Consider the following 87,052-nt stretch of genomic DNA (forward strand, 5'->3'; position numbering starts at 1 on the left):
TCCATCGTGTCCTCCTGAAGCGTTCGATCATTCCTTCAGAAGGATACACGATGGGCTACCACTTTGACGTAGCCCTAGCCAATTCATGCAATGCTTGACAAATCACCCGCCGATTCCGCATACTAAAGGGACGTCTCATCATACCTAACAAGGCATATCGCATGGCTCCCAAGAAAGTCAAAGGCCCGCAGTTCATTCAGTACTTTGTGCCGCTGCTGGACGCACTCAAAGCGTTAGGCGGATCGGGCCGACCGAGTGAAGTGCGGGATCATATCGCCGAGCAATTGAAACTCCCAGAATCTGAACGTGCGTTGCTCAATGAAAGTGGTCAAGCACGATTCGATAATCACGTTCACTGGGCAAGGTTCTATCTTGCCCGCGCAGGATATATTGAATCAACCATCTACTGCCCTTATCGCACAAGAAAACACCTATCGCGTTCAACTCCTCGACCTTATTCGACATTTACCTCCGGCGAGCTTCGAACGATTATGTCAATTCTTGCTCCGTGCCGGTGGGTTTGAACAAGTTGCGGTCACGGGACGTTCGGGTGATGGGGGGATTGACGGGCATGGTGTGCTCCAACTCAACTCGTTTGTGAGCTTTAAAGTACTCTTTCAATGCAAGCGCTATGCGGGTTCAGTTTCCCCATCACAAGTTCGCGATTTCCGAGGAGCGATGATGGGGCGTGCCGACAAAGGTATCATTCTTACGAGCGGCACCTTTACTGCGGAGGCGAGGAAATTGGCGCCTACTTCGTGGAGTGGCGGTCCGCGCCGGACGACCAAACCCTGGGGGTCGTCGACTTCTCGATCTTCCCGCACCTGGACTACCCCGGCTTTGCGGGCAATACCCTGGCCGACGCAGAGCGGTGGGCAGCCGACATCGCAGGTCCGGCGTACGCGATTGACGACGAGACCGCCCTCAAAGTGGTCGATGGTGTTGTCGAAGTTGTCTCTGAAGGTCATTGGAAACGATTTGCACACTTTTGCAGACAACAGCGTCGAATTATGCTACTATATCCTCTATGCTAAACGATCAACACGCTGCTGACAGATCTTTCACACGCCTCAAAGCCTACCTCGTCCACCTCTATACCGCCTCGACGACGGTGCTACTGCTGCTCTCAACCCTCTTCCTGCTGGATGGGCAATTAACCGCAGCGCTCTTTACGATGCTGCTCTGCATTATCATTGATGGCACCGATGGAATGTTGGCGCGGCGCTACAATGTCAAGAAGTATGTGCCTGAAATTGATGGCCGTGCCATGGATGACGTGATCGACTTTGTAGCCTACGTCTTCCTCCCTGTGCTTTTTATGGTCAAAGCCGAGATGCTGCTCCAGCCAGTGCTCCTCTTTGGGTCATTGCCATTGCTAGCAAGCGCCTTTGGCTTTGCGCGGGTTGATGTGAAGCTCGATGACGAGGGTTTCTTCCTGGGCTTTCCCTCCTACTGGAACCTGCTCGTTGCCTACCTCTACCTCATCAGTGTGCCCGCCTGGCTCAACACGGTGATCGTGATCATCCTCTCCATCCTGGTCTTCATCCCGACACGCTACATCTATATCACCCGCTTACCGCGCTACCGCATGCTCCACCTGGCCGGAGCCACGATCAGCGGCATCTTTTTGCTTGCCGCCGTCCTGTCCACCGAAACGCTGCGGACTCCCCTTGCTCTGATTTCACTCATCTATCCTATCTTTTACATAATCCATTCATTGCGCCTCAACCGCGCAGCGCGTTAAATACGGGCACGGCACCGCCGTGCCCCGACACTTGCCACAGCCATATTGATAGACTAGAATGTACCTGAGAGCAATTGTAGACGTGCGTCACCAGGTACATAGTGCTTGAAGGATCCTTTCTGTGAGAATTGCTGGCAATTATACGTTTGAAGCAACCCGCGAAGAGGTTTGGACCGCCCTCAATGATCCCGAGGTGCTTGCGCAGACGATCCCGGGTTGTCAACAACTGGATGAAGTGGCGCCCCATCACTACCAGACAACCCTTAAGATCGGGCTTCAGGCTGTCCGCGGTGTTTATATCGGTACCGTCCAGATTGATAATGTGGTCGCCCCCGAGTCCTACGATCTCCATGTCGATGGCAAGGGCAGCAATGGGTTCCTCAAGGGGGCCGGTACGATTAAGCTTCGTACCGATGGCGTTGAAACGATTCTTGATTATGGGGGCGAGGCCCAGATCGGCGGGAAGCTTGCGAGTATCGGGCAACGCTTGATTGATGGCGCCGCTCGTACGTTAATCAACCAGAGCCTCAAGGCCCTCGAGCAGCAGATTGTGTCGCGCCGCTTTGCCCACGCCACTGCCCACACTGCTGAGGTCGACCAGGCAGTGGCCGAGGCGCTCCACGAAAGATCAGCTGTGACCGAAAACCTTTATGCGCCACCACTCTCTCCCAACATGCCTGCACCACCAGAAACTCAGCCTGCAGCAGTGCAGGTGCCACTTCCTCCCGATGTGGTACGCCGCTCAATTAAGGTTGAACCAGGTCAAGGGCTGACCGAGACGGCCGTGGTGCGCGGGGCGGTCGAGGATTTCCTCAAGCAGAACCCGGCAACGCCCTGGCTTATTATTGCCTTTCTCGTTGGTTACTTGCTCGGTCGTCGTCGCTAAAGCTCTGAACCCTGAACCCTTGTCTAAAGAAAGGTATCCTGTGACGCGAATTTCGCTGACCGTCAATGGTCGCCCATACCAAGGTGAGGTTGAACCACGGACGTTGCTCGTGACTTTTTTGCGTGACCATCTGCACCTCACCGGTACCCATATTGGCTGTGATACAAGCCAGTGCGGTGCCTGTGTGGTTCATCTCGATGGGATCAGTGTCAAGGCCTGTACCGTGCTGGCCCTGCAGGCCGATGGTGCTACTGTGACAACCATTGAGGGCCTTGCCCAGGATGCGACGTTGCATCCGTTGCAAGAGGGGTTCTGGGCTGAACATGGGTTGCAGTGTGGGTTCTGTACCCCTGGCATGATTATGTCAACTTTTGATCTCTTGCAGCAGAATCCCGATCCCTCTGATGAGGAGATCCGGCACGCCCTCGAGGGCAATCTCTGCCGCTGTACTGGCTATGAGAATATTGTGCGTGCGGTACGCTATGCCGCCCAACAGATGCAGTCAAACCAGAATGCCTAGTCCTCTGAGCCAGGAGTTGCGATGATCCCGAGTCCTTTTGCTTTCTATGCGCCGGCTCGTCTTGATGAGGCGCTTGACCTTTTGCAGCAGTATGGCGATGAGGCCAAACTGCTCGCCGGCGGCCATTCCCTCTTGCCGACGATGAAGCTCCGCCTCGCTACGCCTGCGGTGCTCATCGATCTTCATAAGATCCCTGACCTGGTTGGCATTACTGTTGACGAGCGGGTGACCATCGGGAGCATGACAACCTGGAGTGCGCTCGAAGCTGATGCGACGCTCTGCGCGGCTGTACCGGTGCTCGCTGCGACGATCCGGCTGATCGGGGATCGCCAGGTGCGTAATCGTGGCACCCTCGGTGGGGCGCTGGCACACGCCGATCCCGCCGCCGATGCACCCGCATTGGTGCTCGTGCTCAATGGAACGCTGACGATCTATGGGCCTGCCGGCATACGCACTGTCGCCGCTAAAGACTTTTTTGTTGATCTGTTGACGACTGCGCTCGCCCCCGATGAGATCCTCACTGCGATCACGCTTGACCGCGTTGGCCCCGATGAAGGAGCGGCCTATCTCAAGTTCGCCCATCCCGCCAGTCGCTATGCCCTCGTCGGCGTCGCAGCTTTCCTGCGGGTCGAGGCTGGTCAGATCACCGCCTGCCGTGTGGCGGTTACTGGTGCCGGGGTGCGCGCTGAACGCCTCACGATTGTCGAAGCCAGGCTGCTGCACCAACCGGCTCAAGCCGAGGTCTTCGCCGCTGCCGCCCAAGGTGCCGCCGATACGCTTGAGATCCTCGGCGATCTCCACGCCAGCGAAGCATATCGCCGTGCGATGGTTGAGGTCTATACCCGGCGTGCGCTGGAGGCCGCTGCCGCAAATCTGCGCGCATCGTGATTGATCCAAGGAGCCCCCTATGCGTCGCGTAACGTACATACTATGGATGGTGCTGATTGTCATGGCGCTAGGACTCACTGGTTGCAATAGCAATCAGGCCCTTCGCCCTGTGGTCTCACCTACGCCAACGCTAGTCATGGACGCGACGGAAGTATCCCCAACGCTTGCGCCGAGTCCGTCGCCAACGGTGCCGATCCCGTCACCGACCACAGCGCCCCCGACGCCAACGCCGTCACCCGTTGCCACGACGCCCCCCGCCGAGGCAATGCCTGGCAGCGAGATTCTCTTTCTCCAGACGGACGATCTGGTTGCGCTCGATGTCGCAACGCGCTCACTCCGTACTCTCGCTACTGCGGTCAGTGAGATGGCCGCAACCCCCGATGGCCGTCTGCTCGCCCTGGTGCGCACGGTCGATGCGCAGAACGAGCTCTGGCTCGTGGCGCGGGATGGCTCGGGTTTGCAACAGGTGACATCCAACAATCGTTTTGCAAGCACGCTGAGTTGGGCCCCCGATGGTCAAACCATCGCCTACACCTCGGCAACGATGGCGCGCCCGAGTTTGCCCGAATGGGCCGCCTGGAGTCGCTGGTGCGCCGAGGCCGAGGTGCGCCTCCTTGATGTCGCTTCAGGTGAGGAACAAACCCTCGGCAGTGGCTGCGAACCAGCCTTTAGCCCGACCGGACGCCGCCTCGTGTATGCAACCCCGCCCGAGTATACGCTCAATGGACTAGCTTTTCGCGGTGCCGCCAATAGTTTGCGGATGCTCAATCGCCAGGGCGATAACGGGTGGGATATTGCGCTCTCTGACGGCGCGGGCGGCTTTCCCCAGGGTCACGCCCTCTATGCGCCGGCATGGTCGCCTGATGCCCTGACCATTGCCTATCAGCGTTTCCTTGGCTATCAGACGCTCGTTGATTTCAATCTGACCGAGCAGACGAGTTCGTTTGATCGCCGCGGTGAGCCGCTGAACCTCGGGGCAGGTTGGGCCGAACCACCCCGCTATGGCCCTGGCAATCGCCTGGTCGCCATCACCGAGTATAATTTCAGCGATGCTCGTGGGTTTACCGGCTATGATGTCTGGTATACGACGCTGTTGCAACTCGGCGAGACGGCGACCGCGATGATGCCTGACCGCGAACTGACGCTGAGTGCAAGCCCGCTCACGACGCTCCCACATGCGCGTACTGTCGCCTGGTCGCCCGATGGTTCGCAATTGGCCGTGCTCTTGCCGCCTGACTGGAAACCCGCTTTGAGCACCTTCGAGCCACAGTTTCCCGACGTTGAAGCCGGTGAACTCTGGCTCTGGTCACCTGAAGCCGATCCATCTGAACGACTGGCACAGGATGTTGCCTTCACGTCGCCGGTACTCTGGCTGCCGCCACCGCCCGTCATGACGGTCAGTAGCGCCGAGATTGCCCTCGCTGTCCCTGCCGAGTGGGAAGAACGGCGCGGCCCAGTAGATTACCGCATCGCCGATGGCCCCGATAGTCGCGTGCTTGCCTCCCGCCTGGTCGCCGGAGGGCCTCCTGGCGGTTCCATCACGCTCTTCCCCGAACTGATCCTGCCCGATGCGACCCTCGGCGAGCCGCTCGTCTTGCCCGATGGCAGCATGGTGCGTGAGGTGCGAGGCATAGCCCCCCAAGGCGAGAGTGTCGCCGGAGCGTTGCGCATCAGCCGCAATAATCAGGTCGCCTCACTCTACCTTGCCCCAACCGAGACATGGTTGCTTGATCGGCCCTTCGCCCTCGCTGTGTTAAGTGGATTATAATAGGCCTATGATTTTTATCGCCACGCTTCGCCCCTTGCTCCTCAGCCTCGGGGCCTCACTTATGCTGTTTGCCTGGCTGTCAGCTTGCACGATGCCCGGCGCGGCAACCCCAACCTCGCTTCCCGACCCACCCGCTGCGCCATCCGAGGTGGTGCCGCCAACCCCGACGCCCTTGCCGCGTGGCGGCGAATTGACGATCCGCCTCGCCGCCGAGGTGCCCGCGTTGCGTCCCTGGCAGCCTCGCTCTCGCGACGAAGAGCAGCTTGCCGCGCTCCTCTATAGTGGTCTGCTGCGCCTCGACAGCCAACTGCGGCCTGTTCCGGATCTCGCCGAACGCTGGACCACCGATGCCGATGGGCGCGTGCTGACTTTTACCTTGCGCAGCAATCTCACCTGGCACGATGGCGAACCCCTCACCGCCGCCGATGTGCTCTTTACGCTGGAACGCCTGCGGAGCCTGCCGCTCACCACGACGGCCTTGCTCGCCGATCTGCGCTATATCAGTGGAGCGACCGCCCCCGCCCCCGATACCGTCGTGATGACCCTGACAAGTCGTTTTGCGCCCATCCTTGCGACGATGGCGCTGCCGATCTTGCCTCGCCATCAGTTGCTCGACCAGGATTTTGCCGCTTTTAATGCCTGGGAAACACCCGTCGGCAGTGGGCCGTTTCAACTGGCCAGCGATGCGCCCGGCCGTACGCTGGTGCTCGAACGGTTCGAGCGCTATCATCACGGGGCGCCGTTGCTCGAAACGATCACTTTTCAGCTACTCGCCGATCCCGCGGCAACCCTGGATGAACTAAGCGACCAGCGCCTGTTGCTCGCCGAATTGCCGTGGTCCCCGACGCTGACCCCGCCTGCCGGGGTGCGCGCCTCGGCCTACCCCGAGAATGGCTACTATTTCGTCGGCTTCAATCTGCGTGAAGGACGGCCCTTTGCCGATCTCCGTCTACGGCAGGCGCTCGCCCTGGCCCTCGACATCCCGCGGTTGGTCGAAAGCGCCACCAAAGGCCAGGGCATCACCTTCGGCTCGACAGCCCTCCCCGGCTCATGGGCCGATCTCACCCCTGCCCGCGCAACACCGGTCAACCTCGAAGCCGCCCGCACACTGCTCGATGAAGCCGGCTGGATCTTGCCTGACGGCGCAACGATCCGCCAGCGCGATGACACCACGCTGACCGTGAGCCTCTATGTGCGCGACGATGACGAGCGCCGCCTGCTTGCGGCCCGCCAGATCGCCGCCGCCGCTGCCACGATCGGAATGGCGATCCAGGTTGAAACCGGTAGTTTTGACGAAGTGATCCGGGCGCGCTACGCCCCACCGTTTGCCTTTGATCTCCTGATGGGCGGCTGGATCAATGGCTCAGGCGACCCAAGCTTTGGCGATGTCGCCTTCTATGACCCCGATGATTTTGCGCTCTTCCACTCGAGCCAACTCAATCAGGGCGACGCCGATACCCGCGCCACACGGAACGTCGTTGGCTATCGCAATCCCGCCTACGATGCCAGCGCCGAAGCCGCCCGCCAACTCTACAACCTTGACCAGCGCGTAGCGGCGCTCAGACAAACCCAGACGATCATCGCCGACGATCTGCCCTACCTCTTCCTCTGGGTTGACCAGATGCCCGTTATGCTCAACGAGGCGATCACCACCCTCGATGGCCCGATCGACCTCAGTGCACCACGCTACTACTGGAACATCGAACGCTGGTACCTCCAACGCTAATTCTTTTGACGTAAAGACGCAAAGACGCAAAGGTACCTAAAAACCTCTGCGCCTTCGCGCCTTTGCATCAAAACCTCCGCGCCTCTCACCCAGGCTTCCGCGCCTTCAACGCCAGCGTCACAAACGTCCGCTCAGTACCCCGCAAACGGTCATTGCGCGCATCAAAGAGCCGAAACAGCCCCACGCCGAGGTTGATCGGGTTCAAGGGGCTACCGCTGTTGCGCTCGCCACGAAAGCGGTCAGCACTATCACGCAGCCCTTTGGGCAACAGATTGCGCTCGATCAACGGCTTGCCAATACTGTACACAATGAAATGGATAAACGGGAAGGAATAGTGGGTCTGTTCTTCCACCACCTCGACCGTGAAACCAGCCTCACGCACCGCCTCACGTAGTTGCTCAGGCAGATACAGGCGCTCGTGGTTGCTCCAGATGCCGGTAATGGGACCGGCACTGGTGATCGGTTGACCACCAAACGCCTCGATCGTCTTATTGATCGGATCCCACCAAAAGGGGTAATTGGCGTGCGGCACACTGATCGCCAGGATGCCACCAGGCTTCAGAATGCGCCAGATTTCGCGCAGTGCCCGGCGATCATCCTGCAAATGCTCCAGCACCTCACTCATCAGCACCTTATCAAAACTCGCATCAGCAAAAGGCATCTGATGAATATCAACCTCCGACAAATCGGCGGGCACCTGCTCGCGCTCGGCCCAGTGCAAACGCTCACGATCGCCATCAACGCCGATCAGGTTGAGTCGGCGGAGACGGCCCATCATCATCAGATAGACGCCCATCCCGCAGCCGCAATCGAGCACGGTTTCGCCATCGTGGAGCTCGAGGAAGCCGAGCAGCGTCGGCGCACGGCGACGATAGGCCATATCAGCCTCGTTGCGCAACAACTGCCCAAGCAACGCCCGATCGTCGGCAGAAAGCCCGGTGTGAGCCTGAGGTGTACTGTTAAGCGAATGCAGCGAAGTTGCCGCCGTCATCGGTCCTGCCGCTAGGGCCGGCCAGGAACCACCGACCAGCCGACGTGATACCCGTGCCCCAAAATCAGCCCGACTCCGCGTCTGCACCAACCTAGCCAGCAACTGCTCATACGCATTCATCGTTTGATCCGTATCAAAGATCCGCCGCACCACATCTCGGTTCGGGCGATAACGCTCACGCTCGGCCAGGGTCGCCAGCAGCGTCCGCGCCAGACCCGGCGGATCGTGCGGCGGCGCAAGTTGCCCAAAACCGGTCTCACGCACCACCACCCGCGCCCCAGGAATATCCGTTGCCACCACCGGCGTCCCACAGAGCAGCGCCTCGACCTGGGTAATCGCCATCATATCGGTATGGCTGGGCAGCACAAAAAGATCGAGCATCGCATAGAAACTGGCAAGACGCTGGCGATCTTTGATCAACCCCAGAAAGGTGATATGCTCCTGCTGAGCCTCGATCAGCGGGCGACAGAGCGCATAAAAATCATCGTAGACCACATTGCGCTCGCCAGCAAAGACCAGATGCGCCTCGGGCACTTCGGCGCGGATCAGCGGCAGGGCCCGCAACAGATCATCAAAGCCCTTCTCACTGACCCAGCGGCCCCCAAACCCGATCAAACGCCGGTCAGCCAGCCCAAGTTCCTGCTTCCAGGCAGCGGCAGCGGCGGGATCGGGCTCAGGGAACTCAACCGGCGGCAAAATACAGGTCAGCTTTGCATGAAAAGGCCAGAGCAACCGCGAATGACGGGCATAATCCTCACTATACGAGGTAACACCATCGGCGAGGCTTGCAGCGGTACGCAGCACCTGAAACGCCGTCTGTTCCAGCAACTGTTCAACAGGGCTATCCGGCATCACCACATCGCCGTGATGCGTCATCAACAGCGGCCGCCCCAGGCTCCGACAGAGCAGTGCAACGAGCGGGGCTTCGGGCAGCGGCGTATGGATCTGCACCACGTCATGGTCAGCAATCAGGCGTGCGGCAGCCCAGGGAAACGCCGGCGTCACCATGCCCCGGCTAAAGCGCGAGACCGGTTGCAAACGCACGACCCGCACCCCATTGAGCATCTCATCACGGGCAAGGTCGAAAGCATGGCGACTGGTTAACACCGTCACCTGGTGCCCACGTGCGGCCAGATGCTCGGCCACCCGTACCGCGTGGACGGTCAACCCCGTCCAGTGGGGGTGGTAATAGGTCAAGACAATCAAAATCTTCATGGTGTTTCGGGGAGCACAAGCTGGGCGAGGGCGGCCTCTTCGCGGGCGCGCATCAGAGCGGCATCGTCAGGGCCACGTTCGTGATCATAGCCAAGCAGGTGCAACATACCATGAACCGTCAAATAGGCGAGTTCGCGGTCAAGGCTATGGCCATACTCGTGCGCCTGCGCGACGACCCGCTCATACGAAAGGGCAACATCACCGAGATAGCGCACCGCATCGGGTTGGGCCACAAACGCGGCACCATCGCCATCATCAGCAAACGAAAGCACATCTGTCGGCTCATCAAGGCCCCGAAAATCACGATTCAGGGCTTGCAGGCGCGCATCATCGGCGAGCAACACACTCACCTCAAGCGGGCCAGCGACACCTTCAACCTCGAGCACAGCGGTAACGGCCTGCTCAACCAGGGCCAGATCAAGGCCTGCCTCAGCGACCACTGCCTCCAAGCCATCTTCCACCAGTACATCAATCTGATAACGACACATACACCATCAACCAGACAGGCGCAGGCCCGACAGATAATCAAGCGTGCAACACAAAGGCTTGCAGCTTACTGATGCTCCTCATCACGAAAAATCAGGTTCTGCACCTGCACCAACACATCACGCTCGCGGGCAAACGAAACGCGCACCACCGCCTCATCAAGAGGAAACCAGCGCGCATCGTCCACTTCACTCTGCTGAGGGCGAACCTCACCCCGCTCATAGCGTATCAAAAAAAGATCGACATACTTATGCACCCGGGAAGGCCCGGCACGAAACCAGTACTCGATCGTCGCCAGGTGACACACAATCACCCCTTCAAGGCCAGTCTCTTCAGCCACCTCGCGCAACGCAGCCGCTTCAGCCGTCTCACCGCGATTAACGTGACCTTTGGGTAAACCCCAACGGCCGCCCCGATCCGTAGCAATCAGGGCGACCTCGATCTGATCTTGAAGCACACGAAACATCACCCCACCCGCAGAATAGGCAGTACGATGGGGAAGCGCGTGATTGGAACGTGCGGGCATAGGCAAAGACTTTTTATCAGCCACGCTTGATACTGCGCCCAGCGCGCATATCCCAGTAGGTATTAATCGCATAATGGATGCGCTGACGCGCAACATCAACATGCTCCCAGCCTACCGGCTCCACCCGCGTACCCTCAAGATCCTTGTACACCGTAAAGAAGTGCTCGACTTCCTTCAAATAGTGCGGCGGAAGATCGGTATAATCCTGGAAACTCGCAAAGAACGGATCATACTGCAACACCGCCAGGATCTTGTCATCAGGTTCGCCCTTATCGAGCATCCGGAAGACCCCGATGGGGCGAGCTTCAACGATACAGCCCGTGAACGTGGGCAAGTTCGTCATCACTAGCACATCAAGAGGATCATTATCGTCGTAGTATGTCTGGGGAATAAACCCATAATCACCAGGGTACTGCACGGCTGAATAGAGCACCCGATCGAGTTTGAAGGCCCCAATCCGCTTATCGAATTCGTACTTGTTCCGTGAACCTTTGGGAATCTCTACAACCGTGTGGATCACATCGGGAACACTTGGCCCCGGATCCAGATCATGCCAATAATTCTGCATTGTCGGCCCCTCAATAGACCCTTCTTGCACAAACATCGCCATTATAGCATGTCATAGCTCTTCAGCGGCAGCCCTATGCACCGTAAAGCAATGTCACGGTGCGATCCCCGCCCGCCTCGCGGACCGGCAGCCCTATGCACCCTACCTAAACCAATATTTGGCTAGGTGGCGGGCGCACGCCCGCCACCTAGCCAAATGGATAGCATCCTCCACTAGACCTGATAGCTTCCATCATCACAAAGAAATGCTATAATACAGCAAGATCTGGCTGTGATAGAATACACAAAGGCTGTGCGCCTCATGAGGAGGTTGTAACCCTCCCGGAAAGATTGCTGCACGTGAAAGAGTTTTTCCGCCGAACCAAAAAGAGTTTCCCCGCTGATCAGAGTAGCGAACAGGCCCAGATCCCCGATGACCTCTGGGTGAAGTGTTCCTCATGCCGCGAACTGATCTATCGGAAAGAACTGAACGACAATCTCAAGGTCTGTCCCAAGTGTGGCCACCATATGCGTATGAGTGCCCGCGAGTGGATCGGCCTGCTTGATGTTGGCTCATTTAGCGAAACCGACGCGCACCTCCTGCCGACTGACCCCCTTGGCTTTGTGACCCCCGATGAGGCTTATGCGGATAAGCTGAAGAAGTCGCAACATCGCACCGGTCTCGCCGATGCCGTGCTCGCGGGTGTCGGGAGTATCGATGGGCTTTGGATGGCCCTGGCTGTCGGCGATTTCGCGTTTATGGGTTCGTCGATGGGTAGCGTCTATGGCGAAAAGATGTCTCGGGCCGCTGAACGCGGTGCCGAGCTTGGCATTCCCCTCTTGACCATCAATACGTCGGGGGGGGCGCGGCAGCAAGAGGGCGTCATCGCGCTGATGCAGATGGCCAAGGTGACGATGGCACTCAGCCGCCTCGCCGAGGCGCGTCAACCCCATATTGCTATCCTGGTTGACCCATGTTACGGCGGGGTCACCGCCTCGTATCCATCGGTCGCCGATGTGATCATTGCGGAACCAGGGGCCAACATCGGGTTTGCCGGCAAGCGCTTGATCGAGCAGATTATGCGCCAAAAACTGCCCGCTGGCTTCCAGACTTCCGAGTTTATGTTGAACCACGGGATGATTGATATGGTCACCCCGCGTGGCGAATTACGTGATGTCCTGGCGCGTTTGTTGCAACACTATCGCCGTCAGTCACCCCCGATGGAAGAAGGTGACGATGGGATGGAAGCAACTGACGCAACGCCGATCTATGTGCATGGGAGGGTCTGATGGATCAACTCGATACGCCCCATGTTCCGGTCGAGTTGACGCCCTGGGATCGGGTACAATTGGCCCGCCATCCCCAGCGCCCTCATTCGCTCGATTATATTTTCGCGCTCTGCGAAGATTTTGTGGAACTCCACGGTGACCGTCGTTTTGGCGATGATGCGGCAATCGTCGGCGGGATGGCCTCGTTTGGCAACCGGACGGTAATGGTGATCGGGCATCAGAAGGGCAATGATACCCGCGAGAATATGAAGCGTAACTTTGGCATGCCCCATCCCGAAGGGTATCGTAAAGCCCAACGCTTGATGCGCCACGCCGAAAAGTTTGGCATTCCTGTGCTCTGTTTTGTCGATACCCCTGCCGCCGATCCAAATAAAGAGTCGGAAGAACGCGGCCAGGGCAATGCGATCGCCGAGAGCATCCAACTGATGACGGTGCTCAAGACACCAATCGTCGTGACGGTGATTGGCGAAGGTGGAAGCGGTGGAGCCCTCGCGCTTAGCGTTGGCGACCGCATCTTGATGCAGGAAAACTCGATCTATTCGGTCGCTTCACCCGAGGCCACGGCCTCGATCCTGTGGCGCGATGCCGCCCGCGCCCCCGATGCAGCACGAGCCCTCAAATTGACCGCCCAGGATCTCTACGCGCTCGAAATTATCGACGAGATCATCCCTGAAGTCCCCGGTGGCGCCCATACCGATCGCCTCGCAACCATGGCTACGGTCGGTAAACGCATTGCGGCGCACCTTGAAGATGTCTGCGCCCTTGACCTCGAAATTCTGATGCGTCAGCGCTATGACAAGTATCGCCGCATCGGACATTACGAAGAGCAGCAGAGTTTCGCTGGGCGCGGGTTCTTATAATACACGCCCAAAACTTGTTGCATTGCACGAAAAAAGCCAGCTACGCTGGCTTTTTTCGTGCAATGCAACCGGATAGAGCTCATCTAGGCGCTTAATCCCGTCTTTACCTCGTCTTAATACTTCATTGACCCCCGATTAATGCAACTCTAGTACGATACCACAACAGCTTTTTCAAAATCAATTCAACGTATACGCACCATGATGTGCAACCGAGTCACCGCTTCAATGATGCGTCATGTGAACATGACGTGCTGTCGGGTATAAGCAATGCTTCAACAACAAACTCGCCATGTGACCATGCGCGAACGACGCGAATGGCTTCTCTTTGCGCTGTTGATTGGCCCCAACCTCTTCTTGTTCGGGGTGTTTACCTACTGGCCCTTGCTCTACAATTTCTACCTCAGCTTTGTCAGTTGGAATTTTTTGCGGCCCAGGAAACGCTTTGTCTGGTTCGAGAATTATGTCGACGTCTTTAGTCAAGCTCAGTTCTGGACGATCGTCTGGAATACCGTCATCTTTGCGCTCTTTTCGGTGGGCCTGACCCTGCTCATTGGGCTTGCCCTGGCCTTGTTGCTCAATCAGCCCCTGCGCTATCGCAATGGGGCCCGCGCCGTCCTCTTCTCGCCCGTCATTATGTCGGGTGCCGTGGTGGCAGTGGTCTGGAGCTATATCTTTGATCCGCGCTATGGTCTCATTGATCAGTTGCTGGGTCTGATTGGCCTCAATTCGCCAAACTGGCTCGGCGATCCGGCCTGGGCGATGCCCGCCGTGATTATGGTCTATGTCTGGAAGAATCTGGGCTATGCCGTCGTCATCTATCTCGCCGGTCTTCAGGGCATTCCCCGCGAACTCTATGATGCAGCACGTGTGGATGGGGCTGGCCCCTGGGATCGTTTCTGGCATGTGACCCTGCCCGGGCTTTCTCCCGTAGCCTTCTTTCTCTCAGTGACCAGTATCCTCGCTACCTTTCAAGCTTTCGATATTATCAAGGTACTGACCAATGGCGGCCCGGTGATTGCCACAACAACGCTTATCTTTCATCTCTATGATCTCGGTTTTGTGAGCTATAACGCTGGCGAGGCTGGGGTGATCGCGATCGTGCTCTTTGCCATCATGCTCATCCTGACGATCATTCAACTCCGCTATCTCGAGCAACGGGTGGCCTACAGTTAAGCCCGATGATGCGGCAGGCAACCTACCTGGGAGAAAAGACAATGGCTCTGAGTGAAGAAATCACGCTGACCCGCACCATCGAAACGAGTTGGCGTACGCCACGGCTCTGGCGCTTCGCCGGGTATCTCGCGATGCTTGCGACTGTGATCGTAATTGGCTTGCCCGTCTACTGGACGGTGAGTGCGGCGTTTAAGACGACCGGCGAAATTTATCGCATTCCGGTCACCTGGCTGCCAACTGAACCGACCCTGGCGAATTTCCCCCAGGCCTGGAATGCGGCTCCCTTTGAACGTTACTATCTCAATAGCTTCATTACAACCCTGGGAGGCATGACCGCTGAAGTGATCCTGGCGATTATGTCGGCCTATGCCCTCGCTTTCCTGCGCTTTCCCCGCAAACAACTGGTCTTTTTGCTCTTGCTGGCAGCCTTGATGATCCCGGTCGAGATCACCATTGTGCCCAATTACCTGACCGTCGCCCGTCTCGGCTGGATCAATACGTACGCGGGCATTATTATTCCCGGTGCCGCGATTGCCTATGGCACCTTCCTGCTGCGCCAGGCGTTTCTCTCACTGCCCTACGAGGTGATCGAGGCGGCTCGCGTCGATGGGGCCGGGCATCTGCGCATTATGTTCAATGTGGTGATGCCGATGGCCCAACCAGCTATCGTCACCATGGCCCTGCTCTCGATGGTCGCCAAATGGAACGATTTCCTCTGGCCCCTGCTTGTGACGAATACCACCAATATGCGTACCCTGCCCATCGGCATCTTCTGGCTCCGCAATAGCGAGGGCCTGATCAACTGGGGCGTCATTATGGCTGGTTCACTCTTTTTGATTATCCCTGTGCTGATCGTCTTTCTAATGGTTCAGCGCTATATCGTTGATGGCATCGCTGCTGGTGCGGTCAAAGGGTAATGTAGGCACCGCTGGGGAAGAAAGAAGCCCCGTGTGCACATAGATTTCGTGAGGAGAAAGGAGTCCGTGAAATGGATCAGCTGAAGTTGACGCGGCGACAGATGCTACGGATGATGCTCGCTGGAGGCAGCGTGGCAGCCCTCGCTGCGTGTGGGACGTCCCCGGCGGCCCCAACGGCCCCCACCGATGCCCCAGCGGCCCCGGCCGCCGCCACAGGCGCTCCGGCCCAGGTGAGCCAGACCGGTTCAACCGTAACGATTACCTACTGGGGTTCGTTCAGTGGCAATCTTGGTGAAGCCGAGCAAGCTATGGTGCAACGTTTCAACGAGTCACAGAGTGATATTGTCGTTGATTACCAGTTCCAGGGAAGCTACGAAGAGACGGCACAAAAATATACCGCTGGCCTGCAGGCGAATACGATACCCGATCTCATCCTGCTTTCGGATGTCTGGTGGTTCGGGTTTTATGTCGCCGGTGCGATCAGTGAACTCGATGGATTGGCACAGCAGGCCGGGTTGGATTTCAGTGACTACGAGCCAGTCCTGCTCAACGAAGGCAACCGCCAGGGCAAACAGTTCTGGATCCCCTTTGCCCGCTCGACTCCGCTCTTTTATTACAACAAAGACCTCTGGGCCGAGGCGGGGTTGCCTGATCGTGCGCCCGAGACCTGGGCCGAGTTTGGCGAGTGGGCCCCACAGTTGCTTCAGCGCGAGGGGAACACCTTACGTCGCTCGGCGTTTGTGCATCCCGATGGGGCCAGTTACATCGCCTGGCTCTTCCAGGGCGTCACCTGGCAGCACGGTGGGAAGTATTCGAATGACGACTTCACGATGACCATGACTGACCCGAATACGATCCGCGCCGCCCAGTTTTATCAGGACACCGTGCGTGACCTGGGATGGGCCACCCTCGGGCAAGACATCAACCGTGATTTCCTCGGCGGGGCTGCCGCTGCGATGATGGCCTCGACGGGCAGCCTGGCCGGGCTAACAACAAATGCAACCTTCCCGGTTGGCGTCGGCTTTTTGCCCAAAGAGGCCAACTTTGGCTGTTGTACCGGCGGTGCTGGTCTGGCTATTCCGAGCGGCATTCCCGACGAGAAGAAACTGGCGGCCATGACCTATATTGCCTTTGCCACCAATACCGAGCAGGCCGGTGCCTGGGCGCGCGATACGGGCTATATGCCGGTGCGTATCAGTACCAAACAGACACCGGATATGGTCGCGTTTTTCGAGGAAAATCCGAACTTCAAAACAGCCGTCGATCAGTTGCCCCTGACTCGCGCCCAGGATGCTGCCCGCGTCTTTGTCCGCAACGGCGACCAGATCATTGGCAAAGGCCTCGAGCGCATCATTGTGAACGGGGAAGGGCCCGCTACCGTGTTTGCCGATATTGACGCTGAACTGACCCGAGCAGCCGAGCCGATCCTGGAGGATCTCCGCGAGGTTGAGGGATAAAAAAGGAGGCGTCTCGGCCAGCACGTGCTGGTCGAGACGCCTCCTTTTTTGAGCTAGTCTTGCTCGCGGCGGCGTGGGCGCGGGCGATCGCCACTGCCACTACGTGGCGGGCCACGGCGGTCGCCGCGGTCGCCCCCGCGGTCACCGCGATCGCTGCGCGGCGCTGCCCCGGCCGCCCGCCGATCATCAGCGGTTTCGCCGGTCAACACCGCCCGACGGCTCAGGCTAATCTTGCCCGTTCCCCCATCAACCGCGATCACCATCACATTGATCTCATCGCCGATCTGGATCACATCCTCAACATTCTCGACCCGAGTTTCGGCGAGTTCACTGACGTGAACCATGCCGTCTTTGCCGGGCAGAATATTGACAAACGCGCCAAACGGCTTGATGCTCACGACCTTGCCGAGGAAAATATCGCCGACCTTCGCCTCACGGGTCAGGCCTTCGATAAACGCCACCGCAACCTTGGCCCCTTCGCCATCACTGGAAGTGACAAAGACGCGGCCATCGTCTTCAACATCGATCTGCGCCCCCGTACTTTCGACAATGCCACGGATGGTCTTGCCACCAGGCCCAATGAGCGCCCCGATCTTCTCGACCGGAATCTGCAGCGAAATAATGCGCGGCGCATGTGGCGACATCTCGGTACGATGGCTAGGCAGCACCGCGTTCATCTTGTCAAGAATGAAGAGCCGCCCCTGACGCGCCTGCTCAAACGCCTCGGCCATAATCTCATAGGTAATGCCGGTCGTCTTGATATCCATCTGCAGACCGGTAATGCCCTCGGCGGTACCAGCAACTTTGAAGTCCATATCACCGAGCGCATCTTCGAGGCCCTGAATATCGGTGAGCACCTTCCAGCGGCCATCGGGATCGGTAATGAGACCCATCGCCACCCCAGCCACATGGGACTTCAGCGGCACGCCCGCATCCATCATGCTCAGCGACGAACCACAGACACTCGCCATTGACGATGAACCATTCGAACTGAGCACCTCGGAGACGAGGCGCATCGTATAGGGGAACTCGGCCTGTGTGGGCAGAACCGCGTGAAGCGAGCGCTCAGCGAGGGCGCCATGACCAATATCGCGCCGCCGGGGCGAACCCATCCGCTTGGCCTCACCGGTCGAGAAGGGCGGGAAGTTGTAGTGATGGATATAGCGCTTGGTCGTCTCGATCCCCAGGTCATCAAGGCGCTGCTCATCACCGGGCGAGCCAAGCGTCGTAATCGTCAAAACCTGCGTCTGACCGCGCGAAAAGAGCCCAGTACCGTGAACGCGGGGGAGCACCCCGACATCAATAGCAATCGGACGAATCTCGTGCAGCGCACGCCCATCAACGCGGAGGCCCTCGTCAAGAATGGCATCGCGCACTTCAGCCTTGAGCAACTTCTCGAACGCCTTGCTGACCTCTTTGCTGCGGGCAGCGAGCTCCTCTTCGGGCTCATCGACGGTAAAGTGGGCAACCACCTCAGCCTTGAGTGCACTGGTACGCTCTTCGCGCTCAGTCTTATCAGTACTTCGCACAGCCTCACGCAGACGGGGCCCCATCCATATGCTGATCGACTCTTCAAGTGACGTATCGGTGACTGGGGGAACAAACTCGCGTTTGGGCTTGCCGCAGAGGCGCACCAGTTCTTCTTGCAAATCACAGAGTTGCTGACAAACCTGATGGCCTTCAGTCACCGCCTGCAGCATCTGCGCTTCGGTCAACTCATACGCGCCGGCCTCAACCATCAACACCGCATCACGGGTACCTGCAACCACCAGATCGAGGCGGCTCTGCTCCATTGCGCTCATCGGCGGATTCGCAACAAGCTGCCCATCAACAAAGCCCATTTGCACAGCCCCGACCGGCCCCTGGAAGGGCAAATCGCTAATGGCAAGGGCGGCGGAAGCGCCAATAATCGCCATCGGGCCGGGATCATTGACCATATCCATCGCGAAGGTCGTAATGATGACCTGCACTTCGTTCTGATAGCCTTTGGGGAAGAGCGGACGAAGGGGGCGATCAGTAAGACGTGACGTCAAAATCGCCGTCGTTGTCGGGCGACCCTCACGCTTAAAGAAATTCCCCGGAATCTTGCCCGCTGAATACATGCGCTCTTCATAATCAACCGTCAGCGGAAAAAAATCCACCCCCTCACGCGCCTCTTTCGCCCCAACCACCGTGGCGAGCAACAGCGTATCACCGTAGCGCACCGTCACCGCACCATCAGCCTGCTCAGCGAAACGCCCCGCCTCAAGCGTCAGCGTACGGCCAGCAATCTCAGCGCTGACCGAAAAGACCTGCCGTTCTGTCATACGTTCTTTTTCTCCTCATCTGGCTCAACACAAAGCCAACCATTTCCATTGCAGAGGAGGGGTTCGGTACTGGAGCCCACCAGCGGATAGTCACGACCAGCCCCTGGTGCGCTCCAATCCCGAACAATCCGATCCTCTGCCAAAGACAACACAGGGGTGCCGACGGTCAAACAACCATCAGCACCCCTTACATTAACCTGGCATAAGCGACAGCATCACTACTATGCGTTAACGACGCAGACCAAGCCGCTCGATCACACTGCGATACCGTTCCTTGTCACGACTCTGCAGGTAGTTGAGCAAGCGACGGCGACGCCCCACGAGCTTCAACAAACCACGCCGTGAGTGGTGATCGTGAATATGGATCCGCAAATGTTCGATCAACTGATTGATCCGCTCGGTAAGCAACGCGACCTGCACTTCAGGTGAACCGGTATCAGTGCTATGCACCTGATAGGAATCAATCAGACCAGACTTCTCATCTTTTTCGAGCGCCACGTCTTCCTCCTGGATAATCGCGCACGGGCCTGGCGCAGCCCGGCGTTCCTGGCTTTTGGCAAGCTTGTACAAGCGGTCACATTATAACACAGATCGCCAGCATGTGCTAACTGCTCAGAGGCTTTACCTTCATATGCAATGGGCCAGGGCATAGCCCTGGCCCATTGCATATGCTTAAATCCCGGGGCGGCAACCAGGCGGATCAATTTCGAGGTGGCGCAGTCGTCCCTCAAAATATTGATCGGTGGAGGGACTATAGCCGATAAAGAGCTCATCAGGATGACGCAACGGCCCATTGCTCAGGCTGCGCTGCGCCGTCCAGCTCATGCTACCGGGCTGCACAAACTGGCTTGGCACACCATCAGCCGGCAGTTTGGCAAAGAAGCCTTCCCAATCAGGGACATATTCCATCACCGGTACACCCGCCTGGGTCAACGCCTGCCCAATTGCGGTAATGCTCGATCCACCGGCCCCAAGCGCAAACTGATTCCCATACAGATTGGGAGCCCAGGGCGAAGTCTGATACTGATCGCCATAGATCCAGAAGTTCGTGCGAAGCTGCGAACCCTGGGGGGTCAACCCAAAGGCGAAGTCACGCGTACCCTTGCGCACCGCCTCAACAAGTGGATAACTGCGCTTTTTGGTATCGAGCCGAACATCAGCACCCATCCAGAACAAAGGCTCACGCATCCCGCCCGCATACGCACATTGACAAGGAGGTGGGAGCTCACAGCGAATAGACGTCTTGCCATCAAAGATCGCATACCCATCAGGATCAAAGGTCAACTGGCCCCGGATCTGACAATTATTCGTGATATCAGTCTGTTGCAGATCCGCAATGACCACCGGATTGGAACTTTTGAGGATATAGTGTGTATACACAACCTGCAACTGCTCGTTGGGAAAGTCCACCCTGAGATGCCACGCCGAGAGTTCGGAACTGCCAGCGGCATGCGTAGGCATCGCCGCAAAGAGGGTTACGAACAAGATCACAACAACCAGCATTAACTGAAAACGTACACGGGAGAGGGAACGCATACCATGAACCTTTCATTCTTTGTGCGGAATGGCTCAAAAAACTAGTGCCTCTCCAGTGTAAACGTTCCTGAGCCCCAAAAATTCCCAGAATCGAGGTAAAAGTTCCCAGACTATTGAAACGCGCTGCGCCAACAGCCAGGCGAACTGACAATTGGCGCAGCGCGAAGGGGAGGAGAAAGACCGAGCACCCGCAACGGCGCGGCCGTTGCGGGTGCTGGATTGTGGGTCAAACGCTGGTGCCAAGGACCGGACTTGAACCGGTGACCCCCGCATTTTCAGTGCGATGCTCTACCAACTGAGCTACCTTGGCGGATCGTGGTTTACCGACAAACAGGTTGGATGATCTCGGCAAACCGATGGTGGGCGATGACGGGGTCGAACCGCCGACACCCTCGGTGTAAGCGAGGTGCTCTACCACTGAGCTAATCGCCCCAAATTGTTGTGGTGCCCAGGAAGGGACTTGAACCCTTACGACCGTGGTTAGGTCACTAGGCCCTCAACCTAGCGCGTCTGCCAATTCCGCCACCTGGGCAATCTGTTAAACACCGCATTATTATAGTCAGGTCGTCGCGGTTTGTCAAACGCCGTTCAGGCCGTAACTGTTCACACGTGTGGGCAGCTTTGCCGCCGGGCTTGCGGACAACCCGCCCACACGCCCAGAAAAGCGGGGATGATCACAGTCTACCGAATAGCGCCAGCATGTTGTGATTTCTTTACAGTGAATTGAACAATCAGGGATTATACTGCATATCAGACAAGAGTGTGCCTGCGGCAAGGTCACCAGGCGACTACAGGTAGGATAGGCGACACGCTGGGCGGAGGGAGCATGACCAGCATTTTGATTGTCGAAGATGAGCTTCTGGTCGCAATGGATACCAAGGCCCTGCTCACAAACCACGGCTATAATGTAGCCGGGGTCGTGACGAGTGGCGGCGAGGCGGTCAAGCAAGCGTTGAACCTGCGCCCCGATCTGGTCTTGATGGATATTCGGCTCAGGGGCGAGATTGATGGCGTGACTGCCGCAACCCAGATTTTAAGTCATTTAAGTGTGCCGGTGATCTATGTCACCGCGTTTGCTGATGAGGCCACGCTGCTGCGTGCACGGACGACGGCCCCCTATGGCTATCTCGTCAAGCCGTTCGATGAGTCAACGCTGATTGCTTCGATCACAATGGCCGTTGAACGCCATTTCCGTGATAGTCGCGCTACGTCGCGGGCCGAACTGCTGAGTACGATTCTCAATGGCAGCGGTGATGCGGTGCTTGCCGTCGATGCGAACGGCCTTGTGACCTATGTAAATGACCACGCAGCACGAATTTTGCACCAGGATCCCCAACAGGTGATCGGGCGACCTGTCGCTTCGGTGGTGCCGCTGCGCGATCCGTTTACCGGGACGCTCGTGGCCCCCCCTGCGCTTGATACGCTCCTCGGCGCCGCAGCTTCCCCACGCCCCCGAACGCTCGATCTTTGCATACCCGGTCATGCCATCCGCTCGGTTATGGTCGGTGCAGCCCCTGCCAATGATACGTCGGGGGTCACCGGTGCAGTGATGATCCTCTGGGAACAACCCGCCGGGACCAATCGTACCCCGCAATTCACGCCCATCGCGCCAGCCATAACACCTGAAGCAACCCCGCCGCCTCAGCCTGGACCACGTCCGCTTAGCCCGGCAACCCAGGTCTCACACCTCAGCGCGGCCTGCGCCAGCCTGATCGCCCCCGGCCATGTTGACCGTCTGCTCAAGCTGCACCTCTTGCTCGTGCTTCAGCAACATCCGCAATTACACCACGATGCGCTGAGCCTGAGCGAGTGGCTCAAAGAGCCACCCTGGGATGTGCAAGAGGCGCTGACCGAATTGACCGAGATTGGTCTGCTTGCCCATAATGGCGAGAGCAGTACGCCGGCCTATCGGCTTATCGCGGGCAATGATCAGAGTGGGGTTGCCGCGCTGGCCCGCGCATTTGACGACCCCGAGTTACGTCAACTCCTTGTTACCCGTGTCCGTGCGGCCCAACAGGAACGGCTGATGCGCCAGCCGCCCCCCTGGGATTTTCTGCGCTAAGCCGTGCTCTCAGGGATAAGAAGCGTCACCGTTGTGCCGGGTGAGTGTTGCCAGCGAAGCGTGCCACCGATCTGAGTGGCAAGGGCATGGATAATCTGGAGACCCATTGTCGAACTGATCCCCGGTTCGAGATCGGCGGGCAAGCCCGCTCCATTATCAGCAACCGTCAGAATGATCGCCCGCGAAGCATCACGAAACCCGGTGATCGTGATAGTTCCCGGTTGGCCCGGTAAAAAGGCATGCCGCAGGCTATTGGTCAGCAATTCATTGAGTAACAGGCCCAACGCCATCGCCTGATCAACATCAATCGCCGGTACGTCAATCTCGCTACAGACCACCACATTCCTGGCGATCACCCGATAGGCCCGCAAGAGATCGGCAACCAGTGCGCGTACGTACGCCGCCAGATCAATCCGTGCGAGATCAGGGGCCTGATAGAGGCGCTCGTGAATCAACGCCATAGCTCGGACACGCCGCTGACTCTCAAGAAAGAGTTCACGGGCCTGCGGATCATCAATGCGGTCACTCTGCAACCGCAACATCGAGGCAATCACCTGCAGGTTATTCTTGACCCGATGGTGGATCTCTTTGAGCAACACCTCTTTTTCGTTGAGCGAGTTACGCAGGCGGACTTCATCTTCGCGCACGGCGGTAATATCACGCAGCACGCTCTGGTGGAGATTGGGGCCAACTCGTACTACGGTATACTGGGCCACACAACGGGTACCGTCGGGGCGTCGAAAGGGGAACTCACCCGTATCACGGCCGACCTCAAGATAGCGCCGGTACCGCTCAGCGGACTCGGCCCCCCGGTCTTCTCGCAACTGATCAGCACTCATCCCGATCAGTTGCGTACGTGGAACACCAAAGAGTTGCACCGCGGCCGTGTTGACATCAAGATAAACCCCACGGTCATCCGTCAGAACAATCGCATCAGGACTCGCTTCAAAGAGACGCCGATACCGTTCTTCGCTTTCACTCAGGCCTTGATCACACGGTGCCTCAATAACCTCAGTAGGATGGGTTGCGCCATTCCTGGCACCATGATATGCACCGCGACGGCGGCGCAACGATGGCAAGCAAATAGCCAGACGACGATTCATAGGTGTTCGCGCCCTGCTCCTTCTTCTTTCCAGGGGGCAACAGGCCCCTGCGACAAGTTGCGTCTCAAGCTTGCTCAGACTATACTGCATAATGCAGACAAAATCTAGCCCTCAGCCAGCACAAATCAGGCTTTTGATCACGTAGGAGTCACCAATGCGGGTCTTGCTCTTGGATAATTACGACTCGTTTACCTATAACCTCTATCAGTATCTCAGTGAACTTGGTGCCACAGTCGACGTGCGCCGGAACGATGCGATCACGGTGGCCGCAGCTGCGGCACTGCAACCAGACCGGATCGTCGTCAGTCCTGGGCCGTGTACGCCCACCGAAGCCGGGATTAGCATCGCTTTGATCCAGGAATTGGGGCCTCATATTCCCACGCTGGGCGTCTGCCTGGGGCATCAGGCGCTCGGGGCTGCTTTTGGCGGGGCAGTCATCCGTGCCCCCCAGGTGATGCATGGCAAACGCTCGACCATCTACCACGAAGGCGAAGGCGTCTTCGCTGGGATGCCTCAGCCTTTTCAGGCGACCCGCTACCATTCCTTGATCGTACGGCGTGACGACCTACCCGACACGCTCACCATGACCGCCTGGACCGAGGATGGCCTCATTATGGGCTTGCGCCACCGTACCTATCCCATTGAAGGGGTGCAGTTCCATCCCGAGTCGATCCTCACCGACGATGGCAAGCGGATGTTGCAAAATTTCCTCACGGGTTGAGGCGATGAACCGCGTCACAGACTGATGTAGTGTGTCAACGAAGTTCCCCGATGCTTTGCGCCCCGAGAGCGAGAGCGTCTCGCCCTCGGGGGCGTGCGAGGGCGAGACGCCCTCGCTTCCAGGAATGTCGAAAAACTTACTTCGCACCAATCCGACATCAGCTATAATGGAGCATACGATATCATCGTTCTGCCGCGTGGAGCAACTATGCGCCTGGTAACTTTTGTGCCGCCTGATGGTCACGCCCGTGCCGGGGCTTTGCTCGTTGATAGTGTTATTGATCTGGCCTCGGCTGCACCACTCGTGCTGGAAGAGTCTGCCGACCTGCGCTGGGATCTGCTCAGTCTCTTGCATGCTGAACAGGATGTTGGTCTCGATACGGTCGAGGTGATTGTGAGCGCGGTGGTCCAGATGCTTGGCTTTGCGCCTGAAGAGAGCAGTGAGTACGAAGCGATGCTCTCTATCTCAACCGGCAGTGTATCGCTCGGCGGTGAGGCGATGGTCTATCCGTTGGATCAGGTGAGCTTGCTCGCACCCCTGCCGCGGCCGACGAGTCTGCGGATCTATGGGAGCTTTGAAGAACACGCGCTGGCTTTGGCAAGCCTCCGCGAGACCGGACTCACCGATGTCTGGTACCGTGGCCCGGCTTTTAGCTTTGCGAATCACGGGGCAGTGTATGGTCCCGGGGCTGAAATCCTCGCTCCCCCGAGCGACGAACTCGATTATGGGCTAGGATTGGGCTGTGTGATCGGCCAGCGTGTCCGCGATGTTAGCCCTGAGACGGCACGTGAGGCCATCGCTGGCTACATGATTATCAATACCTGGACGGCCCGCGATTACGAGGCCGAAGAGCAGGCATTGGGCCTTGGCCCAATCAAAGCACGTGATTTTGCTACCTCGCTTGGCCCCTGGCTCGTCACCCCCGATGAGCTTGACCTCTATACCGATGACCAGGGGCGGATGAGCCTGGCGATGATCGCTCGCGTCAATGGCATCGAGATGTCGCGTGCAACGGCAGCCCTGCAATACTATTCGTTCGCTGAGATGATTGCTCACGCCAGTCGCAATGTGACGCTCTATCCAGGCGATGTGCTTGGTACAGGCGCTGTGGGTGGAGGTTCGCTGTTCGAACGTACCAATGGCTACGGACCATGGCTGGCTCATGATGATGTTGTTGCGTGTGAACTAACCGGTCTGGGCATATTGAGCAATCGGATCGTTTGAGAGGGAAAGACTATGCAAACACTTTCACGCATACTCCTTGGTATTATGACTGCCATCCTGTCGGTGGGCCTCGTCATCTTTGGGGTTCAGAATACCGAACCAGTTCAGATCAAGTTTCTGAATTTCAGTAGCAATAACATCTCGGTTTCGCTGGTGATGATTGGATCGGTTATTATGGGGGCGGTGCTCGTCTGGTTGATGAGCCTCTGGCGTGAAGCGCGGTTGACGTTGCGCCATCGCCGTGACGCCAAGGAATTGGCCTTGCTCGAAAGCAAGAATAAGATGCTTGATACCCGGGTGAAGGAACTCGAACGTCAATTGCGCACTGCTGGCCTGCTCGATGCGAATACTGACAGCCAGGCAGCAACCAAAAAATCAACTTCACGCCTGTGAGGTTCTGGGGTCTGTTGAGGTGGTATGGAAAAGGGTGAGTACGTAACAATGGCAGCTGTCGAGCGGCAACACTGGTGGTATGTGGGGATGCGTACCCTCAGTGCGGTCTGGCTCGATCAGGTCTTTGCCGACAGGCACGACCTGCAGATCCTTGATGCCGGCTGCGGTACCGGCGGCGATGCGCTCTTTTTGCGCCGGTATGGGACGGTCATCGGGCTTGATTATGCTGCCGAAGCGGCGGCTTTCGTTGGGGAACGGCTGCCCGGTCGCTTTGCCCGTGGCTCAGTCCTTGATCTGCCGTTTGCCGAGCATAGCTTTGACCTTGTCACATCATACGATGTGCTCTATCATACCGGGGTGCCCGATGAAGCCCCGGCGTTACGTGAGGTGCGGCGTGTCTTGCGTCCCGAGGGGCATCTGTTGTTGCGCCTGCCAGCCTATGAATGGTTGCGCTCACGCCACGACCGTCAGGTGCATACGCGTAGGCGTTATGTTGCGAGTGAGGTACGCCAGATGCTCGCCAAGGCGGGGTTTGTCGTCGAGCGTCTCAGTTATGTGTTGAGCCTGCTCTTTCCGTTGCCGGCAACGACCCGCTGGCTCGAGCGTTTCCAGTCTGATCACGGTGAAGCGTCGGCTATGGAATTACCTGGCACGATGCTCAATACGATCCTCTATCTTCCCATGGCATTTGAGGCCAACTGGCTCAAGATGGGGGGGACGTTTCCCTATGGTCTGTCGATCCTCTGTTTGGCACGGGTCAAGCCAGCGTTGCCCAAGACAATGCTTCCAAGGATGGTGAAGTAGTTATGCATCAGGTTGAACCTGTTTCGTCGCCCACTGAACGGGCACTCGATCGTTTGAGTAGCTCACCACGGCTCTGGAACGCCCTGCGTTGGCTCGCCGAGGCTGGCTTTGCCGGTGAACGGATGGCGATTGCCCGTGAGTTACGTCCCTGGCATGGTGATACGCGCCGCTTCCTTGATCTTGGCTGTGGTACCGGTGAGTTTGCGCGCGAGTTTCCTCCGGGCCATTATGTCGGCGTCGACCCATCGTTTGCCTATGTCCAGTTTGCCGCCCACCATCGCCCCGGGGCCTATCTCACCGGGCTCGGTGAGGCTTTGCCTTTCTACGATGCAAGCTTCGACGCCGGGTTGGTCTGCGGGGTGCTCCATCATCTACCTGATGCCACGGCCAGTGCCGCAATGAGCGAAATGGCCCGCGTCTTGTGCTCCAATGCTCCACTTCTGGTGATCGAAGATGTCCCACCGCCAGGCCGCTCGAATCCTGCCGGGCAGATGCTGCACACGCTTGATCGTGGTGGCTATATTCGTACGACCGAGGCCTATCGTACGATCTTTGGGCCGGCTTTTCGGGTTGAGCAAAGCTATCCGATGCGTACCGGGATCTGTGATTATGCGGTCTATCTGCTGCGGCGTCGATGATGATGAACAATACGCAGCCGGGAGGACCCGATCAGCCAACTATGTCAATAAGCTCGTCTCACGTGTCCCAAAAGGGGCTATTACCTATGGTGCTTGTCTTTTTGATGCTACTAACTGCCAGTACGCTGACCGTAATCGGTGAAGTGCTCCTGAAGCTTGGGCTGAATGTGGTCAGCGCCCAGGTCGGAGCTTTTTCGCTTGCCCCCGAGGTGCTCTGGGCAACATTTACTGACTGGCGGGTGATCAGTGGTTTTGTGCTGATCTTTGGGGGGGCCCTCTTCTGGCTCGGGGTGATCTCGCGGGTCAACTTGTCGTTTGCCTATCCGCTACTGGCCCTCAATTATGTGATTGTGCTGGTACCCTCCCGCATGGTACTCAATGAGGCGATTACGCCAACCAAAATTATTGGGGCAGTGATTGTGGTGATCGGGGTGATTGTGATTACCTGGGGTGCCGCTAATCAGGGATGAAAGGCGGGGCATGAAGGGGTTCCTGGTTCCTGCTGGTTTGCTCGCTGCCGCACTTACGCTCTGGATTTTTGCCTATCAGGTACCATTCCGTCAGGTGATCCACGTCGGTGGCGATGTCACGACTCAGCGCCGCTTTGATGATCAACCTTTTTTACTGCGGGTCAATGGCTCTGAACCTGCTGATCGCGTGGCTGATCCCGACCAACCCGAGGTGTGGCTCTGGTGGTGGGAGGTGCTTGAACGTACGGGTGGCCGTTCGTACCGCTGGACAACCGCTGAGTCAACCCTGCTGGTGCCTGGGATCGGTGGCCAGACCTACCTGGTTGAGCTTGTGGCAGGCGGTCAACCTGGTGGGGTGGTGACAACATGGGAGACCGGGGAGGGACTGCGCACCACGCTATTCTTGCCCGAGGGAGACCCGCGCCGCTACCGGCTCCTCGCGGCCACCGAGCGCAATGGTGATCTCCGCATCATTATGCGCACGCCCCCATTTGAAGCCCCCGGTGATCGGCGTGAACTCGGTTTTGTGCTCTATGATCTTCGTATGCAAGGGGTTAATCAGGGGTTACACATCCCTGCCTGGCCGCAACTGCTCTGGCTCAGTGTGGCGTTGCTCGCCCTCTATGCCTGGGTGCTGGCCGCTGGGGCTAGCCTCGGTGGGGCGGTTGCGCTGACCAGCCTTGCCATCCTCGCAGGAGCAGCAACCCTGATCTGGCAGCGCCCCGCCCTCACCCTCTTTACCAGCCTGATCGCCCAGTTAACCCTGATCGGGGCGACAACAACCCTGATCGCCGCATGGGCCGCCCGCTCTTTTGGTGAGCGCCATCGGCTCGTGGCTGGCATCGCACCGGTTGTCGGACTGGTAACAGCCGCCTTTGCGCTCCGCATGGCCGGTATGCTCCACCCACACGCCCTGTACAGCGATACGATGCTCCAGGCCAATAAGCTCTTTGAGGCCAGCCTCGGGCAAATCTTTATGACGGCCGGCTTGCCAACAGCGACCGGAGGCGGAGTAGGGCCGTATCCGCCGGCCCCCTTCCTGATTATGATGCCGGCAATGCTCCTGGTTGAGTCGAGTGCGGCCAACCGCGTCCTGATAGTGCAGACTGGAACGGCCCTGCTCGATAGCCTGGTGATGGTCGCCCTCTGGGTGATGCTACGACGCGCTGGTTATCGTCAGCGGGTGGCCTTGCTTGCCCTGACAGGCTATCTGCTGCCCGTGACGGCCCTCGAATCTTTTTCCGTGGGTGAACTCGCCAATCTGAGCGGGCAAGCGCTGGCGATCCCGCTGCTGCTGCTGCTCGCCCTGGGGGCAGGAGCACGTCCGACAGGCCATAGTGTTACCCGGCACGCGCCTGCGCTGGTCAGCCTCCTTGTCGTCGCGCTTGCCGTTGCCCTCGTCGCCCACTCAGGGATCACGCTCTCGATCGGGGCGGTGATGGCCTCGGCCTGGCTGATCGCCCTGATCGACTACCTACGCCAGCGCCATGGCCCCTTCGACCTCGTGCGGCTGAGCCTGGTTGCCGCTTTGGCCCTCGGGTTCGTGCTGGTCTTCTACTACACAGCCCCCGTCTACCTTACCAGCCTGCGTGAGCGTGGCGGAAGTGAAGGGGACAGGGGGATGGCGTTGTCCGCGATTGTGGTCGAGACCGCCAGGGGCATCCTCGGGTTGGCCCCACCAGGGCGACGGGCCATTCCGATCCCGTTTGTGCTGAGCCTCGCGGCCCTCGGTGGGCTCGCGCTGATCTGGGCACAACGGAACCAGCAACCCCGCGCACGAGCCTTACGCGCCACGCTGCTCGTCTGGTGGCTCGGTACCCTGATCACCCAGGGCTTGCTACTCGTCGCCGACCAGGGCGTGCGTTGGGGGCTCTTCCTCTACCCGGCCCTCTGCCTGAGTGCGGGGCCATTGCTCGGAGCCTTCTGGCAACGCGGGCGGGCGGGCAGACTGGTGAGCAGGCTGATGGTTGCCTTCATCATCAGCTACGGCATGATGCACTGGATCATCCAGGTACGCGATTATTTTCACATCTAAGTTTTGTACATGCAAAAAAGGCCAGCTAAACTGGCCTTTTTTGCATGTACAAAAGAACTTACTCGTCGCGGGCGATATCACGGACAACATCGGTGACCGAGAGGATGCCCAGAGGCTTTTTACCCTCATCGCTATGATCAAGCACCACCACACGATGAATCCGCCGCTCCATCATCAATTTACTCGCATCTTGCATCGTATCCTGGCTGCGCACCGAAACAACATCAGTCACCATAATATGACCAGCCGTCAGGCCGCGCCAATGCTTCCAATACTGCTCATAGAGCCGCGCATTAACAAGGTCAGTGCGCGAGATGAGCCCGATCATATCGCCATCCTCATTGACCACAATGAGGGCACTGACATCATTATCGGCCATTTGCCGCGCAACATCCTGAATCGGGGTATCGCGTGAGCAGGTAAGCACACCATGATGCATAATCTCACTGACCAGACGCTCCATACAGAGGGATCCTTTCGCGCAAAAGAAGACGACCTTGTGAAGAATTCTACATACGAGTGTAACGGGACTGACACATTGCGTCAACTACCAATGCGGGTAGGACTGCCCATTCGTTTGTCAGTACCCTTTCGGTAAGCACCGGCACGACAGGATCGCTATGGTCGGTCACTGGCGTGTCCAGGTCATCAGATTCCAGGTAAAGGGTGCCGTTGGATCGGCCTCGATCCCGAGAACCGTCGGATTGACAAGAACCAGATCAACGCGTTGGAAGAGAGGCAAGACCGGGACTTCCTGGGTAAAGAGCTGTTGCTGCTTAAGATAGGCGGCCAGTCGTTCCTGGCGATCGAGCGAGGTTGTTGCCATGCGGATGGCCCGATCGGCCTCAAAGAAACACCAACCCGAGAAATTATTGCCCGTCCAGCCATTGCTCTCATTCGGCACACCCGCACAGCTCCAGCGCTCCCATCCGCGGGGGTCAGGGCCAGCGATCCAGGCAAAGAGCGCGAGATCAAACGTGCGGCGGAAGAGTTGGCCTTCGGGACTATAGAGGGTTGCGGTCGGCAATTCTTGCACCGAGATCCCAAGGCCAACGGCCGCGAGATCATCGCGAATCTGTTCAGCGGTAGCAACGCGCAGCGGGGAACCCTGGGTCGTAATGAGATTGAGAATGAAGGGTTGACCGGCTACTTCACGCAAACCATCGCCATCCGTATCAACGATGCCAACCTCATCAAGCAACTGCCGTGCCAAATCAGGATTGAAGGGATAGCGCGTCAACTGGTCAAGCGGTACTGCGGCCCACTGTTCAGGCACAATCCAGCTTTCCAGCACACGGCCATAGTCACCGAGCAACGTCGCATTCATCGCATCGCGATTGATTGCGTGGGCAATAGCCCGCCGAACACGAATATCTTGCAAGGCTGCCACATCAAGATTAAAATCGAGATGTTCCCAGATCGGGCTATTGACCGCATCAACCGTCAGCAACCCAGCCTCGGCATCGGCACGAAGCGCAGCCAGGAGCTCGGGAGGAGGCTGATTGAGCGCGACGACATCGAGACTCCCACCGGCAACCGACGTACGTAAGAGGTCAACATTATCACGAAAGACAACGCTAATGCCCGTGATGCTCTCGTTGGCCTCGGGATAGAACGGATTACGGATCAACCGAACACTACCCGGCTCACGGCGTTCGACCATAAAGGGGCCATAGCCCACCGGCTTGAGGGCAAACTCACTCTTCATGAAATCAGCGAGAGGCTGATCGGCCAGCAGATGGCGCGGAAGGGGAGTAAAGTAGGTACTCAGATACGCCGGATCAACAAAATCGGGCTTCAACACGGCGCGCGTCGTATAGGGATCAACGAGTTCATAGCGTTCGAGCAACGCCAACTTATCGTTCGTCTCCTGGCCCAGATTGATCTGGCGCGCCAGTTCGTAGGCAAAGAGCGAGTCTTCAGCGGTCAACGGCGTTCCATCTGACCAGACAAGGTCAGGGTTCCAATGGAAGGTCACATTGATCTGCTCGACGGTCGTGATTGTCTCGGTTGGGGTCGGGCTAATGAGACCGAGCGAGTCAAGATAGACCTCGACCTGGGTGAAGGCCACATCGCCATTCTCAAAACTGGGCACCCGTTCAAGCACGCCGGTGTTCGTATAGGTATAGCCCATGAGCAACAGGGGTGACGGAAAGAGCAACTCGGTCAGCGGCGCACTCACCCGTTCATCGGCGCTATCAATGTGGTAAGGCAAGAGATCCGCGGGTTCAGCGGCAAGCCCGATGCGAACACTGCCTGCGCTGACAACCGGTGGTGCCGTCGCAACAAGGGCTTCGATCGCCGCTGTCGCCTCAGCAACCAGTTCACCTGTACCCATTGCGGTGGGCGCAACCGTCATACGCCGGTCGACACCACCTTCAACCTGACAGGCGCTCAAGAGCCATACAAAGAGTAGTATGGAGAAAAGAATAGGTTTTTTCATATCAATATGGCATTGTAGCTGATCAGGGTCTAATTGTCTAATGCGTGCGTGGTTGGGCTGGTTGACAAAACAAAACAAGACGGTTTACAATCTCGCTACGCATGTTCTGAAAATTTCCTGGTATGGCTGTACAGAAACAATGACTCTCGCTTCGCTCCCAGTGCGCTATGAAAATCATCTTGCCATCGGGCATCCTGATCGCCGTCGGGTGCTGGTCTTGCCCGACGCCAACGGATGGCGCCTGCCAGCGTTTGTTGAGGCGGAGGGCCACTTCTGGCAGGAGATCGGGCATATCAATCACTGGATGGCTGAACATCTTGGGATCGCCGCGACGACCCTGCGTTGTCTGGCGATCAATTATACGCCCGACGACGAGGTGCTCTCCAAAGTCTATGCCGCCGTCCTCGAAGAACGGGTTCCTATGCTGCCCCACGCGGCTTCCTGGGTCTCAGCCGAAGAGGTCTTGACCCTACCCCTGGCAGTGGAAGAACATCGCACAGCCCTAGTTGACTGGTTTGCCTGGTACAGTGCGAGTGCGACACCTGCGCCAGCCCTACGGACGCCATGGTATATGCCAGGCTGGTATGAAGCTGCGGTTGCATGGGCCAACCACACCCTGCATACCCACCAGATGCGGCTCACCGGCCAGCCGATCCAACTTCGTTCATGGCAGCGGTCAGCAATTGTGCGCCTGCCAACCAACCAGGGTGCGGCCTATTTGAAAGTGGTGCCCCCAGTGGCGCATTACGAGCCAGCCCTGACGACAGTGCTGGCCTCGCTGATGCCACGGCGCGTGGCCCAGCCCATTGCCCTTGATCAACAGCACGGGCGGTTGCTGATGCATGAAGTAGAGGGCATCAGTTTGATGCGATATCGTGACGATGACGATCTCGCCCTCTGGCAACAGGCACTTGCCGAGTTTGCCTCCCTCCAGATCGCGACGACCAGCCATCTGGGCGAACTGCGAGCAACTGGCCTCCCGACACGATCCCTCGCTGAACTCGAGCACCATGTGCTGGCCCTGCTCCACGATCTTCCCGCCACCCTGCCCAACCGTCCAGCCGGACTTTCGCGCCATGAACGCGAACGGCTGCGTCGGCTGGCTGGGCAACTGAGTAGGCGCTGGGAAGCGCTGCAGAGCGATGGCATTCCCCTGGCGCTCGAACATGGTGATTTCTGGGCCGGGCAGGTACTGATCAACCAGGACGCCTTTGTCTTTCTCGACTGGGCCGACAGTTCACTCAGCCATCCGTTTTTTAGCCTGCTACTCTTTCTGGTCGAGAGCGAGGATTTCTTGCCCCATATCCCCAACGTACGCGAACGCCTGCGTGATGCCTATCTTGAACCGTGGAGCTCGGTGGTGCCAGGGGTCAACCTGGTGCGTGCGTTTGAGCAGACCCAGTTGCTCGCCGCGCTCCAACAGGCCGTCTATTACCATACGGTGGTCTTGCCCAGCCTCGAAGTCAAGTGGGAACTCGAACTTATGCCGCCGTTTTATCTCAAAATGGCCCTCCGTCTCAGTGAGAACGAAGGATAGTACGGGCGCAGCGCGCTGCGCCCGTACTGCTCGCCGGCGATCCATCAGCATAAACGGCAGGCCTTCAAAGCCCTAGCCGGAGGCTGACGTTCAGGTATCAGTCGTGGCGAGTTGCTGCAACATCGCCTGGGTATCAATCAGGTGATTGTTAAAGATGCTACGGGCAAGCTCAAGCAACTCGGCAATCAACGGGTCACGCAGACGGTAAAAGACCGTGGTACCATCTTTGCGGGTATCAACAATATTGCGCGTGCGCAAGATCGCCAGTTGTTGCGACACACTTGACTGATCCACGCCAAGGGCGGCCTGCAGATCGGTTACGCTCTTTTCGCCAGTGACCAGTTGCTCAAGGATCACCAGGCGCAACGGGTGGCCGAGCGCTTTGAAGAACTCGGCTTTGAATTGATGAAGCGGTTGATACATTATGTCACCTTTGCCTGGAATGCCAGGCGTTCCTGGGCTTGCTGCAAGACAATGCAACGCTCGCCGTGGGCATGACAATGGGGGCACCCCGCCACCATACGACGCTCGTGCAACTCAATAATTACATCAGCAGAACTCCAATAGATGTAGCGCATGCCAATCTTCTCGGCAAGCCCGGTACGCTGAAAAAGTTCCATCACCGCTGGTTGCAAAGCGGTAAAGAAGATCTCGCCCCCACGGGCGCGATGCTCTTCAACAATCTGGCTGATCGCCTGGGTGCCCATGACATCGACCATGGGCACCCCGCGCATGCTGATGATGATACTATAATAGTCGTTCGCATGCTTGAAGGCTTCAAGAATCGTATTGACACTCCCAAAAAAGAGCGGGCCGGTCAGATAATAGACATGAATGCTTGGGCAGGTGGCGGTAATGGGGAAGCCCTGCTGTTGCATCTTTTCGGGATCAATGGGCTCGCTCGTGACGGTGGTACTGATAGCCGACTGACGCAAGTAAATAATGGCCGACAGGCTGATCCCAATCATGATCGCCTGCGTCAAATCGAGTGCGGCGGTCGCGATCATGGTCACAAAAAAGCCAATGACGGCATGTTTCAGGCCACTGTGGATAAAAAAGTGGATGCTTTCCCATTCATTCATCCGCCAGGCCGTAACCAGCAACACCCCGGCAAGGGCAGCCAGCGGCACACGGCTAATCAAGGGGGCCAGCACAAAGACACTGAGCAAGAGCACAAGTGAATGCACGATGCTCGTCATGCGCGTAACCCCACCACTCTTGATCGCCACACTCGTCCGGGCAATGGCGGCCGTGGCCGGCACGCCACCAAAAAAGGGAATGATCAGGTTGCCAAGCCCCTGTGCGATCAACTCTTGATTGCTCTCAAAACGTCGCCCACTCATCGTCGCCCCCACCGAACCACAGAGCAAACTCTCGATCGCGCCGAGGGCGGCAATCGAAACGGCAGGCAAGAGGAGATCATTCAGTTCAAGCCAAGGAATCGCGCCAAAGGTGAGGCGCTGGTCGAGCAAAATTGTCTGCGGAATTGTGCCGATGACCGGGATATCCCAGCCCACCACGGCCACCAGGATCGTCACCAGCACCATGCCGACCAACGAACCAGGGATCACCCGGGTTAACCGCGGCATAATGATCATCACTGCCATCACGAGCGCCGTCACCAGGATCGTACGCCAATCAGGCATCAACGGATGCGTGAAATAGTGCAACAGCCGCTCGAACGCATTCTCGGCGGGGGGCGTCGTCACGCCGAGCACATTGTCGAGTTGCCCGATCACAATAATGAGCGCAATGCCACTGGTAAAACCCGCAATGACGGGGGAGGGAATGAACGAAATGTAGCGGCCAAGGCGAAAGAGCCCCAGCAAGAGAATGAAGATCCCGGCCATCAACGCCGTAACCCAGAGCCCACCTAAGCCGTAGCGTTGAGCCACGACGATCAACACCGCTGACATTGCCCCCGTCGGGCCAGAAATCTGAAAACTCGCCCCACTCAACCCCCCAATGATGATCCCAGCGAGGATCGCTGTCACCAACCCTGCGGCGGCATCAGCGCCTGACGCGACCCCAAAGGCCAGGGCCAATGGCAAACTGACAGCCCCGACCGTAATGCCCGCCAACAAATCACGCCGCAAGGTATCGCCGTTGTACCCGGCAAACTCGTGACGCAACTGCTCAACGAGCGGAAACTGCGCAAGACGCTGCATAGACCCACTCTCCTCTTTCTTTAATAATCAAATATATAAATATTCATATATTTGAGAAAGAGTATAGGATGAGAGCTTCGTTCTGTCAACTAGAGGCGCGGCAAAAGAGGCCGCGTATACTGCAACGGCGCCGGATCATTCCGCAGGCGTTCGAGGTCAGCAGCGGTGTCAATGTCATACCAGGCTGGCAGCAGGGCCGTGCGAAGGCCTAGTTCAGCGGCACGTTCGAGGGTGTCGTGCAAGACATGCGGGGTGCTCATTGTAACCTCGCGGAAGAGGCGCGGGGCAGATTGACGCAAGGCAGCCATGTAATACCCACCATCCTCGCATGGCCCGATGCTCAGATCGTATTCCTCAAGCAGGGCAAACGCACGCCCCAGATAGCTTGGCGGCAGACTCGGGCTGTCGCTGCTCATCACGCCAACCGCAGGTGCCCCGTCGGCAAAGGCGGCCTCACTCACATGCGCCAGGCGGTCACCTAACGCCCCATCGCCCTGGAGCAATTGCCGCAGGTCTGGCGCAAGGCCACGAAAATAGGCCTCACTGCCGGGTGAATCAATCCCCAGCACCACTTCAATCCCAGGTACGCGCTGGGTTAAGGCGAGCGTATCACGCAACATCCCCTCATAGAGCAGCGTAGCCTCTTCGAGGGTCAACGGAGGGCAAAGCCTGGTCTTGGTACGGCCAGGCAGGGGCTGTTTCGCCATAATAATCAGGACAGGTCGCTGTTTCATCGGCTACGCGTTACTCCTACACGGTCACACGCGGCGGCAATCGGACAGAGGGAACATTTCGGCGCGATCGGGAGACAGATGTGCTGCCCAAGCGTGACAAGAAGCCGGTTGATCGAGAGCCAGTACGTATCCGGTAGCTGTGCGCGCAGAACCATCTCGGTTGCATCGGGGTTGCGGGTACGAACGTAGCCCCAGCGATTGCAAATGCGATGGACATGAATATCCACACAGATGCCAGGCAACCCGAAACCAGCCGTTAGCACCAGATTCGCCGTTTTGCGACCAACCCCTGGCAAGGCCAGCAATTGATCGAGCTCGTTCGGCACCTTGCCATCGTACTGTTCCAGCAAGATCCGGCTGATCTCACGCAATGAGCGGGCTTTGTTCCGATAGAAACCGACCGGAAAGATTAGTTCGGTCACTTGCGCTTCACTCAGGTTGAGCAAGGCAGCTGGTGTATCGGCAACCGCAAAAAGACGTGGCGCAACCACGGCGGTCAACGTATCTTTGGTTCGGAGACTCAAGATCGTCGCAACCAGAATCCGAAACGGGGTAGCCCCCTCGCCACCCATCTGGTCAATCAAAGGTTGCGCATAGTGCGGCATTGTTGCTGCGAGGGTCGCCATGACCGTATCAAGCGGAAACGGCTGATGCTCGGCCGGGTCAGGAAGATCAGCTTTTTTTGTCATATATGTATTTTACTCACTCTCGCGGTAGGTGCAACCTAGTGGTATTTCAAGTTGCTCGAGAGGGTACCCATAACTGAGTGGTGGAGCCTCTAGGCCACACGCGTGGGCGATCGCACCAATCACCAGTTCACTGATCGCCGCCTCTTGTGTCACCCGATCAGCTACCACCGAAACCCCTGGCGCACAGAGGGTCAAGGCCCCAAGCCATGGTGCGCCCTGACTGGCAACCGCAACAAACGCGCGATCGGCCCCGCGCCGCACGCGATCGGTTGCAATAGCCGCCGTACAGGCCACCCCGAGCAACGGCCAGTCCCCTTCAATAAGCCTTTTAGCTCGTTGCAAGGCCCAGTTTGCCAAGGCCAGCGCAGTCGTCGCACTGACCGCCTGCGGCGACGGATCAACCACCAGTTCGACAAGCGCCTGTGGTGCATACACATCGCGCGCCTCAAGAATCGTGCGTGACGAACCAGCCACCGCGTGCAACCAGGCAAGCGCCAGCGAACCAGCCCCCGCACAGACATAGACAAGGCGCGGGGGCGTCGCATGGATGGCACTAATCGTCTGGTTAACAGGAAGCGACAGCAACACGATGTTTCTCCCTCTTGACATTAGGGAACCTATGTAGGATGCTTATCATACAACAAAAGTGGTCTCCGTACATCTGCATAAGGAATTTGGTATGTCAAGTGAACCGACAAAGAATCGACCACAACGCACCGGCGATCTCCTCGATACGGTGAGCGAAGTAGCTGTTGGCGTTGGACGTTTTGGTTATAGCCTGCTCTCGCTCGGCCTCAGCATTCTACCCAAACAATCGCGCGAGTCGATGCATACAGCGGTCCGCGAACTCAGTTACGGTTTTGCCCGACTTCCACGTGATTTTGCTGATATCGCGGGCGAAGAGATCGAGCACTGGGCCAACACCGATGAAGAGCCACCTGCACGGGTGCAGAAAGTTACGATTGATCTTTTTGATGATGAGCCTGTCGCCCCGGCGTCCGCGGCGGCTCCCGCCCCCAAGCCCGCCCCTGAAGCCCCCAAGCCCGTTGCAGTGGCCCCGGCCCCCAAGCCCGCGCCCGAAGCCCCCAAGCCTGCAGTAGCGGCCCCTGAAGCCCCCAAGCCTGCGGCGGTGGCCCCGGCTCCCGCAGCCCCCAAGCCCGTTGCGGCAGCCCCGGCTCCCGCAGCCCCTGAAGCCCCCAAGCCTGCGGCGGTGGCCCCGGCTCCCGCAGCCCCCAAGCCCGTTGCAGCGGCCCCGGCCCCTGAAGCCCCCAAGCCTGCGGCGGTGGCCCCCGCCCCCGAAGCACCTAAGCCCGCGGCGGCCCCGGCCCCCAAGCCCGCGCCCGAAGCCCCCAAGCCTGCAGTAGCGGCCCCTGAAGCACCTAAGCCTGCGGCGGTGGCCCCGGCTCCCGCAGCCCCCAAGCCCGTTGCGGCGGCTCCCGCTCCTGAAGCACCTAAGCCCGTTGCGGCAACTCCCGCCCCCAAGCCGCCCGCTCCCAAGCCCGCCCCCGCAACCCCAGCTACCGGCGGGGCAAAACCAGCAGCAGGGCCAGAGCTCGAAGCACCGACCGGCATCAACATCGTTCACATTGAATTTGACCCACCTGGACGTGATGTTGATGGCGAATACGTGCTCTTGCGCAACACCGCGAAAATGCCGATGCTCCTGGCAGGGTGGAAACTCAGTGACGGAGGCGACAAGCACACCTTTACCTTCCCCTCCTTCACCCTCAACCCAGGTGGCGAAGTCAAGATCTGGACAAAATCTGGCAAAAACAACGCGGGCAACCTTTACTGGAACAGCCGCACCCCCATCTGGAATAATACCGGCGACACCGCGACCCTCCGTGACGGACAGGGCAGTGTCATCGCCCGTTACACCTACGAGGGTAAAAAATAAGCGCAGAAACTCGCTGATAGTGGCACAAACGGCCAGCCAAGCTGGCCGTTTGTGTTACTATTACCATAGAAGGGTAAAGCATATGCAGCAACGACAACATCTCATCTTGATGGGGCCACCTGGAGCAGGGAAAACCACGATTGGGGATCTGCTCAAACAACATGAACCCCTTACAATCATCGCCACCGGGCGCTTCCTACGACGCGAAGTTGACCAGGGAACCGCCATGGGGCAGATGATCAAACCGCTCCTCGAACAAGGACAATTTGCCCCCGACGACGTAGTGGATCGCCTGATGCAACAATGGCTCAGCGCAGCCCCAGCCGATCAGGGGTTTCTCCTTGATGGCTACCCACGCAATCTAACGCAGGCGCTCGCGCTCGAAGCGATGCTGACTGAAATCAATCGTCCGCTGACGCGGGTCATCTCGCTCGAACTCAGCGAAAGTCAAGTGCTTGCGCGTCTGACCGGACGAAGGATTTGTCGTTGGGAGGGCGGGACCTTCACCCTCCACATACGCGATCAAGCAGCCATCGAACGTTGCGCGAGTCTCGGGGGCACGCTGACCAAGCGTGACGATGACCAACCCGCGATCATCACTGAACGCCTGGCCGTCTATGCCAGGGCAACGAAGCCTATCCTAGATTTCTACGCCGAGCGGGGTTTGTTGAGCAGGATTGAGATTGATGACGCCGACGGGCCACCCGAATTAGTCGTCGCAGCGGTACTGGCCGCCATCAAGCAAGCCTGAAGACCTACCGTGCCTCTGCATCTGCCCGCCCGTCGGCCAGGTAAGTCTCTAACTGAAGCATCGCGGCTACTAGTTGATCCTGACGAAGGGCGGCCGTCATATCGCCACGGGTACGTTCAACAACGGCACGCAGGGCATCAGTCGTACGGCGCAACCCACCGGTAATGGCATCAGGAAAATCGACGGTCACCAACCCACTATAGACCTCGTCCATGGTCTGGAGCAGGCGTTCACCGCGTTCAACTTCACCGTGGCGCAACCCATCAAGGATCGCCCGACGCAACTCACTCGCTGCCTCAGCGAGCCCATTGAGATAGGCTGCCGCCTCGACACCAAGTTCGCGATGGCCTGGGGCCGGGGTATCCGCGAGAAAAGCCAGGACAAGATGCGCCTCAACATACTCTTTGAGGGCATCCTGGGTATAGCCAGCAAACCGGATCGCCGGAAAATCAGCCGTTGTCGTAAGCATCAAGGCCGCCGCCGCCCGCGCCTCATCGAGTAGGCGACGTGCCTCGGCAAAATCGCCCCGATGGGTCGCCCGAATACTGTTGGCACACAGGCGGATCAACGCGCGCGACACACCAATAGCCTGTTCACGCACAGCATGATCGGCCTCTATTTTGGCAGCGCACGCGGCCACAAGTTCTTCAATCTTCGTTTGCATAGGCTACAGAGTACACGATGATCGCCATTTCTGTCTAGTGATGAACCTGTTATACTAATGGGCAATCTGCCTAAGAGGCGGTCTAAAAAGGCGACGGATTGCTCCAGAGTGCCGGCTATAGCCGGCTACACCCGACACTCCAAGGGCACACCACGTGGTGGCGAACGATGCTGACACCCTTTTCAGACCGTCTCTACAAACCCTCGCGTGCGCTGGCGAAAACGGCGAGCGCTGCGGGCCATCTTCGCCAGCACCTATTCGTGGGGGCCTGTCGCCCCCAGATCCCTCACACGTAGGGGGCGAAAAAATTCAGGAAAATAGATTTGAAATTATAGTTAAAAAAGGGAGATCCTATGACGACGCAGCACATCCTGATCGTTGAGGATGAACAAGAGATTGCCAACTACCTACGGCGCGGGTTGGTGCTCGAGGGTTTTCAGGTCACCGTCGCCAATGATGGACCGGGGGGCCTGGTTGTCGCACGAGAAACGCCACCGGATCTCGTCATTCTCGATTTGATGCTCCCTGGTCTTGATGGGCTCGAAGTAGCGAAACGACTGCGGGCCGCCTCAGAGGTACCGATTATCATTCTGACCGCCCGTGATGCAGTCGCCGATCGGGTACGCGGGCTTGAGCATGGGGCCGACGATTATCTGGTAAAGCCATTTGCTTTTGAAGAATTGCTGGCCCGTATTCGGGTTCAATTGCGACGCCGCCAGACGGCTCAGCAACACGAACTACTACGCTTCAGCAATCTGACGCTCGACACAGCCTCACGTGAACTCCGCGTTGGCGAACGACGCGTAGAACTAACCACGAAAGAATACGACTTGCTCGAGCTCTTTCTGCGCCATCCAAATCAGGTACTCACCCGCGAAATTATTTTTGATCGGGTTTGGGGTTACGATTTTGGAGGTGAAAGTAACATCATTGAAGTCTATGTACGCTATTTGCGGCAGAAACTGGAAGCGGAAGGAGAGACACGTCTGATTCAGACGGTACGCGGGGCGGGCTACATCCTGCGCGACTACGAATAACTAGATGACCTCCTTCTGTAATCTACGGCCCTTCTTCGTACAAATGTCCGTGTGGTATCGTCAAGGCAAGGGATACACAGCGTCACGAATCACTGACGTATGTGTTGCTCACGCCTGAGCATTGAACCACCAGGATCGACCGGTTTGCGCCACCTTCACTGGATCGGACGACGACTCAAACTACGCCTTGCCCTGCTCTGTCTAGGGGGCGCGGCGGTAGTTGCCTTTGTCTACCCCTTACTGGTTACGCCGGCCATTCTCTGTGCCGTAGGGATGCTGATCCTCGACTGGATCGAGCTCACCGAAGAGATCCGCAGCCTGACCACGGTTATCACGGACAACCGACCTGAGCAGAAACTCGAAGTTGCGACCGGTGTATGGGGCGAACTGGCTCATGCACTCAACCGCCTCTTGCAAGAACAGCGCACCGAACAGCAGATTCGAACGCTCTTGCCAGCGCTTCCGCTAGCGGGAGCGCTGCGGCTCATCGATCGGCAGCCCCCAACCGAAGGATGGGTGTGCGAGATTGGCGTGGTTGCCGTCGAGCTCCCTGCATTCAACGAACATGCCCAGCCTACGCTGCACAGCCTGGCCCACAATGCTCTCTATCATGCGCAACTCCATGATGCCCTGCTCACCCGTACAGGCTCAACGCTGTTGATCATCACCGGAGTCTTGAGTCCAAACAACTCGAGCCAGATCCTCCGCAGTAGTTACCAGATTGCCGAAGCGCTGAACAACAATGCACTTCACGAAGAGAGAGCCGGGCCGGCCATGAGTCTGACCCTCGGAACCGCCAGGGCGTTGCTTTTGCCAGGGCTCGGGCTCAGCGTAGTGGGCGAGCCACTTGACGAGGCGGAAGGCATCCTCAAACTAAGCGCCCCGGGGCAACTGATCTGCAGCGAAGCAGCCTATCTTGGCTTACGACGGATGGGCACCCCACTGACCCGGATCGCAGCCCCGTTCAACGAAAACACGCCTCCCGCGTATCAAATCAAGCTCTAACATTTCACCAGGCAGCGTCATGTGTTATGATAACGCATGCACGTTCTGTGGAAACCGAAATCCTTCCCCAACAAACATCCGGGAAGATAGCTCTCATTAATTGTCCTGGAGGAGGCATGAGCGACCCTCACGAAGAGTTCGAACAAGCGCGACCACGTCGTACCCGACGTCTGCCCGACGATCAGCCGATCAGCGGGGCCGAGACGTCACGCCGAACCGAACGCCTTGATCCCTCTGGTGATGCATGGACTCGCGAAGAGCCAGCGAATGCCCGATGGCGTCAAGAGCGCTCAGGAACGCAGCGTGCCCCCAAACGCGGCATGTTACCCGGTTCCCCTCAGGAGCTACAACTCTGGCTTCAGTCAGGTGGATGGAAGTATCTTGCTGGCATTGGGCTGCTGCTGGTTGTCCTCTTGATAGCCCTGCTCGCCTTTTCACGCACCGAGCAACGTGAAGCAGGTCTGAGCTTTGATCGTCCTGAGCCGACCGCCATCATCAGTGATCCGGTGCTTGGCGGCAATCTGCCCGGCGAATTGCCGAGCGCCATACCCGAAGAAGCGTTGCCCCCCCCGGCCCCTCAACGGTTCATTGTCGCAGGAACTGGCGTGCAAGGGCTCTTTCTGCGGCCCGAACCCTCACGCAACACAACGCCGCTGGCAACCCTTCCCGACGGGCAAATCATCGAACAGATCGGCCCAGATGTGCCAGGTGACAACTTTCTGTGGCGCCATGTGCGCACGCCCGAGGGGCAAGAGGGCTATGTCGCCGCTGATTTTCTGAGTCCGGTACCCTGAGCTATTCATGTTCCCCGCAAAGCCATCAACCTTGTTGATCGGCAGTCGGTCATGAGTAGAGTGCGCAGCGGCACACCCTGCACGTTGCTGCCGCTAGCAAAACTGGCGGCAGCAACGCGCTCTATAATTGACGCAAAAAGGGTGCCCGCCAGTTGACCACAATGATGATCGCCCAGCCGATCACGGCGCTAGCCGCCACCACCAGCGGCACGCTGCCAACCATCTCGGCCAGCACACCAGCGGCAAGGCCCCCCATCGGGCTCATTCCCATCAGGATCAGGGTAAAGACACTCATCACCCGGCCACGCAGTGCATCGGGCACGAGCGCCTGAATCAGCGTATTGGTCAACGCCATCGTCGTCACGCCGGCCCAACCGGCGACACCGATCAAGAGCATTGCCAGCGGCAGCAGGCGCGTCGTGGTAAAGATGATCATCAGCAGCGGGTAGAGCAACGCCGCAAAGATGAGCAAGCGCCCTCGCCGGAGCTTATCACCGAGTTGCGCCAGGATCAGCGCAGCGATCAGGGCACCGAAGCCACTCGCCGACGAGAGCGCCCCGAGCCCTGCCGCCCCAGTTCCTAACACATCACGGGCAAAGACCGGTAACAACGGAATATGGACAAAACAGAAGAGACTGATCGCCATGGCCTGGATCAACAGCGCCTGCACGCGCCGTTCTTGCTTGATATAGCGCAGCCCCTCTTTGAGTTGGTCACTACTCCGCGAAGCCTTTGGGGCCGTGAACGGCGGCAGGCGCATCATCAACAGGCTCGCAATGACAAAAATAAAGCTCACCGCATTCAAGGCAAAGGCCGGGCCTTCGCCAATCAAGGCTACCAGGAGACCCGCCACGGCTGGCCCAATCATACGTGCAGCATTGAAAATAGAAGAATTGAGCGCAATCGCATTGAGCAGATCTTCGCGCCCAACCATCTCGACCGTAAACGACTGGCGCGTTGGCGCATCAAAGGCATTGACGAACCCAAGCAACATCGCCATCACAAGAATATGCCACACCTGAATCAGCCCGCTGATCGTCAAGACAGCGAGCGAAATTGCCAGCAGCATCGCGGCAACCTGGGTTGCCAGCAAGAGTTTCTGCTTCGAGACGCGATCAACGACGGTCCCTGCTTGCAACGAAAAGAGCAGCACCGGCAATGAACTAGCCGCAGCAACGATGCCAAGCAAGGCCGGCGAGTCGGTCAGGCGCAAGACAAGCCAGCCCTGCGCCACCGACTGCATCCAGGTACCAGTCAACGAGATGAGCTGACCAATAAAAAAGAGCCGGTAGTTGCGGTGGCGCAAGGCGCGCAGAAATTGAGGTAGGCGCGCATCGGTCACGGTCGGGCTAGGCGAAACGGTCATATCAAGCGCCATCCTCGTGACTGAGCGCATCGTAGAGGGTTTGCATCGCCTCGTGAAGGGCCGTCAATTGTTCCGGGTTGAGATGGCTCATCCGTTCTTCAACGTAGGCTCGATGGCGAGGGCGCAGTTCATCAATCAACGCCTTGCCCTCGGCGGTCAATTGCACCAGTGTCACGCGACGGTCGTGGGGATCGGCAGCGCGGCGCACCAATCCTCGGGCCTCGAGACGATCAACCAGGCGCGTCAAATTGCTATTATCGGCCACCATCTGCTGACAGATATAGCTCAATGGCACCCCTTCCACGGTCGCATGAAATAAAATCGCATACTGTGGCGTCGAGAGATCATATGGACGAAACTCTTCACGATTCAACTCTTGAAAACGTTTATGCAACTTTAGAAACAGGCGATACGCCTCGATCTGAGGCGAATCAACACTGGTAATCTCGGGCATTGCCCCCTCCATCTGAGACGCATCCAGCCGCGCTGGATCCTTCTATACGTCATAGCGTACACGAGAATATTGGACTTGTCAACGATTCTTAAAGCGAAGCTCAGGGCGATTGCATCATTGGCATCACGCCTGCGCGACCACGAGCAACATCGAACGCGTTGGCGGCAACGTGGCGGTCAACGCGGCAAAGGCCCCCTTGACCAGAAAACGTAACGGATGCGTACGCAAGCGCTCAGCCTCAAGCCCCACCTGCTCCCATGGGGCCTCATAGCGGCGTTGGAGCACCTTGAAGCCCGCCTGTTCAACAAGCCAGGTCAACTCAGCCATTGTATACGTCCGCGCATGCGTGGTATAACGCGCCTCGCCCTCAAGCCGCATCTGATGACGGAACTCGGCACGGGTACTGAGGCTCTGCCAGAGCAAAGCGCGGAGGATCAGGCGCAAGCGACTCTTGGCATAGAGCTCATTAGGGGTTGAGATCAAGAGGTGTCCACCAGGACGCAAGACACGCCGGAACTCGCGAAGGACCGGTAGCGGCGAATAGACGAGGTGCTCGATGACCTCAGAAAAGACCAACCAATCAAACATACCATCGGCAAAGGGCAACGGCTCACGTTCGAGATGCGCCTGGTGGACGGTCACCCCTAGCCGTGCCCAAAGCGCCTGGCGACGTGCGGGATCAAGATCCAAACCGGTTACCTGAAAGCCCGAGCGCACGAGCAACTCGGTAAAATGGCCGGGAGTCACCCCGACCTCAAGCACTGAGGCACCGGCAGAGCCCTGCATCGCGGCCAGCATGGCAGCAAACCGATACCGATGCAGACGAAAATAGTCAGCCTTGCCGTCAGCGGCAGCGCTGCGTTGAACTTCGTGAAAGGTAGTGGAGTTGATCATATGATGTCTTATGTTCACCATCATTATTATTGCTAGAGCAGTCCTAGACGCTTTGGGTCTTCAGATAGGACTGCTCTAGCATGTAAACCGTCATAACTGGCTTGGATGCCAGCGACAGAAAAAAGCGTTTGGCAGCCGTGCCAGAAGCAACCTATAGTATCATGAGAAGCATGTGAGGGCGAATCGCACTGCCAAGGAGATGAGATGCAAGAACCTCAGTTTGTCCTGCCTGAACAACGGCCTGCATGGCAACAGTTACTTTTGCGCTGGATGATCAGTTCGCTGGGTATTTTCGCCGCCGTCTGGATTGTGCCAGGGATTGAGTTTAGCGGTCCTGGTTGGCACATTGGCATCGTTGCGCTTGTCTTTGGGCTGCTCAATGCCTTGCTCAGGCCATTGCTCTACCTGTTGACCTGCCCGCTGGTCATTCTAACCCTCGGCCTGTTTGGATTAGTGATCAATGCCGTCTTGCTTGGGTTGACCTCAGCGCTGGCCGATCAAATTGGCATCAGCTTTTTTATTGACGGTTTCTGGCCCGCCTTCTGGGGAGGGTTGGTCATTTCGCTGATCACCACGATCCTGAGTTTCCTGGCAGGCGACACCCGTGTCCAGGTGGTACGTGTGCAGCCACCGCAGCAATAGGTGCGCAATGATCACCATTTGCAACACGCGACCCGAGCATATTGCTCAACTGGTTGAACATCAGCGGATCTGTTTTCCGACCCTATCTCCGGAAGATCTGATGCAAGCCGAGATGTTCGCGGCGCAGCTAGCGGTCTTTCCCGAAGGGCAGCACATCGCCCTCGATGGCGAACGGGTCGTTGGGCAGAGCAGCACGTTCCGCATTGGCGAAGAGCAGTGCCGGCAACAGCACACCTACCGCGCCATCACCGGCAAAAACAGCTTCAGCCAACATAACCCGCAGGGCAGGTGGCTCTATGGGGCCGATATGAGTGTGCATCCCGCGTATCGAGGGCGTGGGATTGCGACCATGCTTTATGGAGTACGCAAAGAGCTCGTGCGCCGTCTGAAGCTGAAGGGGATTGTCTTTGGCGGAGCGATGCCGGGGTACGGACAGCACGCCGATCATCTCTCGGTCGACGCCTACATCGCCGAAGTGGTTGCGGGGCGGCTCAACGACCCAACGATCACCCCGCAACTCAAAAACGGCTTTGTCGTGCGGGGCGTCCTCCGCAACTACGTTGATCGCGGTGCAGCGTCGACCGGCGATGCCACCTGGATGTGGTGGGAAGATTGCGTAGAAGAGTGAACGCTTAGGCGTAAGCTGGCGAAGATAACCAGCGCAGTTGGTTGTGTTCGCCAGCATCCGTGTCATTGCCAACTTGTTGCAAGCAACATACTTTTATGCTACGATAAAAGTATAGCTCTTTCGTTCTATGACAAGGCATTTCAATGGAGCCAATCAAAGACTCTTCAGTTGAATTCAAGATTGATCGACTACCAAAAGATCTGCAGGAACAATTTCGCAGGCTCTATGATGAGACAGGCCCTGATGTTGAATATTTGCGTCCTAATGCGGTCTATCAAGGGGATGCACGAGCATTGCTTCCGCGCATTAGGCCAAATAGTGTTGCCCTCAGTATCTGGTCGCCACCGTATTTTGTAGGCAAACAGTACGAAGCACATCTCACATTTGAAGACTGGCAAGATCTATTGCAATCGGTTATTCAATTGCATTTTTCAATTATTAAGCCCGGTGGCTTTCTGGTGATCAACATTGCTGATATCTTATGTTTCAAAGATCCTGCCATGCCAAAGATCCAGGCTGATGCGGTGCATCGTAAACGTTCATCAGTCACACGTGAAGCCATTTTGCAAGCATGGGAAGAGCATCCCAATTTCAATCGTTATCAAATTGCCAAACTGCTTGGGTGCAGTGAGCAAACGATTGATCGCCGTCTGAACGGCAACAACATCCGTGGCGGCAAACATGAAACCCAAACGCGAGTCAAGATCGTTGGGGGTTTAGTTGAAGCCTGGGCGTTAGAATCCGGGTTCTTCCCATATGATCGGCGGATCTGGGTTAAAGATGCAGCGTGGGAAAACTCACGCTGGGCGAGCCTCTCGTACCGATCAGTCGATGAATTTGAGTATATCTATATTTTCTGGAAACCAGGCATCACAAGCTATGATCGTCAACGCTTGACGGCTGACGAGTGGAAAAACTGGGGCTCGCGTGGCGTGTGGAGTTTCCCGTCAGTACGGGCAAATTATGATCATGAAGCAAAATTCCCTGTTGAGTTGCCAACGCGTGTTATACGTTTGCTCACTGATGCAGATGATCTTGTCCTTGATTGTTTTCTCGGTAGTGGAACAACCGCTGTCGCGTGCGTCCGCGAGGGACGCCAATACCTTGGTATTGAATTTGATGAAACCTACGTCCAGCTTGCGCATGATCACATCAGTGCCGAGTTGAATCGTGAACAACTGCTTATGCCAGTCTCCCCTCAAGAAGAGCAGTATGTTCAACTACATCATCAGCAACTCATTGTGGAGCATGAGCGTGACGCTGATTAATCCATATGATTTGCAAGAGAATCTTGATCGTATTGAGGCCATCGAAAAAGCGTCATTACGCTTGCTTGTCCAGGCCTTGTACGATTATCGGCACGAGGCATCGATCATCTTTCAAGCTGAAAACGATCAGGTTGCCGATATTGGGGAAGATGTGACCCGTGAAGCCCTTGATCGGCTTGGTATGTCACGCGTCAACCAGCGTCTCTTTGGCAAAGTAGACTATAAGCGAGCACGCTATCTGTTTCATCCCGATTTTGCGTTGAAACAAGCACTTTTTGTTGACTCAAAAGCCGAGTCAGTGAGTGGGGCAGGAACTGCAACGCTTCAGATTTCGCAACTCTCCATGACCGTAAAGCAGATCCGTGCAGGAGCATCGGTTTCAGTTGATGGGAAGTTACCTGTCGTCTTGAACTTGAATCAGGAGCACTTTCTTACCACAACAATGTTTGTGAAGTATGCGTACACAGATAACAATGGCACACACCAGCTTGAGAGGATCATAGTTGCTGCTGTGCCGAATGGGATGCTTCAGGAGCGCTACAATCCTGATGAGCACAAGACGATCTGGCGGGCAGGTCGCAATGCTCCGACGTTGGGTGAAGAGTTTCGTGTGCGCCTAAGTTTTCGGTTATTGAAAGACAACGCTCGCTGGCGCGTGCAAACCATTCCTATGGAGCCGCATGCGTATATCTGGGATGAGTAGCAGGGTTCGTGCGCAGACTATCCTCACTATTGGGAGTTGCTGGTTGCCGCCAAGCCTGCCTATGCACGCTACAAGCGCCGCACCATGCGCCAGTTCGATAGTAGTTCGGAAATTCACAACTAGACAAGTCACGTAATTCAGCTACTATACGGAAGGATGTTTGCAGATACTAACAAGCAGAGGTAGTCTGTTCACCATAGAGGTGTATGATGCTTGCGTGGCTTGATTTGATCCAGGTTGTACTCGCGCTTGGGCTGGGTTGGCTTGGCCTGGTGTTGGTAAAGGTATCGCATCTATGGGTAAACGCGACCGTGAGCGGGGGCCGTCGATTGAGCAAGTAGCACGCAATGGGCAGCCTTGCATCGCGGTCTGTGGAGGCAAGCATTGTTTGCGGGCGGGGGGCGGGATGATCCAGCAGGCTGCCGAGGCAGCCGTGCAGGAAGCAGGTCTTACCCAGGCCGTCACGGTAGTGCAGACACGCTGCCAGGACTTTTGTGATGATGGCCCGGTACTGACCCTGGTGCCGGGGATGTATCCCTACTTGCGCCTCTGTCCGGTCTCGACCCGCCAGATTGTACTTGAGCATGTGCGTGATGGGCGTCCGGTGTTAGAGAAACTCCATCGGCGGATGCGCAAACGCCTAGCGCGGAAGCTTGATCTTGATTAATGTGATCGTGCTGGAATAGCACCTTAGAGTACCCATACTATGGAAACGCAGAGCATCACCCTGGCCCGTGCCACGCCTGGACGTTTGATTACCGCTAATCTTGATGGAAGTCTGAACCTTGTCTGGGATGAGGCGACGATACGCATTGCGCTCTATGATCTTGGGCACCTGGCGATGCTGCTCGATGAATGGTGCGCCGAAGAAGAGCCGGGTTTCCTCCGCTGTGGCTACTACCAACTGATGCAGAGCCCCGACGGCGGTATTCAACTCTGGCTCAATAAAAGCGGGCTCTGCTTGAGTCGGGATGATCTCCAGATCTTGACTGGCTTGATCCGCACCGCCGAGGCATTGCTCGAAGCACCGATCCCAACGCAACCAACCCTGCCGTTTGGACCGGGGTATCACCGGCTCGCGGCCCCCGCCCGCAACCGTCAGTGGGCGAATTAAGGCTTGTGCTGGCGTAAACGGCCAGCACAACTGGCCGTTTACGCCAGCACAAGCCTAGGTTTTTAGGAAGACGGCCAGCTGTGCTGGCCGTCTTTTGTTGCGCAACCATATCTGTGCATAATCTGTGCATATCCTTACGAAACTCTTACGATTCCCTCGTGTTCGTCTTACGTTGGCAGGGTAGACTACACCCATAAGAGATTTGTGCTGACGTGCACGAAGAATAAAAGGAGTTTTGCAATGACCCTGATTGAAGGCCAGACTGGCATCGCTGAATTTACTGCCAACGAGTTGTATGCCCGCATCCTTGACAACGAGGCGATCTTTATCCTCGATGTCCGCAACGAGGACGAGTTCAAGCGGAGCCCGATTGAGGGGCAGAGCAACCTGACCGCCGTCAATATTCCCTACTTCGAATTCCTTGAGGACGAAGATGGGTCAGTGGCGCGGGTGCCAGCCGACCGTGAGATTATGGTCGTTTGTGCCAAAGAGGGTTCGTCGCAGTATGTGGCCGAGTTGCTGGCCGGGCATGGGTACAACGCACGCTACCTGCAGGGTGGTTTCACCAGCTGGGGCAACTTCTACGATGTGCGTGACGTGGTCAACGCCGCCTGGGGCCGGATCGTGCAGATTGCCCGCCCTGCCCGTGGCGACCTGAGCTTCGCGGTGATCAGCGACGGCAAGATGGCGCTGATTGACCCGATGCGCCACACCGAGGTCTACCTCAACCTGGCAGCCGAGGCTGGCGCGACGATGACGCACCTACTCGACACGCACGTTCACGCCGATCACATCAGTGGCGGCCCGGCGCTGGCGACGATCACTGGCGCAACCTATTATGTCCACGCGTACGATGCCATTCACCCGATTGATATGCTGCCCGCAACGATTGCCTACACCTCACTTGAGGATGGTCAGCAATTCCAGGTTGGGCAGACGACCATCACCGTTGCCTGGTTCCCGGGCCACACGCTTGGGCAGGTCAACTACCGGGTCGATACGCCCGATGGGCGCAGCGCGCTCTTTACCGGCGATGGCATCTTCCTGCGCTCGTTCGGTCGGCCTGACCTGGGTGGCAAGGGCGAAGCCTGGACACCAATCCTGTACCGGAGCCTGACCGAGCGTTTGCCGAAAATCGTGAATGATGATACCCTCATCCTGCCGGCGCACTTTAGCACACTTGACGAAGGCACTGCCGAAGGCATCTTCGCCGCACCATACAGCGAAGTCCGTGCCCACAACGATGCCCTGCAGCCACGCAGCGAAGAGGAATTCACGGCCTATGTGCTGAGTCACCTGCCGGTCTTCCCGCCCGAGTATGTTGAGATCAAGCGGGTCAACATTGGTCTGGTTGAAGCATGTGACGGCAAGGCGAACGAACTGGAGCTTGGGAAGAATATTTGTGCCCTGGCAGGCTAAGCCCAAGACCTTGCAACGAGGACGGTTTTTTGACGCAAAGGCGCAGAGGCGCCAAGGTTTAATATCTCTCGATATATCGATAAGGAGTCAATCTCATGGCGAATAGTTTTGATCAGACGCTGGATGTGAAGGGGGCCAAGTGCCCGATGCCGTTGGTAAAGAGCCGCAAGGCCATTGCGGATCTGACGGTCGGCCAGGTGCTCAAGGTGGTCGCGACGGATCGTGGTTCGGTTGCCGACTTCCAGGGTTGGGCCAAGACGGCCAAGAATGTTGAACTGGTAGCCCAGGAGACAGAGCAAGAGGGCGGGCAGGATCTCTACGTTCACTACCTGAAGCGTACGTCCTAAGACGGTGATGCGACGGGAGCGAGGGCGGGACGCCCTCACTCCCGGGAATGCCGGAAAACGTTGTTCACAGACTATATCAATAGCGACACATAGCTTAAGGGAGTATCAAGACAATGACCATTGAGATGAGTGAGACCTTTGACACCCAAACGTTGCTTGAGCGGATCAATGCCCTGGAGAGCCGGGTGAATGAACTGGAGGCTCACCCCGCGCAGGGGATCGAGGATCGGGTGGCAATGGTGGTCTTCTCGGGTGAACTGGACAAGGCGATTGCCGCGTTCATCATTGCGACCGGGGCGGCTTCGATGGGGCTCGAGGTGAGCATGTTCTTCACCTTCTGGGGGCTCAACGCCGTCAAGAAGCAGAAGATCTTCACCGGCAAGGATCTGCTCGAGCAGGGCTTTACCGCGATGCTGCCAGGCAAACTTGGTGAGACCGGCCTGTCGCAGATGAACTTCTTTGGTGCCGGTGCGCAGATTATCCGTGGCCTGATGCGCAAGCACGATGTCTCATCGCCCGAAGAACTCTTTGGTCTGGCGCAAGAACTCGGGGTGCGCATGGTCGTCTGTGATATGTCCCGTGAACTGCTGGGCGTGAGGGATGCCGAACTGGTTGATGGTCTGGAGACCGGTGGGGTCGCGACCTTCCTCGGCGATGCCGCCCGTGCGAAAGTGACGTTGTTTATCTAGGGGAATCCCCCTCACCCCCCTGCCCCCCTCTCCCCCAAGGGGAGAGGGGGGAGGTAGTAGGGCGATTGCATCATACGAAATCGGAGACAACGGGGCACCCGCAAGGGGTGCCCGTACCGGGGCGGGGCACCCGCAAGGGGTGCCCGTACCGGGGCGGGGCCGCATCCGGTGTAGGGGCACCCCTTGCGGGTGCCCCTGCGGGGGCCTTGGCAGGGTGCCTACACGGAAGATGCAATCGCCCTAGGGGAGGTGGTGACGGCAAGGGTGGCTCAGGCTAGCTGGGCAAATGAAGAGCGTTTGAAGAACTTGAAAGCAAAGAAAGAAGGTCATCATATGTTGCGTAATCTTTTTCAGGGTGGTTCGCGAAGTGCGACAGGGCCAGCTACGATTGATGTAAAAACGTTGAAGCAGCGCCTTGATCAGGGTGAAAACCTCTTGCTGGTAGATGTTCGTTCGGGTGAAGAGTACACCTACGACGGGCGCATCGCAGGGTCGCGGTTGCTCCCACTACCGATGTTGGCCAACCGCATTGAGGAGTTGCCGCAAGACCAGCCAATTATCTGCGTCTGTCGTTCGGGCAACCGCAGTGGAGTCGCCTGTGAGCAACTGTCACGCAAAGGCTTCACGAATGTGACGAACCTGAGCGGTGGGATGATGGCGTGGGCGCGCGCTGGTTTTCCGATGGATCGCGGCTAGGATATAAGGAGCTTAGAGAATGGCAACGAATGAACTTCCCTGTGGCAATTTGCAGGCACAGACCGAGGGTGCCACCTTGCGGAGCTATGCCGTGACCCCTGATGTGCTGCTGGCTTCGCAGCCACAGATCGAGGACTGGGCCAAATTGGTTGAGCAGGGCTATCGTACGGTGATCAATTTGCGCAGCGACCCCGAGCGCGCTGCCGAACAGGCCCGCAATGCCGAGGCAGCGGGACTGCGTTATTTTCACGCACCCTGGCCGGCCTATGAGCTTGAGGCCGAGCACGTCGAAGAACTGGCTGATCTGGTAGAGAACCCCGACACTGGGCGCCTTGTTTTCCACTGTCGCAGCGCCACCCGCGTTGGCCTGATGTGGATGCTCTATCGCCAGCAGCATCACGGCTGGACCCGCGAGCAGGCCGAGGCTGAATTGCGGGCGGCAGGGTATGACGATGACTCGATGGAGACCTTTGGCTTCTGTGCCGATGATTATATGGATCGCGTCGCCGAAGCGACCAAATAGGGCAGGGATTTCTCATGGCATCATCACCGTCGCTTGCGGGTCGAGCGGCATCGGCGGCTCAGGCCAAAGGTCTGGGCCGTTACTTTCCCTTCACCCGCTGGCTCTTCAACTATCGTCGGGAAGATCTGCCGAGTGATCTGGTCGCCGGGATTGTGACGGCCATCATGCTCATTCCTCAGAGCATGGCCTATGCCCAACTCGCCGGATTGCCCCCGCAGATCGGATTGTACGCCTCGGTTGTGCCGTTGATCATCTATGCGCTGCTCGGAACCTCGGGGCAACTCTCGGTGGGGCCCGTCGCGATCACCTCGCTCTTGGTCTTTAGCGGGGTCAGTACGCTCGCCGATCCGGGAAGTGCGCGCTATATCCAGTTGGTGCTCTTGCTGGCCTTGATGGTTGGTGTAGTCAAATTGCTCCTTGGGCTCTTTCGTATGGGTGTGATTCTTAACTTTATTTCGCACCCGGTCTTAGCTGCGTTTACGACTGCTTCGGCATTAATTATTGCAGCCGGGCAACTAAAATATATTCTGGGATACCCAATTGCTGGCCCCCATATTTATGATATTTTGTATAATGCTATTGTCGGCCTTGGCATGACGAATCCGGTCACGCTAACGATCGGAGGAGCCAGTATTGCAATGCTGCTCTTCTTCCGCAAGAAGCTGCGGCCGATCTTGCAAAAAGCGGGGTTGAATCCGCTTGCCGTGACGCTGATCGTGAGTGGTGCGCCGCTGGTGACGGTTTTGCTTGGCTCGATTGTCACCTGGGCCTTGCGGCTCGATCTAACAGCCGGGGTAGCGGTCGTCGGCAGCATTCCGGCTGGTCTCTCACCACTGAGTTGGCCTTCACCAAATGTGGCTGATGCCCAGGCGTTGATGCCCGCGGCAGCGGCAATTATCCTGGTGAGCGTCGTTGAGTCGATCGCCGTTGCCAAAGCGCTGGCGAGCAAGCGCCGTGCGGTGATTGATCCCAACCAGGAACTGGTCGCGCTTGGTGCCGCGAATATTGCGGCTGGCCTCTTCAGCGGGTATCCGGTCACCGGTGGTTTCGCGCGCTCGGTGGTCAACTATCAGGCCGGTGCGATCACCGGACTGGCGTCGCTGGTGACGGCGGGTGGCATTGCGTTGATCCTGCTCTTTTTTACCCCGCTCTTCTACTTCTTGCCGCAGGCAGTGCTGGCGGCGACCGTCATTGTGGCCGTCTTTGGGCTGGTCGATCTGAAAGAGCCGGCGCACATTGCGCAGGCCAACCGGAGCGATGCAGCGACGTGGGGCATCACGTTTGCAGCGGTGCTTTTGCTGGGCATTGAAGCAGGGATCTTTGTTGGGGTCGGCGTCTCGCTGGCACTCTACCTCTGGCGCACCAGCCGCCCACACATCGCCGTCGTTGGACAGATCGGCGAGAGTGAAGTCTACCGCAACATCTTGCGCTACGACGTCAAAACCTGGCCGCACGTCGTCGCCGTCCGAGTCGACGAAAGCCTCTATTTCGCGAACACGCGCTATCTCGAAGACGAACTGCTGCGCATTGTCGCGGAACGACCCGAGGTGAAACACCTGGTCTTGATTGGTTCGGCGATCAACTTCATCGACTCGAGCGCGTTGCACACGCTTGAAGCGCTGATCCAGAGCCTGCGCGACGCTGGGGTGCAACTACACCTCGCCGAAATCAAAGGCCCCGTCATGGACGGCCTGAAACGGGCGCACTTTGTTGACAAACTCGGCACCGAGCATATTCATCTGACCACGCATCAGGCGATGCGAACGCTAGGCTGTGCGTAAACATATTTTGCTCACCAAAAAAGCCGGCTTAGCCGGCTTTTTTGGTGAGCAAAGAAAAGGAATGTTCTTCATCCAATAAGCCGTAGAACCTGGTATAATATCGATGCTTGTTTTTTAACAGCCAGTGCAACTCTGGGTTTAGGCCCCAGCGAGCCGGGCGACACCACAGATACAGCAACCTTAACGGGTTTGTAAAAGCTCTTGGGTAATTGCTCGCGACGTAACCACGAGCGATTATCTCTTCCCTTCACACTCTTCAATCTTTCAGGAGGAACTCGAGATGAACAAAACGCTAGTTTGGGGTATCGCTTGCTTGCTTATCACCCTTCCTGTATGGGGCGTAGTCCAGGCGTGGAATTCCACCGCAAGTTCAGTACATGAAGAAACCACTTCTCTTTGTGCTGAAGATGCATCGCTTGCCTATCCCTATCCCTATCCTATGCCTGGCTCCTGCACGTATCTACCTATCATCCATCAAGGGGACACCCCGGCGCTGACCCCGTCGCCAACGCTGACCCCGTCGCCAACGCTGACCCCAACGCCAACGCTGACCCCGTCGCCGACCCCAACCGCCACAACTGGGCCATATCCGCTTCCATAACTTCTGTTGTGGGGTACGATGATGCTTTGGGCCGACGGATGACCCTACTGCCGAGTCTTCCGCCGACCGAACATCGAGCCCCAGGCATGCGCGGCAAGGCTGATCTGGCCGAGGGCAAAGAGCACTAGCAGGGCGGTGATGGCGGTTGTACTGACGGTCGACCAGAAGGTGAGGGCCTGGCGAATATCGCTCAGCGCCAGTTGCAACGTACTGGCGCGTGTCCTCCCCTCGTCCAGGGTGGTGCGCTTCTCCTTTTTGGAAGGGCGACTTTCATCTATAAAAATAAACCCGCATGAGGCCTCACAGGTCTTCAAGACCTGTAAGGCCTCGCCTGAGACCTGGTGCGCTTGAAGAAGCCACCCTGGTAGGCGATGCTCACTGCACTCAGCAGGAGGACGAGCGAGGTAGCCAAGAGCCCATCCAACCAGGGCAGCAGGGCGCTGAGGCCGCGCATGGTCAACATCGTAAGCAACCTCTTTTCAGACAACATCTATCCACCCAGGAAGGCACTCACGCCGTTCCAGGTGAATAACAGGCCAAACACAAGTGTGACGGTAATGGAGATCGGACGATTGTAGGTCGTTAGCCAGGTATTCGCACGCTGAAGGACTGACTGGGACTGCTTTGGCGCAACTGCGGCGAACAGCAGGGCGAGGATGAGCAAGATCTGCGCGAAGAAGATGTACCCCGCGTACGCGATGATTGCGTCGGTTCGGTCAAGGCCTGCCTCGTTGATGACGGCAAGAGCAGAGAGAGTGAACGCCCAGAGCTTCGCGCCGATCGCGATCCCCAGTGCGCCGATGCCCAGTACCTTGAGCGGGGTAGCCTGTTCAAGCGACTGCATCCATTTGGGTGGTGGCTCGTCAGGATCTTCTTCCTTGCGCCATTTCTTGAACGCGGCGATCAGAAGCAGGATGCCAAGCACAAGTTTCAGCGTCGCGGCCACGAGGCCATCCCCCTCCGCCGCCTTGTCTGAGGAGCCCAAGACGAGACCGAAGAGCACCCCCTGCGCGACGCGGGTAAGGGTCATGCCGAGAACGAAGGCAGAGGCTTTGAGCAGACCGTTCGGACTGGCGAGCAGCAACAGGACAATGATGAGCCAGAGGGGGGCCAGGATGTTGCCAAGGATCATCGGGAGTAATTCGACGAATAGGGGGAACATAGCCTTTTCCTTTGCTGTCCAGCGTGGACCGCACTTGTCTGCACGTATCACAAGAATCTGTCAAGCTGTCCATAGCATGCAGTATAAGGTTACACGGCAGAAGACGGGCTATCCTGTTGGATAGGAGGAACATGATCATTAGATCGCCTCGCCGCGCTCAACCCGTTCATAGAGCCAATGGGTCAACGCGGAGAGGCCCACACCCAGTTCTTGATGCAGGGCAGCGGTCGCTTCGTGATAGGCCTGTAACGCCCGCGCCCGTTGGCCTTGGCGCGCATAGAGCCGGATGAGCAGTTGCCACGCTTGCTCGAGCCACGGGGCGGCGCGGAGCGCACGCCGGAGCCAGAGCTCGCTCGGATGCCAGGCGCGTTGCGTCAGATAGCCTTCGGCCAGGCAGAGACAGCCCTCGAGATAGAGATCGTCGAGTCGTTGGCGCGGCTCGATCAGCCAGTCGGCGTAGGGTAGATCGGGCAGCAAGGGCGCGTATGCGGTCAGGGTGCGTTCAAGGGAAGCCAGTTCAGTGGGGTCTAATGCGCCTAGTGCCAAAGCCTGCGCTACTTCTCGGGTAAATGAGGAGAGATCGCTCGCGACGACACCGTACGGGTCAAAGTAGTAGTTGTTGCGTTCGGCAACGATATAGCGGTTGGGGCCGCGCGGGCGCATATATGGATCTAAGACCGTGCGCAGATGGCTGTTGAGGGTGCGCAAGATCCCGGCGGCTTTCTCGGGATCGCCTTCCGGCCACAAAGCTTCCAGAATCTGGTCGCGTGGGATGGGTTTGCCGGCGTAGAGGACAAAGTATTGCAACAGGCGGGCAACAATCGGGCGGGGAAAAGCGTCGGTGCGGTAGTGTTGTTCGCCCCGTTGCAGGCTAAAGTCGCCGAGCAGCCTGATCTGCAAAGGCGGCGGCGGCAGCGCTTCCAGGGTTTCCAGGGCACGTTCCAGCGTCTTTTTGACGGCGTTGTCTGTTTCGGCGGCGATCGCCGTTGTCAGCGTCGGCATGGCCTGCTCGTCGCCAAGTTGCATCAGCACCTCCGCTGTACGATGCCGGATCACCGCGTTCGCGTGGTGCAGCAGAGGGAAGAGGGGGCCACTCTGCCCGATTGTGCGCAGGGCCGCGATAGCGCGTTCGGGGGCGAGCGCTTCCACCAGCAGCATTTTCCAGAATTCGGCTGCCAGTTCTGGATCACGGGTGGTGAGGAGATGGCTGAAATATGGTCGTTGCCCCTCGGCCAGCACCCGCTGGGCCAGACGCCGCCAGCGCGGGTGGCCCAGGCGCCAGCAAACTAGCGCCAGGGCCATGCGCAGTCGCACCAGTTCGGCGCGGGCACGCATCGGGATGAGGGCACGGCTCTGCGGTGTGAAGCGAAAGCCTCTCAGATCGCCGTCGGGCAAGCTGGCGAGCAACACGGCAAGATCCCGCTCGAGCGCCAGCCGTCCCTGCAGATAGGGAAATTCGGTCGCGTCGGTCAGCGCCGCGTCGGCTCCTTGGATGGCGATCTCGTAGTCGCCCTGGCGTCGGGCGAGCCAGACGCGTGCCGTTGCATACAGCAGGCGCAGTTGCGGTGAGTCTATTGCATCAGCGGCTTGACTCCGGCCACGCAACAGCGCTGCGGCTTCGGCGAACCGGCCCTCGGCCACCGCCAGGAGGCTCCGATCATGCTGCAGAATCCAGTCGATCCGCTCATCAAGCAGTTCCAGGCGACTCAGCAGCGCGTCCAGCGACACGAGATTTTCGCGCTGCCCGGCCCAATTGCCCTGTTCCATCCGTAGATGGCCCAGGTTACGCCGGACGAAGACTGCGTCTTGAAGGTTGTTGCGCGCCTCGGCTTTGCGCAGTGCGTCGGTGAGCAGCGCGTGGGCCTCGGCCCAACGCCCTTGCACCGTGAGCACCTGCGAAGCAAGATTGATTTCGGCAATGATCGTTCCGGTCGTCTCGCCGGTGGCTTGCCGTTCCTGCAACTGGCGATAGCGGTAGTGGGCGAGATCAAATTGGGCCAGCGATGCGTGCAAGCCAATCATATCCTGTAACGCGGCGATGTATTGCGGAACTTCGAGATCGGGCCTTGCAATGAGTTGTTGGTAGAGCGCCAGGGCTTGGCGGAGGCGCCCTTCGTCGCCGTGAACGAAGGCCATGTAGCGCAGCCCCAGGCGGTAAACGTCCATATGGTCGTGCTGCTTGGCTAGGGCGACGCCATGTTCGAGGTAGGCCCACGCTTCGCGGCGGCGAGCGTGCAGGTGGAACAGGGCTGCGCCATTGCGCAGCCACAACAAGGGCCGTTCGGCGGCAAGCGCTGGCGGCAAAGCCGTGAACCAGCGGTGATGCGTGAGAAAATGGCCGTGGGCGCGCATCGCGGCAAAGGCTTCTGGCAAGGCGAGCAGATCCGCCGCCTGTGTCGCCAGGCCCGCCTCGAGGGCATGTTCGATCGCTGCGCTGAGCTGACCACCGGCTTGCAGCCAGGCGATCACGGTTATCACAAGCGCGTCGCGCTCAGCCGAGGGGAGTTGCTGCCGCAAAAACGTGCGCACCAGATCGGGATAGCGATAGGTACCGTCAGGCTCATCCTGGTAGAGAAAGAGGTTGCGCGTCAGCAGGATCTGGATGGCTGCGGTGGGATCGCTCGCGGGCAAGAGGTGCGCAGCGAGGGGCACGTTGAACGTGAGTGGCACCGCCGTGACCAGCATAAAGCGCCTCAGTTCCGCGGGAAGCGCATCCAGCAACTGCTCGGTCAGGTAGGCAAAGAGTTGCTGTTCAGCGATGGGCTGTGGGTTGGCAAGCGCACCAAGATTTTTCAGCAAGCCCAGGCCGAGCGGCCACCCTTCCAAACGCTGACGCCATGCGTCCAATTCCGGTCGCCCGTCGCCCAGCAAGATCCGTGCCTCACGCTCGGTGAAGGCGAGATCGGCCATGTTCAGCTGATGAATGCGCCCGTAGAGCGCCAGATCGGTGGCCGCAAACAGAGGCTGTCGCCCGGCCAGGATCCAGCGAGGACGCGGTTGGCGCATCTGCTGCTGCAACCACTGGATGGCTCCATCGGCCGTCAACAGGTGGTGGACATCATCCAGCAGCAGGGTATTTTCAGGCTGGCGCAGCGCCTCTAACCGTGCCGCGAGAACGGCCAGATCGCTATCGGCTGGGGTAAGGGCGATGAGGTGCGTGAGCGGACGTTCGGTCTGCAGGCTTTGCAGCAGCATAGTCTTGCCGTACCCTGCCGGAGCATTGATGAACAGATGCCCCTCTTCCAGCAAAGCGACGATCTTTTCCAGCAGCAGTGGGCGGCGAAGCACGGTGGCCAACGCTTGGCCTCCTCCTGTTCACAGGTCTGTTTGTTCGTTGTCAACATCTTCATTATACACTCGGCACATGGATTACCAGGCCTACATTGTGCGGATCAGGTGGACGGCGGACGGGCAACCGCACGGCTTTGTCGTGCATCCGCGCACGGGCGAGAAACGACTGTTTCATACCGCCACCGAATTGCTGCATGTGTTGCAGGATTGGCCGTTGCCAACGCCACCTGCGCCAGCCCCAAAGGAGAGTTTGCCATGACCGAGCGCTATCTCGCTTTCCGAACGCTTCTAGGCTATGTTGGGAGCCTCTTGTTGCTGATCTTGGCAACCCTGCTGGCTAGCGTGTTGACTCCAAGCCCGGTCGCCGCCGAGACGGTGATAACGGGCAACATCACCGAGAATACCACATGGACCAGGGCCAATAGCCCGTACATTGTCGGCCAGGCCTATATCGGGGCCGGTGTGACCCTGACGATTGAGCCAGGCGTGGAGGTGCGCTTTACCAGCGGCGGCTGGCTCAGCACCTGGCCGGGCGCGGCGTCAACCCTGATCGCCGAGGGGACAGAGGACGAACCGATTATCTTCACCAGCGCCGCAACCAGTCCTCAGGCGGGCGACTGGCAATATCTCTATCTCTACCCGACCGGCGCGGCCCGGCTGCAGCACTGCATCGTCGAGTTTGCCGGCGGGTTGACAGCCATCGAAGTCCAGTCGTCCGACGTCAGCGTGCGCGACTGCTCCATCCGCGACACCAGCGGCTATGGCATCCGACTGAACGGTGTCGGCCTGACGCCGACCCTGGAGCGGGTAACGATCGAGCGCAGCAGCACCGCGATCTACCAGACCACGCTGGACATGCAGCCGGTCTATCGGGAGTTGCGCCTGCGCACGAACCAGGTCAACGCCATTTTCGTGCCCAGCAGTAGCACCACCCGCGACATCACGCTGGACAGCACGGGCCTCGTCGAGGGCATGCTCTCGCTGGGCCAGCACTACATCGGCACCGGGACGACCCTGACGGTGCAGCCCGGCTCGGTCATCAGCTTCCGCAGCGGCGGCTGGCTCAGCACCTGGCCGGGCGCGGCGTCAACTCTGCTCGCCGAGGGCACGCCTGGTCAGCCGATCCGCTTCACCAGCGCCGTAACCAGTCCTCAGGCGGGCGACTGGCAATACCTCTATCTCTACCCGACCGGCGCGGCCCGGCTGCAGCACTGCATCGTCGAGTTTGCCGGCGGGTTGACTGCCATCGAGATCCAGTCGTCCGACGTCAGCGTGCGCGACTGCACCATCCGCGACACCAGCGGCTATGGCATCCATCTGAACGGTGCCGGCCTGACGCCGACCCTGGAGCGGGTAACGATCGAGCGCAGCAGCACCGCGATCTACCAGACCACGCTGGACATGCAGCCGGTCTATCGGGAGTTGCGCCTGCGCACGAACCAGGTCAACGCCATTTTCGTGCCCAGCAGTAGCACCACCCGCGACATCACGCTGGACAGCACGGGCCTCGTCGAGGGCATGCTCTCGCTGGGCCAGCACTACATCGGCACCGGGACGACCCTGACGGTGCAACCCGGCTCGGTCATCAGCTTCCGCAGCGGCGGCTGGCTCAGCACCTGGCCGGGCGCGGCGTCAACCCTGATCGCCGAGGGCACGCCTGGTCAGCCGATCCGCTTCACCAGCGCCGTAACCGAGCCCAGGGCGGGCGACTGGCAATACCTCTACCTCTACCCGAACGGCGCGGCCCGGCTGCAGCACTGTGTCGTGGAGTATGCGGCCCAGGGTCTCAACACGCAGGCCCGGCTCTTGATCGACTCCTGCACCTTCCGCAGCAACACCACCGGCGTCAGCGTGGCGAACAACGCGGGCGGCACGATCGTCAACAGTCAATTCAGCGGCAACGCCACCGCCGTTACGAACAACAGCCCGGCCCGGCCGGTACGCGCCTTTGGCAACTGGTGGAACCACCCGAGCGGCCCGACCCATGCGGCCAATCCCGGCGGTCAGGGCGACCCCGTTAGCAATGGCGTGCTCTACCAGGGGTGGCTGCGCAGCGCGAGGCCAGACGCGGGCGGACGCACGCCCACACCGCTCGTGCTGGGCCAGACGGTTGAGCGCACCATTGAACCCAGCCAGTTGTACGATTTTGTCTACCAGGCCGCCGGGGGCGAGAACCTGCTGCTGGAGGTGCGCCCGGTCAATGGTGCGGCCCGCGTTGCGCTGCTAGGGCGCCTGGGCGCATTGCCCTGGGCTGGTTTTGCCGACGCCGATGTTGCGGCCTACGCGCCCATCGAAGGCGTCTATCTGCTCAGCCTGCCGGCGGCTAGCGCTGGCAACCACTTCTTTACCATCCTGCCTGAATTGGGCAGCAGCAGCGCGGTTTATGCTGTCACCCTGCTCGACACCCAGAACCGCATCGCCGCCGTGACACCGCGCGTCCACGGGCCGACAGAGAGTAGCCTGACAGTTCATGGGCTCTTTAGCTTCAACGAGATTGATGCCTCGCTGTGCAACACGGGCAACCCCACCATTCGATCCGGCAAACTCAACGCCTTGAGCCCCAGCCTGGGCAGCCTCAGCATGGATCTGAGCGGCGTTGCACCGGGGATCTACAACCTCTGCGTCACCTGGCCCGACAGCAGCCAGCAAGTTGTGACCGGCGCGATTGAGGTGCAGCCGCCCAATCCTCAGGTGGAGGTGCGCATCGAGCGACCGACCTTCGTACGCGCCTTGCGCCGCTATACTATCTACGTGCATTACACCAGCACCGGCAATGTGCCGGCCCCAGCCCCATACATCACGGTAGATGCCACCAATGCGCTGATCTCGCTGTGGCCCGAGGGTGAAAAAGAGCGTCAGGTTCGACTTTTCGGCTTCAATGACCAAGCACCCTATGGCCTGTTGCCACCAGGAAAAACCGTGCGCGTCCCGGTCTATCTTGAAGTGACGAGCAACGAGTCAGTTGGCCTTACGGTGAAGACCGTTACCGAGCGCAGTCAAGAGCCGTTTGACTGGGCCGGGATCGAGGCCGATCTGCGCCCGAGTCCCGCCCCCGCAAGCTGGAGCACAAACTGGGCGGCAACGATCGCCCCCTTCGGCAACACCTGGGGCAGCGTGATCCGGCAGATCAACCAATATGCCAACCAGGCCGCCTGGATCAGCATGCCGGCCTCGCCCGATACGACCCTGGCTCAGTGGTTCTACAACGCCCTGCTCCCCACCTTGCCTGCGCCGCAGGCTGCTGCTGCCACCGAACTCAGCCAGGCCACCGGGGCGATCAAGCTGGTCTGCGGCAACAGCCGAACGGAGAACTACTACACCTACGACTACGATCCGGTGGCTGATGTTGACCTGCAAGGCTTCAACGCCGCGAATTTTGATGAAGACCGGCCCACCTTCATCGTGATCCACGGCCTGCACCAGGGGGCCAGCGGCATGCGAGAGGTTCTCGAGACGGTGGCTGGTGAGGGCAACGTCATCGCGATCGATTGGGAGGTTGGAGCGAAAATTTCGACCGGGATGGTCTTCAGCATCACCCAGTGCCGGAATCAGTTTGGCGCCAACGGGCCAACGCTGGCGGGCATTGTTGCGGCGCAAAAGCTGCGCAGCGCACTCAATAGCGCCGGCAAGACGCTCAACCTGGACACCACGGTGGTCATCGCACGCGACGCCGGGATGTACCTCGGGTTGGAAGTCGTGAAGGGATGGCGAGGACGCGCCGGAGCCGTCTGGCTCAATCCGCCCGCCGATCCGGCGCTGATCCGCTATGCCCGTTCGACCTTCGACCCAGAACGCAGCGCGGTCATCATCGTGCCCACCTCGCCCACCGACGCGCTGCGCTCCGAGGTGGCACCGCTGGGTTGGGCCACAAGCTGGGGCGTACCGGATGGCGACGGACGACCCAAGAGCATTGCCGACTGGGCCAGGCAGCGTGACCACAGCTTCAAGATCTTTGTGAAATGGCCGGAAGACCCCGCATGGAACTGGCTGCGCCCGCGCCCACGCTTTCATGACACCCTGCGCTACCCACCGCCGATCGTCGAACCAGAACCACCGGTTGATCCGGGCGAGATTGTCATCGAAGAGATTATCATCGTCATTGTGACATCGTGGGATCCCAATGCCAAAGAGGCCTGGCGCCAGTACGCAATGCCCGGCGACCTCGTGCGCTGGACGATCTACTTCGAGAATATGGCGAGCGCTTCCGCCCCGGCGCAAGAGGTCTTCATTGTCGACCAACTACCGACTGAGCTGGATTGGGCCTCGGTGCGCTTGCTCGAGGTGGGTTTTGATCGCTACAGCCTGCCCCTCCAATTCGTGAGCAGTGCCGTACCCGCGAGCGCCTCCATCGTCGTTCCCGACTACCGCCCAGAGGTTACGACGACGCTCGAAGTGCAGGTGAACGGATACGTCAACGCGCTTTCAGGTGAACTGACCTGGAGCTTCATCACCCGCGATCCGCGCACCGGCGACTACCCCGAGGATGCGCTGGCCGGCTTCCTGCCGCCCAACGACGGCAGCGGACGCGGCGAAGGTTATGTCACCTTCGAGGCACGCATCAAGCCGGACGTGCCGTTGGGGACGTTCATCAACAACGACGCCGACATCATCTTCGACACCAACGAAGCGATCAATACCGGCGTCGAGACGGTGATCGTGGGCATGCCAGCAACCCAGCAGCGTGTCTACCTACCATACGTGTCACGTTAACATCGGGGCGTCGTCGCGGCGCATTCGTAGGGGCGCAGCAGCAGGAGGGGCCGATGGTGCAGTTGCACCGTCGGCCCCTCCTGCTGCTGCGCCCCGACTACGGGCATAACGCACGCAGCACCCGTTCCGGGGTGAAGGGCAGGTCACTGAGCCAGACCCCGGTGGCGTTGTAGATGGCGTCGGCGACGGCGGGGGCAAAGGGGATCAGGGGCAGTTCGGCCATGCCGCGGGCACCGTACGGGCCTTCGGGGTCGGCGAGTTCGAGGATGACCGAGATAATCTCCGGGGGCGTGTCGAGGATCGTCGGGATGAGATAGGTGCTGAGACCGGGCGTAGCAACGCGCCCCTCGCGCATCTGGAAGTGCTCCATCAGAGTGTAGCCAAGCGCCTGGGCGAGGGCGCCTTCGATCTGGCCTTCGACTTGCTGGCGGTTGATGGCTCGTCCTACGTCGTGAACGCTGATGATGCGCACGATGCGGATCTGCCCTGTTATTATGTCAACTTCAACCTCGACGGCTTGCGCGGCGTAGCCATAGGCATAGTTCGGTCTGCCCGCAGTGGTTACCGCGTCGAGCGGGGTCGTCGCGGGAGCGCGGTATTGCACCGTGATCCTCGCCGGACGCTCTTCGTTCTGCCATTCGCGTAGTGCACCGAGTGCGGCGTCATGCACGGCACGCCCCGCCATCATCGTGAGCCGCGAAGCCGAGGCCGAGCCGGCGTTGGGGGCTTCGGCGCTGTCTTCGGCGATCAGTTGCACGGTCTCGAGGGTAACGTTGAGTGCTTCGGCGGCGATCTGGCGCAAGATGAGATGCGTCCCCTGACCAACGTCGGCGGCGCCAATCCGAACGATGGCTTGCGCGATGGTGGCTGCCCCGTGCAATTCAACGGTCGCCGTGGCTTGCTCGGGAAAGCCAAAGGAGTAGCCGAGATTCTTGATGCCACAGGCGAAGCCCCAGGCTCGCTTGAGGTGCGGCGCGGCAGGTGGCGGCAGTGCGGGCAGCGTCGCGAGCGTCGTGAGGCAGGTATCGAGACAGGTGCGCACGCTGACCCCCGCAGGCAAGGGCTGCTGCGTGGGCTCAAGACTCCCCTCACGATAGAGATTGATCCGACGTAGTTCAAGCGGATCCATCCCGAGCGCGTGGGCAAGTCGGGTCACCATCACTTCGCTGGCAAACTGGGCCTGTGGCGCGCCAAAGCCGCGAAAGGCCCCGGCAGGGAGGTTGTTGGTATAGACGGCGTAGGCATCAACGTGGATGTTGGGCACCTCGTAACAGCCAGTGAGAAAGAGCGCGACACACTTAATAACTTCCTGGCTGGTTGACGCATAGGCCCCGCCATCGCCGATCGCCGTGGCCGACACGGCCACAATGCGCCCATCGCGCATCGCGCCCCAGCGACAGCGGATCGTCACCGGGTGGCGCTTGTGATGCGCCATCACCGACTCGCCACGACTCCAGACAATTGCCACAGGCTGACGCAGCTTCCAGGCCGCAAGCGCCAACAGATGCTGCACCGAAAGATCCTCGCGCCCCCCGAAGGCACCGCCAATCGCCGCATACCGGATGACCACCTGCGCTTCGGGCAAGCCGAGCACTTCGGCGATCTGGCGGCGATCTTCGTGGAGCCACTGGCCGGCGGTGTGGATGATGACGCGGTCGTCTTCGTCAACGTAGGCAATGCCCGCCTCGGGTTGCAGAAACGCGTGTTCCTGCCAGGCGGTCGAGAACTCGCCTTCGAGCACGAGATCGGCGGTTGCCAGGGCCGCCTCGGCGTCGCCTTTGCGAATCGGGCAATGGTAGATCAGATTGGTGCCCCGTTCGGGATGGATCAGGGGTGCATCGGGCGTGAGCGCCAGCGCAGCATCAGCGAGCACCGGCAGATCTTCATACGCAACCTCAACCAAGCCTGCGGCAACCTCGGCGGCCTCGCGGCTCGTCGCAACCACCAGGGCCACCCGGTCGCCGACAAAACGCACCACCTCACCGCAGAGCACCGGCTGGTCAGGTTCAACCAGGCCATAGGCATTATGGGGCACATCAGCCGCCGTGAGCACCGCAACCACACCAGGATAGGCCACCGCCGCCGTTGTATCCAGGCGCACAATGCGTGCATGGGGCCGATGGGCAAACACAACCTTCAGGTGCAACATCCCCGGCTCGATCAAATCCCCTGGATAACGGGCCGCCCCCGTCACCTTGCCAGTTGCATCTGGGCGCGGGAGGGATGTGCCGATCATATGCTCAGATCCTTTCGCTACCTTGCAAAGAAGGCGGTTGTTTTGACGCAAAGGCGCAAAGGCGCAACGAAGTGGTCTGACATAGGGATTGGCTTCGACAAGCTCAGCCAACTGCGGGCAATGGGCTTGGAGAACGGACGGAGGCTGAGCCTGTCGAAGCCCCCGCTGGTAGAAGAAAACTTCGTTGACAGACGACTCAGAGGTCGACGCAGGGCTGATGCAACGTCCCTGCCCACGGGTCATGCTGAGAGCAGCGAAGCATCTTCCGCCTCATCAGGACGAGACCCTTCGCTGCGCTCAGGGTGACAAAATACGGACGTTGCATCAGCCCTCGCCCGGCAGACATAGCCAAGACGTGTTTGCAAACTTGGTATATTATACCTACATTGCGTCAAATTTTGAAAGGCACTTATGCATAGTCGCTTTGTGACGATCGCTGGTTATAAGATCCATGTTTTGGAGGCAGGTACAGGCCCACTCGTGCTGTTGTTGCATGGGTTTGCTGGTTCAGGCGAAGATTGGCGGCCTACGGTGGCGGCGGTGGCCAACATGGGCTACCGGGCAATGGCCGTGGATGCGCTTGGGTTTGGGCGCTCGGCCAAGCCGGGGGATGCGCCCTATTCGCTGGCGTTGATGGCGCGGATCTATACGGACATTATTGAGCAGAGTGGTGCGACCCAAGCGACGCTGATTGGTCATTCGATGGGGGGCAAATACGCCCTGGCAACCGCCGTGTTGCACCCCGAGCGCATCAATGGGCTAGTACTCGTTGCCTCAGATGGCTTTGTTGAAGCATCACGCTTGACCATGGCGGGAGGATGGCCGCTCGTCGGCCCGGCGATCCTCTGGCTCTCGGCGCAGCCTCGCATGGTGCGAATGCTGCTCACGGCGGCGTTTGCTGATCCCGAACGCCATCTCACCGCCGAGATCCTCGAGCGCGGACGGGAAGCCCTGATCGGGGCAGATAATCGGCGTGCGTTGACCGCCTTGAGTCGCCAGTATGCCGCGACTGATCTCGGGCTCACCGGGTTGCGTGCCCGCCTCGGCGAACTCACGATGCCGACCCTGCTTGTCTGGGGTGAGAGCGATCAGGTCTTTCCGGTCGAAGCGTGCGGCTACGTGGCCCGCAGCGAAATCCCAAAGGCGCAACTCGTCGTCTTGCCCCGCTGCGGACACTTTCCACAGATCGAAAGCCCACGCTTATTTCAAGGGGTGCTCACCGGGTTTCTGGCTGGTCTGGATGGTAATGACTGATTCGTCTGGGAACTTCGTAGCCCTTGAGCTTTTGCGCCCTATCGCTCCTGATAACATCCGAGGATGTTATCTCGGCACCACTGGCCCGCGGGCCATTTAGTACTCAGCGTGACACTATCGCGAGCAAAGCAGCAAACTTCGGTCACACACTCATACGCTGAGTGCAAGCGCTACCGCACCACGTGTGGCAAAAAGATCCGCTGGCTCGCGCCAAGGTTCGGCGGAATGAACGGTGGCATCAACACATCGCTCACCAGCGGCGGTGGATCGTTGCCTTGCTGCGGGAGCAACCCCTGCCCAATGAAGCGTGTCCAGCCGTTGTCGCGGGTAATGTGAAAGAGGCGGTGCTCGACGTAGTTTATGAAGGCGCTCTGCACGTTGCTACTCGAACGCGGCGGATAGAAGAGCCCCAGGCCATGGGCGTTGTCGAGTTGCACGTTGTAGGTGCGTTCGCCACCCTGGTAGACATCCACATATTGGAAGGAGCGACTCGCACGCGAGGTGTAGGCCACGAAACGCTGGTTGCTCGGCTCGGCTACCGCCAGCACCCGCTCGGCAGCGGCTTGCACCGCGCTATCCGGGATGCCATCGCGTAGCTTGCGGGCTAAATCCACTACATCCACGTAGCTGTCTTCGTTGTCGGGTTCGAAGGGCAAACCCTGCCCTGAGTCATACTTCTGCACGGTGCTGCGCAACTCACGCAGCGCCTGGCGGCGTGGCTCGAGATCAGCTTGCACGTAGTTCAACAGGCTCTGGCCGAGCGCACTGAGCGCCGCTTCGAGTTCGGCAAAATGGCCCAGGTCAAAGGCAGCAATGGTGTAGGGCAGCGCCTCGGCATTGATGGCTGTCGCATAGTGCTGCGCGATCTTGACGGCTGCATCACGCGGGTCGCTCGCATGACCGAGCATCTGGCGGTAGTGATCGTAGGCAAAGATGCCCCAGGCGGTGTTCGCCGACGCGACGACGAAGTCGGCCAGGCCCGCAGCAATTGCGGCGTTCTCGAAGAGACCGAACGAGCAGGCATCGTAGAAGAGTAGGTCGAGTTTGCGTGCGCCATCATCGGTCGCTTCGATCAGGGCGGCGCGCACCTCGAGCGAGGTCAGGAAGGGGGTTGGTGTGTTCTCCCCCTTGCTGGTCTCGTCCTGGGCAATGCCAACAATGCCATTGGCGTGATCGACGATCGCCAGGGCGTAGTGGTCAGTAGCGGGCAGATTGGTAAAACCCCAGGTGAGGAAGTCGCGCAGGGTGCCAGGCTCATCCATCCGCGCCTCGATGAGGTTGACGGACGCCCAGTTACCCGCAGCATCGAGGGTGTAGCGCCGCGTATCATTGACCCCCGGCCCGTCATAGAGCACGGCGACTTGCACGTTGGCTTGCGGCCCGGCCTTCTGCAAGCGGTAGAGCATGCCGTTCAGGGCTGCATTCTCGCCCATCCACGGGTCGAGGTTGTTGTCGGCGGCGGCGTAGATCAGCAATGTCCAGCTCTGGGTTCCATACCCACCCCCGCCGCCGTCGCGAATGATGATCTGCTGCTCGACGGTGGGCGACCAGTCGCCTTCGTCGTCTTGTACCGCAAAGCTGATCGTATGCACGCCCACAGGAAGATCGGCGGCAGCACGACTGAAGCTGCGCTCGGTCGTGATCACGCTGCCATTGAGCATCCAGCGATAGGCGCTGATCACATCCGTCGCATCAGAGTCGGCGCCCGTCCCCTCAAAGCGGATGGTATCAACACCCTGCCTGGCATCACGCGGCAAGATGCGGTTGATCGTTGCGACTGGCAACGGGCGCACGAGGCTGCCGCTGGCGCGATGGAGCCATACGCCTTCGATGCTGCTCGACTGGCCTTCACCACCGATGGCGACGATCCGATCCATCACCGGGTCGTAGGTCATAGACAGGTTGGTCATCGCCGGAAGGGTAGGCACGCTCGCCCGCTCGCGCCAGAAGTCTCCGTTCCAATCCCAGGTGTCGCTGAGCAGACCGCTCGGGCCGGTGCCACCCGCGACCACGACGGCGCTGCGGACGCTGTCGAAGGTCGCGGCGTGACCACTACGGGCAGTGAGGCGCAGCGTCGGCGTGACATCAATCCAATTGGTGCCATCCCACTCCCACACGTCATCAAGAAGGCCGCGGCTATTTTGCCCACCGATCAAGACTGCCCGGCCCCGCGCCGGATCGTAGGTAAGCGTGGCTTTGCCCCGCGCTGGTGGACTCGTCGCCGGACTACGCTGCGTCCAGGTCGTCCCGTTGTACTCCCAGGTGTCGCCCAGGTAGGCACTGGCATCCTGCCCGCCAAAGAGCAGCCAGACATTGCGCGTCGGGTCGAAGGTGAGGCCGTAGTTAGCGCGGGCCGTGGGACTGGTCGCCGGCGCTTGCACCAGCCAATTGGCCGACGCACTCTCCCAGAGCCAGGTATCATCAAGGTAGTTGTTGCTGTTGCTCAGCCCACCAAAGAGCAGCACCTGCCCACCGTCGCTATCCCGCGCCAGGCGATGGCCCGAACGCGCCGTTGGCGGTGCGTTGGTCGGCGCTTGCAGCTTCATCCGCTGCCCATCCCAGAGATAGGTCTGGTCATCAGCGGTTTTGCCACCAAAGAGCAGACTCTCCCCGTTCACGGTATACTCCAGCGCCGCGCCGGGGCGTTGCAGCGGATGCGTGAGCAGCATGCGCCAACGCGTGCCGTCCCATTCCCAGGTGTCGGTCAGACCAATCGTATTGCTGCCATCAAGGCCACCAAACAGGATGATGCGCTGACGGATGGGATCATAGGCCATAGCGTGACGGGAACGTGCGGTGGGACTAAAAGCCTGGGCCTGCTGGCTCCAGTTGGTGCCGTCCCAAAGCCACATATCATTCAGATTCCTCGTGCTCCGGCCGCCAAAGAGGACGATCTGTTGACGAACAGAATCATAGACCATCGCATGGTTTGATCGGGCGAGGGGCCGTACATCAGTGGTACGCTCCGTCCAATTTGTGCCATCCCATTCCCAAAGGTCATTGTTCAGGCTGCCGCTATGTCCGCCAAAGAGCACGACCCGTTGACGAACAGGATCATAGACCATCGCATGCTCGGCACGGGCGGTGGGACTCACAGCAGGAGTAATCTGCGTCCAGTTAGTGCCATCCCACTCCCAGGTGTCGTTCAAGCGCGTCAGACCAACCGTACCGCCAAAGAGCACGATGCGCTGGCGGACGGGATCATAGGCCATCGCGTGCTCAGTTCGGGCCGATGGTTGACTGGCAGGCTTGAGCTCGGTCCAAGTACGCCCATCCCAAACCCAGGTGTCATTGCGCCCACTGCCGCCGAAGAGGAGAAGCTGTTGGCGGGCGCTATCGTAGACCATCCCATATTCATCGCGAGCCGGGGGGCTCGTGGCTGGTTGGGCGCGTTGCCAGCTTTGCCCATCCCACAGCCAGGTTGCATTACGATGGTAGCCGCCAAAGAGCAAGAGTTTCTGATCGCGTGGATCGTACACCAGACTATCATCAGTGCTCGCCGACGGACTCAGGATTGGTGCGCTGCGCTCCCAGTTGGTGCCATCCCACTGCCAGGTTTCGCTGTTCATGTTGCCGGATTGGCTGGTAAAAAGCATCATCTTCTGATGTGCAACATCATAAGCCATGGCCCCACCGGTAGACCCAGGTCTGACTACCGCCGATCGCTCGTGCCAGCTTTCACCATCCCATTCCCAGGTATCGTAATAATTGTTATAGGTGTCGTGACCGCCGAAGAGAACGATGCGCTGCCGCACGGCATCGTACGCCAGACTATGATTGCGGCGGGCGGTGGGTTTGTTCATTGGGAAGAGCTTGAGCCAGGTTGTCCCATCCCACTCCCAGAGATCGTTGTTATACGTACTCCCGTTCATACCACCGAAGACAACGACACGCTGACGGGCTGCGTCATAGGCCATGGCATGGCCCCAATACACATCGGGACGTGCGGTCGGTGTCTGCACAATCCAGTTTGTGCCATCCCACTCCCAGGTGTCTATCTTGGCCACACCGCCACTGCCTCCATAAAGGACGGTGCGCTGACGGGCACTGTCGTAGGCCATGTCGTGATCAGACCGCGCCGATGGGCTATCAACCGGGAAACGCTGCGTCCAATTTGTCCCGTCCCACTCCCAGGTATCATTGAGGTAGTTCATGCTCGATACGAAGCCACCAAAGAGCACCACGCGCTGGCGAGCGGCATCGTAGGCCATGGCATGGCTATGGCGAGCGGGTGGACTCACCGCCGGGGTGATCCGCAGCCAGTTGGTCCCGTCCCACTCCCAGGTGTCGTTGAGCACACCACCCCCGCTATTCCCGCCAAAAAGGACGATGCGCTGGCGGGCGGCATCGTACACCATGGCGTGACTGTAACGCGATGGGATTTCCCCTGGCGTCCAGGCCGATTCTACCGTACGCTGGGGCAGCACCACATCAACTTGCTGGCCGCCCTCTTGGGCGATGAAACTGACGCTTTTGCTCTGCCCATCGGCGCTGGCGGTGATCGTCACGGTGTCGCCCGGTTTGGCCTGGAGCACACTGGAATCGCCAAGGTTATCGCTGAGCAGCGCCGCGAAGAAGGGCAAGCCACCCGCCTCACCGCGCTGGGTCTGGGTCGTCAAGGTGCGGTCACCAACGCTGATCGTCACCTCGGCCCCGGCAATCGGCACGCCATTCAGGTAGACGTAGCCGCTGACGCAGCAGATCACGGCGGCGAAGCTGTCGAGGGCCGCCCCACGGATGCACGAGCGCGGCAGGGGCGGCGGGGCTAGCGGGGCCGCGAGTGACATCATCGCCTGGTCAGCGGTCGCCGCAACCTGCTGATCCACGGGAGGCAGCCCTTCTTCGGGTACACCCTGGACGGTAGCGCTTGTGGTGAACGGTGACGACAAGAGGACGATCAGCAGCGTGATGAGCAGGAGCAGGCTAGCAGGGTGGGTGGAGCGCCTCATAGGAGTCCCTTTGTTTCAGAGTATGTAAGGTAGCGCTACGGCAACAGTCGGCGTTCCCTCACGCAGCAACAGTTGAAACGCGGCCCAGTAATAGGGATGGGCGTAGCCCATGGCTCGCACCGCCGCACGCGCAGCGCTCAGGGCTTCGGTCGGATTCTGCCCAGCGGCGAGCCCCTGGTAGAACTGTTCCATCATCAGGCTGGTGGCTTGATCATGCACCGGCCACAAGCTCGCGACGACCGCCCGTGCCCCTGCACTCAAAAAGGCCCCCGCTAGCGCCAGCGCGACCCCGCCTCGTTCCGGGGTCGTGCCGGTCTCGCAGGCACTGAGCGTTACCAGCGCCGTGCCAGCCAGTGGCACATTGAGCACGTCGGCGAGCAAGAGCGGGCCGTCGGCCAGGCTGAGCTGGGAGAGCAAGGGGGCATAGGGGTTGACCTGGCCGTGAACAGCGAGGTGCAGGAAGGTCGGCGGCTCTTCCCAGTGCAGATCACGCAGGTGAGCTGGGTAGACCTGACGGGCTGACGGGAATTGGCGCTGGATGGCCGCCAGTTCGGCGACGACATAAGGCAGGGCGGGCTGACCTTCCCAACCGAGCAGCAAGGGCGTTCCCGTGGCCTGGGGTACAGGTGGCATCGCAAGCAGCGCAAGTGAGGGGATCAGGTGCAGGTTGTACTCTTCGTCGAGGTAGCGCGAAGCAGCCTGGGTGTGGTCGCGCAGCGCCGCCCATGGCACACTGTAGAGCGGCCCATCCGGTGCGATGATCACCTGGTTCACGTCGGCAGCGAAGGTGGCAATGATCGGCGCGATCAGCAGGTGGTAGAGCTCACCCAATAACCGCTCGCTGGCGGCAAGCTGGCCCGTTGCCATGCGCTGCTGTTGTGCGGGCGAGCTACAATGCCCCAACGCATGGTGCTGAAGCGTCAGCCGACTCAGCAGTTGCGTCACCTGCGCCACCGAACCAAGCTCCACCTGGCGCACCGCTGCGTCAGCCGTCAGCAGAAACGCCCAGATCTGCCCGTCCGCAACGAGGTACTCGACGCCGACACTGGTGGACGGCAAGCATTGCTGGATCGACGCCAACGCGGGGAGGGTCTGCACGGGACGCTGGCGGAGGTGCTGGCGGGCCAGGCTTTGCAGGGTTGTCTCGGCCTGCTTGATCCGCTCGGCACAGAGGGTCTGGTAGGCGAGCTCATCCTCGGGATGCATCTGCGCCCGCCAGTAGTCCCACGCGGTCTTGGCGCTGAGCCAGGCTGGATCCTGGAGCAGTGACGCGTGAAGTGAGTCGGCGCTCGGTGCGGCAAGCTCAGCCCAGATCCCGCCCTTGGCTTCGAGCAGGCTCTGCACGGCTGCCTCGAGGCGCCCGGCTTGCAGATAGCTGCTGATCAGGTGAGCATAGAGCGGAGCCGTGCCGGTCAGATAGCTTGCCTTCAACTCTTCGCTCGGCAGCATCCGCCGGGTTGCCGCAGCCAGATCGGCCGCACGCTGGAGGGGCACCCAGGCTTCGGTGGCAGACATCCGGCGGGCCTGCCCAACCAGGGCGCGCTGCTCGATGCCATCGAGTCCATGTTCACGGGCCATGTCAGCCAGGTGCTGATAGCGTCGCACAGCTGCCCTGGCATGCTGCGTCAAGGCTGCCGCCAGTAACTCCAGCTCGAGCTGCTCGGCCAGCACCCCGGCATCCGCGATGGTCGCCTGAGCCGCCGCCACCTGGGCTAGGGCAAGGCGGCGTTCAGCAGCGTTACGCTGAAAGCGCGGATGGGCGGTGTAACCCTGGAGCAACGCCTGGAGCACCGGCGGCAACGGGGACTGCATGGCGAGCGCCGTCGCACGCGCAAGATCCTGGCGGGCAAGGGCGTTCTGATCGAGGGCCAGGGCCAGCCGCACCGCAGACAGAATAGCCTCAACCGCCTCCTGAAGCAACCCGGCTTGCTCAAACATATGGGCCGCCTGGAGCGCCGCACGGCGGGCTTCGAGGGGCAATTGCAGGCGCTCGAAGAGCACCGCTTCTTCGAGCGCCACCGTCGCCTGGTCAAGCTCGATCCGTGCCGTGGCAAAATCGGTACGGGCCTGATCCAGCAGGCGAAGCGCGGTGAAGAGCTCGCCACGATAGGTCGCCAAGCGCGCCTGGTTCACGGCGACACGCGCCCGCAGTTCGGCTGAGCCACATGCCTCAGCCACCGCACCTGCACGTTCGAGCGTCGCTTCCGCCTGCGTAAATTGACCCAGGAAGAGGGCCGCAAACGCCTGGTTAATCAGCGCCTCGGCTTGCGCTGCGGGCTGGTGATGGCTCACGGCCAGCGCCTCGGCCTCGCGGGCCGTCGTGAGCATAGCCTCGTAGTGGCCCATCCGTCCTTCAATATCAGACCGGTTCATGTAGAGTGCAGGCAGGCGATTCTGAGCGTCCGGTGCTCCTGCCAGGCACTCAGCTGCGCGCCTGATCGCCGTGTGCGCTTCGTCGAGCCGACCGAGTTGCCCCAACAAGCCAGCCCGTCCGATCAGCAAGCGCCCCTGTTCAGGCCGACGATCCTGCGCCACAAAATAGGCATAGGCGGCATCGAGGTGGCTCAAAGCTGGCCTGGTCTCGCGATTGAGCAGTGCCAACCCATGACACCAGTGCGCGAGGGCCGTGGCCTCGGGATGCTGCGTTGCTTGCGCCACGGCCCAGGCACACGCCACCGCCAGTTCAACCTCGGAAACAGCCCCGGCATCGAGCAGGTCAAGAATCGTATCCCGCAACTGAGCCAGGAGCGCCAGCGGATCGACCAGGTTCACTGCCAACCACGCGGCGATCCGGGTCGGCTCACCCTGGGTCGCCCATAGTGATGGCAGCATCGCCTCAAGCATGGGAGAGATTGATCGCAGGGAGCAGCACCACCCCCTCGGCAAAATGCACTTGGACCAGATACGTGCCCGCAGCAAGACGCGTAAAGGTAAAGAAGCCGTCCGCATCAGTCGTGCGGGGGCGGGGCCGCGCCTGATCGCCACGGAGCCGCACCCGCACGTCAGGGGCAGGCTGATCATGGTGCGTCACATAGCCCTCGATCCGCCAGTAATCGTTCTCTGGCGGCGGCAGGCGGAGCACAATCTGGACGGCAAGTTCACTCGCGTAGAAGGATTGATCGGGCACAACTGGCGCGATGCTGCGCATGCCAGCGCCAAGCAACTGCGGCAGCGCCACAAAACGCGGCAGCCTGAAGCGGACGGGCCGATCGGCTGGTTGACTCTGGAGCGCCAAGAGTTCGGTGAACGTCTCTTTGGCGCGGGGATTAGCCCGCACATAGGCCGCAACACGGAGCTGTTGCTGCGGCGTCGCCTGACCAGTGGCCACATCAACGAGATCCTGGGGCTCAGGGACAGACAAGCCATCCAAGCGTTCGTGAAGGTGTTGCTCTACGCGACGCAGTTGCGCAAGCTCCTGCCGTACCTCGGCTGAGGCCTCCAGAGCCTGTTCAACATGCGGCAGCGCCACACCATCGAGATACGCCAACAAATCCCCAGGTTCAAGCGGTTTATTCTTCATACGAACGTTCCCTGCATAAGGTAGATAGCAATCCTAGATGCTTTGTGTCTCAGGAGTGCCAGCTTATGGTTCTTCGGTCCATAATCCGGTATGCGCGACACGGGCTGGTGGTTTGGCCCACTGAAGGGCCTGGATGCGACTGAGTTCCCGCCTACGCGGGAACGACCAGTGCGCCAAGCCAGTTCCCTTGTCATGCCCGCATGCGCGGGCATCGAGCAGAATGATCGTGCCACTAGACCTCACAGTTCGGGCAGACCTTGTGTGAGAGGCCGCCCTCCCTAGCACACCATCCAATTAGCAAAATAAACCAGACTTACAACGCATTTCCACCATCAGATTCAAGCATGTCACCAACCTCAGGCAACTTAGCAAGCAGCTTAATGGAGCGCTCGATCAGGCGATAGACAACTTTGATCGTCAGCGAGGCATCGCGATCACGCAGAGCCGCAGCGATCGTCTCGGGATCTTCATCGAGCACAAAGCGGCGGCGAAACGCCTCGCGGTGCAACTCATCAGGCAGCAACACGAGGCAGCGTTCGTAGAAGGCGTGGCGCATCACGGTATCGGTCGCTGCTTGGCCTGGCTCGAAGCGCAACGCCTCCAGCGCAATGTTCGGGGATTGGCGGGGCATTTTGAGGCAGGTGTGAAAGACGGTCGTATGCAAGTAGGTACGGTATTCCGCAAACGAACGCGCCTGATACGGTGAGGTCAGGTGGCGAAATTTGCGCAACAGATTGATCGCCACCTCCTGCTGCAGGTCATCCAGATCTGGACGACACCGAGCTGGACACAGTTTGCGTACGAGGGGAATGCTGATCAGCCAAAGCCGCTCAAAGGCAGCCTCGTCGCGGTTGGCCGCACGGCGCAGAATTTCTTCGCAGCTGCGACTATCCTGACGGTTGTCGCGTGATTGCTGAAAGGCAGCGAGTTGGGCTTCACAGCGGCTATGGAGATCATCAAGCGGGAGCGAACCCAGTGGGGTAGCGGGATCAGAAGGAGAACTAGCGTCCATAACGAAGACCCTTAGCGACAATGATGGAGTTACAATGGGTAACGCTCAGCGTTATTTTACTTTATTCACGTTACCCGAATTGTACTACAAAAAGGTACGAGGCTCAACTGCGCATTCGCGCCAGATCTAGGCTGATGCAACGTCGACCTGACCGGAGCACCGTCGGGCTGATGGTCTTCCAGAAATGAATCCGCTCGACCAGGCCTCACAGATCTTTCGTTCCGGCGCGCCTGCCCATCGGGGGAGGGCGGCCTCTCACACAAGGTCGGCGAGACCTGTGAGGTCTCGCCCGTGTCGCGCATACCGGGAGCACTTACGAGAATACCGTAAGGCGGGGGCTTTGTGCTGGCGCTACCGAGGAGCCCTACACATCAACTGGAAGACCGGGACGCTGTGGTATCATAGAAGCTATGCTGGATGATCACACCACGTTGCATTTTCCACCGAGCGGCATCGCTGAACTGCCGTTGCTCTTTGCACCTCAGGTGATCCGCTGTGTGGCCGCCGGGCCAGGCGGGCATCCGCTGACGGTGCTCCTTGATACGGGCACTGATCCGTCGGCGATTGATCTGAGTCTGGCGCGGCGCCTCGATCTGCGCCTCGGTGATTTTGCACTGGGTTCCGATGCAGCCAGTGATGCCGTGCATTTCACCGAAAGCGTTTTGCCCTGGCTGCGCCTCGGTGAGCTTGAGTTGCGCGATCTCTACGGGGTTGCGCTCGATCTCCGCCAAGCTCCATTTAAGGTCGATCTTGTGCTGGGCTATAATGTCTTGAGCCAGTTGACACTGACCATCGATTACGCCGCAGGCCGGTTGCGCCTGTGCCATCCGGATCTCGAACCTCCAATGCCGGGGCCGGGCGGGGCGGTTCTGCCATTGCGCTTTTTTGAACATTTTCCAGCGCTTGATGGGGCTGCGCTGCTCTGCTTGAACCAGCCAGATCAGGCCCATCCGGTGCCCCTTCCGCTGCCCCTCTTGACGATTGATACCGGTTCAAATGGGGCCCTCACGCTGAGCCCGGATCTGGCGGATTTGGCTGGCTTGCGCCGCGGCACAGCCGAGGTGGACGAAGGGCGTGGGTTTGTCGAACGGGTGACGACGCTGCACGGAGTGGCCTCGGCCCTTCGCCTTGGTCCGTTTGAATTGAAAGCAATTGAACTTGATGCCCCCGAGAGCGGTCGCGGCGATTTTGGCCGTGGGGGACGGGCGAATCTTGGCAATCGCTTGCTTGCCCGTTTCCAACGCATGACCCTTGATTATCGGCGGGCTGTCTGTGTGCTTGAGTCACCTACCGAACCGTCATAAATTGGGAGTGCCGACGTCAGTCGGCTGAGTCCGAAGCCAACTGACGTCGGCACTCCATGATGTAATGCTGAAAAGCCATAAGCCTCCGGGCTGCGTTGCCCAAAGGCAAGCATCTGTGAAGAAGTCGAGCGATCCATTGTTGCGCCTGACGATCATCATGGCCCTCTGCATGGTGGTAGCCGGGTCAGTGTTGCCCATAGCAGAGGCCCCTATGCATCAGCCACCAATCTATACACCATCTTGTCCCGAGGCAAGTTACCCTGATACGGCGGCCCTGCTGGCGGCCTTGTCAGGGGCGAATTATGCCTGTACGGAAGAACTCGCCAAGGCCCTGCAAACCCGTGTTGGTATCAATGAGATCGATGTTCTGCTCACGATGATTCAGCGTGGAACCCATGAACTTGAGCGGCGCAATGCCGTGCGGGTGCTCGGGCGGCTGGCGGCGAGTCCACAGGCGAGCCGGGCGAGCGATCTGGTCTTGCGGGTGCGGGCGGCCAGGGTTCAGTCGGTCTTGCATGAGTTGCTGGCGCACGCCGATGACAATTTTTTGTTGCAAGATGCCATCTGGGTGCTCGATAGCTATTTTTACCCAAATTTCAGTGCTGCACCGGTTTTCGAGCGTATTGCCAACGCGCCAACCCTTGCCCCCGCCTTGCGCTATCGGGCAGCATCAGCTCGCGGGAGGTTGACACTCGCCCGTTCCGGCGTGCTTCACCCCGACGATCAGGCCTTTATGCTCCATGGCCTTCGCTCGGATGATCCAGGGGTGCGGACGGCTGCGGCCCAGGTGATTGCCCGCCTGCGCACTGATCAACTCGGCTTAGAGTTGATCGCGACCCTAACGCACGCGCTGGAAGAAGCGTGGAAGGTCGAACCTCCCCTCACACTGGTTGACGATGCGCCCGACCCGCGTGATCGCGGGTTGCTCGCATCGTACGAGAGCAGTCCGAGTAGCCTGACGGCGCGTGCGGCCCTAGCCCGTGCCCGTGACCGGCTGGAGGGCGGTACCACGCACCTGACAAGCCTACGGCAACAGTATGAATTTTTGACCCTGACCGAGCGGAGTGAACACGATGGGGTGAGCATTCGTGCCGGGCTTGCCGCTGATGAGATCGCCGCCTTGCTGCGCGAAGTAACCCACGTGCGTGAGGCCCTGCTGCACATCTTTGGGCCAAACCTGGCCGAGCCAATGGACGCGAAAGGGACACGGACGCTGCAGATTAAGATCTTTGCCCGTCAAGGCATCTATCGCGATTATGTGCGGGCCTTTACCCCCTTCACCGTTGATGTAGATGGGCTCTATGACGATGCCAATACAATCATCTACACCCATCAGCGCACCAGTGAGCAGAGTGCGAATAGCCTGGTCGAGAGTCTGCGTCACGAAGTGGCGCATCACTATGCGGCAACCCACCTCTTTCCGGGGCAATGGCGCACGCCGGGCTATCATCGTGAGCCAAAAGGATGGGCTGATGAGGGCCTGGCCGAAGTAATGGCCGGGCTCACCGCCTCAGGGCCAGCGCCTCGTCCGGCCCAGTTGCGTCGCCTCTGTGAACGCACCCCACGACCACGGCTGAAGGTCTTGCTCGCCCAGCGCGAAGGCTATGATCGTTTTGGCACCTTCGACTATGATGCGGCCTGGGCCTTTACCTACTATCTTGTGACCGAACAACCCGAGGCGTTGCAGCGCCTCTATACCGCCTATCGCGAGCACCGCTATCATCTGCGTGACTGGTCGCAGCTTGCGGGGCTGAATCTGGAAGAGACCGAACGCGCATGGCATCGTGCGATTGAGACCTGGTGTATTGGGCAACGGGCAGGATCAGACTAGAGTGAGGAGAAGGATGGATACATTGCTACCGGGTTCACCCTACCCGCTCGGGGCTACCTGGGATGGGAGCGGCGTCAATTTTGCACTCTTTGCCGAGCAAGCAACCGGGGTCGAACTTTGTCTCTTTGAAGATGCTGAAGCGCCACGTGAGGCGGTGCGGATTCCACTCACGATGCAGACCGACCATGTCTGGCATCTGTATGTGCGCAACCTGCGCCCAGGGCAGCTCTATGGCTACCGGGTTTATGGTCCTTACCAACCCGAGCATGGCCTACGCTTTAACCCGCACAAATTTGTGCTTGATCCGTATGCCAAGGCGTTACATGGGCCGATCCGCTGGCACGATGCAACCCACGGCTACACGATCCTCCATCCTGACGAAGATCTTTCGTATGACGAGCGTGATAGTGCGCCGTATTTGCCGCGCTGTGTCGTCATTGATCCACGTTTCGATTGGGAAGATGATCAACATCCGAATATCCCACTGCATGATAGTGTGATCTACGAAGCCCACGTCAAGGGCTTGACGATGCAGCACCCCGCTATTCCCGCCGAACTGCGGGGCACCTATCTGGGGATTGCGCACCCGGCGATGATCGCGTACCTGCGCGATCTGGGCATTACGGCGCTTGAGTTGCTGCCGGTACACCAATTTGCTAATGATCGCCATCTTGAAGAGCAGGGCTTGAACAACTACTGGGGCTACAATACGCTCAACTTCTTTGCGCCAGCTACTCAGTATACGCGCTGCGAAAAACCAGGTGGGCATGTCCGCGAATTCAAACAAATGGTCAAAGCGTTACATGCCGCCGGGATCGAAGTTATTCTCGATGTCGTCTACAACCACACGGCTGAAGGCAGTCACCTCGGGCCAACCCTGAGCTTTCGCGGGATCGACAACCAGGCCTACTATCGCCTAGTGAACGACGATGCCCGTTACTGCATGGACTACACCGGCACGGGCAATACGCTCAACATGGTACACCAGCGTTCGCTGCAACTCGTGATGGACAGCCTGCGCTACTGGGTGACCGAGATGCGGGTTGACGGCTTTCGGTTTGACCTTGCCGCCGCGTTGGCGCGAGGCCTCTACGAAGGCGGGCAACTCTCGTCCTTCCTCGACATCATCCATCAAGACCCGCTGCTCTCGCAAGTCAAACTCATTGCCGAGCCGTGGGACGTCGGGCCAGGAGGCTACCAGGTCGGCAACTTCCCGGTCCTCTGGGCCGAATGGAACGGCAAATACCGTGATACCGTGCGCCGTTTCTGGAAAGGTGACGAAGCACAAGTCGCCGAACTTGCCTACCGCCTCGCTGGTTCATCCGACCTCTACGAGCGGAATGGACGCGCACCGGCGGCCTCGATCAACTTTATCACGGCGCACGATGGCTTTACCTTACGTGACCTGGTAAGTTACAACGAAAAGCACAACGAAGCGAATGGTGAAGGCAACAACGACGGTGACAGCCACAACAATAGCTGGAACTGTGGAGCTGAGGGCGAAACCGATGATGAGGTCATCAACGCCTTGCGCGCCCAGCAACAACGCAACTTCCTCGCCACGCTGCTCTTTTCGCAGGGTGTGCCGATGTTGCTGCACGGCGACGAATATGGGCGTACCCAGGGTGGCAACAACAACGTCTATTGTCAGGACAACCCGATCAGTTGGATGGACTGGGAACTGACTGACGAACAAAAAGCTCTTTATGACTGGACACGCCGCCTGATTGCCTTTCGCCAGGCACACCCGGTCTTGCACCGCGGAACCTTCTTCCAGGGGCGCGAAATTCACGGCGAAGGCATCAAAGACATCGAATGGTACCGACCAGATGGCGTCTTGATGGGTGACAGCGAATGGGACGACGGCATGGTGCGCTGCATCGGTATGTTGCTCAACGGTCAGCTGATTGCCGAACGTGCCCCATCGGGCGAGATTATCCGTGATGATGTTTTGCTGATCTTGCTCAACGCATACCACGAAACAATCCCCTTCACCCTGCCAGGGAATGAAGGCGGCCCAGACTGGCAACTTGAACTGGATACCAGTCACCCAGACAAGAGCGAAGCCGAACCAATGCCCGTCGGGAGCGTCTATGCCCTTGAAGGGCGCTCACTCGTCATTTTGAGTCAGGATGGCGAAGCGTGGGCCGCACAATACGGACGGTACGAAAGCAACCTCCGCCATGCTGCACTAGCCCCGATTATCGGCGGGCCGCCCCTGGCCAAACGCACCATCACCGGCAACCTCGTCACCATTGTCGGGTTCTTTAGCCCAGAACTGAACAACTACCGCGACATCCTCATCTACCTGCCACCGAGCTACGACAACGGTAGCCTTGACCGTTACCCTGTCGTCTACATGCACGACGGGCAAAACCTCTTTGACGCCACAACAAGCTACATCGGGGTCGAATGGGGTGTTGACGAAACGATGGAAGCACTCGCCCAACAGGGCATCGAGGCGATCGTCGTGGGCATTCCCAACATTGGTGAGCGGCGGATTGACGAATACAGCCCGTTTATTGATGAAGCGAGCGGGGGCGGGATCCGCGGCGACGCCTATGTTGACTTTCTGAGCAACACGCTCAAACCGCACATTGATCGTGCGTTTCGGACAAAGCCAGAACCCGAATTTACGACGATTATGGGCGCATCAATGGGTGGCCTGATCAGCCTCTACGCCATGCTGCAGCGGCCTGACAGCTTTGGTAACGCCGGGATGATGAGTGGAGCCTTCTGGTTTGGTGAACGGGCCATCTTCGACTACGTACGGCAATACAAAGGTGTACCGGGGCGGGTCTACCTTGATGTCGGCACAGCCGAAGAGACGCAACTCAAACAGGACGTACGCAACATGGGCCAGTTGCTGATGGACAAAGGCTACACCTTTGGCCGCAAGCTGAGGTATGTCGAAGAGCATGGCGGCGAACACAACGAAGCAGCCTGGGGGCGCCGGTTTGGCAAAGCGATTCAGTGGCTGCTGCTTCGCAGGTAAAAATGTAAGGGCTGCCGCCCTTACAACCCGTTGTTTTGCTGGCAAAAAGGCCAGCGAAGCTGGCCTTTTTGCCAGCAAAACAACGATTCTTGGGGCTATTTGCGCTAGAAAAAGAGAAATCCAGATGGACATCAACAATCACACCTTTCTGATTGCCGGGGGCGGCTCAGGTTTAGGCGCTGCGGTCGCACGTGAACTTGTCGGGGCCGGGGCGCAGGTCATCATTGCCGACATCAACGCCACTGCGGGTGAAGCGACGGCAACAGCCCTCGGCGAACAGGCCCATTTTGTGGCAACCGACGTCACCAGTGAAGCCGAGGTCAAACGGGCACTCGCTGCGGCAACCACCCATACTGGCCGACTGGATGGCGTCATCAACTGTGCTGGCATCGCCGGGGGCGCACGGGTACTGGGCAAAGACGGCCCAATGAGCCTGGAGCATTTCAGCCGGGTCGTGAACATCAACCTGGTTGGCACCTTCAACGTGCTCCGGCTCGCTGCGGAAGTGATGGTGCAGAACGAGCCAGGCGAGAGTGGCGAACGCGGCATCATCATCAACACCTCCTCGATCGCCGCCTTTGACGGACAGATCGGTCAGGCGGCCTATGCAGCCACGAAAGGCGGCATTGTCGCGATGGCATTGCCGATCGCCCGCGAACTAGCCCGTTTTGGCATCCGGGTGATGACGATCGCGCCGGGCACCTTTGACACCCCGCTGCTCGCGGGACTGCCCGAAGAGACACGCACCTCGCTCGCGCAGCAAGTCCCCTTTCCCGTACGGCTCGGGCGACCCGACGAATACGCTCGGCTCGCCCGGCACATCATCGAAAACCAGATGCTCAACGGCGAAGTCATCCGGCTTGACGGGGCCATCAGAATGCAAGCGCGATAGGTAGCTTCCGGGAAGCTTAAAGCTTCCCGGAAGCTCAGGGCGATTGCATCTTCCGTGTATGCACCCGCCAAGGCACCCGCAAGGGCACCCGCAAGGGGAAGGGCACCCGCAAGGGGAAGGGCACCCGCAAGGGGTGCCCGTACACCGATTCGGCCCCCGCCCCTGTAGGGGCACCCCTTGCGGGTGCCCCGTTGTTGCCGGGTGCCGCCGTTTGCGCCGCTGGTTGCATGCACATGCTGCCCCAGAGCGCGTATGGTTGTATCCGGTTTCGTATGATGCAATCGCCCTGCCCGGAAGCTACGCCCCCCCTTGCAACAAGGGCCAGGCTATAGTAGAATAGGCGCAACGCGGGTGTAGCTCAGTGGTAGAGCATCTGCCTTCCAAGCAGATGGTCGCGCGTTCGAGTCGCGTCGCCCGCTCCACTTTTAAGGCTTGCTAATGCGGAACCCGCCGAAAAACTCGGCGGGTTTTGGCGTCCATGAAGCCAACGATCAAGAGTCTGCTCCCGTGTCCCTGCGTCTGTAGCCATGTGCCGCTTCGGATGGCTACAGATCGCGAACAGCCTTACATCGAAACTACATTAAAGCTAGAGGTTCATTTTGGAGCTTCCGGGAAGCTAAAAGCTTCCCGGAAGCTCCCAGCGCCAGCTTCGCGACCGGCCTGCGGCTAGAGCGCATCGGTTGTGGTCTCGTGACACTCCGCAGCGGCTCAAGCCGCGCGGCTTCTTGGCCCAACCCGCCTTCTGGCGAGCTTAACGACCAACGGAG

72 protein-coding genes and 4 tRNA genes are annotated in these 87,052 nt (G+C 59.1%); 46 read left to right on the top strand and 30 right to left on the bottom strand.

Annotated features, from left to right (window positions below; genetic code table 11):
* Nucleotides 1-161 precede the first annotated feature (161 nt).
* From A9Q02_RS24860 to A9Q02_RS07375, 8 genes are all read left to right on the top strand, one after another.
* A complete protein-coding gene (locus A9Q02_RS24860) occupies nt 162-524 on the top strand; it encodes a winged helix-turn-helix domain-containing protein (RefSeq protein ID WP_097651711.1) in 363 nt (120 codons plus the stop codon).
* The gene (locus tag A9Q02_RS25390) at nt 502-1,053 is read left to right on the top strand and encodes a restriction endonuclease (protein WP_483862427.1); all 552 of its coding nucleotides are present in this window, start codon (nt 502-504) and stop codon (nt 1,051-1,053) included. The genes A9Q02_RS24860 and A9Q02_RS25390 overlap by 23 nt, the downstream gene beginning before the upstream one ends.
* Nucleotides 1,028-1,744: a CDP-alcohol phosphatidyltransferase family protein gene (locus tag A9Q02_RS07350; RefSeq protein ID WP_097651712.1), complete on the top strand. Its 717-nt coding sequence runs from the start codon at nt 1,028-1,030 to the stop codon at nt 1,742-1,744. Before A9Q02_RS25390 ends, A9Q02_RS07350 begins: the two co-directional genes overlap by 26 nt.
* 121 nt (nt 1,745-1,865) lie before the next feature.
* On the top strand, nt 1,866-2,630 hold the full coding sequence (locus tag A9Q02_RS07355; RefSeq protein ID WP_097651713.1) for an SRPBCC family protein: 765 nt from the start codon (nt 1,866-1,868) through the stop codon (nt 2,628-2,630).
* Nucleotides 2,631-2,670: 40 nt separating this feature from the next.
* On the top strand, nt 2,671-3,150 hold the full coding sequence (locus A9Q02_RS07360) for a (2Fe-2S)-binding protein (protein WP_097651714.1): 480 nt from the start codon (nt 2,671-2,673) through the stop codon (nt 3,148-3,150).
* A gap of 21 nt (nt 3,151-3,171) precedes the next feature.
* Nucleotides 3,172-4,038 carry an FAD binding domain-containing protein gene (locus A9Q02_RS07365; RefSeq protein ID WP_097651715.1) on the top strand — a complete coding sequence of 289 codons (867 nt, stop codon included), beginning with the start codon at nt 3,172-3,174 and terminating at the stop codon, nt 4,036-4,038.
* 19 nt (nt 4,039-4,057) lie between these two features.
* The gene (locus A9Q02_RS07370) at nt 4,058-5,806 is read left to right on the top strand and encodes a PD40 domain-containing protein (protein WP_097651716.1); all 1,749 of its coding nucleotides are present in this window, start codon (nt 4,058-4,060) and stop codon (nt 5,804-5,806) included.
* A gap of 7 nt (nt 5,807-5,813) precedes the next feature.
* The gene (locus tag A9Q02_RS07375) at nt 5,814-7,532 is read left to right on the top strand and encodes a peptide ABC transporter substrate-binding protein (RefSeq protein ID WP_097651717.1); all 1,719 of its coding nucleotides are present in this window, start codon (nt 5,814-5,816) and stop codon (nt 7,530-7,532) included.
* An 85-nt stretch (nt 7,533-7,617) separates the two neighbouring features.
* Here the strand turns inward: A9Q02_RS07375 and A9Q02_RS07380 are convergent, their stop codons facing one another.
* The 4 genes from A9Q02_RS07380 to A9Q02_RS07395 form a co-directional block, all read right to left on the bottom strand.
* Nucleotides 7,618-9,738 carry a glycosyltransferase gene (locus tag A9Q02_RS07380; protein ID WP_097651718.1) on the bottom strand — a complete coding sequence of 707 codons (2,121 nt, stop codon included), beginning with the start codon at nt 9,736-9,738 and terminating at the stop codon, nt 7,618-7,620.
* Entirely contained in the window at nt 9,735-10,226 is a 492-nt protein-coding gene (gene ybeY, locus A9Q02_RS07385; protein WP_097651719.1) for an rRNA maturation RNase YbeY, read from the bottom strand. The genes A9Q02_RS07380 and ybeY overlap by 4 nt, the downstream gene beginning before the upstream one ends.
* 65 nt (nt 10,227-10,291) lie before the next feature.
* Nucleotides 10,292-10,690: an NUDIX hydrolase gene (locus A9Q02_RS07390; protein ID WP_245860439.1), complete on the bottom strand. Its 399-nt coding sequence runs from the start codon at nt 10,688-10,690 to the stop codon at nt 10,292-10,294.
* A gap of 76 nt (nt 10,691-10,766) precedes the next feature.
* A complete protein-coding gene (locus tag A9Q02_RS07395) occupies nt 10,767-11,318 on the bottom strand; it encodes an inorganic diphosphatase (RefSeq protein ID WP_097651782.1) in 552 nt (183 codons plus the stop codon).
* A gap of 338 nt (nt 11,319-11,656) precedes the next feature.
* On the opposite strand from A9Q02_RS07395, the gene accD reads away from it, so the two are divergent.
* The 5 genes from accD to A9Q02_RS07420 all read left to right on the top strand — a co-directional run bounded on the left by accD (nt 11,657) and on the right by A9Q02_RS07420 (nt 16,993).
* Nucleotides 11,657-12,586 (top strand): acetyl-CoA carboxylase, carboxyltransferase subunit beta, encoded by a 930-nt coding sequence (accD, locus tag A9Q02_RS07400; RefSeq protein ID WP_097651721.1) that lies wholly within the window; start codon nt 11,657-11,659, stop codon nt 12,584-12,586.
* Complete coding sequence (locus tag A9Q02_RS07405; protein WP_097651722.1) at nt 12,586-13,446, top strand: acetyl-CoA carboxylase carboxyltransferase subunit alpha; 861 nt, start codon at nt 12,586-12,588, stop codon at nt 13,444-13,446. Before accD ends, A9Q02_RS07405 begins: the two co-directional genes overlap by 1 nt.
* A gap of 267 nt (nt 13,447-13,713) precedes the next feature.
* On the top strand, nt 13,714-14,619 hold the full coding sequence (locus A9Q02_RS07410; RefSeq protein WP_097651723.1) for a carbohydrate ABC transporter permease: 906 nt from the start codon (nt 13,714-13,716) through the stop codon (nt 14,617-14,619).
* Nucleotides 14,620-14,660: 41 nt separating this feature from the next.
* The gene (locus A9Q02_RS07415) at nt 14,661-15,536 is read left to right on the top strand and encodes a carbohydrate ABC transporter permease (RefSeq protein WP_097651724.1); all 876 of its coding nucleotides are present in this window, start codon (nt 14,661-14,663) and stop codon (nt 15,534-15,536) included.
* A 71-nt stretch (nt 15,537-15,607) separates the two neighbouring features.
* Complete coding sequence (locus tag A9Q02_RS07420; protein WP_097651725.1) at nt 15,608-16,993, top strand: ABC transporter substrate-binding protein; 1,386 nt, start codon at nt 15,608-15,610, stop codon at nt 16,991-16,993.
* A gap of 53 nt (nt 16,994-17,046) precedes the next feature.
* Here A9Q02_RS07420 and pnp read toward each other — a convergent pair whose 3' ends face one another.
* From pnp to A9Q02_RS07450, 6 genes are all read right to left on the bottom strand, one after another.
* Nucleotides 17,047-19,299 (bottom strand): polyribonucleotide nucleotidyltransferase, encoded by a 2,253-nt coding sequence (gene pnp, locus A9Q02_RS07425; protein ID WP_097651726.1) that lies wholly within the window; start codon nt 19,297-19,299, stop codon nt 17,047-17,049.
* A gap of 228 nt (nt 19,300-19,527) precedes the next feature.
* Complete coding sequence (gene rpsO, locus A9Q02_RS07430; protein WP_097651727.1) at nt 19,528-19,797, bottom strand: 30S ribosomal protein S15; 270 nt, start codon at nt 19,795-19,797, stop codon at nt 19,528-19,530.
* A 174-nt stretch (nt 19,798-19,971) separates the two neighbouring features.
* Nucleotides 19,972-20,835 (bottom strand): hypothetical protein, encoded by an 864-nt coding sequence (locus tag A9Q02_RS07435; RefSeq protein ID WP_097651728.1) that lies wholly within the window; start codon nt 20,833-20,835, stop codon nt 19,972-19,974.
* Nucleotides 20,836-21,069: 234 nt separating this feature from the next.
* Nucleotides 21,070-21,145 (bottom strand) — tRNA-Phe (locus A9Q02_RS07440).
* A gap of 47 nt (nt 21,146-21,192) precedes the next feature.
* Nucleotides 21,193-21,267: transfer RNA gene (locus tag A9Q02_RS07445), tRNA-Val, on the bottom strand.
* A gap of 10 nt (nt 21,268-21,277) precedes the next feature.
* Nucleotides 21,278-21,367, bottom strand: a tRNA-Leu gene (locus tag A9Q02_RS07450).
* Nucleotides 21,368-21,661: 294 nt separating this feature from the next.
* On the opposite strand from A9Q02_RS07450, the gene A9Q02_RS07455 reads away from it, so the two are divergent.
* The gene (locus tag A9Q02_RS07455; RefSeq protein WP_097651729.1) at nt 21,662-22,897 is read left to right on the top strand and encodes an ATP-binding response regulator; all 1,236 of its coding nucleotides are present in this window, start codon (nt 21,662-21,664) and stop codon (nt 22,895-22,897) included.
* Here A9Q02_RS07455 and A9Q02_RS07460 read toward each other — a convergent pair.
* Entirely contained in the window at nt 22,894-24,000 is a 1,107-nt protein-coding gene (locus A9Q02_RS07460; RefSeq protein ID WP_172450765.1) for a sensor histidine kinase, read from the bottom strand. The genes A9Q02_RS07455 and A9Q02_RS07460 overlap by 4 nt on opposite strands.
* A gap of 154 nt (nt 24,001-24,154) precedes the next feature.
* Here A9Q02_RS07460 and A9Q02_RS07465 point away from each other — a divergent pair, with 154 nt between their 5' ends.
* The 7 genes from A9Q02_RS07465 (at nt 24,155) to A9Q02_RS07495 (ending at nt 30,285) form a co-directional block, all read left to right on the top strand.
* Nucleotides 24,155-24,721, top strand: a complete 567-nt coding sequence (locus A9Q02_RS07465) for an anthranilate synthase component II (protein WP_097651731.1) — start codon at nt 24,155-24,157, stop codon at nt 24,719-24,721.
* A gap of 207 nt (nt 24,722-24,928) precedes the next feature.
* On the top strand, nt 24,929-25,945 hold the full coding sequence (locus A9Q02_RS07470; protein ID WP_097651732.1) for a fumarylacetoacetate hydrolase family protein: 1,017 nt from the start codon (nt 24,929-24,931) through the stop codon (nt 25,943-25,945).
* A gap of 12 nt (nt 25,946-25,957) precedes the next feature.
* Nucleotides 25,958-26,338, top strand: coding sequence for a LapA family protein (locus A9Q02_RS07475; RefSeq protein ID WP_097651733.1), 381 nt, complete (start codon nt 25,958-25,960; stop codon nt 26,336-26,338).
* A gap of 24 nt (nt 26,339-26,362) precedes the next feature.
* Nucleotides 26,363-27,142: a class I SAM-dependent methyltransferase gene (locus A9Q02_RS07480; protein ID WP_097651734.1), complete on the top strand. Its 780-nt coding sequence runs from the start codon at nt 26,363-26,365 to the stop codon at nt 27,140-27,142.
* A 2-nt stretch (nt 27,143-27,144) separates the two neighbouring features.
* Nucleotides 27,145-27,780, top strand: a complete 636-nt coding sequence (locus tag A9Q02_RS07485; protein ID WP_097651735.1) for a class I SAM-dependent methyltransferase — start codon at nt 27,145-27,147, stop codon at nt 27,778-27,780.
* An 86-nt stretch (nt 27,781-27,866) separates the two neighbouring features.
* Nucleotides 27,867-28,250: an EamA family transporter gene (locus A9Q02_RS07490; RefSeq protein WP_097651736.1), complete on the top strand. Its 384-nt coding sequence runs from the start codon at nt 27,867-27,869 to the stop codon at nt 28,248-28,250.
* A 10-nt stretch (nt 28,251-28,260) separates the two neighbouring features.
* On the top strand, nt 28,261-30,285 hold the full coding sequence (locus tag A9Q02_RS07495) for a hypothetical protein (RefSeq protein ID WP_097651737.1): 2,025 nt from the start codon (nt 28,261-28,263) through the stop codon (nt 30,283-30,285).
* A 58-nt stretch (nt 30,286-30,343) separates the two neighbouring features.
* On the opposite strand, the gene A9Q02_RS07500 is transcribed toward A9Q02_RS07495, so the two are convergent.
* Nucleotides 30,344-30,748: a CBS domain-containing protein gene (locus A9Q02_RS07500; RefSeq protein ID WP_097651738.1), complete on the bottom strand. Its 405-nt coding sequence runs from the start codon at nt 30,746-30,748 to the stop codon at nt 30,344-30,346.
* A gap of 165 nt (nt 30,749-30,913) precedes the next feature.
* Nucleotides 30,914-32,644 (bottom strand): peptide ABC transporter substrate-binding protein, encoded by a 1,731-nt coding sequence (locus tag A9Q02_RS07505; RefSeq protein WP_245860442.1) that lies wholly within the window; start codon nt 32,642-32,644, stop codon nt 30,914-30,916.
* A 223-nt stretch (nt 32,645-32,867) separates the two neighbouring features.
* Here A9Q02_RS07505 and A9Q02_RS07510 point away from each other — a divergent pair, with 223 nt between their 5' ends.
* On the top strand, nt 32,868-34,265 hold the full coding sequence (locus A9Q02_RS07510; protein ID WP_141508769.1) for an aminoglycoside phosphotransferase family protein: 1,398 nt from the start codon (nt 32,868-32,870) through the stop codon (nt 34,263-34,265).
* A gap of 90 nt (nt 34,266-34,355) precedes the next feature.
* Here the strand turns inward: A9Q02_RS07510 and A9Q02_RS07515 are convergent, their stop codons facing one another.
* From A9Q02_RS07515 to A9Q02_RS07535, 5 genes are all read right to left on the bottom strand, one after another.
* Nucleotides 34,356-34,688, bottom strand: coding sequence for an ArsR/SmtB family transcription factor (locus tag A9Q02_RS07515; RefSeq protein ID WP_097651741.1), 333 nt, complete (start codon nt 34,686-34,688; stop codon nt 34,356-34,358).
* Nucleotides 34,688-36,433: a SulP family inorganic anion transporter gene (locus A9Q02_RS07520; RefSeq protein ID WP_097651742.1), complete on the bottom strand. Its 1,746-nt coding sequence runs from the start codon at nt 36,431-36,433 to the stop codon at nt 34,688-34,690. Before A9Q02_RS07520 ends, A9Q02_RS07515 begins: the two co-directional genes overlap by 1 nt.
* A gap of 89 nt (nt 36,434-36,522) precedes the next feature.
* Nucleotides 36,523-37,167, bottom strand: a complete 645-nt coding sequence (locus A9Q02_RS07525) for a TIGR04282 family arsenosugar biosynthesis glycosyltransferase (RefSeq protein WP_097651743.1) — start codon at nt 37,165-37,167, stop codon at nt 36,523-36,525.
* A complete protein-coding gene (locus tag A9Q02_RS07530; protein ID WP_097651744.1) occupies nt 37,164-37,856 on the bottom strand; it encodes an endonuclease III domain-containing protein in 693 nt (230 codons plus the stop codon). The genes A9Q02_RS07525 and A9Q02_RS07530 overlap by 4 nt, the downstream gene beginning before the upstream one ends.
* 9 nt (nt 37,857-37,865) lie before the next feature.
* Nucleotides 37,866-38,444 (bottom strand): hypothetical protein, encoded by a 579-nt coding sequence (locus tag A9Q02_RS07535; RefSeq protein WP_216361466.1) that lies wholly within the window; start codon nt 38,442-38,444, stop codon nt 37,866-37,868.
* 91 nt (nt 38,445-38,535) lie between these two features.
* Between A9Q02_RS07535 and A9Q02_RS25050 the strand changes: the two genes are divergently transcribed.
* On the top strand, nt 38,536-39,753 hold the full coding sequence (locus tag A9Q02_RS25050) for a lamin tail domain-containing protein (RefSeq protein WP_097651745.1): 1,218 nt from the start codon (nt 38,536-38,538) through the stop codon (nt 39,751-39,753).
* Nucleotides 39,754-39,835: 82 nt separating this feature from the next.
* Nucleotides 39,836-40,504, top strand: coding sequence for an adenylate kinase family protein (locus tag A9Q02_RS07545; protein ID WP_097651746.1), 669 nt, complete (start codon nt 39,836-39,838; stop codon nt 40,502-40,504).
* Nucleotides 40,505-40,508: 4 nt separating this feature from the next.
* On the opposite strand, the gene A9Q02_RS07550 is transcribed toward A9Q02_RS07545, so the two are convergent.
* Complete coding sequence (locus tag A9Q02_RS07550) at nt 40,509-41,168, bottom strand: translin family protein (protein ID WP_097651747.1); 660 nt, start codon at nt 41,166-41,168, stop codon at nt 40,509-40,511.
* A 353-nt stretch (nt 41,169-41,521) separates the two neighbouring features.
* On the opposite strand from A9Q02_RS07550, the gene A9Q02_RS07555 reads away from it, so the two are divergent.
* From A9Q02_RS07555 to A9Q02_RS07565, 3 genes are all read left to right on the top strand, one after another.
* Nucleotides 41,522-42,205 carry a response regulator transcription factor gene (locus A9Q02_RS07555; RefSeq protein ID WP_097651748.1) on the top strand — a complete coding sequence of 228 codons (684 nt, stop codon included), beginning with the start codon at nt 41,522-41,524 and terminating at the stop codon, nt 42,203-42,205.
* A 99-nt stretch (nt 42,206-42,304) separates the two neighbouring features.
* Complete coding sequence (locus A9Q02_RS07560; protein ID WP_097651749.1) at nt 42,305-43,210, top strand: hypothetical protein; 906 nt, start codon at nt 42,305-42,307, stop codon at nt 43,208-43,210.
* A gap of 116 nt (nt 43,211-43,326) precedes the next feature.
* Nucleotides 43,327-44,004: an SH3 domain-containing protein gene (locus A9Q02_RS07565; protein WP_172450767.1), complete on the top strand. Its 678-nt coding sequence runs from the start codon at nt 43,327-43,329 to the stop codon at nt 44,002-44,004.
* A 121-nt stretch (nt 44,005-44,125) separates the two neighbouring features.
* Here the strand turns inward: A9Q02_RS07565 and A9Q02_RS07570 are convergent, their stop codons facing one another.
* The 3 genes from A9Q02_RS07570 to A9Q02_RS07580 all read right to left on the bottom strand — a co-directional run bounded on the left by A9Q02_RS07570 (nt 44,126) and on the right by A9Q02_RS07580 (nt 46,718).
* On the bottom strand, nt 44,126-45,370 hold the full coding sequence (locus A9Q02_RS07570; protein WP_097651783.1) for an MFS transporter: 1,245 nt from the start codon (nt 45,368-45,370) through the stop codon (nt 44,126-44,128).
* Between the two features lies 1 nt (nt 45,371).
* On the bottom strand, nt 45,372-45,824 hold the full coding sequence (locus A9Q02_RS07575) for a MarR family winged helix-turn-helix transcriptional regulator (RefSeq protein WP_097651751.1): 453 nt from the start codon (nt 45,822-45,824) through the stop codon (nt 45,372-45,374).
* 123 nt (nt 45,825-45,947) lie between these two features.
* Entirely contained in the window at nt 45,948-46,718 is a 771-nt protein-coding gene (locus A9Q02_RS07580; RefSeq protein WP_172450769.1) for a class I SAM-dependent methyltransferase, read from the bottom strand.
* A 204-nt stretch (nt 46,719-46,922) separates the two neighbouring features.
* Here A9Q02_RS07580 and A9Q02_RS07585 point away from each other — a divergent pair, with 204 nt between their 5' ends.
* From A9Q02_RS07585 to A9Q02_RS07640, 12 genes are all read left to right on the top strand, one after another.
* Nucleotides 46,923-47,360, top strand: coding sequence for a phage holin family protein (locus tag A9Q02_RS07585; protein ID WP_097651753.1), 438 nt, complete (start codon nt 46,923-46,925; stop codon nt 47,358-47,360).
* 7 nt (nt 47,361-47,367) lie between these two features.
* Nucleotides 47,368-47,988: a GNAT family N-acetyltransferase gene (locus tag A9Q02_RS07590; RefSeq protein WP_097651754.1), complete on the top strand. Its 621-nt coding sequence runs from the start codon at nt 47,368-47,370 to the stop codon at nt 47,986-47,988.
* A 143-nt stretch (nt 47,989-48,131) separates the two neighbouring features.
* Nucleotides 48,132-49,256, top strand: coding sequence for a DNA-methyltransferase (locus A9Q02_RS07595; protein WP_097651755.1), 1,125 nt, complete (start codon nt 48,132-48,134; stop codon nt 49,254-49,256).
* A complete protein-coding gene (locus A9Q02_RS07600; protein WP_245860444.1) occupies nt 49,201-49,959 on the top strand; it encodes an SfiI family type II restriction endonuclease in 759 nt (252 codons plus the stop codon). The genes A9Q02_RS07595 and A9Q02_RS07600 overlap by 56 nt, the downstream gene beginning before the upstream one ends.
* 295 nt (nt 49,960-50,254) lie before the next feature.
* Nucleotides 50,255-50,626 (top strand): (2Fe-2S) ferredoxin domain-containing protein, encoded by a 372-nt coding sequence (locus tag A9Q02_RS07605; protein WP_097651757.1) that lies wholly within the window; start codon nt 50,255-50,257, stop codon nt 50,624-50,626.
* A 39-nt stretch (nt 50,627-50,665) separates the two neighbouring features.
* Nucleotides 50,666-51,073 (top strand): hypothetical protein, encoded by a 408-nt coding sequence (locus tag A9Q02_RS07610; RefSeq protein WP_097651758.1) that lies wholly within the window; start codon nt 50,666-50,668, stop codon nt 51,071-51,073.
* Nucleotides 51,074-51,313: 240 nt separating this feature from the next.
* Complete coding sequence (locus A9Q02_RS07615) at nt 51,314-52,492, top strand: MBL fold metallo-hydrolase (protein ID WP_097651759.1); 1,179 nt, start codon at nt 51,314-51,316, stop codon at nt 52,490-52,492.
* A 95-nt stretch (nt 52,493-52,587) separates the two neighbouring features.
* On the top strand, nt 52,588-52,839 hold the full coding sequence (locus tag A9Q02_RS07620) for a sulfurtransferase TusA family protein (RefSeq protein WP_097651760.1): 252 nt from the start codon (nt 52,588-52,590) through the stop codon (nt 52,837-52,839).
* A 113-nt stretch (nt 52,840-52,952) separates the two neighbouring features.
* On the top strand, nt 52,953-53,528 hold the full coding sequence (locus tag A9Q02_RS07625) for a DsrE/DsrF/DrsH-like family protein (protein ID WP_097651761.1): 576 nt from the start codon (nt 52,953-52,955) through the stop codon (nt 53,526-53,528).
* 333 nt (nt 53,529-53,861) lie between these two features.
* Nucleotides 53,862-54,224 carry a rhodanese-like domain-containing protein gene (locus A9Q02_RS07630; RefSeq protein ID WP_097651762.1) on the top strand — a complete coding sequence of 121 codons (363 nt, stop codon included), beginning with the start codon at nt 53,862-53,864 and terminating at the stop codon, nt 54,222-54,224.
* A 19-nt stretch (nt 54,225-54,243) separates the two neighbouring features.
* Nucleotides 54,244-54,747 (top strand): protein tyrosine phosphatase family protein, encoded by a 504-nt coding sequence (locus tag A9Q02_RS07635; protein WP_097651763.1) that lies wholly within the window; start codon nt 54,244-54,246, stop codon nt 54,745-54,747.
* Nucleotides 54,748-54,761: 14 nt separating this feature from the next.
* A complete protein-coding gene (locus A9Q02_RS07640) occupies nt 54,762-56,528 on the top strand; it encodes a SulP family inorganic anion transporter (protein WP_097651764.1) in 1,767 nt (588 codons plus the stop codon).
* A gap of 645 nt (nt 56,529-57,173) precedes the next feature.
* On the opposite strand, the gene A9Q02_RS07650 is transcribed toward A9Q02_RS07640, so the two are convergent.
* From A9Q02_RS07650 to A9Q02_RS07665, 3 genes are all read right to left on the bottom strand, one after another.
* On the bottom strand, nt 57,174-57,443 hold the full coding sequence (locus tag A9Q02_RS07650) for a hypothetical protein (protein ID WP_097651766.1): 270 nt from the start codon (nt 57,441-57,443) through the stop codon (nt 57,174-57,176).
* 176 nt (nt 57,444-57,619) lie between these two features.
* A complete protein-coding gene (locus tag A9Q02_RS07660) occupies nt 57,620-58,291 on the bottom strand; it encodes a GAP family protein (RefSeq protein WP_097651768.1) in 672 nt (223 codons plus the stop codon).
* A gap of 138 nt (nt 58,292-58,429) precedes the next feature.
* Nucleotides 58,430-61,579: a winged helix-turn-helix domain-containing protein gene (locus A9Q02_RS07665; protein WP_245860446.1), complete on the bottom strand. Its 3,150-nt coding sequence runs from the start codon at nt 61,577-61,579 to the stop codon at nt 58,430-58,432.
* Between the two features lie 258 nt (nt 61,580-61,837).
* On the opposite strand from A9Q02_RS07665, the gene A9Q02_RS07675 reads away from it, so the two are divergent.
* Nucleotides 61,838-66,292, top strand: coding sequence for a right-handed parallel beta-helix repeat-containing protein (locus tag A9Q02_RS07675; protein ID WP_097651771.1), 4,455 nt, complete (start codon nt 61,838-61,840; stop codon nt 66,290-66,292).
* Between the two features lie 97 nt (nt 66,293-66,389).
* Here A9Q02_RS07675 and A9Q02_RS07680 read toward each other — a convergent pair whose 3' ends face one another.
* Nucleotides 66,390-68,528 carry a xanthine dehydrogenase family protein molybdopterin-binding subunit gene (locus tag A9Q02_RS07680; protein WP_097651772.1) on the bottom strand — a complete coding sequence of 713 codons (2,139 nt, stop codon included), beginning with the start codon at nt 68,526-68,528 and terminating at the stop codon, nt 66,390-66,392.
* Between the two features lie 411 nt (nt 68,529-68,939).
* Between A9Q02_RS07680 and A9Q02_RS07685 the strand changes: the two genes are divergently transcribed.
* Nucleotides 68,940-69,782, top strand: coding sequence for an alpha/beta fold hydrolase (locus tag A9Q02_RS07685; protein WP_097651773.1), 843 nt, complete (start codon nt 68,940-68,942; stop codon nt 69,780-69,782).
* Nucleotides 69,783-69,952: 170 nt separating this feature from the next.
* Here A9Q02_RS07685 and A9Q02_RS07690 read toward each other — a convergent pair whose 3' ends face one another.
* The 4 genes from A9Q02_RS07690 to A9Q02_RS07705 form a co-directional block, all read right to left on the bottom strand.
* A complete protein-coding gene (locus A9Q02_RS07690) occupies nt 69,953-74,731 on the bottom strand; it encodes a Kelch repeat-containing protein (RefSeq protein ID WP_097651774.1) in 4,779 nt (1,592 codons plus the stop codon).
* Between the two features lie 15 nt (nt 74,732-74,746).
* Nucleotides 74,747-77,563, bottom strand: coding sequence for a CHAT domain-containing tetratricopeptide repeat protein (locus A9Q02_RS07695; protein ID WP_172450771.1), 2,817 nt, complete (start codon nt 77,561-77,563; stop codon nt 74,747-74,749).
* A 4-nt stretch (nt 77,564-77,567) separates the two neighbouring features.
* Entirely contained in the window at nt 77,568-78,251 is a 684-nt protein-coding gene (locus A9Q02_RS07700) for a carboxypeptidase-like regulatory domain-containing protein (RefSeq protein ID WP_097651776.1), read from the bottom strand.
* A gap of 313 nt (nt 78,252-78,564) precedes the next feature.
* The gene (locus tag A9Q02_RS07705) at nt 78,565-79,263 is read right to left on the bottom strand and encodes an RNA polymerase sigma factor (RefSeq protein WP_097651777.1); all 699 of its coding nucleotides are present in this window, start codon (nt 79,261-79,263) and stop codon (nt 78,565-78,567) included.
* A gap of 410 nt (nt 79,264-79,673) precedes the next feature.
* On the opposite strand from A9Q02_RS07705, the gene A9Q02_RS07710 reads away from it, so the two are divergent.
* From A9Q02_RS07710 to A9Q02_RS07730, 5 genes are all read left to right on the top strand, one after another.
* Entirely contained in the window at nt 79,674-80,567 is an 894-nt protein-coding gene (locus A9Q02_RS07710) for a retropepsin-like aspartic protease (protein WP_097651778.1), read from the top strand.
* Between the two features lie 115 nt (nt 80,568-80,682).
* A complete protein-coding gene (locus A9Q02_RS07715) occupies nt 80,683-82,398 on the top strand; it encodes a collagenase (protein WP_172450773.1) in 1,716 nt (571 codons plus the stop codon).
* A gap of 13 nt (nt 82,399-82,411) precedes the next feature.
* Complete coding sequence (gene glgX, locus A9Q02_RS07720; protein ID WP_172450775.1) at nt 82,412-85,393, top strand: glycogen debranching protein GlgX; 2,982 nt, start codon at nt 82,412-82,414, stop codon at nt 85,391-85,393.
* A gap of 124 nt (nt 85,394-85,517) precedes the next feature.
* A complete protein-coding gene (locus tag A9Q02_RS07725) occupies nt 85,518-86,285 on the top strand; it encodes an SDR family NAD(P)-dependent oxidoreductase (protein WP_097651780.1) in 768 nt (255 codons plus the stop codon).
* A gap of 347 nt (nt 86,286-86,632) precedes the next feature.
* Nucleotides 86,633-86,707, top strand: a tRNA-Gly gene (locus A9Q02_RS07730).
* Nucleotides 86,708-87,052: the final 345 nt, after the last annotated feature.

Source organism: Candidatus Chloroploca asiatica, from assembly GCF_002532075.1.
GTDB classification, from domain to species: domain Bacteria; phylum Chloroflexota; class Chloroflexia; order Chloroflexales; family Chloroflexaceae; genus Chloroploca; species Chloroploca asiatica.

Excerpts from the sequence above, each read along its gene's own strand:
- A9Q02_RS07505 (WP_245860442.1), bottom strand. The coding sequence starts at position 32,644 with ATGACGGTTGCGCCCACCGCAATGGGTACAGGTGAACTGGTTGCTGAG.
- A9Q02_RS24860 (WP_097651711.1), top strand. The coding sequence starts at position 162 with ATGGCTCCCAAGAAAGTCAAAGGCCCGCAGTTCATTCAGTACTTTGTG.
- A9Q02_RS07625 (WP_097651761.1), top strand. The coding sequence starts at position 52,953 with ATGACCATTGAGATGAGTGAGACCTTTGACACCCAAACGTTGCTTGAG.
- pnp (WP_097651726.1), bottom strand. The coding sequence starts at position 19,299 with ATGACAGAACGGCAGGTCTTTTCGGTCAGCGCTGAGATTGCTGGCCGT.
- A9Q02_RS07705 (WP_097651777.1), bottom strand. The coding sequence starts at position 79,263 with ATGGACGCTAGTTCTCCTTCTGATCCCGCTACCCCACTGGGTTCGCTC.
- A9Q02_RS07565 (WP_172450767.1), top strand. The coding sequence starts at position 43,327 with ATGAGCGACCCTCACGAAGAGTTCGAACAAGCGCGACCACGTCGTACC.
- A9Q02_RS07710 (WP_097651778.1), top strand. The coding sequence starts at position 79,674 with ATGCTGGATGATCACACCACGTTGCATTTTCCACCGAGCGGCATCGCT.
- A9Q02_RS07435 (WP_097651728.1), bottom strand. The coding sequence starts at position 20,835 with ATGCGTTCCCTCTCCCGTGTACGTTTTCAGTTAATGCTGGTTGTTGTG.
- A9Q02_RS07410 (WP_097651723.1), top strand. The coding sequence starts at position 13,714 with ATGCTTCAACAACAAACTCGCCATGTGACCATGCGCGAACGACGCGAA.
- A9Q02_RS07415 (WP_097651724.1), top strand. The coding sequence starts at position 14,661 with ATGGCTCTGAGTGAAGAAATCACGCTGACCCGCACCATCGAAACGAGT.
- A9Q02_RS07470 (WP_097651732.1), top strand. The coding sequence starts at position 24,929 with ATGCGCCTGGTAACTTTTGTGCCGCCTGATGGTCACGCCCGTGCCGGG.
- A9Q02_RS07725 (WP_097651780.1), top strand. The coding sequence starts at position 85,518 with ATGGACATCAACAATCACACCTTTCTGATTGCCGGGGGCGGCTCAGGT.
- A9Q02_RS07685 (WP_097651773.1), top strand. The coding sequence starts at position 68,940 with ATGCATAGTCGCTTTGTGACGATCGCTGGTTATAAGATCCATGTTTTG.
- A9Q02_RS07620 (WP_097651760.1), top strand. The coding sequence starts at position 52,588 with ATGGCGAATAGTTTTGATCAGACGCTGGATGTGAAGGGGGCCAAGTGC.
- A9Q02_RS07585 (WP_097651753.1), top strand. The coding sequence starts at position 46,923 with ATGCAAGAACCTCAGTTTGTCCTGCCTGAACAACGGCCTGCATGGCAA.
- A9Q02_RS07390 (WP_245860439.1), bottom strand. The coding sequence starts at position 10,690 with ATGTTTCGTGTGCTTCAAGATCAGATCGAGGTCGCCCTGATTGCTACG.
- A9Q02_RS07575 (WP_097651751.1), bottom strand. The coding sequence starts at position 45,824 with ATGCCCGAGATTACCAGTGTTGATTCGCCTCAGATCGAGGCGTATCGC.
- A9Q02_RS25050 (WP_097651745.1), top strand. The coding sequence starts at position 38,536 with ATGTCAAGTGAACCGACAAAGAATCGACCACAACGCACCGGCGATCTC.
- A9Q02_RS07520 (WP_097651742.1), bottom strand. The coding sequence starts at position 36,433 with ATGCAGCGTCTTGCGCAGTTTCCGCTCGTTGAGCAGTTGCGTCACGAG.
- A9Q02_RS07500 (WP_097651738.1), bottom strand. The coding sequence starts at position 30,748 with ATGGAGCGTCTGGTCAGTGAGATTATGCATCATGGTGTGCTTACCTGC.
- A9Q02_RS07405 (WP_097651722.1), top strand. The coding sequence starts at position 12,586 with ATGGATCAACTCGATACGCCCCATGTTCCGGTCGAGTTGACGCCCTGG.
- A9Q02_RS07555 (WP_097651748.1), top strand. The coding sequence starts at position 41,522 with ATGACGACGCAGCACATCCTGATCGTTGAGGATGAACAAGAGATTGCC.
- A9Q02_RS07370 (WP_097651716.1), top strand. The coding sequence starts at position 4,058 with ATGCGTCGCGTAACGTACATACTATGGATGGTGCTGATTGTCATGGCG.
- A9Q02_RS07485 (WP_097651735.1), top strand. The coding sequence starts at position 27,145 with ATGCATCAGGTTGAACCTGTTTCGTCGCCCACTGAACGGGCACTCGAT.
- A9Q02_RS07635 (WP_097651763.1), top strand. The coding sequence starts at position 54,244 with ATGGCAACGAATGAACTTCCCTGTGGCAATTTGCAGGCACAGACCGAG.
- A9Q02_RS07525 (WP_097651743.1), bottom strand. The coding sequence starts at position 37,167 with ATGAAACAGCGACCTGTCCTGATTATTATGGCGAAACAGCCCCTGCCT.
- A9Q02_RS07380 (WP_097651718.1), bottom strand. The coding sequence starts at position 9,738 with ATGAAGATTTTGATTGTCTTGACCTATTACCACCCCCACTGGACGGGG.
- A9Q02_RS07480 (WP_097651734.1), top strand. The coding sequence starts at position 26,363 with ATGGAAAAGGGTGAGTACGTAACAATGGCAGCTGTCGAGCGGCAACAC.
- A9Q02_RS07395 (WP_097651782.1), bottom strand. The coding sequence starts at position 11,318 with ATGCAGAATTATTGGCATGATCTGGATCCGGGGCCAAGTGTTCCCGAT.
- A9Q02_RS07630 (WP_097651762.1), top strand. The coding sequence starts at position 53,862 with ATGTTGCGTAATCTTTTTCAGGGTGGTTCGCGAAGTGCGACAGGGCCA.
- A9Q02_RS07680 (WP_097651772.1), bottom strand. The coding sequence starts at position 68,528 with ATGATCGGCACATCCCTCCCGCGCCCAGATGCAACTGGCAAGGTGACG.
- A9Q02_RS07530 (WP_097651744.1), bottom strand. The coding sequence starts at position 37,856 with ATGACAAAAAAAGCTGATCTTCCTGACCCGGCCGAGCATCAGCCGTTT.
- A9Q02_RS07570 (WP_097651783.1), bottom strand. The coding sequence starts at position 45,370 with ATGACCGTTTCGCCTAGCCCGACCGTGACCGATGCGCGCCTACCTCAA.
- A9Q02_RS07545 (WP_097651746.1), top strand. The coding sequence starts at position 39,836 with ATGCAGCAACGACAACATCTCATCTTGATGGGGCCACCTGGAGCAGGG.
- A9Q02_RS07495 (WP_097651737.1), top strand. The coding sequence starts at position 28,261 with ATGAAGGGGTTCCTGGTTCCTGCTGGTTTGCTCGCTGCCGCACTTACG.
- A9Q02_RS07615 (WP_097651759.1), top strand. The coding sequence starts at position 51,314 with ATGACCCTGATTGAAGGCCAGACTGGCATCGCTGAATTTACTGCCAAC.
- glgX (WP_172450775.1), top strand. The coding sequence starts at position 82,412 with ATGGATACATTGCTACCGGGTTCACCCTACCCGCTCGGGGCTACCTGG.
- A9Q02_RS07690 (WP_097651774.1), bottom strand. The coding sequence starts at position 74,731 with ATGAGGCGCTCCACCCACCCTGCTAGCCTGCTCCTGCTCATCACGCTG.
- A9Q02_RS07640 (WP_097651764.1), top strand. The coding sequence starts at position 54,762 with ATGGCATCATCACCGTCGCTTGCGGGTCGAGCGGCATCGGCGGCTCAG.
- A9Q02_RS07475 (WP_097651733.1), top strand. The coding sequence starts at position 25,958 with ATGCAAACACTTTCACGCATACTCCTTGGTATTATGACTGCCATCCTG.
- A9Q02_RS07465 (WP_097651731.1), top strand. The coding sequence starts at position 24,155 with ATGCGGGTCTTGCTCTTGGATAATTACGACTCGTTTACCTATAACCTC.
- A9Q02_RS07660 (WP_097651768.1), bottom strand. The coding sequence starts at position 58,291 with ATGTTCCCCCTATTCGTCGAATTACTCCCGATGATCCTTGGCAACATC.
- A9Q02_RS07560 (WP_097651749.1), top strand. The coding sequence starts at position 42,305 with ATGTGTTGCTCACGCCTGAGCATTGAACCACCAGGATCGACCGGTTTG.
- A9Q02_RS07515 (WP_097651741.1), bottom strand. The coding sequence starts at position 34,688 with ATGTATCAACCGCTTCATCAATTCAAAGCCGAGTTCTTCAAAGCGCTC.
- A9Q02_RS07375 (WP_097651717.1), top strand. The coding sequence starts at position 5,814 with ATGATTTTTATCGCCACGCTTCGCCCCTTGCTCCTCAGCCTCGGGGCC.
- A9Q02_RS07420 (WP_097651725.1), top strand. The coding sequence starts at position 15,608 with ATGGATCAGCTGAAGTTGACGCGGCGACAGATGCTACGGATGATGCTC.
- A9Q02_RS07605 (WP_097651757.1), top strand. The coding sequence starts at position 50,255 with ATGGGTAAACGCGACCGTGAGCGGGGGCCGTCGATTGAGCAAGTAGCA.
- A9Q02_RS07675 (WP_097651771.1), top strand. The coding sequence starts at position 61,838 with ATGACCGAGCGCTATCTCGCTTTCCGAACGCTTCTAGGCTATGTTGGG.
- A9Q02_RS07460 (WP_172450765.1), bottom strand. The coding sequence starts at position 24,000 with ATGAATCGTCGTCTGGCTATTTGCTTGCCATCGTTGCGCCGCCGTCGC.
- A9Q02_RS07580 (WP_172450769.1), bottom strand. The coding sequence starts at position 46,718 with ATGATCAACTCCACTACCTTTCACGAAGTTCAACGCAGCGCTGCCGCT.
- A9Q02_RS07700 (WP_097651776.1), bottom strand. The coding sequence starts at position 78,251 with ATGAAGAATAAACCGCTTGAACCTGGGGATTTGTTGGCGTATCTCGAT.
- A9Q02_RS07695 (WP_172450771.1), bottom strand. The coding sequence starts at position 77,563 with ATGCTGCCATCACTATGGGCGACCCAGGGTGAGCCGACCCGGATCGCC.
- ybeY (WP_097651719.1), bottom strand. The coding sequence starts at position 10,226 with ATGTGTCGTTATCAGATTGATGTACTGGTGGAAGATGGCTTGGAGGCA.
- A9Q02_RS07350 (WP_097651712.1), top strand. The coding sequence starts at position 1,028 with ATGCTAAACGATCAACACGCTGCTGACAGATCTTTCACACGCCTCAAA.
- A9Q02_RS07595 (WP_097651755.1), top strand. The coding sequence starts at position 48,132 with ATGGAGCCAATCAAAGACTCTTCAGTTGAATTCAAGATTGATCGACTA.
- A9Q02_RS07600 (WP_245860444.1), top strand. The coding sequence starts at position 49,201 with ATGTTCAACTACATCATCAGCAACTCATTGTGGAGCATGAGCGTGACG.
- A9Q02_RS07550 (WP_097651747.1), bottom strand. The coding sequence starts at position 41,168 with ATGCAAACGAAGATTGAAGAACTTGTGGCCGCGTGCGCTGCCAAAATA.
- A9Q02_RS07590 (WP_097651754.1), top strand. The coding sequence starts at position 47,368 with ATGATCACCATTTGCAACACGCGACCCGAGCATATTGCTCAACTGGTT.
- A9Q02_RS07490 (WP_097651736.1), top strand. The coding sequence starts at position 27,867 with ATGGTGCTTGTCTTTTTGATGCTACTAACTGCCAGTACGCTGACCGTA.
- A9Q02_RS07510 (WP_141508769.1), top strand. The coding sequence starts at position 32,868 with ATGACTCTCGCTTCGCTCCCAGTGCGCTATGAAAATCATCTTGCCATC.
- A9Q02_RS07455 (WP_097651729.1), top strand. The coding sequence starts at position 21,662 with ATGACCAGCATTTTGATTGTCGAAGATGAGCTTCTGGTCGCAATGGAT.
- A9Q02_RS07365 (WP_097651715.1), top strand. The coding sequence starts at position 3,172 with ATGATCCCGAGTCCTTTTGCTTTCTATGCGCCGGCTCGTCTTGATGAG.
- A9Q02_RS07610 (WP_097651758.1), top strand. The coding sequence starts at position 50,666 with ATGGAAACGCAGAGCATCACCCTGGCCCGTGCCACGCCTGGACGTTTG.